The organism is uncultured Ruegeria sp. (assembly GCF_947489545.1).
GTDB lineage: Bacteria > Pseudomonadota > Alphaproteobacteria > Rhodobacterales > Rhodobacteraceae > Ruegeria.
This window is the reverse complement of the sequence record NZ_CANLDZ010000018.1, coordinates 1-115,343: the sequence shown is the minus strand read 5'-3', so window position 1 is coordinate 115,343 and position 115,343 is coordinate 1. Positions and strand designations below refer to the sequence as shown.

Sequence of the window (115,343 nt, the reverse complement as noted above, 5' to 3'; positions counted from 1 at the left end):
TAGGTACTCTGTGGAAGCACTCATTGCAATTGGAGCCAATGGTCGACTTGCTGATCTCGAGCACTGCAAACCTGCAACAACCGACCACGCGATCATCCAATATACTTCTGGGTCCACTCGGAATCCGAAAGGCGTTTCCATTGATCATGATGTTGCTCTCGCAAACATTCGCTGCATTTTTTCCCGATATGAGTTTACCGAAAACGGAATTACAATTGACTGGCTGCCTCCGTATCATGACATGGGGCTATTCGGGTGCATCCTCACGCCATTGCTGCGCGGAGGTGGCATCGTCAAAATGCCGCCTGAAGCATTCGTTGCACGTCCTTGGAGGTGGCTCGAAGCGATTTCCAATTTCGGCACTGATCGCCAAGTGTACGCCGGCGGGCCGAATTTTGCCTATGAGAGCTGCATCCGTCAGGTTTCTGATGCACAAATGGAAAACCTCGATCTTTCGCCTTGGTTTGTCGCCTACAATGGTGCTGAGCCGGTGCGGGCTCGAACCCTAAAACGCTTCGCATCCCGCTTCAGACACGTTGGTTTCGATAGTCGGGCTTGGTTTCCATGCTATGGCATGGCCGAAGCGACCTTGATGATTTCCGGTCCTTCACCGCGGGCTGCGCCACCAGTATATCCCGTTTCACGTTCCCGGCTTACAGTCGGGTGCGCAGAGCCAGTGCCGCCCGACGATGAAACCGCCGAATGGGTCGTACCTTGTGGCCGGGTAATTGACGGGCACCAACTTATTATCGTTGACCCGAATACGCATGAACGGCTTCCGGATGGAAGGATCGGCGAGATCTGGTTTTCCGGTGACAGTGTAGCGCGCAGCTATTTCGAAAATCCGGAAGCAACAAGAGAAACGCTGAAAGCCAAAACCGCTGACGGAACCGGTCGGTACCTGCGCACAGGCGATTTTGGTTTTTTGCGCGACGGCTACATTCATGTAACGGGTCGTATGACCGATCTCATCATCATCGATGGGCAGAACCACTACCCGAACGATCTTGAGGGTGATGTCGAAGAAACGCTTACCGGGCATCCCATCCATAAGGTTGCCGTTTTTGACATTGAACGCGCAGAATCCCGAAGCGAAATCATCGCGATCGTTGAGTGGGGGCGCGCCGGGCGGGAATCCATTCCCGACGCAATCCGAGATGTTAGGAAATTGATCTTTTCACGTCGTGGGATTCCTATTGACCGGATTCTGACTGTGGAACGGGGTGCTATTCCTTTGACGTCCTCAGGCAAAGTGCGCCGCGCAGAGACTCGTCAACTTTATCTGAAAAACCAACTGAAGCTTGTTTGGAAAGATCTCAAGTCCTCCGAAAGAGAGCTGACAACTTAAGCAGCAATATGAGGAGCTTCGCGCAATGAAGAATGAACCGATTGCTGTTGTTGGCCAGGCTTGCCGCTTTCCAGGTGCATCGTCTCCGGATGCCTTATGGAACCTTCTGATCACGGGGGGCAGCGGCATTTCAGACGTTCCAGACGACCTGCCGTTGGAACCACTCTCTACGCTTCATCGCAAAGGGCTGAGCTCGACAGCACGAGCTGGAGTTATTGACCAATCCATCGAGTTCGATGCGGGTTTTTTCCGGATATCCCCTGAAGAAGCCATGGATCTCGATCCGCAACAGCGTCTCATGCTCGAGACGACCTGGCGGGCATTTGAAGAGGCCGGTATTCCACCATCAAGTATGAAAGGTACCGACAGCGGTGTCTTTGTGGGTGGATCGACCATTGAGTACGGTGCAGCACTTCAAGTTTTGGGTCATCGACCTAACCAATTTACTGGTACAGGCGCCTGCCTGTCATTGCTCTCCAACCGTATTTCCTACGTCATGGATTTTAAAGGGCCGAGCTTCACTGTCGACACGGCATGCTCATCTTCATTGGTTGCTCTCCACAACGCAGTCCGTGCTATACGGACGGGTGAATGCGAATTTGCCGTGGTCGGTGCGGTAAACGCTATCAACTCACCATATGCGTTCCTCGGTTACAGCCGTGCACAGATGATTTCACCTCGTGGGACCTGCGCGACCTTTGACGAAAATCGTGATGGTTTCGTCAGGGCAGAAGGATGTGGAGTTGTGTTGCTCAAACCATTTGCCGCTGCCTTGGAAGACGGGGATCAAATTCTTTGTTGCATCTATGGCTCCGCGATCAACCAGGACGGATTGTCGAACGGATTGCCAGCTCCAAACGGGCAAGCCCAGACTGCCGTCATCCGCTCTGCTCTCGCTGACGCAGGTTTGACACCCAACGATATCGACCACGTCGAAGCCCACGGCACTGCAACCCCTCTCGGCGACGAGATCGAGGTCGCTGCTCTTGAACGCGTGTTTGGAGACACGAGGGCAACGGGTCATCCTCTCGTGCTAGGCGCTGTTAAGACGCAGCTAGGACACATGGAAGCCGCCGCTGGAATGGGTGGATTGTTGAAGGTGATCTCATCATTAAATGCTGAAGTGATACCACCCGTATCGGGAATAGAGCGCCTTTCGAAAGTATGCCGGGATGCCGAACCAGAAATTATAGTGCCGCGTGAACCACGTCCGTGGCACCATCAAACGGACCGTCAACGCTTTGCTGGTGTGAGCGCGTTCGGCTTCGGCGGCGCAAACGCTCATGTAGTTTTAGGAGACCCACCGGAGGTTGCTGCAGGAAAGACGTCCAAACCCCTGGCCAAAGCGGTCTTCGGGGCTCGTTCTGCCATTGTACTTCCTTTTTCTGGACGAACAGAGAATGCGCGAGCTGATGCCGCTGAAGCATACGTGGAGCGGCTAGGACGCCCGGATGCCGATGACAACCTCCGGGCGATTTGCCACGCGGCTGGTAAGACCCGTGAGCACTTTTTGCACCGAGGCGCCGTGTTCGGCAGAGGGCGAGATGCACTCCACACTAGCTTAACGGCTTTCTCTCAGAATCCTGCGGCTTCGGGGGCCGTTCGACAAATCTGCCTGACCAAGGCACGGGTTGCATTGATGCTTCCCGGTCAAGGATCTCAGGCACTTGCTATGGCAAGCGGGCTACGTAAATCGAGTCCGGCCTTCGCCAACCATTTTGCCAAGGCACTAGAAGCGGTTGACGCCCACAGATCCGTCCCGTTGCTGGATGTTCTCGACGGCTCAGACCCAGTGCCACTCAATCGAACTGAGAATACCCAATCGGCCTTGTTTGTAGCCAACTACGCTCTGGCTAGATTGTGGATGTCAGTTGGCATCTCTCCAATGGCTCTTATCGGTCACTCGATAGGCGAAATAGTTGCTGCCACAATCGCGGGTGTATTCGATCTTGAGGCAGCTGGTCGGCTCATCGTTCGGCGGGGAGAACTGATGGGTGCCATTCAGATCTCGTCCGGTATGCTGGTAGTCAAGGCAAATGAAGAACGTTTACGGGACCTCATTGCCACAACCGGGGACCAGATCGACATAGCAGCTGTCAACGCCGACGATGAATGTGTGGTTTCAGGAGAGGCGAAGGCCCTTGAAGCCTTTCAGACAGCGGCGAAGAACAGTAACTTTCTGCATAAACCCCTCAAAGTCTCTCATGCCTTCCACTCCCGCGTGATGGACGAAGCCTTGGTCGATCTGGAACATGAGTTTCGTTTGGCCTGCCCAAAACCGGCATCGATCCCGATTGCCTCCAATGTGACCGGGCAGCTCGAGTCAGACGCATTTGCAGACCCTGCTTACTGGGTGAAACACACCAGACAAGCTGTTGCCTTCAATGCAGGCCTCAACGCAGTTTTGGACGCTGGTGCTAATGTTATTCTGGAGGTCGGGTGCCAAAGCACACTTGGCCATCTGGTGGGGCGTCTTAAGCGAACAGAGCTACCGACGGTCATCAAGACGCTTGATAGCGGACGTTTGGAAGATGACGTGGCGTTCGCTCGAGCCGTCGCAACTGCGCATATTGCCGGCGCACCGATTGATTGGGGCGTTCTATACGGTGGACCTGTCCGGCGCGATCTCAAGATCCCTCCTTACCCATTTCAACGCAAGAGATACTGGCGGCCAGACTCACTGCCTCCATATGTGCACCCAAGCCACAAGAATGCTGACGTAAGCACTCATCATCCCCTACTCGGGGCACCAATTGAGATGCCCAATGGGTCAAAAATCCACGTTACACAGCTTCGCCTTGATGATCACCCCTATCTCGCCTCGCATACAATAGGTGGCAAGGTCATTTTTCCAGCAGCCGCATTCATAGAGATGATGCGTGCAGCCCTGGCCCGAGAAGAAGGTATGGACGCTGTACAGGTGAACAACATCACAGTGTCGCGTCCGCTGTTACTAACAGAAGACGGAACTCGACACTTGCGCACAATTGTCGAACCGATTGAAGGCCCCGATCATGCAGAATCCGGCCTCCGAAGCGTGCGCATTCTCAGCACCGCAGATCAAACGCCTATGAAATGGATTGAGCACGCCCGCAGCGAAGGGTGCGAACTCAAAGAGGTGCCGATCCCGTTACCAATTGACGTATCACGGCTTGCAAACGCCCATGCAAATGCTCTGAACGGTGACGCAATCTATGACAATGTTGCCGCCGAAAACGGCCTTTCGTACGGGCCAGCCTTTCGAGGTCTCAAGAAGCTCTGGGAAGACCCTTCTGCTGAAGACGGCACAAGAATGGTAGCCTATTTGGAAGTCCCACCCCCAGCAAGAATCAAAGATGGGACATTCGGGCTCCATCCGGCTCTTCTCGACAGCGCATTCCACGCCTTTGTCGGTTTCATGTTGGGACGCGCGTCGCGAAGCGCTGCGGTTGTAATTGCCGGGATGAAGCGCATTCGCATATTGCGCGAGGGTAACAGCTCAGCTTATGCGGTCTTGAGGCACTACCAAGCCAGTAGCGATGACGCACAGGATTGGTCAGAGTGCGAATTTGATTTCGCGCTCATCTCTCCTGATGGGGATCTCATCGCGGAGGGAAGCGGTGTTCGCGTTCACTTGTTGAATCAAGGCTCAATGGCCGGCGGCTCGGTAGTTCGGGCAATACCGTCTCCCCCCTCCCCAAGAGGACAGAACGGTCCTGATCCCGCTGAGGCGATCCTCGCCGAGCGCCGATGGCGTGAACGCCCTGCGACTTCGCCCGTGCTTCCGTCAACCTCAGAACCCATACAGATACTATCGGAAGATCCTAGTTTGGAAAAAACGCTTGGCGCCTTGATTTCTCAAGCGGCTCCAGGTCTCGTTTCACCTACCAGACAAGGTGATGGTGCAGTTGTCCTGCTCATCAATGCAACCGAAGCGGAAAATCGGTTGCAAACTGCCAGCACAGCCTTTCAATCCTTCTCGCGGTTGCTGAAAACCTGCCGTGAACGCTGCAACTCCACCATTGTCGTGGTAACCCTGTCCAATGGATCGCAGTCTCCTGCAATAGCGATATCGGAAACCGCCGCCGCGATCTGGGGGGCGGCACGATCACTCCGTTTGGAGCCAGGTTCACCTAGTCTGGTCCTTCTTGACACGCAGAAGCTTAACTCAACTACCGTCAATGAAATCCTCTCCGTTCTGAACGATCCAGAAGCACCTAATGAACTTGTTGTTAGGCATGAACGCTCCTTCGCCCGTGAGCTAGTGCCCACAGCCACTGATGTTGCATCCAGAACTCCACACACAACACGTCTCTGCGTGGGTCAGCGCGGCAGGCTCGACAATCTGTTAACTGAAACCACAGAGCGCCGCACTCCAGCTCCCGACGAGATTGAAGTCCGCGTTGTTGCCTCGGGTCTCAACTTTCGCGACGTTTTGAATGCGCTTGGTCGATATCCAGGAGATCCCGGACCAATTGGCGCCGAGTTTGCGGGCATCGTGGTTGACATCGGTCGGGATGTCAGTGGCACCCGCGTGGGCGACCGGGTTTATGGTATCTCACTTTCAAGCTTTGCTGGGCACGTCACAACGCCCGCCGCTCTGACCGCGCCGATTCCAGCTCGGCTTTCGTTCTGTGAGGCAGCGACTGTCCCGGTTGCATTTCTTACAGCACAATACGGTCTTCACCATGTTGCCAAGCTTTCTTCTGGCCAACGGATCCTTGTCCACTCGGCAGCCGGCGGTGTTGGAATGGCTGCAACACAGATCGCGCGCAGAGCTAGTGCTGAGGTTGTCGGGACGGCAAGCCGGTCAAAGTCCAAGGCGATCGCACAGGACCTCGTCGCCGTCCACAATTCTCGTGACACAAACTACAAGGCAGACATTGCGTCCTGCTTCGGAGACGGGTCAATCGATGTCGCTCTGAATTCCCTGACCGACCAGCATATCCCCGCAACATTGTCGCTCCTGCGTCCGGGAGGCACTTTTCTAGAGATAGGCAAAGCAGAAATACTCAGCGCTGACGAGTTAAGACAACACGGTGAAGATATACATTACCATCCTTTTGATCTTGCCCAGATCTGCAACGACACACCAAATATTATCACGCAGATGTTCGCTGAACTAGCGTCCGGTTTTGCATCTGGAGACTTAAAGCCACTGCCGTACGAAGCCTTTTCATTTGATCAAGCGGAACAGGCATTCCGCCACATGAGTCTTGCCCGCCATACTGGTAAGGTCGTGATCAAAGCACCTTGGGCAGAGGCCAAGGATTTCGCACCCACTGCAGCGTTTGCCCCGGCGCAGATCGAGAAACGCACTTGGATTGTTACAGGTGCAACTGGCCACGTCGGTCGGCATGTGGCTGCCGCGCTGTCGGAGGCTGGTGCCAGTGCCGTAGTGTTTACCGGTCGTCGGAAGGGGTCGGACGAGGTTACCAAAGCGTTCGCTTCTCTTGCACACGCGGACACAACAGTTCGGTACGTGGCAGCAGATCTCTCCGATCCTACCGTAGCCGCCGACACAATCACTGCGACGTTACAAGACTTGCCGCCGCTTGGGGGGATTGTACATGCCGCCGGTGTTTTGGACGTCCGCCCCGCTGACGAAGAAAATGAGACAAGTTTCCAAGAGACTTTCCGTGGTAAGATTACCGGCCTTGATACAGTTGAACGCTTGGCAACCCTTCAAGACGATGTTTTCGTTCTCCTCGTTAGTTCATTTGCCGGGGCGTTCGGCTCCCCCGGCCAAGTCAGTTATTCAGCTGCCAACGCAGTTCTTGACGCAGCGGCGGCAAAGTTAGTTGCCATGGGACGACCTGCCGTAAGCCTTGCGCTCGGCCCTGTCGACGGTGGCGGTATGGCACAAGCAATGAGCTCAGCCATGCGCTCAGCCATGGAGCGGCAGGGCATCCGCTATGCCGATCCAAACGCAATAGCCCAGCACTTGATCTCTGCGATCCGATCCGGGACCGGTGAACTGATGGTTGGGGCAGTCGAACTCAAACAGTTCTCCGCTGCCATCAAACCTCGAGCTGGAAGAAACGCGACCGTAAAGACAATTGACGCCGCGGACGCGGGCATAACCTTGGCCCCGAAACCGAGCAGCAATGGTTCAATGGAGGGCACCCTTGCCCTCATACGAGACCGAATTCGCATAATACTGCAGTTTTCAACCGTCGATGAAGTTGATCCAGATCTTCCCCTTGCAGAACTCGGCCTCGACTCTCTTGGCGCCTCGGAACTGATCACGTCGCTCGAAGAGGAATTCGGAGTTTCAATACCCGTTGATGCTCTTTTCGGAGACGCAACCGCACGCCAACTCGCCAAAAGTCTGGATTTAAAGACGTTGGCAAGTGCTCCAGCAAACTCAGATGCAATAGGAGGTAAACAAAGCCAATGTTGACCGAAACCAACCCGACGAGCGCGCGGTCGAGCGCCGTCTTCAAACCGCCTTGGATCAAACCACCAACATCCGATCTTTCTATCCGTGAAACGATAAAAGTCGCGGGTGAAAACAGACTGATGATGATCCCCGAGGCCGCGTATCACGAGCCGATCATTTCTGGTAAGCGCCTAGGGCGCCCCTGGCACATGGTTACCTATCCTGATGGGATGCGCCATGTTCTGAGTGAAGCCCTCGATAACTACGACAAGTCGGCGATCATGCTCCATCTTTTACGACCCACGCGGCACGGAATATTCCACGCCAAAGGTCAAAAGTGGCGGGTTCAGCGCAGTGCAGCCTCTGAAGTGTTTACTCCCCGTTCCCTGGAATCGGCCACAGGAGAGATTGTGGTTGCAGCAAAAGCTCTGACCCAGCGGCTTCTGTCCTCCGGACCAGTAACTGACCTATACCATCAGATGGTGCTAACAAATTTCGAAATCATCTGCCGACTTGTAGCCTCACAGCCCGAAAATTTTGATGCCGTGCGTTTTTCCTCTGCGATCAACGGATACATGGAAACGGCTGGGAAATTTAACGTACTGGACCTGCTACCTTGGCCGGTTTGGCTTCCTAAGCCGCAGCATTTGATGGCCCGTCACCATTCTCTTTATGTACGTCGAGCGGTAGAAAAAGAACTCGAGGCTGTTAAACGCGGAGTCAGACCTTCCGTATTCATAGAGAACATTTCTAAGGCGATTGATCCCCAAACTGGTAAAACGCTCGATCCGGTGGAAATTCGCGACACCGTCCTGGCATTCATCCTGGCAGGTCACGAGACCTCTGCAATCGCACTTTCCTGGGCGCTAATGCTTCTCGCCTCCGATCAGAACATTCAGGAAGAAGCTCGGGCCGAGGCAATCTCCGTCGTCGGCACCGGAGGTCCAAACATCGGTGAGGCACCTGGGCGCTTACCTCTGTGCCGGCGCATACTCGATGAAGCAATGCGTCTCTACCCACCAACCCCACTCATATCCAGGGTGGCAAACAAGGATGACGAACTCCTCGGTCGCCGTATTCGTAAGGGGGACCGCGTTTTCCTTCCAATCTGTGCCCTTCATCGCCATTCGTTGCTATGGGAGGATCCTCATGCCTTCCGCCCGGAACGTTTTAACCAGCGACCAGCTCGCTTTACGTTCCTTCCCTTTGGAGGCGGCCCCCGCGTATGCATTGGCGCATCCTTGGCTTATCGGGAAACAGACATCATCCTTGCCGCTCTCCTGAGCCAGTTCAAGTTCGAAACGGCAGACCGTTTACCTGAACCGGTCGTGATGATGACGCTGCGGCCAAAAGGTGGAGTTCGCGTAAAAGTAACTCCCTTGAACGGAAAACCGGCCTGATGACAGGGATGCCTGTGTGCAAAGAGACACTTGCACCTGGTATGCCGGTTGCCGTCGTAGGCGCCGGCGCGGCCGGTCTTGCGGCTGTCCGCGCTCTATCCGACCGCCATCCCATCCTGCTGTTCGAGCCGCAGAGCCATCTCGGCGGGCATGCCAACACGTTCCTGGTTCCAGACGGCCCTGACGAAGGGCTGGCCCTTGATGTCGGTTTCATGGTGTTCAACCCCACCAACTATCCAGTATTGACACGCACATTCGAAAACCTGGGTGTTGAAACCCAGCCAGCTGAGATGTCTTTCGCATTCGAAGACGCGCACAGAAACTTCGCCTACGCACTCAATTTCCAAAATGCCGGACAACACGCCGCCTCTCATCGGATCGTTAAGTCTGCCCGAGCGCTGTCTCCTCTCCTCAAGCCAATTATCGCGTTCTTTGAAGCTGGCAACAAGGATCTTGCCATCGGCATCGATCCCGCATTGCAGTTGCGATCCTACCTTAAGAGGATTGGAGCTTCAAAGGCACTCGCAAGAGACTATGTCTATCCAATGGGGGCAGCGATCTGGTCATGCAGCATCGACAAAATCGGAGACTACCCTGCCCAAGCGTTGCTATCGTTCTTCCAGAACCATGGGCTTCTCACCTTCGATGACGGACCACAATGGCTGAGCGTGAAAGGCGGTAGTCGGACCTATGTTGATACCATTGGCCGAGAAGCAAAAAACCTCAAAGTCGTCAACGAAGCGGTAACCCGAGTTGGAGAGACCCGATCAGGTGTCATGATCGAGACTGTTTCGGGACGCCGCTTCGAAGCGGCTGGCGCAGTGATCGCCACGCAGGCGGACCAGGCCCGTGCACTTCTCGAAGCGCCCGGAGAAAAACTCGACGGTTTACTCTCGGCCTGGGAATATACCGACAACACCGCGATCCTGCACACAGATCCCCGGGCTATGCCGCGCGACCGAGACCTGTGGGCCGGCTGGAATCACCTTGCACATAAAGCATCCCATCAAAGACGATATTCGTCCGCCTTTAGCTACTATCTCAATCGTTTGCAGTCACATGACGGAACGGCTAACGACTATTTCGTCACTCTTAACGCGCAGAACTTAAATGAGATGATCGATCCAAAAAGGATTCTGGCGCGCTACGCATTTCGCCATCCTCTCTATACCGCTAAGTCCTTAGCAACTCAGAAAGAGCTTGCCGAAAACACCTGGGGGCGGGTGCGTCTGTGCGGCAATTACTTCGGCCATGGTTTCCACGAAGATGCCTTTCGGTCTGGGATCCAAGCGGCCGAAAGTCTCATCGGCCTCGACAATTCCATTCCGCAAAAACATCTGTAGTACAAGATAGAAAGAGGTTGGATATGATAAACACTGCTATGCCCCCTGCGGGTTTCTATCGTGGTGAAGTCATCCACGCTCGTACCCGGCCTACGCGCCACGAATTCCGTTACAACGTCGACTTTATCGTACTTGACCTGCCGGATCTGTCTGCGTTTGCAGCCGCAAAACCAGTGTTTGGACGCAATCGTTTTGCACCAATCTCTTTCCATGATAGGGACCAATTGGTGCCGTCACCCGACAGCGTTACGGCACTAGACAGACTCAACCATGTTCTTGTTCAGGCAGGCAGACCAACGGTCACATCCGCTCGCCTAGTGACATTTCCACGTTTCTTCGGTTTTGGCTTCAGCCCCGTGAGTTTCTGGTTCGATGCCAGCTCACAGAGCTGTGCACCCTTACTGCTAGAAGTCAACAACACATTCGGAGAGCGCCATATCTACCACCTTAGCGCTGAAGTATCACGATGCCATGTTATAGATAAAACCTTTTTTGTTTCCCCTTTTAACGCCACGCGAGGTAGTTATCACGTTCGTTTTGCTCCTTTTGACGGCAGATTTTCCGCACGAGTCGATCTAGAGGTAGAAGATCGTCCACTCCTATTCACAACTCTAAGGGGGCAATTTAGCCACGCGTCACGTTGGTCTGCTACTACTGCCGCGGCGCGCTGTCTTGCTTCTGGAACAACCGCATTGCCTTTCATCTGGCTTCAAGGACTAAAGCTTCGGAAAAAGGGCTTAAAGCCCCTTATGCGCCCGAACTCCGTGTCGACAGACACCCTCGTTAGTGAACCGCCACGCACGTATAAACGGCATCAAGACCATTGACGGCAATGCTCTGCCATCTTTGAGTGTCAAACTCTGGGCCAGTGGCAGGCATCCAAACTCAACGTAGTGTATCAGTATTTGGATGCTAAATTGCATATCAACAGGCCTGTCGCAAAACTTGTCAATTGAGTGTCATTTGATGTTTGGTTGCTGAAAAATACGCTCCATTCAGCTGTGTCGCAAAAACTGGGCTTCGATTGACGAAAGCGCGTGTCATGGTGCTGTTGCTTTCAATTCATTCACTTTTGCCGCTTGGACACAAGACAGTGTGGACAGAAGAAAGACGCAGGCAGCGCTGGAAGCTGGTGCCACTGTGCTGACCTCGCTACAAGTGATCGATAGCACCGTGATCCACGCTCATCTTCAAACAGCAGGTTCAAAAGGGAATACCGAGACAGGTTTTCGAGCACTCTCGCGTTGGCTTATCGACCAATATCCACTTCCTCGTCAATTCGTACGGTCTGTCCATAAGAAAGGAAACAACGTTCGACCAGACTTCAGATTATTTGGGCTTTGATCTGGTCATGGCCGACATTCTGTCCGTCCCAATGTGTTGCTGGTGGATCATGGCTATGATGACGGCAGAAACAGAGCAGATCTGAATACGCGTCACGTCTCGCCCGTTATCTCAATGCGAAAACCTCGCAAAAAGCATTTCGGCGGCGACCGCTCAGTTTATCGCCTGCATAATCGGGTTAAGAGCTGCTTGAAGATGTTATGAAACGCAGGCCGCGTGGCCACTCGCTGCTATAAGGCCTCGAAGGCGTCCGGAGCTTCATCGACATCACATCCGGCCAGCTTTGGCTCCGACGTGTTGTCAACATGACCTGGATTTCATTTGAGACCCCACGCGACGCCGTTGAGACTGTGCGCTCCACAATCCGACTTCATTGTCAAAAGCTGTTGTGGCTAACTAATCCTCCCAGAACAGTCCACTTCCTGTTTTGGGCGAACATGACACTTGGGAGTTTAGCTAATGATTCGCTCGAACCAACTACTTCGGCTGGATGGCTCAATACATCCCGGAAGAAGAACACTCGATGCGTTCGCTGGCGTGGACTTGCCCTTTTCGAGTGAAGCTAAACTCCAAAGTGTTTGCGGCTGTGCTCAGATCCAAAATCCCGAAGAGCCAGCAAGAAACTTCGAAATGCTGAAACCCTCAAATACATGGTTGTAAATCTCTCTTGGCTCCAATGGAAAACAAACCCAACTCAATAAAGCAAATCAAATATTCAACCCTTGATTTTGAGCCAAGGCATCAGTTTGACGCAATTTCACAAGCAGTCGCCCCTATTTGTGACCTTAAGAAACCCCACTCAGTCGATAACGGGTTTCGCGTCAAATATTCAGCTTTCGATCTCTGTGGCATAGATATTATTGATTGGGAATCTGATGCAAGTAGTAGCGAAAGATCAAGTGACCTGGCCAGAAAGTCCGATCTCGACAATTGGGCAATCTGGTTCGTTCGGAGTGGGTGCTTTTACAATGAGTACAATGATCGTTCGGTAAAAGCAAAAACAGGGGAATTAATGCTCGTGTCGTATGCACAACCATGGAAATCACGTTGGGAAGGACAGAGCTATGTATCTGTAGGACTTGATCGTGATAAGTTTTCCTGGATGGCGCCATCTCTTGATGAAGCCAATCGTTCGGTGCTCAATGGCTCCCTGACGGGGTTGCTTAGAACGTTTATCTCGACACTCGTCGATGAAGCACACAAAATATCCGAAGATCAAAAACAAATTCTCTCAAGGTCTTTTTCTAATCTACTCGCGGCGTCGCTCGAACCAACAGCGGATAATCTTCATAACGCGACACCGGCCTTGAATGCGAGCAGGCTCACGATCGCCCGGGAGTTTATCCGCAAGAACCTAGCTCGACCGGAACTCAACGTAGATTTTATTTGCAAGTCACTGGGTATGTCCCGCCGCACACTCTACAATGTCTTTGAGGAGCACGGCGGTGTTGCCAAATACATCAAAACTGTCCGGCTTCAAGCCTGTTACAAGGCTCTGTCAGACGAGACAGATCATAGATTTGTAAGCACAATTGCATATCAACACGGTTTCACAAACATGTCGCTCTTCAGTCGGCAGTTCAAAGAACAATATAGTTTCAGTCCCACAGAAGCGCATGAATGCAGTACGGCTGATCATGTCGGGCAAAACACCAGCTCCCCGACGCTGCTTGACCATTTGTGCAGGTCTACAAGTCGTATGGTCCCCGCATCTGATGACGCGGCTTGAACCGCACCGGGTTTACCGGAGGCTCCAACTCGAGAATATGATGAAGCCACAATGAGCAAGGCAACAGCTTGTCATACACAAAATCGACACGCCAAACGTGGTTGGGGTGGGATGGCCGAAGCCAAATGATTTTGCGGTAGTGGTGGTATAGCCGTTTGCGTTTCTTGTGACGCTGCGGTTGCTGCAGCCCCTGCCTTGCCCAGAGGCATTCCAGCTTCGTGTGATTCACAATCCTGCCTATGATCCGCAACAGTTCAAAAACCATGTAGTAACCGTAACGGTCACAGCTCTTGGCAAGGCGAATCATCGCAAAGCACAAATCATGATCATTCCTTGCACAGGCCAATACTGCATCTAGTTGAGGGCTTTGCGTTTTATCACGCCGCGCCGGCGACTATGAAAAGCATGGATCCGCCGACATCCATCCTTTACAGCACCATGTCCCACACCGCTTAAGCGCCGGGGTAGGGCTACCTACGTTTCACATCGGCAGGTTTTTGCTCTGTTCCCCATTCCAGTACAAAACGTCGCTCACTTCTATGATAGTCTACGGGAAATCCCGAATACCTTGCGCAACACTAGGTCGATAATCAGTCTCAAACGCTTGAAGCTGCGGAAAGACAATCGATAATGGCACGCCGAGGAGTAGTTAACTCGTTCAATCTGGATTCGATCGCTTGGCGGTCTTCAGACCAGTTTGAGTTTTTGCGCGAAGAATTCGCACCTATGTCCGGAATGCTGGTGGAACGACGAGAACCCACAAGATCACCGTTCGAGTTTAGAGTTCAGCGCTATAGTGTTCCGAGTATTGCCTTGGAGAGCGCAACTTTCGGGAATCCACTGCAAGTTCGCGTAACAAAAAAATCTATGGCGACTGCGATGTCGGATCGATTGTCTTTACACTACCGCACGGCTGGAACGGATAGTGCAGCCATTTTCGGAAACAACACAAGCGTTGCTGGACCTCAAGATCTGAGAATTATCGATTTTCAGCGACCCTTTTATTCAGACTTGTCCAGATTTCAAAGCTTGAATCTGGTGTTGAACCGCAACGACGTACTGAGTGAACTTCCCTTAATACGCGACCAAGGCGGCGAGTTTATTCACAATAGCTCACTATCCAATACGCTGCGTCAGTTGATAATATGCATTTTCCAAGAACTTAAATCTGCCCCCGATGCAGAAGCTGCTCAGATGCTCAGTCATCTTCGCCAGCTTACCATCGACACACTCCGTTTTCACATGATTCGAGATTTGAACAGCACAGAAATACCAAGTCAGTCCAGGCTGAACGTAGTGCTTAGCTACATTGAAAAGCACTACAATGAACAAAACCTGACACCTGAAAACCTCGCCGCAGCGACTGGCATGTCTCGAGCAACACTTTATCGACTTTGTCGTACAATAGGTTCACCTCGGTATTTAGTCCAAAAAACAAGACTCAGGAAGGCGGCTGAACTTATTAGATCAGGTGAAGGTACAAACATTGAGGCTCTTTCGCATAGAGTTGGTTTCTCAGGAAGGCAGTCTTTCACCCGCGCCTTCCAAAGGGAATTTGAATTGTCACCCAAGGAATACAGACAGGAATATTCATCCTGCGCCAAGAGTACTCCAGATCAAAAAAAAACGCCTTGCCGATGGAGCAAAATACGAAGAACTTCGCTTGAGCGTGTCGACAATAGGGGTTCATGCTGCTGGTTAGGTGTTAATCAAGCTGGCGTCTGCAACGGAGAGAAATTTGGCACAACACCCGGTGTAGCAGGAGGAATAGGCATTCTTTGAGCGCCTCATTCTTTCAATCCTCATCCCTCGAACGGGCACAAACTTAGGTTGTGTCGCAAACTCTTAGCAAGGCTATAGTCCACCTCCCGCTGGTCACATTTATCCTTCCAGTTTAGACAATTGCTGAAAGCCAGAAATCCTAGCGCGGGGGAATTGACGTTTTCCGATCATGTTCGCTACCTCGATGCCGTCCAACGTAGCGGAGGCAGATCCTAAAGACTTGAAACCGCACATGTGGCGAACACGCCGCTTTAAGAACCGATGATCCTGCTCGATCATGTTATTCAAAAACTTCGATATGACTGTGTGTACGTTGACCGGGCAACCAAATCGCTTCAGAGTTTGGTTCACCCCTCGAATGCCTGCCCCATTGACGCCACTCTTGTCGATCACGATTTTGTCCCGGATGCCGTTTGAAGCCAAAGCCTTTGCAAAGAACATAGTCGCGGCCGCACCATTCCTCCGCCCAGGCAGCATGAGATCAAGCATGTCTCCTGCCCAATAGAAATACATGCACTTGTCACGAGCTCGCACGAAGGTTTCGTCCATACGCCAGGATTTCTGTGTTGAGCGCTTCTTCGATTGCGCTCTTGCAGCGACCAACTGCAAATACTTTACAACCCACCTGTTGGAGACGCGCGGTCAACCCGCACACCGCGTTCGGCCTGATCTTTTCTAAGTCACGATAGGATACTGTGTACCGCAGATAGAAGTACACAACTTACAATACTGCTGCTCTGGGGAACTGGCAGCCCTTCAATGAAATCACACTAAAACATGTTTGAAAACTGCTCGGCGGGAACAAACTTCAAATTTCACACGCCAGTCCACCGGGCAACAGAGTTTGCAACACATCCCACTAGGCCGTGTTGACAGAATGAAAGTCTGACATGTGCGCGCCTCACGATAGCTGGTGCCTATCTAAATATAGGATTCCGGTATTTTCCAATACAGCTATCTGGTTCTAATGCTGGATCGGGGTGATTGGACGCACTTACGGGCAATCAAACAGCAATACTTCGCAACGCTGGCTGGGAGTACAACTTCAAATATCCGCTCATCGCTATCGCGTTCAGGATGCGAGCCAGATCAACATCGATAGCCTTCCAATTTAAATTGGATGTGGCAGCGCCACAGAATTCATCTTGGTGAAGAGATACTTCAACATTACCTAGCCGATCTCACTTCTGGAGGTTTATCAATGACTTATTATGTAAAATCCGCTCTGTTGGCGCTTGCTTCCGCCTTGCCAACGCATGCGCTTGCAGATTGGGGCGGCGCATATGGTGGCCTTTCACTTGGCTCAAATATTACAAATGAGCTGGCCGCCCAAGCGGGTGACATTTCCGTGAATTCTGAGGCTGACTCGAGCATTACTCTTGGCGTGTTCGGCGGTTACCATGTGCAAAATGGCGATTTCGTTTTTGGCGGCGAAGTAGCTGTCCTACGAGCCCCCGATCTTGAATTCGAGTTTAATGGACGAGAGTTCAATACAGACTTTGATCTCTTGGATCTGAAAGGTCGTGCTGGTTACGCGGTCAACAATACCTTGATTTATGGTGTAGCAGGCTTCTCGCGCGTCTCAGAAAATGACGACGATGCCACCGGGTTTAACTTTGGCGTTGGTGCTGATTTCGACTTCGGTAACAACTTCGTAGTCGGGGCAGAGTACCTCGCGCGGCGTGCAACGTTTGACAATGATATAGATATTGACGTCGATCTTGATACACTTACTCTCAAAGCGGCATTCAAATTCTGATCTAGAATTGGTACCATCTCAAAGCAAGCCGCGCCAAGGATCGTGGCTTTTCAGACTAGCTTTTGGGCTTTGGTAAGGCCATTTTGATCGAGTGGTTTCCGGTCGAAAACCTCGTGCCATTGGTCAAGGTCATGCTGCGCTATTTGGTGTTGATCAGCCACTTTCTACCCCTTCTCTCTTCGCGTTAGCCTTTAGAGAATTCTGGATGATCGGCTGATCATTCGTACTAGTTGGCCGTCGTCTGTTTTGCTGAAACATAATAATGGGTTTGGGCATTCACTCTAAACGTTGTGACGCTTGCCTAGAGTACTCAACATGCGGAAAAGGCCCACAAAGGGCAAATTGTTTTGCCTTGCCTTTCATCGCTGAGCCAAGCGAAGACGTCAAAGAACGCTTGCAAACTGCTTTGGTCCGATCTGCCAAAACCGATGACCGATAAACCAACTTGGAGCTATATGACAAGCGGATTGACCAGCGTGATCTTTGAACACATGACTTCAGGAAACTTCGAAGCTGTAGGAGTTCAGCTAAAAAATGCCTTGGAATCGATAACGTGACGAGCGAAACCATGGTGACGGCGCAAGTGCCCGAGGAGGGAAGATCAAGACGACCAGTGGCTATGGGCTTTACGCGCTCAGCAAGGGCGATGGCAAGGCGGTCGCCACTGCGGTGCAGCAAACTCGCCGTGGAAGGGTTATATTATAGAAATGGTCGGCGATACCTTGAATGAATGTGCTTGCCCGTTAAACTTAACCTGTTTGGCCAGGGCATGACCTGTTACGCTGTTTGAGCAGCGCAACGCCAGTGTGTCAGCTCGTCGAGACGCGTGATCTTGTGGTCAACGATTTGACAAGCACCCACGTGAGCCATACGTGGTAATCGACGCCCTTAAGCTTGGCGGTTTCGATCAAAGTGAAGGCGTAGCCATGGTTTTCCCATCGGCTTCGGAGCCTGCGAACATCCAGTTTTACGGCCTTGAGTAACCTCATCTGACTGATCCAATCAACCAGATCTCGAATTCCTCTTCTATTGATTATTCATAGAGCTCAACTGAATACTACCAACTGGGTTCTGCATCTCCGCACCGATCCATAGCTCAAACCTATCGTAAAATAGAAACTAGGAATTGGCGCTTCGGCGCGATGTCGTGGGATGTGTTTAATAGCAAATACCACGCGAGGCGGTCGGAGTTATGAAAAAAGGTTTCACTACAGGTGGTGCGATTGCGTGCTGAACTCCTGAATATATTCGTCAAAATCTTGTCAAATTTGTTGGTTTGAAGGTTCTAACGTGTTCACGATTTCCGACTGGTTGGCATTACATGACCTGCAAGCATCCGCGCTGCGCAATGTGCTCACGGCCCACTACATGGGTGAATTGAAAGACCATTTGTTGGAAGCTGAAGAATTGCCCGCTACGAAAACTGCTGCAGCACGTCTCAGAAGCCAAGAAGAGTGTTTCAAGACTTATGTAGTCCCTGCTTTGGCTGCGGGCTTCCCAGAGAATTCAGGTGTTGCGAAGATACTTCAATGCAGCGAATTCAAATCACTGACAGAAGGGCAAGTCTATCGACCGCAGACTGTAGATCGGGGCTCGGTATTACCGCCCGTCATTGTGATGGACTGGCGGACGCGACCGGAAGACCTGATGTGTTTGGCCCACGAGGCCGCGCATACTCTTCAGATCATACTCTCTGGCCATGACACAATGCCTCCCATTGCACGCGAAACCTGCGCATTCATTGCAGAACTACTTCTTTTGCGTTTTGTGCAAAAGAATGATCCCGCCCTTCACCTGGCATTGGAACAAGTCTGGGCGGAAGAGAACGCAGCCTACCTGCTAGGTAATCTGGATAGTTTGGCTGACGGATTGCTAAATTTGAATACGCCATATCACTATTACATGAATTACCCTCTTGCGCGGCTATCGGCGGTGCGTCTCTTCGCCAGCGACAGCATCTCTCTGATAGATTTGTTTTCGAGCGGAGTATCGGCAATGAAGCATCTGCCGATAGAGGAGATGGCAGCACAAGCCGCTAAGCTCAACTATTACTTCCCCAAGCTTCCTGAACCAAACAAAAACACATCGAAACTGGATTTCTACCGAGATATTGAGGCAAACAACAATCAGGAGAGATCGAAGCTTCAAGGCTACTACACTACGCTTCAGGCTCACCTGTTCGCGGAAACCGTTCTTATCTGGCTATCAGAAAATCAGCGGCCAATGGGATGCGCGACTTGGGCTAGGCGGTACATCGACAACACATCTGAAGTTACACAGCTAACCACACCGTTCGGTGGGCATGTTCGATTACAGCGATTACTGGACAAAAAACGCAAACCTGCAAACTCGAATGACCTTCACGGACGGGGTGAGCCAGCATGATTGCCGATTACTATTACGGTGTTGGCGCTGCCAACGAGCTTCTGGCTCATTCTGAATATCATCAGAATATCGAGATGGGCGAGTATCTCGAGATAGAAGTTGTACCTCCGCTCTGGTGTAACCAAGCGCGCTTTTACCTGAATGACGACATACCCACAGCGACAATCACATGGGCTTGGCTGTCTGAAAACGCCCAGACGGACATTCATGCGGCAAGCCGCGCTTTTGCGGAAAGCGAGTGGAACTGCGAAGTTAGGTTCTTCTTCAACGATTGGATTTCGCCCTATGACGACATCCGTGTTGTTCTAATAGATATTCCGCACAACGACGTTCCAAATGAAATCGCCACAAGCCTATGCCGCATTCCCGACGGTACTGTTCGGCCGATCAATCGCTGGACCGGGATCAATCTAAGAAAGTCCCAAAACAAGAATACGGCCTCTGAGTTGATTGAGGACGTACAGAGTGGGAAGAAAGTTTGTTCTCTTCCCAAACCCAAGAGACAGGCGCATCAGCTTGATCTCGAAAATCCGGCTGATGTCAATACAGCCACAACAAGAGGGATTCTCCAATGAACCATGATCTAGAAACCGCCAGGGCCGGCAGTAGTGGAAGAGGCCGTATCCAGGCGCCGGTTTCGAATTCTTTCGTAATATCAGAAGCTTAATAGAGGATTGACGGACATGGGACTCAAATTTTCTGCCGTTTGCGCAATTGCCCTTCTTCTTGCTGCATGCTCGCAGCCAGAAGAACCTACGCCGGTTTACACTGCACCCGAATATGACAAGTTCGGCACACCAAGCTGCCCGGCAGGCACAGAACTGGCCAAAACCGAGGCGGGTGAAACTGTCTGTAACCAGGCCGCATCGTAAACAGCTCGCGGTCGGTTTATACCCAGAACTGCCCTTACGTATCGCCTAGGAAAACCGCCCACGTGGCGGTTTTCTTCTTGTCTGCGAGTCGCCATTCGGTTGTATTACTCAGCGACCAGACCGCAGAGTATTAATTCGAAATTTCTTGACCCACCTTATCGATAGCACCCTTTAGAGCTGGCCGTGACCTAGCCCGAAGAGTATTCCTTCCGCGTTTGGGTTTGTTCAAACCTCGTTTCGGCAGCCTTTTCCTTTTCGCTGTCACCAAGCCAACATTGACAGTCAAATTTTACAGTTCCCGATGCATTGGTAGCGGGTATCGTGCCCAAGTCAGCATCGGGTGGGTTGAGTTTAGAGATCACTCCCTAATTCTAAACAGAGATCATGTTTAACCTGTCGTATGAAATCTCTGCCTCAATAGTTGGAGGAAACGGGTCTCTAAACGACTTAACGAAGAGTTCGTCCTTCGGATCGCTCCAAGGGGTCTATAGAACTGGGGGTGATCAAAGGGCAAAAAAACCAGACGGTCTTCCAGATAAGGTGTCGTTGTCGCCATTGGCATCGTGGTGATCAAATCAGTCTCGGCAACGATCTCTAGCACCGAGCGAATTGAATCGGTTTCACAGCCAATCTGCATTGACCGAACACCAGAGGCGATCATGGCTGCTTCAGTCTGTTGCCTCAGTAGGCTACCTCGTGAATGCGCAAGCCAGATCTGGGCTTCGAGATCAGATGACATGATTTGTTTGCGATACGTTAGCGGGTGGCCTACTCGGCACATTACTCTGACGCCGTCATCGATGAGGTTTTCGAATTCCAACCCATCAACTTGCTCCGCCAGGTTCTCTGGCCCGAAGACGAGATCAACTTGGCCGCGCTTCAACATTGTCCGAAGTTCATGGACCAATCCAGTACGTATCTCGACACTACAATTAGGGTTGGCCCGAATGAATTCAGTTAAAACGCTGCTGAGAAACCTTCCCGACACAATCGGCGGTGCGCCGATACGCAATTCGCCCACGGAGCCTTTTGCTGCTTGATCCGCGACGATACCTGCTTGCTCTTCGGCCAAACGGATCGCCAGCCCGTTTCGAGCCAGCCGCAGAGCTAAGTTGTTAGGAATAGATCGGCGACCCTCCCTTTGAAACAGGGATGTACCCAGGCGGGCTTCCAGGGTCTTCATATTCCGGCTGAGCGCCGGTTGGGTTGTGCCAAGCCGATTGGCAGCGGACTGGAAAGAGCCAGCCTCGACAATAACGGACAACTGAGCCAGGTGCTTGGGATCTATTTTCATATCTGATTGTTATGTATAGAGCCGAATGTTTGATTATTCCATATAGTTTAAAACAGATAGTCTCGAGGCAACGTCTATGGGAGGACACAATGCTTTATTTCAAATTACCAAGCCGGATCATTCTGGCTGCCACACTTGCAATGGCGCTGCCTGGAGTTGTCTCGGCAGAGATTTTCAAAGGTGAGACTGCCGGGGTTGGTGACCCGGTGCACACCATGTTTGTCGCCTTTTCGAACCAGGCCGGAAAGGTAGGTGTCGAGATTCAGGTGAATGCGGGGCAAACACTTACAAAGTCGATGCTCAAAGGGGGCAAGGGTGATATCGATTTTTTCTCGACCGTACCGTCTCTTGTCAATCTCATGGCTGGGCAAAAGAGGATGTACGAAAAGGTTGAGGGTGCGCCAGAATTCGCAAGTAACATCCGCGCTATTCTTGGCTTCAAGGCCGGGGCGTACCATCCTGTCACACTTTCCGGCTCGGGCATCGAAACATGGGACGACATCAAGGGTAAGACGGTCTTTACTGGGCCGCCTGCTGGTTCGGCTTCGGCTACGTCGGAAGCGTTGATCAAGATCATCACGGGATATGTGCCGGGCGAAGACTATACTGCGGTGCGCCTGAACTGGGGTGAAGGGTACGCAGCACTTGCAGATGGCAAGATCGACATGATGGTGCGACCGGCGGAAATCGGCTCCGCGAACATCGAACGGTTTGGCCTGTCAGGTGAGTTCCGCATTCTTTCCATCCCCGAAGACAAGATTGACAGTGAAGAGATGATGGCGCTGTTTGGTCGGCCCGGGCGTGGCATGATGCGGTTTGATGGTGACGTCTACAAAGGCCAGCTGACTGATGGAGAGATCACCGCACTTGGCTTCACACAATTTGTTGGCACCCATGCCGGTGTATCTGATGACGTCGTATACGATGCGACTAAAGCGTTCTGGGAGAACCTTGATGAGGTTCATGCGACGGCGTTCTTCCTGAAGGACGTGACAAAAGAGAGCGCCTTTACTTCGGTCAATGTTCCGCTGCACCCAGGCGCCTTGCGCTATTACCAGGAAGCTGGGTTCTCAGTCCCCGACGAACTTCACCCCGATTCTTGATGCGCCGACAAGCCGGATTTTCAGCTCGGCCGACAAACGCACTTTTTGAAAGATGATCTGATGACGGATGCGATCCCTCTCGTTCGTTTCGCCCTGCGGCTGTTCTCTGCCGCCTCTGTGGCTGCTTGTTTAGCACTTGGCCTCATTACACTCTATTCTTCGGGCGTTGGGTTGATTGACCCGAAACTGCACCGGGCCATCGGATTTGCCTTGGCGCTGATCATCGCCGTTGCGGTTTCGCAAACACGTCGGGCCGATCAGGGAATATCGACGCAACTATACCTTGCCATTGATGCTGCCCTGGTCGTCGCCGGGCTCTGGTCGATCTGGTCGTTCCTTTTCGTTCAGACAGAAATGGAAACGGCATTATATGATGTCACTACCAAGGATGCGCTGCCTGCGCTCGCAGGTTTGGTTGTCTTGCTCGAGCTCTGTCGTCGCCTGTGGGGATGGGGCCTTTTCGCGGTCGGTACATTTGGCGTCCTGTATCTTTTGTTCGGGCAAGATCTGCCTGGCATTATGGCGCATTCCGGTTTCTCACTAAAAGAAGTCGCCGAAGCGCTCTGGTACAACACCAACAAGGGTGTTTTCGGTTCGATCACCAATATCGTGCTCAGTACTGTCTTTATATTTATCATCTTCGGCGTATTGCTCGAAGGTACAGGAGCGGGCGATACCCTGTTGAAATTTGCTTTTCTGGCCACGCGCCGCACGCGAGGTGGTCCGGCTCACGCCGCTATTCTGGCCTCGTCATTGTTTGGCACCATGTCGGGTTCGACCGTCGCGAACATCGTCGGAACCGGTACATTCACCATTCCTATGATCAAGAAGCGAGGATTTTCACCGACATTCGCGGCGGGAATCGAAGCAACGGCATCCTCGGGCGGTCAAATCATGCCGCCGATTATGGGAGCAGCGGCGCTTGTGATGGCCGATCTGACCGGGGTTGGCTACCTCAACATTATCATCGCGGCTCTGTTCCCCGCATTGTTTTACTATTTCAGTTTGTTTTCAGCCGTAACGGTCGAGGCGCGCAGACAAGGTATCGAAGTTCAAGAAATGACCGTAGATGACCACATTACCCGAACGGACATGATCAATTCAGTGCTGTTTGCCGGACCCATTCTTGTCGTGATCGGGTCACTGCTGTTCGGCCTGTCCACCTCCGCTGCCGGGTTCTATGCCGTCGTCGCTCTGTTGGGGCTTTCCGTCATCAATCCTGAGGTCAGAGGAGATCCTTCACGGATTTGGCGGTCTTTTCTCAAAGGGGCGGAAGCCGGAGCAACCCTGTTGATTGCCATTGCTGCCATCGGAATTCTTGTCGGGTCACTGGATTCTACCGGGCTTGGCCTGAAGCTGGCCAACATAATCGCGTCGATCCGGGGCGAAAGCCTGTTCTCTGCTCTGCTTGTTGCCATGGCTGGGGCACTGATCCTCGGCATGGGAATGCCGACACTACCCGCCTACCTCATCATCATTCTCGTGATGGGCCCGGCGATCCAGGCATTGGGAGTGTCAATGCTGACCGCACATATGTTTGTTTTCTACTATGGTGTTGCATCCTCACTGACACCACCTGTCGCAATCGCGGCCTATGCAGCGGCACCAATCGCCCGGGCGAATCCGCTGATGACCGCATTCATGTCGTTCCGGCTGGGTATGGCCAAATTCATCATCCCGTTCGTCTTTGCGTTCTACCCGACAATCCTGATCGTTGAGGAATTCAGTTTGCTGCCATTCCTGTGGATCGTCGCCCGCACTTGCTTTTGCATCTGGCTGTTTTCTTCGGCTTTGTCCGGATTTGATCGGCGCAAATTGTCCGTGCCGGAAATCGTGGTCCGCTTTGTGACTGCGTTCGCCTGTCTTGTGACCGAGCCTATGTTCCATTTGCCTGCCGTTGCGCTAGGCCTCGCACTCATAGCATTTGATGTCCGTGCGGGCCGGTCTGCGGCAACGAAAACCGAGGCAACCCAATGACAAAACAACCCAACTTTTTGTTTATCATCACGGACCAGCACCGGGCCGATCACCTTGGCTGTTATGGCAACAGACTTGTAAGAACTCCGAACATCGACAGGATCGCTGAAGGGGGCACTCGTTGGGACAGGTTCTATGTTGCTAACCCGATTTGCATGCCCAATCGTGCCTCGATCATGACCGGGAGAATGTGCTCAGTGCACGGGGCGCGTCATAACGGCATCCCGCTTTCAAAAGATCACACCACCTTTGTCGAATTGCTTCGCGACGCCGGATACAATACCGGACTGATTGGAAAATCTCACTTGCAGAGCTTTACCGGTCTGCCCGCAACCAAGAAGTTTGAAGCCAAAGAGGGGGCGTCCGCCCCATCCCAGCACCTGCGTGACGCGTACAAGAACAACCGCCATTCACCCGATTATGATCTGGAAGTCGCACCCAGGTGGGATACACCCTTGGCCGAGCGGTTAAAGGGTGATTTCTACGGGTTCGGTCATGTTGAAGTGTGCGCCGACCACGGGGATCAAGCCTCTGGTGACTATCTTCTTTGGGCCCGCGAACAGCACCCGGACTTCGATGGACTAACCGGCCCTGGAAATGCGCTTCCAAGCAATCGGATAGATGCACCACAGGCCTGGAGAACGGCGGTCCCCGAAGAGCTTTATTCCACGTCTTGGGTTGCCGAACGCTCAGAATCCTGGTTGACTCAACACGCAGAACAGGACGCTCCGTTCTTTCTGCAAATGTCTTTTCCTGATCCTCATCATCCCTTCACTCCGCCCGGGCGTTACTGGGACATGTACGATCCCGCAGATGTTTCCTTGCCTGCATCCTTTGGCAAGGGCGACCTGCCCCCCATCAAAGCGATGCGCGACGCGATGAAGAAGGGAACCGATCCAAGGGACAACCAGAACCCGTTTGTCGTGACCGAGAACGAAGCCCGAGCCATTATCGCATTGACCTATGGCATGATCACCATGATTGACGACGCCATTGGCCGGGTTCTGGCGCGACTTGAGGCGTTGGGGTTGGCGAACAACACGGTGGTGATTTTTACCTCGGACCACGGGGACTACATGGGCGATCACGGCCTGATGCTGAAGCTGTTGCTACACTTTCAAGGGATCATCCGGGTGCCGTTCATTTGGAAAGATCCAGCGGCTTCGGCTGACGGGAAGGTAGAAATGGGCCTAGGCTCTTCCATCGATATTGCAGCCACCATCCTCGCCAGGGCCGGGATAACCCCTTTCAACGGTATACAGGGACGTGATTTGCTCACAACCGAACCACCTGAGGCAATCATCGTCGAAGAAGACAGTCAGCGCACTATGACAGGTTTTGAACGCCCACAGCGGGTGCGAACGGTGGTAACAGACAGATATCGAATGTCACTTCGTGAAGACGAGGGGTGGAACGAATTGTATGATCTGAAACGCGACCCGGAAGAGGTCGTGAACTTGTTTGACGATCGTTCAAGCAAAGATGCCCGACACGCGCTGACCGAGGCGATGCTGCGTAGAATGATTGAACTCCAAGACCGCGCGCCCTTGCCTGCTTATCGAGCTTAATGCAACGCAGGAAACGTCAATGAGCCGCTAGCAGAACAACAAGAACGATCACGCTAGTACCGATGAGGTAAGGAAACCAGACAGTCGCTGAGCCTTACTACATGTTTTCGTTGAGCTTTACCCTACCATTCTGCGCGAGCAACTCGTTTGGGGTGTCGGCACTAAAGCTGGCTTTAGCGAAATGCTCGGTTGAATTGATCAACGGTGCCCCATTCCTTTGGTAATGCTCAGCGGCATGTTGATGATCCTTGCTTCTAAAGCGACTGCTCAATTGCCCGGTTCGGGTCCTGTTTCCAGACTGAAAATGAACCGTCAAATAGTTGGGCTTTGACGCCTAGTTCCGTCAGGGCCAAAAGTGTGACCGTTGCGGCATAACCGGACCCGCAGCTTGTGATGATAGGAGAGTTTCGCCATTCAGGCACCCGTTCGTCAAAGATTTCGATCAGCGCGGAAGGCTGAAGAAAGCAACTTGTTTCGCCATCAATCAAATCAGAATACGGAAGGCTGAGCGCGCCGGGGATATGACCTGTGGTTGGGTCACCGGGAGTACCTGCAAAGCTAACCGGCCCGCGTGCGTCGATGACGCCATGTGCGGCATGTGTGTCCACGAAATCCGCCAGGCCGATCCGCCAATCACCTTGGCATTGCGGAGAGAAATCTCCGGATGCGACTTCGATCACATCCGTGGAAACCGACTTGTTTGATGCAAGCCAGTGGTTCCAACCTCCATTCAGTACGCGAACATCCGTAAAGCCCCAATACCGCATCGCCCACCAGATACGCCCAGCATGCATGTGGTGGTAGCTGTCATAGAGGATCACTAGATCACCTCCATTGATACCCAGGGATCGGAAGGATTTTTCTGCGCCGTCCAGATCAGCCACGGACGCGAGATCGATCGCTTCGTCAGGGTCGATGAAGTGTGTCGTCCAATCCAGAAACACGGCCCCGGGAATATGTCCCTCAGCATAGTCATCTGGCAGAGCACGCGCCGGAGTCTTCCAAGTGCCGCGAACATCGAAGCATTTAACACCCGGTATTCCGGTCAACTTTTCTAGTTGGTCGATGGAGATCAAGGGAGAGTCGCTCGCGACGATTTTCTGCTTCAACTCAATGGATGACATTTTTCAGCTCCTATTTGTTTGAAGAATTCTAAGACGTCTCTTGCGATCTCGTTGTCGCCAAAAATACGCCAAACCCCGCGATCCCCATCCCCAACCAGGCGACCGAAGGCATAACCTCTCCAAGCACAAGCCAAGCGACGGTGGAAGCCATGGGCGGGACAAGGAAGAAGAGCGCTGAGACTCTCGACACTTCACCCGCCCGGATCATTGCCAGCAGCAGCCCGATGGCGATAAGCGAACTGGCGATTATAAGGTAGGTGAGCGATGCAACCAGCTGCCACGTCCAGATGATCTGCATGCTTTCGAATGCCAACATGAACGGGGCAACGCCCAGAAAACCTGCCGTGAACACCACCAGATTCGCAGTTACCGGATGATGTGACACCCCAAATCGTTTTTCCCACAATGATCCTCCCGTAATACCGATCAGGGCGAGTGAGGCAAATACAAAGCCAATGGGCGAGGGTGTGGCGATCTCGGACCTTGTAGTGATTACAAGAACTGCCCCGCTCAGGCCAAGGATCAGCCCGGCCCACTGTCGCCAGCTTACGGTTTCACCGGCCCAGCGTGGCGCAATCAGGCCCGTTAGAATTGGTTGCATCGCAAGGATCAACGCCAATGTTCCAACCGACAGGCCGGCATTGAAGGACATGTAGCACATGCCAAAATACATCGCCTGCAGAAGGAAGCCGACAATTGCCAGATGCATCCATTCGGATGGAGATTTGGGCGGGGGCGGCCGCAGGATGACAAATAGCCCCGCCATGATTACCACTACGCAGGCAAACCGCAGGGAAAGAAAGGTCATCGGCTCGATATAGCCTAGACCAAACTTGGCGGCGACATAGCCAGTCGACCACATCACCAGAAAAACGGCAGACGCAAAAACAAGCCATGTTGGTTGATCAGCGTTCACGGACGAGCTATTCATCTTTTTCTGCGCCAATTAGTCAGGTTGAGGTTACTTCATGACCGTGGTGTAGGTTTTACCAACGATCTTCCATCCAACATTCAGACGCAGCAAGGTCAGCAGATCATGATAGTTCAGCGTCGGCATATCGATAGTCACCTTGACCAATGCCATGTCATTGTTGATTTCGATGTGGGTGATCTCACTGCTATTGGGCGGAAGAGTTCCGCTGGTCGCCAGTGTCTCAAGAACGCTGCGAGGTGTCAGGACCAGATTGCCGTCACGATCGACCGAGTTGAGGTTTACGCTTGAATAAAAAGCGTTTGCGATCCGGGCGCTGTCCCCGTCACGGATCCCTTCCAAATAATCCGTCACTGTTGCGATGATTTGAGACTTCTCACTCTCTGCCATGGGAATACCTTTCAGGTGCGCGTTGCCGCCCAGATGTAAGCCGCGCGTGGAAATTGTTAAAATGAAATGATATGGATACATCCATGAACAATTCCGAACGCACATTTACCGACGGCAACCTGCTCAGGACGTTCGTGACAATTGCCGAATGCGGGAACCTCACTCTGGCTGCGTCTCGCCTGAACCGAAGCCAGTCCGCCATCAGCGTCCAGCTTCGCAAGTTGGAGACAGATTTGGAAACGTCGCTGTTTGTGCGCGAAGGCAAGGGCATGTCGCTTTCGCCGGGCGGCGAAAAGCTTCTGCCCATCGCAAGAAGAAGCCTGTCGGAGCTGGCAAAGGTGCAGTCACTGTTTGCAGCGCCGCTCAATGGTCGTATCAGGGTTGGAATCCCGGATGATTTCGACGAAGGCGTCTTGGAGCTGGCTTTGACAGAATTCAAACGGTCCAATCCCGGCGTCGATGTGATCGCGACATCAGGATGTACAGCCGTTTTCCCTGACGCTATCCGCAAGGGTGAACTGGATATCGCGGTTTGTTCAGCAGCCAGCGCCGCGCCCGGCGAGGTGTTTCGCGAGCAACAAGCCGTCTGGGTTGCTGCAAAATCCATGACGCTGGACAGCAATACATCGGTTCCGTTGGCCATCATCAACCATGGCTGCTGGATGGGTGAGTTGCCAAAGGTAAAGCTCGATCAGATCAGGCGCCCTTACAATGTGGCCTTCGAATGCACGGGAATCATGAGCCAGAAAGCAGCCATCCGTGCGGGATTTGCCGTTGGCATCATCTACGAAAGCAATGTTGAACCCGGCATGAAAATCCTCTCAAGGAAGGATGGCTTCCCACCGCTGCCAAAATTCAAACGTTCGATCGTCATTGCGTCGGAGGCACCTCAGGACCTGGCGCAGGCAATGTCACGCGCCATTCGCCAAGCAGTCTGACGCGCTTTAGTTCGATAAAGAGACAATCGACGTGATATTCGCAATGCAGACCCGAGATTGTAGCTTGGGAGGCCTCCGCGTTTTGCAGAATCGTTGAGAAGAGACGACGATTAGTCTCGGGTGCGAATGCTGGCTATTTGTTGGATCTGGCATAAATCTCGCCCTGCCACACCGCTAGTCAACCGCGGTACTTTTCTAGATATGGCACAGGCTTTGGGGCAATCCTGCGCCATGTCAGCGCAAAGATACATTCGGTTTCCTCTGGCTCGGAATACTCCCCAGTAGAAATACACGCCGTGCCGAGGTGATCGCTGGAGAGGCTAATACTGTTTCAATGATGCGTACGTTCTCGTTGACAAGAGTTCCATAATCTATGCCACTTTGTATCTCGTCCAAGACTTCGGCCTGAATCTGCTCCACCTCTTCGTTGTCACAGAAATGAGCCCGTCTCTCTGATCCCATCAGCTCGGCTACTTTGAAGTCACCAGGTGCCTGAAAAACCATGTTTCACCACGAACCAAATTGGCCTGAGACGCGCCTCTGCAACAACGTGCTCTGACGCTGCTTTTATCATGGTCGCATAAATGTCTCGTTTGACATCCAGAAACACCGCGAAGAGCAGATCATCTTTGCTGCAATGATATCGATAGATAGTGCCAACGTTCAGCCCCACGCGCTGTGCAACTTTGTTCACGGAATTGTCTTAGACCCAACTCATGCGTTGATATCAGCACTACTAAGATAGTGTCGTCGGCTTGGAGAACCTGCGTGACATTCTGAAGAAAGGTTTCACAGAACCGCTTGCTATGTTATTCTAAATCTTGGCATTCATTTCACCACAGTGGAACCAGGTGGCATCCAGTCCGAGTTTGCCGCCAGCACTATGAAACATGAGAAAACCACGGGTGGGATGCTTGAGGATGAATACCTGTCGATCCTTCAGAAATACGTGAGGGGGACGCAGAACCGACAGGCGGGCGACGACATCTATCAGACTGCCGATGAAGTGGCAGAGGTCGTCATGAAAGCAGCTATCCGCGCGGTGTTCTGGCCAACACAAATGAACGGCAGCGGTTCGTTCGAGCGCAGCGAATGTGAAAGCTGGGGCTCTCTGCTGACATCGGAGTTTATGCAGCATGGGCCCCTACCCTGCTTACCACGATCACGCTTACGGCCTAAACAGGTCACTCACTAAAATGGTAACTTGCTGCAAAGCAGCTTCTCCAAAGCGAACTTGATGTTTGTCGAGCCACCAGAAATGAACCCGGCAATCAATAGCCAGGCTCCGAAATTTCGATACGATCTTAATTGATCGCGAGGATCTCGTAGTTGCTCACATTAGTAACGACACCGTCGTCCCAGCCGCCTTTGACCAGTTCGGAGGCTTGCGCATTAAGCAGTCCTGCAACCTGTCCTGCAAAATGGGCTTCGCGACCTGAGTTATCAGCGAAGATGTCGTAGATTGCGAAATTATTTTCGTCGATCTGAAGAGCAACCCAGAACAAGGTCTTTGGCTCGGTCTCAGCAACGATCGGGCCAGCTGCGGTCAAAAGAGCTGCCAATTCGTCAGCTTTGCCGGGTGCAGCTTCGATAGCGATATAAGTGGCAGTCGTTGCGCTGTAGAGATCAACAGGTGCCTTCGCAGAAAGCACATCCGAGTTGTATATGTTGGCAACGACGCCAGCATCCCATCCGCCGGCGACTAGAGCATCGGCGTTCTTATTCAGCGCACCTGCGACGACACCGGAGAAGTGCGCGTTCCGCGCTGCTTCATCGACGAATATGTCAAAGATCGCTAAAGTGTCATGATCTTGAAGTGCGAACCAAAGATCGGTTCCCGGCTCAGTTTTTTTCACCAAAGGCGCGGCACTGGCAAGAAACCGGGCGAAGGCTTCAGTTTGGCCGTCGGCGGCTGGCATTGTGATGTAGCTTGCGGTGTAGTTGTCCATGACATTTTCCTGTGCGTGAGAAGTCGTAGATGTTGCAATCAGTGCGATTGCGGTCAGTGCGATAAGGATATGAGTTTTCATTGGCCGTCTCCTGCTTTTGCAGTTTATCTGAATTCATTTCGATGCACTTTTCTCACGATCGTTGCCTCAATCGCCAATAGCGAAATTCTATTCTATGATAGTCAAAAACTATGGCGTTAATGGTGTTGTCACGTTAACCGTCGTTCGGTTGCCGATGATATTATTTGGACGTAAGTGACATCGATGAATTCATCATCCATCAGCTACAAGCGTCACCGATTTCCCCCTCAGATCATTATCCACGCGGTGTGGCTTTATGTTCGCTTCAATTTGAGCCTGCGTGAAGTTGAAGAGATGCTGCTGCGCGCGGGATCGATGCCTCTTACGAGACTGTCCGGCGTTGGGTCATCAAGTTTTGACCCCAGTTCGCTCGAAATTTGCGACATCGACAGGGTCGTACAGGTGACGTCGGGCACCTCGATGAGGTTGTCGTCAGAATCTCCGGTCGCAAGTATTGGCTTTTGCGCGCAGTCGATCAGCATGGCGTTGTGTTGGACGAAATACTCCAACCGAAAAGGGACAAACGGGCTGCAAAACGGGTTTTGCGCCGCCTGATAAAGCGTCTTGGTTTCATTCCCAAGCGGATCATCACGGACAAGCTGCGTTCATATGGCGCCGCCAAGCGGGAACGGACGATGCAAGGACGTCGGTCTCCGGGAGGTTTGCAGAGATTCGTGGCCACCCATTCAGCCGTTCGGAATTGCTTCTGTGTCCCCGCACGCCGTCGTTCAGACTTAACAATCCGATATAACCGCCTCGAGGCATTCGATGCCTGGGATGCTGCTACTCGAGCTGCATGAAATCTGATCATCAGCATTCTTTGGTGGGCAGGAAGTTAACGTGACAACACCCTTGGTAGGCTTCGCCTCAATGCAAGTCTTATCGCGTTGCGTGCCAGAACAAAGCATTCGGTCCAGTTGGCTAAGCAGGTATGACAATGAAACTATCGTTTGTTGGCGATGGGAATTCCTCACAGGCACTTCCCAATTAAACCGTGAGAACCGCCTCGCGAGCATCTAGACCTTCCCAGGTGTGGGCGAGTAGGTCGCGCGGGAAATCTGCAGGAACCGCTCGTTCTGCCTCTGCCTTCGCAGCTGGAATGCGTTCAAGCAGACCATCTATGGCTGTCGCAACCAACCCTACCCCCAAGCCTACGGCTTTGGTCGTCTCAAAGAAATGGCGTTTGACCACCTCGTTGACGCGATAGTGATTCTGATCGCCAATACACATCGCAAGCCGCATCCGGTTATGTCGGATTTGCCCGTCCGCCGCCGCCTTCTGCGCCGTAAGGACATCATAAAGCGGGGTCATGCGAAACCCGCCGCCCGGACGAAGCGCAATGCTAAAGTTCTTTGCATGACCATCCGTCGCCCCAAGGAGCCAGAAGACAACCTGTGCCTTGAAAAATGCCAGACGATCGTCAATTGGGTCGTCGCTTGCCGATAGAAGCTTCATACTTTCCGCGATGCCTGGCCCGCCATCCATCTGGTTCTTCTGGCTTGGTGGGTAACCAAGCGCCTGGCAGAAATCCTCCTGCGGTAAGCGGATCAGCCTGCCGTTGCGGGTCCAGCGTCGGTCAAAACGTGTGACCACAAGCGAGCGCACATCCTCGAAATCGGCAATCTCCACCTCGGCCACATCAAGCCCCATGGCCTTGCAGAACGTCATGCAAAGGAACTCATTCTCGACACTATCGGACAGGTTGGTCCCGTTGGGCAGCACCCCTAGCTGCGTTTTGAGGATGTGGGTTGTCGGCGTCATGCCCAAGGGCCTTACCCAATCGCCGTCTTTCTTCAGCAACGCTGTCTTCTCTTGGGCACCGGCAGGCGAAATCCTGAAATCATCATCCTCAATCCCGAGTGGAGCCGTGGCGAGGTTGCGGAGCACGTCTGCCACTTCGGCGTTGGTCAAAGCTAGCGCTCTGATTGGACGGATTTATTCCGCGAGCTTAGCAAATTGACGGAATCCACTTATCGAAGATCCGAACTGACCTTTGCGGATCATGTTGGCTACTTCAATGCCCGCGAGTGTCGCCGCTGCTGATATGAAGCTTTTGAAACCTAGCATCGGCTTCGTGAGCCGCTTGACGAAACGATGATCCTGCTCGACGATGTTGTTGAGGTATTTCGATCTAACGGTGTCGATCTGAACAGGTATCTGCAACCGTTTGAAAATCTTGTTCACTTCGTTGATCCCGGCGGCGTTGCTACGACTTCTGTCAATTGTAATCCGCGTTGGGATACCGTTGTGATACAGCGCATTGGCGAAGACTTTCTTGGCCGCGGCGGTGTCTCGCTTCGCCGACAGAATGAAATCAAGGGTCTGGCCGTCACGGCCCACAGCGCGGTACAAATAGACCCATTCACCGCGAACCTTCACATAGGTTTCGTCCATGCACCAAGATTCAGCTGTCTGGACCTTCCTTTTCTGTTCCATCTGAGCGACCTGAGGCGAGTACTTTAAGACCCATCGGTTAAGCGTCGCGTGATCAACCGTCACTCCTCGTTCCGCCATGATCTCTTCCAGGTCACGGTACGAGACGCCGTAGCGAACGTAGAAATAGACCGCGAACAAGATTACAGATCGTGGGTAGTGCACTCCTTTGAAATCGATCATTGGCATTCCTAAACATTGTAGCGGTCAAACCATCAGTTGGCTCAAACAACGCAAAGGATCGGGCAGGCTTGATTGTCAAGATATTGGCCCATATATTGTGGCAACAGGAGTGATCGATATGGAATTACGTGATCTTGTAGAAAACCGGATGATCTCACCGGATCGTCTGGCCCGGCATCTGAAAACCACCAAGCGCGAGATCGGTGAGACTTTGGGCATTGCTCCGGAATCCTTGTCTCGGCGGCAGCGTGTGGCATCTGTATCAGTTCAGACATCATTGCGTCATCTTGTCGAAATTCTGAATGCCGTTGCACCGGCCGTTGGAAGCTCGCTCATGGCCTATGCCTGGTATCGGTCTGAACCCATTGTGGGTTTTGGCGGACGCACGCCCGAGGAAATCGTAAAGGATGGAGAAAACGCAGCGTTGAAGTCCCATATTCTGCGGCGTCTAGAAGGCGGTTACGCTTGAAGTATGCCATCAGGGTGCAGCGTACCGTCATCCGTGCCGCCAAACCGCGCTGGTCGTATCTGCCAACATCGGGGGAGGGGGCTGCGCGACGGGGTGGGCGGTTCAACCCGATCGGGGAGCCCGCGCTCTATACGTCGCTTTCTCATGAATCGGCCGCGCGTGAGGTGCGTTTCAGCCTGAATCAAGAACCCTATACCTTTTATTTTCTGGCGGTTGATTGCCATCATATCGTTGATCTGACCAGCCGGGATACCAGACAGGCATTGGGCATCACTTGGGAAAACATCGCCAATGACAACTGGGAATCCGAGATGCACCAGGGGCTGGTTCCATCAACCCACGTTGTTGCAGAAAGGCTGAAAGACGAAAGCTATGCCGGTGTCCTGGTGAATAGTTTCGCATCGGGTGCCACGCCTGATGACATAAACCTCGTTCTTTGGGACTGGGATGCAGTTGACTATTTGCCGTCCAGTAGACCAAATGCGGTGATGGTTCTGCACAGGGATGATTTACCGAACAGTGATGTATCCTGGCAATAAACCTGAGTTCCTGATTTCAAGAGCTTCACTATGGCCAGAAAACCCGCCATTTCCATCAAATCAACAAACTGAAAAGAGCTTGGCCCTGAAAAACTGGCACAGATCGGGATCTGTTGCGAAGTTTCTGACTAACCGAAGAGTTGAAACCGAACCTGCGGCTTATGCCGCCAGTTCTGCAAATTGACGAAACGGGCAGATTCCGGGCGTGAGTTGACCTTTGCGGATCATATGCGTCACTTCGATCCCGTCCAGTGTAGCCGCCGCTGAAGCAAAGGCCTTGAACCCTAGTATCGGTCGAGTGCGTCTCTTGATGAAGCGATGGTTCAGCTCCACGATGTCATTCAAATACTTCCGATCTCCATCTATTTCGTCAAAGACTGGATGTGTCGCTGTCACTGTGCCCTTAATTACTGGACGCAAATACATTGCCGGACATTTGGCCCGGTTTTGTGCCCTTAATTCTCGGATATCCACAGGCTAGCGCGACTTTTTTCGAGGGTGCGATCCGCGCATCGGAGCAACTCCGCACGGTCCGCATTCACACCGAGTTGTTCGATTGCTTTTTTAGCCGCCGCCAGAAAATCGGGTTTAGTTGTGTTGTCGGATTTTCGTGCCGGGAACCAGGCCTTCTGAATTTTGCGATCATCTTTCGCCGGGGTTGGCGAACTGCATGAAAGGTGAACGAGTTGATCCAATAAATTGCGTTGAACAGGGAATGCCATGCGTAGCCTATCTCGTGCTGAAGGATCACGACGCATCGCAATAGATACGGCCACCAATGGTCGCGTCATCAATAGGTGAACAGCAGCGAGCATAGTATACCGGTCATGGCGGGATTTGGAGCAAAGCCCCGCGTGACGAAGTTCTGGCGCAAGTACCCGTACAACCTGTAGCGCCAAGTCCAATTGCCTAACAACATGCTGACTTCCGCGCCAATACAGTTGCTCCAACCACGCTGCGCCCTTCAAAGCTCGGACTTCCAACCGTAAGGGAACTTGAAACTCTGCACCTGGCGCCGTGCCGAGAGGTAACAGGCCAGTACCGCAGGAATTGCAGATCATAGACCAAGCATAGCGCCAGTGCCGCAGGGAAACTCCAGGCACTTTCCGCGTACATGTCGGACAGTACTGAAAGTCTGAACAGGGCACACATTCGACTGGAAACCCTGCGCGACGCTTGAGCAACATGCCCTGTATGTCACTCGACGGCAGATGAGCCAGAGTGCCGAACCGATCGAAATTTGCACCTCGCAGATCGTGACTGGTCTCCGGCGGCTTATCACCCGAAAACCCGAGATAGCCAAGCAATTCAGGAACAGAGCAATAATTGGCTTCAGCAAGCCGGGTGACCCAACTTGATAACAATTCGTCTTGTAGCGGCGGAGGACGCCTCGGCAGCGGAAGAATAGTCACTAAAACGCCGGAACGGCCTGTCTTCGAATGTTCCAGCTGTGCTTGGCCCAGATCGGTTGCCAGGCTTGAACCGCCTCATCCGTGATACGCTCCTCGCCTGTCTCGATAGCGTCTATCGCAAGCGCCTTGACCATTGTGAATACTCGCGACGTAACACCGCCTGTCACACCCAGAATGGTTCGAAGCGAATGCACACTGAGGCTGGACCCGCGTTCCAATTGCATCGCAGCAATCAGCGTCTGGATAAGACGAGAGAATTCGATATCGTCTTCCCAGAACGGCAAGAAATGCTCGTCCAGACGCCGGGCCAGTTGTTCATCGCCGCGAATGGCGTCGACCGCTTCATTCACACCAAAGACGACGAGAGATGCACAGAGATCATTAGCGAGGAACCGCAGCATATTCAGGAAACGCCGTTGCTCGCGATAGCTGCCCGCCAGCAAGTTGTGGACTTCGTCGATCATGATCATCTTCAGGTCCATGTCGCGCAAGTGGCTGAGGGCGCGCACCTCCAGTTCGGACACTGTGTGCCGCCCCCACATGGGCGCACCGATTGATGCCAGAATATGCTGATAGAAACGCCTCTCATCAGGGGCGGGTGGCGCCTGCAATAACAGGATCGGTGTTTGGGTAACGCCAATATCTGCTTCGTATTGAGTTGGGTACAGGCTTTCCATTCGCTTAGCGATCATGGTCTTTCCTATCCCTGAACTACCGTAAACCATAAGGCCAGGCATCCGGGACTGTCTTGGCATCTCCATGAGAGAAGTGAGCCTGTTGAGTACAATATTTGCGCGATCGAATGCGATCCACCGGTCACTGCGGACCAGGTTAAGTCTTTCGTTTGTTTCCATGAATGTCATCTATCGGGTAGGTAGGAAGATCCGGATTATTGGTATCGATCGCGAACATCTCGCGGGATGGATCGCGTCTGGTTTTGTCGTTAGGAAGTCGCGCTTGACGTTCACCCTCCAGCCGCACCGCCAGGGTTTGCTGCTTTGCCGCGTGCGCGATGCGCCTTTGTTCTTCAATAATTTGAAACAGCATCGCCTCCGGGATCGTCCCGCGGTGGCGTTCGTGAAATATCGCACGCGCACGCCGCGACTCCCAAAGCGAAATCCGTGGCCGCGACAGATTCTTGTAGCGCGCTGCTATGGTCCGTCCTTCGTCATTTACAGCCCAAATCTGGGACATATCGCGAGGGTCGTATTTTACAGTAACCTTCCCGACGCCACTGCCGATCATTGGACCAAATGCGTCGCTCCAATAGCCGACAGAAAACAGCTTGATCCCGGTTCGCGCCAACTGACGACGTTCGGAAGGAAGAAAACTGATGCGTAACGCCTCGGTATCAACGACCTTTCTGCCTGCGCCATCACCACCGAGATCTGCCCAAGCCGCCAGCGGTGCTCTCCCCAATCCGCTGTGACGGGTATTGTGATAGCGACATATCTCCAAGTGCAGCCAATCCTCGAACTCCTCCAACGTCATCGCCGCATTGTCAGAGCTGTCGTAATCCCCCTTGTCCTTGGGGGATGATTGCGTTGTTCCCGGAAGTACATGAACTGCGCCCATGGTTGTCCCTATAAGACGTTCGATATGGCCGCCATAATGCGCGCGACCTGGTGGCCTGTACTCGATTGAGATTCCCCAATCTGCACAGGCCGACTGGAAGGCGTTGCTTCGGAAATCCCGCCCGTTGTCAACATGAACGGCTTGCGGAATCCCAGCAGCAGGCCAATACAACTCCTCCAGTATCTCTGGCGCCCGGATCGACTTCGTTCGCACGCAATGGTGCAGACACAAACCGATGGACAAGACTGACGGTGTATCAAAACTCACATGTACGCCCAGAACAACGCGAGTCGCGACATCGATGGCGAGAGTCAACCAGGGTCGCCCCAAAGGTTTACGCTCGAATTGATCGACAAGAATGATGTCAGCCAGAGTGTGATCGATTTGGACAACGTCTAAAGGGTGCTCCACATTCAAGGCCCCTACCCTCGGCTCGAAAACTTGCCTCGCCGCCTTTGCGCCTTTCCGTTTCCGCATCACCTCGCGTTGATCCATAGCGTCGACACGCGACTTGATCGTACGCCGAGTGGGAAGGCGATAGCCTCTCGCCGCGCACTCTGCCCGGATCTCGCTGACGATCCTCAGAAAGCTTGGGGGTTCTGGAACGAGATAGTGTTGACGTAGAACGCGCTCGATAGTGCTTTCTACATCTGGCTCCAGGCGACGTGAGCCATGCTTCGGACCGCGTCGTTTAGGGAGTAAGGAGCTCGCGCGCCCATCATTAATCTTAAGACGGCGGTAAAAATCCCAAGCGGTGCTTCTCGAAACGCCCATAATCTTGGCCGCTTCCAACAGTAGCGATCCTATATCTTGCCCTGACTCCTCAAGTTCCAGTATTGGACGCAACGCATTGGCCCGTTCAACTGCGAGCGCTCTTTCTTCTGGGTTCTCTATTTCATTAGACAAGATCATCCCCACGCGACTTATCCACAGGACACTCCGTCCGGGAATTAAGGGCACAGTCCGGTAATTAATGATACAGTCCAGAAATTAAAGGCACAATCAAGCACTGATTTTGCTCAACTTTTTAAAACCAGCGTCCAGCAATTAAAGGCACAGTGACACCAGCTAGTTCGGCGAATTGCTGAAACGGACGGAGTCCGGGCGTAAATTGACCTTTGCGGATCATGTTAGCCACTTCGATTCCAGCCAGAGTTGCCGAAGCTGAATTGAAGGATTTGAAACCAAGCATCGGACGGGTTCGCCTTTTGATGAACCGGTGATCTTGCTCTACGATGTTATTGAGGTATTTGCGCCTGACCATCTCGATGGGAATGGGACATCCAAAGCCTTTGAGCATTTTGTTGATGGCCTTCAGGCCCGCAGTATTGGCGCCGCTTTAGTCGATGACAATCTTCCGTGGCAACCCGTTGACTTCCAGCATCCGGGCAAAGAACTTCGTAGCAGCTGGCTTGTTGCGCCGATCAGACAGCATGAAATCAAGGGTCTTGCCGTGTTTGTCGACGGCGCGGTAGAGATAGACCCAATTGCCCTTCACCTTGATGTATGTCTCGTCCATTCTCCAGGAGTGGTCGCATGGTCTTTTGCGTCTACGCGCTGCTTCAACAATGGCACCAGAGTATCGCGTTACCCATCGGTTCAGCATGGTATGATCCACGAAAACACCCCGCTCTCCCATGATTTCTTCCAGGTCGCGATATGAAACGCCGTAGCGCACATAGAAGAACACCGCGAACAGGATCACATCCTTCGGATATTGTACGCCTTTGAAGGAAATCATGAGCTGACTTTCGACTGGTTATCGCTGCTGACCCCTCGCGCGCCAACCCAACAATCGTCAATGTCAAAAGTTTGCGACAGAGCCCCGTAAAAATGCTACCCGTCAATAGGTTTTACTTTTAAAGAGCATTATTATTTCTTTTTGCGCACTATAATGGTGCTCTCAGGAGTTTAGTATTATTCCCGATAAGTATCCCTTATCAGGTGTGATTGATTTCACTGGGAAAAGCGCGCAGAATGGCTGCCATGAAGCCCCCTGCCCCATACCTTCCCGTCCCCTCCCCGGCTCTCTCGCAGGCCGATCATGAGGCGCTGAGTGATCTCTATATCCGCGGCACGCCGGCCAATACGCTCAGGGCTTATGAGCGCGATCTGATCTACGTGACAGCGTGGAAACAGGCCCGGTTCGATCTGCCACTGCGCTGGCCCGAGAGCGAGGCCACGGCGCTGGCCTTCATCCTCGACCATGCCCGCGATCTTGGTGATGCACCGGAGGAGGATATCGCGCGTCAAACGGCAGAAGCGCTGATCCTGCAAGGGCTACGCAAGTCCCTCACCTGCCCGGCGCCGTCCACGCTGGACCGGCGCATTGCCTCCTGGCTGGCCTTTCACCGGATGAAGAACCTGACCAGCCCGTTTGGCACGCCGCAGGTCAAACAGGCTCGGTCCAAAGCCCGCCGCGCCGCGGCCCGCCCCCCTGCCCCAAAGTCGCAGCATCCGGTTACCCGCGATATTCTGGAGCAGTTGCTGGCCATCTGCCGTGGTTCCCGCCGCGATTGCCGCGACAGGGCGATCCTGATGCTGGGTTGGGCTTCTGGTGGTAGACGGCGCTCGGAGATCACCGGATTGATGTTTGAAGACGTCTCGCTGAAAGATTTCGAAGAGAAAAGCCTGGTCTGGATCTCACTGCTGGAGACCAAGACCACCACCAAGGGCGAGACGCCACGGCTGGTGCTCAAGGGCCGCGCCGCACAGGCGCTGGTGCATTGGATCGAAGTGGGCGAGATTCAGGACGGCCCCTTGTTCCGGCCAATCTCCAAGGCCGACCGGGTGTTGAAACGCCGTCTGTCACCGGATGCGGTGTATCAGATCGTCAAACACCGGTTGAAATTGGCTGGATTGCCGGAGGATTTTGCGTCGCCGCACGGGTTGCGATCCGGTTTTCTGACCCAGGCCGCGCTAGATGGTGCCCCACTCCAAGCCGCCATGCGCCTCTCCCTGCACCGCTCGATGGCCCAGGCGCAGAAATATTACGACGATGTGGACATCGCGGATAACCCGGCGACTGATCTATTGGGGTGAGCACATACTGCCTACTTAAAGAATTCCCAGCTTGAGGGAAACTCCGGCTGCTGTGCCTATGTCTTGTTTCCTGTCGTATCCGTTAACGTGGCCAGCGTGAAAACATGTCGCGGCAGGTCGCAGCGGGAATGCAGGATATCAACAATGATCACCGCGTCCGGCTGATCCAGGTAGACCAGGAAGTGCTCTCCCGCCCGTACATATCTGAGATCAGCTGCCTCCTCTACCAATATAGAACAGCTGCGGCTGGCCGCCCTGCCCTCCGTGATGGCTTGACAGCGCGCTATCAGTTCTTGTTCATAAAGATCGGCTTGATGCCGTCCAAACTTGTCGATGGTCCATCGGGCAATTTCCACCAGGCTGGCTTCAGCACGGCGTGTCAGTCGAAAGGGTTTGGTCACGCTTTGGTTCGTGCCCTTACAAAGGCACGACGGATCGCATCCGTACCGCCGCCTTCTGCCAGATCTCCTGCCTGAGCCTGGGCTACGCCCTCCTGCAGGCCTTGTCTGAGAGACACCAGTCCCGCCTCTTCCCGCTCCAGAAGACGAAGACCGGCGCGCAACGCTTCACTGGCGTTCTGATAACGACCGGACGCAACCAGGTCCTGCACCAGTTGATCCTGCGTTTCTGTAAGTACGACATTGCGGGTTACCACGGCTTAAGCCTCCTGATTGGCAATATATGCCAACGAAGGCACTTGTTCAACAATTGAAGTTTCCACACCCGGTAGTTTAATCAAGCCGTTCTTATTGCCGGCCTGACAGAGCAAATAAGTGCTCACCGCCGTGGCAGGGTTAACCATCGCCCCTACGCTTTCGCAAATTCCAAACACAGGGCCGACCTCCTTGCCCCGAACACCGCCCATCCGATTATCCGTGATACTCTCGAACAGCAGATGGTCACCATTCAAGGTTCGTGCTGGGACAGCCGTGACCGGATCATCCTGTTACTGGGCTGACCTCGGGTAGACGGCAGCGTTCGGTGATCGGCGGGATCTTTTTGGGGGATGTGTCGCTGAAGGAATTCAACGAGAAATACATAATTTATTTGTCGCTGCTGGTAGTTGAGACCGCCCAAAAAGACAAGAATCCACGGTTGGTGTGCAAGGGCCGCGCAGCGAAGCCGTTGGTGCATTGGATCAAAGTGGGTCAGATCGAGGACAACCCCCTGTTTCACTCGGTCTCGAAATCTGGCTGGATGCGGAAACGCCGCCTCAACCTGGACGCCATCGCCAAGATCGTCAAACACCGACTGAAGGTGACAGGACTACGAAGGATTATACCTCACCGCATTGGCTGCGTTAGGGTTTCCTGACCCAAGCCGCGCTGGACGGCGCCCCGCCCTGGCAAGTCAGTGAACTTGCCGGCACCTATCAAGAATCCCCACCAATTCGGTTTTTGAGCGGCGTGAGGCTCAACACTCATTTGATTTAGTCATCTGCAAATTGAGCAAACTGAGCGCATTGCAGTATTTCTGACAGGATTTCGCTTGGCTATAAGGACAAAGTGGTCGACGTCAGGTAACCCTCTGAACTCGAACTTCGAAGCCAAACTTTTACTGTAACCATGCAACCTCCAAGCGCTTCTTAAGCACCCAATGGAGACGTGAGTTAACAGCTGTTAACTTCAGAGCGCTTGTGCTGGCTTCGTAGCGACCCACAAGTTATTGATTTTTCTCTTGACATGAATCGGAATACGAGTGCCTAAATGTACTCAAGTTGCGCAACCAAACAAAAATGAGCAGGAAAACTGCAACTATGCTACAAACCACACCAATTGCTGCGACGACGCAGTCTCACGTTACACGTGAAATCTCTGATCGTCTACAAGTCGCACTGACGACCCACTTAACTCAGGCGTATTCTCCTGAGTTGTCAAAGACCCTCCGCCTCTTCAGCGCGACAGAGGTTGCCGACCTGTTTGGCACAACCGGACAGTTCTTGCGAAAGGGCCATGCTGAGGGCTCTCTTCCAGAGCCGGAAGTCAACAAGAACGGCCGTCGCTTTTACTCCGGAGCCGAAATCAAAGCGATGCGCCAGATCCTTGAAGGCAGTTCCAGAAAACCCGGAAAGTACCTTCCCGGCCGTCGCGATGCCGACCAGCTTCAGGTTATTCAACTCATGAACTTCAAGGGTGGTAGTGCAAAATCCACCTCAGCCATTCACCTTTGCCACTATCTTGCGCTTCAAGGCTATCGCGTTCTGGCTATCGACCTAGACCCACAAGGCAGTTTGACCGGATTCTGCGGAATTCAGCCAGAAATCGAGTTTGAGGGGAATTCAATCTATGATGCTCTGCGCTACGAGGACCCAGTTCCGATGTCCGAGTGCATCCGGACCACTTACTTCCCTGGCTTGGATCTTTCCCCTGCCCAGTTGATCCTGTCAGAGTTTGAAACGGAAACCGCTGTCTACGCCCGAAAAGGCGTTCCCTTCTATAATCGAATTGCCAGCGCAATCGGAGAAGTCGACGCAAACTATGATGTAGTCATTATCGATAGCCCGCCTTCATTGGGTTTCTTGACGCTGGCAGGATTGTTTGCGGCGACATCCGTGATCGTGCCGCTGACACCGAGCATGTTGGACGTGGCCTCCACGCAGCAGTTTCTTGAAATGACTTCGGCATACTTGGAAGAGTTTGAGAACTCCGGGATTCCGATTGACCATGACAATTTCCGGTTCCTCATAACACGGGACGACCCCTCGGATACCCCATCACAGCAAATTGTAAGTCTGATGCGGGCACTGTTTCAGGATCGGGTGATCGGAGCAACTGCGCTGCGAAGCACGGCGATTGCCGATGCCGCGATGCTGAAAATGACAATGTACGAAGTTGTTCGATCAGAAATGACACGGTCAACCTATGACCGCGCCCGATCAAGTATGGATGCCGTTGGGCACGAAGTCTCGAACATGATTCAAACCGCGTGGGGCCGTTGAAATGGCACTTAAACAAAACAAAACCAGCATGGCTGCAGCGATTGCGGCGGCAGCCGGAAACCCGCCCATTCCGCCTACGAAAACCGAGCGTGCCAATGCCGCGCTTCCACGAGGCACCATAGCTTCCGTCCGTGTTGGAGCCGGCGGAATCCAAGAAATCGATACCTCGCTCATATTGCCTTGGGGTCCGAAGGACAGGCTTGGAGTGGAGTTAACACCTGTTAACTCAAAAGCCGAGCCGAACGTCGATGCAGCTGTTCTAGAACTAGCCAAAAGCATCAATGAAGCAGGCGGCCAACAGGTTCCGGTCCTCTTGCGCCCTTCCGAAGAGGTAGATGGTCACTTCGAGGTTATTTACGGCCGCCGTCGCATCCTGGCCTGTCAGCATCTAAACCAGCCTGTACGCGCGCTGGTACGGACTCTCGATGACAAAGAAGCGCTTCAGGCGAAAGGTTTGGAGAACTCTTCCCGTGTTGATCTCAGTTATTATGAGAGGGCTCGGTTCGCCCGCGAAATTCTCAACCAGGGATATGACCGTTCGGAAGCGATCACAGCACTTGCGATATCCAAGAATACACTGTCGCAATTGGAGCGGATCACCAACGACATTCCTGACGATCTCGGGGATATGATTGGGCCGGCGCCAAAGTCTGGCCGCCCGAAATGGACTGCTCTCGCTGAAACACTGCGAAAGAAGGCAATAACAGCGGTTAGTGCAAAGAAAATTCTGGAAAAGCTCAACGCATCTGATTCTGACGATCGATTGAACGGGCTCTTAGGTAGCTTGACCCCTAAGAAAGAGGCACAAGAAGTCCGACCGGCACCAGACGTTGTCATCAAAACCAGCAATTCCACAGTGAACATGACGATCAAAAGATCAGGGGAGAATGAAGCCTATGCGCGTTGGCTTGAGGAAAACCTTGGTCAATTTATTCAGGAATCCTACGAGCGTTTCAAAGAAGGCGCCGGGGAAAAAGCGAGTTAACAACTGTTAACTCTACATGAGGCAACGAGCAAAAGGAGGAAGCAAAAAGAAACCCCCGAAACCTAAGGCTCCGAGGGCTGAAAACCAACTAGTGGTTATAGATTTGACACCTAAACCCTAACAGCCCGCGAATCACGAAACAACAAAAAACGCCTCTGGGTGAACAGGTTTTCTTTGTCTGCTGACAAAAACCAATGAAAACACTACAAACATTGGCTCCAAATGGAGCAACCTTGTCGAGCGCGACAGGGCAGGGGACTTATACGCCCAAGAAATGGATTCTTCTTCGAGCCGTTGAAGAGGCGAGAGAGCCGCTTGGGCTGAAGTCCACTTCTCTCAACGTCCTAAAAGCAATGATTTCCTTTTTGCAAGGAGATCAGATTTCAGTCGATCAGGATGATGAGCATATCTGCTTCGCATCCAACGCCGCGATTGCCAAACGAGCCCATGTCAGCGTTCCAACTGTTGAACGTCATATCTCGACTCTGGCCAAGCTTGGGATTGTCCGACGCGTAATGAGCTCAAATGGTAAACGTTGGGCACGCCGAGACCGACAGGGCAGGGTGGTCACAGCGACCGGTCTTTCCCTGATGCCATTGTCTGAAAGGCATGCTGAGTTCCTCCAGGAAGCCCAGAAGCATGCTGACCGCGTTCTCGAATTCACGTTACTCCGCGACAAGGTATCGGCCGCTCTGGCTCGTCTGAAAGAGCTTGTAGCAGACGGTGGCTCTATCACAGATTTGATGACCTCCGTGCGCAATGCGCTGCGCCGTAAGCCGGATGCGCGTGTCCTCCGGAAACTTCTGGCTGAAATCTCTGTGGAAATCTCAGAGATAACACCGGCTCATACCGAAAAAATGAGGGCCTATGACCATAAAATTGAGGGGCACAAAGAGGACTCTTTGAATCCGATAGTTAAGAAAGAAAAACACTCTCATGTTCAAGTTTCTCCAGATCAAATGGAGCGCAGCTTTCCACGTTTGTGCTCGGAACTTCGCTTTGCCCGGGATCAGTCACATTGTGACCGGCTTATGGACGATATCGCCGAGTACTTACGATTTGGTCAGACCTGGTATGCTATGAAATCGACATATGGCCCAGCTCTCCGTTTCATGGTGCTCGGATATATTTTTCAACGAGCTGAGAATATAAAATCTCACCAAGCTTATTTGATCTCACTGATCTCGAAAATCGATCGGGGAGATATGCAACCAACCGCATTGTTGGCGCATAGTTCAAAAGTCCGCGGCAGTGCAGGCCATACCCATGATATCTCCTCACGCTCATGAGTTCAGAACAACAGATGTAGTTCATGCCATCGGTCTATTGTGAATTGACTGCCAATGTATTACATTGTACTACACTGCGGAAACAGGTGATTGCGATGAGTACCAGCCCATATTCAATCCGTCTCGATGAAGACCTGAGAAAGACCCTGGAACGGGAAGCTGCGATCGAAGATCGACCGCCTGCACAACTCGCCGTACGGGCAATTAGAATGATGTTAGAATCCAAGGCCGCTAAACGTGCAGCCATTGATGCGGCTGTTGAAAAAGCAGACCAAGGCATGTTCATCACGGCAGACGAAATGAATGCCTGGATAGACAGCTGGGATACCGAGAATGAACTTTCGGCTCCGGTAGCAAGCGGGCAATCCAATAGCCAATGAAGATTGTATTTCTCGAAGATACGGCCCGGGACATTCAATGGTTCCGTTACTACTACACGTCAGTTTTTCCTGAAGGCAGCGAAAGGGCACGAGCTCAGCTCAAAGCCATTCAGCTTACTCTTGCAGCCAACCCTTATGCAGGTCACCCGAGTGACACACGCCGAGACATGCGGGAGCTTTCAGTGCCGCGAACCCCATTCACGCTGATCTATCGTGTAATGCCCACCCAGATAGAAATTCTGCGTCTATGGGATACCCGACAGGGCGCTGAATACTGAAATCAGGAGCTTAAAATTGGTGGCGTCAAGCGGGCAGGCAACTGAACCTACTCTGTTGTTTGATCGCTAGATTCTGAACAAAGGGCGGAAATTGAATTTGTTTTTGCGCAACGCAGTGCATTGTCTTTCTCGTTCTCACGTCAGGTCGAGCGGGACAAGAAAGCGTATTATCACGCGCTACAGGCTGGCCGGAAAGAGGGTAGGGGGGCTATCGACGCAACCGAGTTCGTCATCTGGTTTTTGCAAACATTGGAAAACGCGGCAGGTTTTGCTCGGGAAGAAGCGAAGTTCATCTTGCGGCGTAATCGCTTCTTTCTGCTATTTGCAACAAAGCTCAACGAACGCCAGGAGCTTGTCCTGCGTAAGCTGCTTGAACAGGGTCCTTCACGTGTCGATCTTGGTATTGGTGCCAAGGCATACCGCAAGATCAGCGGTGCATCGACGGCCACAACGACCAGAGATTTAAACACATTGGAAGCTGCAGGTGTATTGAAACGCTCTGAGGCTGGTGGACGTTCAACCATCTATTGGTTGAATTACTAGGTTGGGCATTGTGGAATTCGGGCTTTGTCGCAAATTTTTTCATGGATCAGAGCGAGAAACTTGTCTGGACGGAGTTATCCCGCGAGCTCAGCAAACTGACGAAAACCACACTTCAGCTGGCCAAGCTGCCCCTTTCGGATCATGTTGGCTGCCTCGATCCCCGCAAGTGTCGCCGCTGCTGAGGTAAAGCTTTTGAAGCCGAGCATCGGCCTCGTGAGCCGTTTGATGAATCGGTGATCCTGCTCGATTATGTTGTTCAGGTGCCTTGATCTGACTGTGTCGATCTTGACCGGTATCTGCAATCGCTTGAAGATCTTGTTCACCTCCTTGATCCCGGCCGCGTTGCTTCTGCTTTTGTCGATGGTGGTCCGTTTCGGAATGCCATTGTTGAACAAAGCATTGGCGAAGAACTTCTTTGCGACCTTCGTGTCGCGCTTCTCTGAAAGCATGAAATCAAGGGTTTGCCCGTCGCGATCCACCGCACGTTACAAGTACACCCATTCACTGCGAACTTTGACGTAGGTTTCGTCCATACGCCAAGATTCAGCGGTTTTTGCCTTCCGTTTCTGCGCATCGCGAGCGGCCTCAGGTGAATATTTCACGACCCAGCGGTTCAGAGTAGCATGATCAACCATCACCCCGCGTTCCGCTATAATTTCTTCCAGGTCGCAGTACGAGACGCCGTACCGGACGTAGAAATAGACCGCGAACAGGATCATAGATTTTGGGTAATGAGTACCTTCGAAGTCGATCACTGGACATTCCTAAACAGTGTTACAGAACAAGCACCAGTTGGATCAAACCGCGCGAACGTGCAACAGGTTATCGAAGTTTAACCTTGTAAATCTTCTGTTGAATGGAATAAATGCAAGGTATGATCGAGCGCGGTGATAGAAAATCAGTTGAAGCATCTCTGGAGAACCAGGCGGGCGTCGTTCTGCTTGGGCCGCGGCAAGTCGGGAAGACAACGCTCGCGCAGGACATCGCTGAAAGCCGCGACGCTGTCTATCTTGATATGGAGAGATATGCTGATCGCCAGATACTCGAAGAGCCTGACCTTTATCTCGACGAACAGGTTGGGCGCCTGGTGGTGATCGATGAGGTTCAGCTTATGCCTGGCCTGTTTAAGGCATTACGTGGTCAAATTGACCGGCGACGAAGACAAGGACATCGGACTGGGCAATTCCTGCTGCTGGGGTCAGCCTCGAACACGCTTTTGCACCAAAGCGCAGAATCCCTGGCTGGCCGGGTCAGTTACCACGAGCTGACACCTTTCATCTTGTCGGAAACCGGAGCGGTATCGATATCCACCCTGTGGTTGCGGGGTGGATTTCCAGATAGCTTCCTTGCCAAGAACGACAAGACCAGCCTGGCATGGCGCGAGGATTTCATCCGCACCTATCTGGAACGCGATGTTCCGGCTTTAGGGTTGCGCATTCCAGTGGAAACACTGCGCCGGTTTTGGACGATGCTTGCCCATGAACAGGGCGGGTTACTCAATGCGGCAAAACTTGCGGGAAACCTTGGCGTATCGGGCCAGAGCGTTGCGCGCTATCTTGACTTGCTGGTCGACCTGATGCTGGTGCGTCGCTTGCCGCCCTGGCATTCCAATGCCGGAAAGCGTTTGGTCAAGTCTCCCAAGATCTATATCCGCGATTCCGGGCTGGCCCATGCACTTCTTGGTATCGAAACGCGCGAAGACCTACTTGGGCACCCGGTTATCGGCGGCAGTTGGGAAGGCTTCTGTATCGAAAACCTGATCGCCGCAGCGCCACGCGGAACAGAAGCAAGCTTCTATCGCTCTTCAGCAGGGGCCGAGGTGGATTTGATGTTGAAGCTTCCCCGAGGCGCCCTCTTGGCCATAGAGATCAAGCGGACGACATCTGCCAAGGTGACGCGCGGGTTTCACATCGCGACAGAAGAATTGGACGTCTCAGAACGCATACTTGTCTATGCAGACGAAAGGGAAGTGCCGGGGCAGGGGGGAGTGCGGGCAATGCCCCTCATGAGTGCTATGGAACGGCTGGCGTCCGCAAAGGCGTAGTAGCGACCGGGGCCGATGATAGCGGGTTCGAAATTGAACGTTGTAGCCCACTTCAGGTGGAACCTTGTTGCAATTGAAAATACCGTCATGAATGGCGGAATCCGGACCTTCGCTGCAGGTGTGCTGTCCTAATAGACAACCTCCAAAGCGGACGTTCAAGATACAGTGGTGGCGCCGAGGCGGTCTTCCAAAATAACTGATTCTGGACCTGTATTGTCCACGCGAGTCTGGGTCCGATAATGCAACATTATTGGACATAGCGGCGGGCCCTAGGGTGGGGCGGTTTGTACATCATATTGTGGACGAAAGCGCCGTGACAGGATAGTCTTGTGGCATGACCTACGCCCGCCATGAACTCTCCGACGACACCGACACCCTACCTCGGATGCCGTCCTGGGTCATGTCGGCGCGGCCCGAAACCCCTGAAACTGTGGCTTTTCGGTCGGGCGCGGTGCTGACGGTGCTGGATCACCTGGTAAGCGATCCACGGCATGGCGTGCCGTTGAAACTGTTGGCCAATCGATTGGCGCTGACCGCAGCCACAGGAACTTCAAAGCTGGAAGGGCGGTTGGCGCAGGAAGCGGACATCCGGGATGCCTTTCATCTGACACCAGCGGGCGAAGCGCGAGGCCCGGATGGTGATCTGCTGGCGTTCTGGCGCGAGTCGGTCCGGCTTCGTGCGAACGGGATTGGCGAGATCGCCGAACTGGTCGGTGCCGACTTCGCGGGCGAGGTGGGCGTCTGGATCGACGTGGGGTTGGAGCGGGCCCGGATCCATGGACCGCTGGCGGGCTGCGTGGCCGTCTTGCAGGCCGTTCTCGACGCTGACGATCGGGCGGAGCGCGCCGCCTGTCTGCTTTCAGATGTCGTCCTGGCTGGCGGGCTGAATTAGAAACAGATGCTACCGGTCTCGGCACAGCACCTCACAAAGACGGCGCTGCGGGACCTGACCGCAGAAAGGGAGGGAGCCGAGCTGGCCGTTCAGGTGCGGATCCTCGAGTCCATCGAGCAGACGATCCAGTTGGCGCGAAACCTGACTCGTCGCGCGGAAGCCCTTCGTTCCGTCGCCCCGACGCTGCGCGCAAAGGGATCGAAGGCGGCGGTCAATCTGTTTCTGACAGAGGATGCGGTGGCGCCGTCGACGGCGCTATCGCCCAGGATCAAAGGGACCAACATCTCCATGACGTCCCGTGCTGCGCGGCGGTTCTGTGACCGATTGGTGGAGTTGGGCGTGGCGCGGGAACTGACGGAGCGACCGACCTTCCGGCTCTACGGGATCGCGCCATGATCACGGCGACCAAGAAGCGGAAACCGGCGGAGAAAGGCGTTGCCGTCTTTGACCGGGAGCTCGACGATCTCCCGCAGGAGCTGCGCTGGCGCGAATGGATGGGCCGGATCGAAGCGGTGCTCTTCGCGAGTGCATCGCCGGTCGGCCGCGACGACCTGGCGCGCGTGGTAGGGCAGGGGGCCTCGGTCGAGATGTTGATCGACGACATCCAGGCCGAGCTGGCCGGCCGTCCGTACGAGTTGGCTCAAGTCGCCGGCGGATGGATGTTCCGGACCAGGACGCAGTTCGCCGATGCCATAAAGGCGGCGGCCGACCTTGGCGAGCAGTCGCTGGCCTTCACCGAGATGGAAATGGGGGTGCTCTGCGCCATCGCCTATCACCAGCCGATCGACCGGGCCGGTCTCAAGGACATCTTCGGTAAAGAGATCAGCCGCGATCTGCTCGCCCGTTTACGATTCAAGGATCTGATTGCAAGTGGACCGCGGGCACCACGGCCGGGCGCGCCGCATACCTTCGTGACGACGGAGACGTTTCTGATGACGTTTGATCTGCAGAGCCTGCGGGACTTGCCGGAGCTGGAGCTGTCAGACTCTTGATGTCCGAAATATGTAGTATTCTTCTGACACGTACCTTCGGCCGCTTTCAATCGGTCGGGCTCCGACTTTCAATCAGTCGGAGATAAGAGCAGGTTTTACGTGCAAATGCACAGCAGAGTTTACGCGTGTTTGAGTTATAGGATTGACTTCTATAGCTCAAAAATGCTCATTCTGTGAGCTATAGAAGGGAATTCTATAACTCATGGCATGGAACTGGCAGATATCCGGTTGGCCGGATTTCCGGTATGACGAGGCCGCACTGGCAACGCTTGAGCAGCGTTTCCTGCTGTCATCAGGGGAAGTCCTGGGGGCCGTCCACCATGTGAACCCGTCCGAGCGTGATCAACTCCGCATCGATCTCTTAAGCGATGAGGCCATGAAAACCAGCGCAATTGAAGGCGAGATGCTGGACCGGCGCAGTGTGCAATCCTCGCTGCGCCGACATCTCGGATTGGAACCGGACACCTATCCGAACAAACCTCGGGAACAGGGTGTGGCTGAGATGATGGTCGACGTCTATTCGACCTATGCCGAGCCCCTCACGCACGACACCCTGTTTCGGTGGCACGAGATGCTTTTGTCTTTTGACAAACGGTTGGAGGCTATCGGGTCCTACCGGCAGCACAAGGATGCCATGCAGATCGTCTCGGGGCGTCTTGATCGCCCGGTCGTACATTTTGAGGCCCCATCATCTGCGCAGGTTCCGGATGAGATGGACCGGTACGTCGATTGGTTCAATCTGACCGGGCCGGGTGCCGAAGAACCCCTGCCTGCGTTGACGCGCGCTGGTCTCAGCCATCTCTACTTCGAAAGCATTCACCCGTTCGAAGATGGAAACGGTCGTTTGGGTCGGGCTCTGGCCGAAAAATCCCTGGCTCAGAGTATTGGCCAGCCAAGCCTCATCGCGCTGGCCTTCACCATCGAGCGAAAGCGGAAAGACTACTACGACCAGCTAGAGCGGCACCAGAAGACACTGGATGTCACAGCTTGGCTGGTCTGGTTTGCTGACGTCGTTCTCGCAGCGCAGCAAACCACTCTTGAACGCGTGGGCTTCTTCATTTCCAAGGCGCATTTCTATGACCGGTATCGCGATGCGTTGAATGAAAGACAGGCCAAGGTGATTGAGCGGATGTTCCGAGAGGGGCCTGACGGGTTCAAAGGTGGCCTGAGTGCGGAGAACTATATTTCAATCTCCGGGACATCTCGCGCCACGGCTACAAGAGATCTACAAGAACTTGTCGAAGTTGGCGCCCTCTCGCGTACTGGCGAACGCCGATACACACGGTACTGGCTGAAGCTCAAAGAGCCGGGAGCATAGTGCATGGTCGGCCGGGTAGGGCGGGAAGCCGACCTTAGCCGCAGTACGGCATGAAATTGCTCGATCAGTGAAAGCGGAAGTTCGATTCCGTGATTTTCGGTCCCTGCAACATGAGGATGTTCGGACTATTTTTAATAGGGTGGCGCAATACCATCGTTGGCAACTATACTTAAGCGTGCATAGCTTAAGGCCAGTTAATGAATTTGTTTCCTCTTTGGCGCGGTACAATCCGTGTTCCTGCACTCCCTACGAAAATCCAGAAGTATGGTGCTTCAACCCTTCGTCACACGCTGTTTGAAAGTTTTGAAGCTAATGCGGAGATTTTTGATATTCCACAAAGCAGCTACAAACGGATCGTTACCAATTGCAAGCCACCTTTCGACACCATGCTACTTCGACCCAAGGGGGTGAAAAGGCGCGAGCAAGAAGAGTTGGTTCTTGCAATAGTCGGCATCGAAGACTGGCATAAGTTAGACACGCTCGGCGGTCTACAGCTCGAAAGCACTGGGATACTAGAGCAGCATCAATTTGCTCCAAGTGAAATTTGCGCTTCGTGGGCGGGTGATTTCAGTTTCACTGAATTCGATTCAGAACTCGATGTCGCTGGTCTTCGTCGCCCACAGATTGGATCTCTTCATGCAGTCTCTGCGCACTTTGCTGTGGGCGGGGAGTTTGAGGCCGCAACGATTGTTTTACCGACTGGTACGGGAAAAACCGAGACAATGCTGGCTTCCCTGGTGTATCGACGAATTCCCAAACTTCTTGTACTTGTTCCTTCCGATGCGCTTAGGAACCAGATTTCCAAGAAATTTGAAAACCTCGGAATTCTTAGGGAGATTGGTTGCGTCGTTCCAGGGGCTTTCAATCCAAGCGTCCTGAAACTTAAAGAAGGCATCAAAAGTCTGGATGCCCTCGACGCAATTCTTCAAACTACAAACGTCATAGTTACTCTCCCTAACACGCTCGCTTCCTGCAGTGACGCTGTTTTTGAGAAGCTATGTCAGAACTGTAGCGATCTATATGTTGATGAGGCCCATCACGTCTCGGCATCAAGTTGGCAGCGAGTGAAATACCAGTTTGAAAAACGGAGAGTTGTGCAGTTTACCGCAACTCCATTCCGGCAGGACCGCAAGCACATTGGCGGCAGGATTATCTTTAATTATCGCCTTAGCGACGCTCAAAAGGACGGATACTACAAGCCAATCCGTCTTGAAACGGTGGAAGAGTTTGGAGAAACCGAAAACCGCGATTACGCGATAGCTGAAAGGGCGTTAGAAGTTCTTCGCTCGGATATTTCACGGGGTCATGAGCATTTCATGATGGCTCGAGTAACAGGCTGGGAGCGAGCTGAAGAGGTACTTCAGATATACCGGAAACTTGCCCCGGAGTTTCATCCCGTAGCCGTTTATACCGGCACTGGTCGCGGTCCAATTAATCGAGCGGCACTTGATTCTCTGACCAGCCTTGAGCCGGACACATCCCGGATAGTCGTGTGTGTGAACATGTTGGGAGAAGGATTTGACCTTCCCAACCTGAAAGTCGCAGCAATTCACGAAAACCACAAAAGCCTGGCCGTTACACTGCAGTTTGTTGGGCGTTTCACGCGAAAGGCTGAAAACGTAGGTGATGCGGCAGTGGTGGTGAACATCGCCGATACGAACGCAGAAAGGAGCTTGAGCGACCTCTACTCTGAAGGGGCTGATTGGGATCGAGTGATCAGCCGCCTGAGCGAGAACAAAATTCAAGGAGAGTTGCAGCTTCAAGAAGTCATCGAAGGGCTCAAGAAGAGCGGAACGCTTCACGAAAAGCTCTCGCTGTGGAATCTCAACCCCAATCTCTCAACGCAAGTTTATAATACAAAGTGCACTGCTTGGAATCCGCTGGCGTATGCCGACGTATTGAAAGGTTCCGGGCAGTACTGGCATGCGTTGAGCGATGCGGACAACGTGCTCATTGTCGTTGGATATCTGGAAAATCGGGTGAAATGGGGGCGCTACGAGAGCCTGAAAGAAAGCTCCTATGAGCTTTTGATCGCATACTGGGATCAGGAAAACAAAACGCTCTTTATGAACTCGAGCTCCTATGATGCGATGCGTGTGGGTTCAGTTGCGAAAGCGGTCTGCGGAGACGAAACGGAACTTCTCACCGGAGATCCAATTTTCCGGGTTCTCAATAACGTTCAGCTGCCCCTAGCGAAGAATCTTGGTTCTTCTCGATTGGGTGCTATCAGCTTTACGTCCTACTTCGGCCCGAATGTGACTGAAGGATTGGCAAGCATCGAGAAAGCAGAGTCTGCGCTGAACAATATCGCTTGCATGGGTTACGAGGACGGCGAAAAGGTTCTCTGGGGAGCGGCGCAAAAGAAAGGAAAAATCTGGCAACAGAGCAGCGGTTCAATCGATGACTGGATGAAATGGTGTTCGAGAACGCTCCAGAAGCTCGAAGACTCAAGTGTGGACAAGAGCAACATCACGGTTGGCTTCTTGAGACCGCAAACCCTCAAGGCTCCCTATGCTGAACACCCTATCTCCATCCAATGGGGGGAATATCTGCAGAGCTCATATTCCAACTATCTTTCGATCCACTTCGGTGGCTTCGCTGTGCCGTTGTTCATGGCTGACCTACGCATCGATAGCGTCGAGAGTGATGGGGCGATCCTCTACACGATTTACAGTGAAAACCACGCTTCACAGTTTCGCTTCAAAATTGATGAGAAAGTGACTAGCGGCTATTTTCATGAATCTGTCGCAGGGGACGAGATCAAATTTCAGATCAGCAAGGAGCGTCTTAGAGACTTCCAAGAGCAGATGGTGGTTGATCCGCTTTTGATCCGCTATGTTGACGGCACGTACTCCTACAACAAGTTTCACATCCCCTTCGATCTCAATGCTGATGATTTCCCATCAGAACGCCTTGAGTCTGTCAGTTGGAGCGGCATTGACTTGGGTCAGGAGTCAATGGGGAAGAGTAACAAGCAAGATACGGTACAATATCGTAGTTTTGAGCTTTTGGAAGCCGAGCACGATGTGATTTTCAACGACGATGGCGCAGGGGAAGCAGCAGATCTTGTTGGCCTCAAGGATGTGAGCTCAGACGAAATCCGTCTGACATTGATACACTGTAAATATGCAAGTGGAGGTAAGGTCTCGGGGCAGATCGCTAACCTCTATGAGGTTTGCGGGCAAGCCCAGAAGTCCATCGTCGTGAAACATGAAGGGTTACAAAAGCTAGCAACTTCACTTAGAAAGCGCCATGAAAAATGGGCTAAACAAGGGGCTTCACGACTACTAAAGGGTGACCTCAAAAAGCTGTCGTACTTTGTAGAGAAATCACGAAAGGCTAAGCTGAGTTTGGACATAGTTATCGTTCAGCCGTCTGTCAGTGAAGCAACGTATACACCAGCTATGGCCAAGTTGCTCGCAAATACTGAGCTCTTCTTAAAACGCACTACTGAAGCTGAGTTTCGCTTTATAGGTTCCTAGAAATTGGCCCGCAAAACTGACTGAAGCTGTTTCCATTGAATTACCCAAAATAAGAGCGGCCCACCAACGGATAGACCGCTCTTTCAGTTTTCGGAAACGTTTTGAAAGTCACCCATCGCGCATTGTCGTGCGAGGATTGCGCTTGCCATAGCGTTGCTGACAAACTTCCCCGTCACGGCGCTCCGCATTGATCCATGGGTTGACCCTCCACCGACGCGCTCTATGACAGTCGTTTGGGGAGTGCGTTTTGCATGCGCTTTGGTGACTAAGCGACCTAAGATGGTACTTCTTGCGCGTGTTCCATTGCTCTTTTTTTTACCATATTTCTTTGCCCTTTTCGGTCAGCCGGTCGTGGAAAGGGTATTGGCAACGGCGCGCAGCGTGACGGCGTCGCCGGCATCCCAGACGCACATGCCTTTCTTCTTTTCGATCATCCTGACGAGCTTTCGTCGCTTGGCATGTCGCAGCGCCTGGACGACCTTGAAGACCACCGAGTTCCTAAGCGCAGCATCTGAGATGTCCAGGTTACGCTCCGCCATTACGCGCTCGGCAAGTTCTCTCGTGGTCAGCTCAACATCGACCCCGAGATGGCGGCCGCAGATATCTGCGATCTCGCCCTTCTTGAAGAACCCACGGCTCACAATGTACCGGGCACGCTGCCGTTCAGGTGCGGCGAACAGTTCAATCGCTGCGTTCACATGCGCCAGATCGTGCTTCGCATGTGCAATCTGCGCCTCGTATGCTTTAATCTGGCCCAGTATCTCGGCCCGCTTCTCTGTCAGCGTGTGAACAATCAATGGTTTCGACATGCCGCCATTCCACACGAGATCTCGCCAGTCATCCAGATGGCAATTTGGTGCATTTGCTACCTAAGACCGAAAGAGTTCATCGCGGAACCGCGCGTTGAAGCTTTCACAGTGACCATTCTCCCAAGGGCATCCTGGCTGGATGTAAACGGTCTTTGCCCCGACATTAGCAATCCAGTCCTGGACAGCAGGTACTTAAACTTGTCCCCTGTAACTTAGGCAGGTTCCGACGTGGCTGGACCAGAATGTCGAGCACGTTCCCGTCTGCGTCGATTGCACGCCAAAGCCACTGTTTCACGCCACGGATCGTGATCACGACTTCGTCCACATACCATTTGTCGTTCGTTCGCGGCCGATCCCGCCGAATTCGATCCACAAAGTGCCAACCATAACGATTAACTCAAAGCCGGATCGCCTCCCTGCTCACATTTAGGTTGTGTTCGGCGAGCAGGTCTTCGACGTCAGCCGTGCTGAGAGCTAAGCGATGATAAGCCCAGACGGCACCGGCGATGATCTCACGAGGAAATCGAAATCCTATCAGGCGTGGCATGTTGGCCGGTATCTTCATCCAGCGCAGAAAACGCGGGAAAGAAACTCGGGCGACTTGGTGATACCCCTACGGTTGTTGCCATCGGGCTCGTCGACGTCGAGATACGCCTCTTCAAAACACTTGATATTCTTCAGGTTAACGGACGCCAAAAATATTGTTTCTGTTTCTCCGTGAATGACTCAGAACCAATCAGATTCTAGTGCCAGTTTTCAGGGATTACTCGGCAGAACTTCGGCCAGAATGATTGTGTTTTGATCCGGGTCTTCCAGAGCGGCGATGCGCACATTCTTGTAATTTTTGATGGGGCCGGCGAAGTGCGCACCGCGCTGAGACAGGGCGCCGACCACCTCTTCCATTGGCCTTGTGGTGTGCAGTTCTATATCGATAGCACCGCGAGTGCCGGACGGAACAGTGCTGGGTGGACTGGCTGGATGGAGCCCGATTACCAGCCCATTGCCAGCATCAATTTCGGCCCAGTTTTCATCAACCTTTACTCGAAGTTTCAGTCCTAGAATTTTAGTGTAGAAGTTAATTGCGCGGTCAATATCTGACACATAAATCGACGCTGTTCCTCCCTGTAACATAGCAATCCCTCATAATTTTGCTAGGCAGTCTACGCTAAATAAAAATTGACAAATTTTGGTCAGATGGCAAGGTCAAGCTTATAGGTACAAAGAAAAAAATATTTCCGAAGGTGATTTGAAAGCTCACATACAGGTGTTGTTGGAGGGATCTATGCCGTTTTACTACCCGATAAAAAAATGGGATACAGAGGATCGCAACCGGACAATTCACTATCTTTCTAAACTTCGAAAACAAAAGCAGGAACAGATTCCCACACGGACCCTGAAAAAATCTCTTCTGTTGGCAACCTGGAATATCCGCGACCTTGGAAATGAGGACAAGCGCGCGCAAGACGACGGCAGCGGTAGACCCGGACCGCGGCTGGAAGAATCCTACTATTATATCGCAGAGATCATCTCGGCATTTGACGTTGTCAGTGTTCAGGAAGTCAATTCACTGAGGGCGTTGGAGAAGGTCATGGACATTCTCGGACCTTCTTGGGACCACATGACCACCGATATTAACCCGGCCAAGGGCGGCAATGAAGAGCGAATGACGTTCATTTACGACACCCGCAAGGTCCGCTTCAATCACACCGTGGGGCAGGTGGTGTCGGAAGGGCACAAACAATTTGTCCGCACGCCCTATTATGCGGCCTTTCAATCCGGATGGTTTAAGTTTTCCCTTTGTAACGTCCATATCCTGTACGGCAATTACAGGGATACAAGAGAGCGGGTCCGGGAGATTGACGAAATTGCCGAATTCCTATCTGAGCGGGTGGACCGTACGGGCGAAAACATCATCTTGCTGGGCGATTTCAACATTCTCAGCCAGGAAGACGAAACATTTGAACCGCTGATCCGTCACGGCTGGGCTGTGCCGATGGATCATCTCACGAACGTAACCAAGAGTAAGGGGTATGACCAGATCGCCTTCAAAGTGAAACCGGAAGAACTGATGCTGGGCCCAAGCGAACCTAACTCAGGGGCTTTTGACTTTTTCGCCAGCCTGTTTCCCGATGACAAATGGGAAGACTACTACAAGATCGCCAAGAAAACTGGTCGGCCCATGGACAGTTGGGACAGTACTTTGAACTGGCCTGCTAAGGACCGAATGCTGACCCGTGAAGAATATTACCGGCAATGGCGAACCTGGCAGGTTTCCGACCACATGCCGCTTTGGGTGGAACTAGAGATTGATTTCACCGAAGCCTATTTGACGCAGATTTCTAAAGGATAATCTGCGGGAAGGGGAACGAGATAAACAGGCGATAGCATGTGATTAACGGAGGTGTTGATGCACACCAATATTCTCAAATTCTGGCAACATCTGCAGAACCTTCCAGTAGATGATCCGGAAAAGCCGTCCCCTCGGGTCTGCCGTTTGATGTTGGAACTCTTCGAAGCTTGGCGACTACAAAGTCCGTTTCCTGAATTCGGCTATTTCGGCCATCTGCGTGAGCATCTCGACCCCGATGAAGCCGGTGTCATGGGGGAATCTGTGATGGTCCGGCGCGGATACGCTCTAAAAAAGACACTCGAGATCATTTCGAACGAAAAGGCTATTTCTGATGGCTTCTTCAAGGTTAACCCGGACGAGATCATTGTCGGGACCATGCCGCCATATTCAGTCGGGCAGGGCAAGGAGGCCATGGAGTATTTCAAGGACTCCTCCGATGACGAGGACGAGCGCCTGAAGTTCGAAATCGGCTTTCTGAATTCCGCGTCCAATTTCGGGCACATCTGTCCCGATTTTGAAAGGGTGGTTCAGCATGGACTAACTCATATTATCAAGGCATGCCGGCAAAAATCCAAAAGTACAAAAGACGCGGGCCAGCGTGATTTCTATCGTTCAGTCGAAATGGCTCTGGAAGGCGTGATACATTTCGCTGTTCGTTATGCAGAGCAGGCAGTGAAAATCGCAGACGCACAACAACGATTGCTGGACAATCATCCAGATCATCTTCACCGAGAGATCATCAAGCAGCGGACCGAAGGCATGCGGGAAGTCGCTGAGCGACTGTCTCGTATTCCCGCTGAGCCATGCGCCTCGTTCAAGGACGCGGTTCAATGTGTGTTCATCCTGAATTGCGCGCTACACTGGACAGGCGAACTGACCTCCATCGGCAGACTGGATCAGATTCTCAATCCGTTCCTTGAACGGGAGTTCAAGAAAAAGGAAATAACGATTCCGCAAGCGCAGGAAGTCATTGACTGCCTATGGGTGAAATTTGATGAGCAGGTGCTGCTCGACAACCGTATGATCGAGGATCACTTCACCTCGGCCGACGGGGCCTTGCTTGGTGCGGGGGGACCAAGCAATTTTGATCAAGGTGCGCTCACCAATCAATGGATGCAACAGGTAACGATCGGCGGCGTCGTCGCCGACAATGACTCCGAGCCAACGGACGCCTGCAACGAGGTTACCCGTATGTGCCTCGAAGCGGCTCGGAGACTGCCTTTTAATTGTCCCACGCTGGATCTTCGGGTGCATAAGGATACACCCATGCATATTCTTGAACTGGCAACCGACACCCTGCTGAGCGGTGGGGCACACCCGGTGCTGCTCAATGATGACAAACTGGTTCCCGCGCTGCAGAAATGTGGGCAAACTGTAGAACTGCGCAGCGCCCGTAATTATGCCTGTGACGGCTGTTATGAAACCATATTCCCCGGCGAGACCGAATTTTCTTTCATTTATGTACCGGCGGTAGACGTGCTGGAAAAGGCCCTGAACAGCGGTGCGGGGTTCGCCGGATCGGGCACTACCAACCTGCGGGGCTTTAAGGCCAGCTACCGCAGCCTTCCGGCGTCGGATATTGCGGACTTCGAGTCCTTTTACACGATTCTGGAGGAACATATCTGGCTCAACGTCAATCGCCAGTTTTCGGGTTTGATTGCCGCCTATGGATGCAAAGCATCGATATGCCCGAGCCCGATCCTTTCGGCGTTGATTGACGGCTGTGTCGAAAGCGGCAGGGATTTTTATGACGGCGGGGCGAAATATCACATGTTTGCGCCGCTGATGACCGGCATCAGCACCGTTGCGGATTCCCTCTACGTTGTTGAACGGCTGGTGTTTGAAGAAGCGAAGTTTTCGCTGGAAGAATTGGTGGCCTGCCTACGAAGTGACTGGGGCAACAGATCCGACGTAATCGGCCGGAAGGTTAGTCCCGGCAGGGCGCGCGAAATTCGCCAACTTTGTTTGACGCAGCCGAAGTTTGGAACAGGGGATGAAAACGTGGACCGGCATGCCTGGCGCCTGTCCAACAGTTTTGTGGATGCGGTTGAGGCCGCCTTGAAGCATCCCATTCATCAGAATGGACTAGAGCGATTAGACAAAGTGTTCGGCTCAAAGAAAAAGTCGTTCAACCTGTTAATCACTCCCGGTGTTGGTACGTTTGAGCAGTATAATTTTGGCGGCAGTTTTGCAGGGGCCACCCCAGACGGACGAAGTGCCTTCATGCCCTTGGCGTCGGATCTTGCAGCGTCTCCCATACCTTCGGATCTGAATCTTGAGGAAAGTGAGGGGACCAATGTCTGGATGTCAGAAGCCAGGAAGCCACAAAGTTGGAATATCGATCAGGATCAGGACGAAGATAAGCGCTTGCGACTGGAGGTTGGTTTACGCTCGCTGCAGGATTCCTTTTCGTCATGGAATCATCCGGCCTTTGACCGCTTTGCAGACGGCGCGCCTTCGGATTTCAACATCGGTGAAGATTTTCCAAGAGATGCCTTGCTGAGTGCCGTTCAAGCCTTTGCCCAAGGGAAGGGCAGCAATGTCATGACAGTGACGGTGGCCAGCACAAAAACTCTCCTCGAAGCGTCCGAACGGCCTTTCGACTACGACCTGTTGAGAGTGCGGATGGGTGGCTGGACTGAATTCTTCAGCGTGTTGTTTGAGGCGCACAGGAAACAGCATGTGCGACGTCCAATCTACTCGAAGTGAATGTCGTCGACAATCAGAGAGATTCAAAATGGCAGCAATTAAACCAAATTCGATACGGGTACCATTACCTGTCCCCTTGTTCGAGCAGCCTTATCAAAGCGGGATAACTGATCCTGTCTGGCCCGATAGTCCGCCGGATAAGAACCAACTCGCAGCGGTGAGATCTGATATTCAGCAACGGATCAGCGAAGGCAGAATCGAGGAAATTCCCGATGGACAACTAAACGATGACGCGTTGGCGGAACGATATTCAGCAGAGTATGCCGGGCGGGTTTCGCGTCAGAAGTGCATGTCGATTATGCGAACCGACATACAGGCGCAGAACAAAACCGAGCTCAAAAACATTCTCGAACTGATTACGGCGTTTTCCATAGAAGAGATGAAAGCGCTGCCGTCGCATAGACATACACGCCTGCTGGAGGACATTCCTGACACCTACCGAGTGGCGATTACCCTGGGGTTCGGCGCCTCACTATTTGTCGACAAGACAGGCTTTGACAGGTTCGGACTGCGGGCCAAGCGCCCCAAGTTCCTCAAGCCGATGCCATCATTTCCAGGAGATGCTGAGGAGTTTGATCCGGCGAAGTCCGGTTCTGACCTTATTCTGCTCGTATCTTCGGACCATCCCTATATCAATATCGCGGTGATCCGTTTTTTCGCGGAATTTTTCAATCAACGATACGATGAGAAATTCCGGAATGGGAAGGCCGGTCCCCCCATGCTGAAGTTCTTAGACATCGAAGAGGGGTTCTCGCGCAAGGACAAACGGGAGTTTCTCAAGTTCGACGACGGCATAAACAACATCAATATGAGCCAGGATGATCTGCGCCGGCTGGTTTACGTGACCGAAGCTGATCATGAACCGGACTGGTGCCAGAGTGGTACCTACATGGTGTACCGCAAAATCCGAGAGAACATGCCGAGATGGGAAGCTCTCGAAGGCCAGGTCCAAGAACAGATGATCGGTCGCGATAAAGAAACTGGCAAACCCCTGTCACGAAATGCCGAGGGACCGGAAAACATGACACCTGTCTATCCGAATCCACTCGACGAGAGGGACGGTCGGCTGGATTCGCACATCCGCAAAGTCCAGCCGCGTCGTCCGGTTGAAGATCTGTTTGGAATAAATGACAAGGAGCGCCGCTTCCTGCGCCGTCCCTATCCCTTCTTCGATGGATTGGACGACGCCGGCCATTCGGTCAATGGACTACAGTTTGTCGCTTTCATGAAGAGCCTGCAGCAGCAATTCGAGCATGTTGTGAACATGTGGCAGATGAACCCTGATTTTCCACAGGTGGGAACCGGAGTGGACGCCCTGTTTGCCAAAGGCATTCTCTCCACTATTGACGGAGGATATTATTTCTGCCCGCCGGGACTGAAAGGTCCGAATGACTACTTTGGTTCCGGACTGTTTTCAACATGACAGCCGCTGAAACAGACGCGCTCTGCGAAGCAGTGAATCATGGCCGCGTAAGCCCGCAGGACTGGCAGCAACTCCTACGCGACCTAAATCTTGAACGCGATGAGGCCATGTTGAAGCTCATTTCTCTGGCCAGCAAATATGCCGATCCGGCCCAATCCGGGTATTCGGTTGGTGCTGTGGCTCAGGGCAGCTCTGGGGCACTCTATCTGGGAGCCAATTTTGAATTTAAACTGTGTCCTGTTGATCAGACAGTACACGCAGAACAGGCAGCCGTCTCCAATGCATTCGAACATAGGGAAGCCGGCATTGTCAGGCTTGCCGTGTCAGCAGCCCCATGTGGTTATTGTAGGCAGTTCCTATATGAGCTTACCACTGCCCGTGATCTTTTCATCCTCCTAAAAGGCAAGCCTGCTACTGCGTTGACGGAATATCTACCTGAAGCGTTCGGACCGCAAGATCTCGGTATAAGCGCCGCATTAATGAGCCCGGACGATCAAGCGCTCGAAGGGGTTGTACCAGGGGGCCAGAGAAAGAAACTTGATCATCTCGCCATTGCAGCAGCCAACCGATCTTATGCACCCTATACGCGGGCCTTTGCGGGGGCGGCGTTGGAATTTGATGACGGCACACGTTTTCAGGGAAGCTACCTAGAAAATGCAGCTTTTAATCCGAGTTTGCCACCTTTGCAGGCTGCGCTCATCGCGGCGCGTTTCGCGGGTAGGGATCTGGGCTTGGTGGCATGCGTTTCGATCGCGCAGCCCGAGAAAACCAAAGTTGATCATTTTCGTGCAGCGCAGTCCGTTATGGCCAACATCTCGCCGGATGTTGCGATGAGGAAAATCGATCTTAAACCAATAGAATAATTATATGAGAGGGATATTAACATGACTAGGCAAGACGGCAGCATCAGCTTCTATTTCTTTGATTTTGATGACAATTCGATGTTTCTAGACACCCCCGTCTTTCTCAGGAATGCCAAGACTGGTGAGGAAAAAGCCGTTTCCACTCACGAATTTGCCACAGTTCGTAACGAACTGGGTAAACCCGGTGAATGGGAAGACTTCGAATATTACGAAAAGACTTACAGTCATTTCCGGGATATCGCACCGGAAAACTTGCGACCGGGCCAGGAACAGTACTTTGTTCAGGACATAAAGAAGGCGCTAGAACAACCGAAGGAGGTCTGGCAGGCGCCCGCCTGGCCATTGCTTCAATATGCCTGTGCCAAACAGCGTCCCGTTTCTTTCATTACCGCCCGCGGCCACAGCAGGGATACAATAAGGCAGGGAGTCAAGGCTTTGGTTGATGCGGGCGAACTAGATTGCGAGCCCAACTATCTCGATATCTACGCGGTGAGCCACCCCGGCATGGTCGAAGAATTGCTGAAGGATCTCAGTGACGAGGAGAGCGATTTGATCGAAAACATGAAGGATCGGACTTCCGCGCTCAAACGCATTGCCATTCACAAAATCGTCGACAAGGCGCTTCAAAAACACGGGGACAAGCCTGCGCACCGGTTTGGCATGTCGGATGATGATCCGGAGAATATTGACCTGATCGTCAAGGCTATGTGCGACTGCAAGAAAAAGTATCTCGACAAGCGCTTTTTCGTCATCAACACCCACCACGGTGAACATGTGAAACTGGAAGTCTTTCCGATCGACTTTCCGGTGACGCGCGAGGCCGATAGCGACGAAACCATCGGATAAGCCGCCGCAGCTCATTAAAGCATCAAACCACCCGGAGCAGTCATGCGCACATATCAAACTAACGAAAAGGTCTCCGTTTACGCGATTGCTGGCACTCATGTTGTACTGCTCGGGTTGAATGCGTCCCAGGAGGCCCGGGAGGGGCTGCTAGGTTTCACTATTGAAAGAAAAGCTGGCAACTGTAGTTACATCCCCATGCGTGGCGGCAGGCGGCTGTTCGAGAACCTCGACGTTTCTGAACAGAAAAACTCGCGTGCCCTTCCGATCCAGTCTATGATGTGGAGCGACTATACTGTTGAACCCGGTTCCACCTATCGGTTTCGGGTTATTCCGGTCTACGGTTCGCCGGATTTGATGCAGCCGGGCGAGCCGGTTGAAGTTGAAGTTCAGACTGAATGCAATAATGACGGTGATCACGGGGTGTTTTTCAACCGTGGCGTCGCAGGTAGTCAGGCTTATGCCCGCCGCTTCGGCGCATATCTGCGTTATTTCCCGAAAGTAAAAAAATATCGGGGAAAGAGCAGAACCGTCGCTGAACCCTACCTCAGACCGGGTGATGTGCCAGACGGTGCGGCCTACAAATGGCTGTCCCGCGGTTTGGAAGAGGGAATGGTGTCCTTCATTGAGCAGGCCCAGGACGAACGCTTTTCTCTGCGGGCTGCTGTGTTTGAATTCACTTGGATGCCAGTGCTGCAGAAATTTGTCGAAGCGCTCGACCGGGGGGTCGATGTCAAGATCGTTCATCACGGGAAGAACAAAAACAATTATCGTCTCCAGTACGAGCGGACGTCGGGGGTGACTACAACATCTTCTTGGCCTGACGGGAGCCGGGACGACGTGGTGTTCAACAACCGGTATGGTGTCAAGGAACCTGCGCCAGACGCAACAACACAGGAGGCGCTGGACGCTTTTCTTGGTCTGGGAGTTAAAAACGAAGACCGGTTTGAAGAACTTGCCGGTATGTTGATCAGGCGGACTAACACCGCCCTGTCCCACAACAAGTTCATCATATTGCTGAAAGACGGCGAGCCACAGCAAGTCTGGACAGGATCGACCAACTTCACCGGCGGTGGAATATTCGGGCAGTCGAATGTCGGTCATGCCGTTCGCGACAAGGAGGTTGCGCGTCAGTTTCTCGATTATTGGACAATGCTGTCGGAGGATCCAAAGAGCCGCAAAGGAAAGGAAATCACACAGGCTTTGCAACCGGATCTGGCGGGTGAACCAGCGCCGGGAATCACGTGCATCTTCAGTCCCCGGAAGGACGCGGCGATGCTGGACTGGTACGCGGAACGTATGGCCAAAGCCAGGAATTCGGTTTTTTTCACGACCGCGTTCACTGTTGCCAAGCAGATGCTTGAAGTGGTCGGGCAAGAGAAAGCTATCGCGGAGGGTACCCCGTTTCAGCGTTACCTTTTGATGGAAGGTGATGGAGGTTTGTTAAAAGATAAAATTCCGATAATCAGGCAGTACACGGAGAACAGCGTCGCATGGGGAGATGTACTTGAGCGCCGCAAGGGCGAGGGCATGGACGAAATGAAGTTGCAGTTGGAAGCCTTGACCGGATTGAATAATTTCGTGAATTTCGTGCACACCAAGTATATGTTGATTGATCCATTAAGCGACGATCCAATCGTCATTACCGGGTCGGCAAACTTCAGCGATGCTTCAACAAAAAGCAATGATGAGAACATGCTGGTCATTCGCGGTAACACCAGAGTGGCCGACATATTCTTGGTGGAGTTCATGCGCCTGTTCAATCACTTTCAAAGCCGCAATCGTTCAAACGAATTTACGGACGAGGAATTTGAGGCTTCTCACTTCCTGTCCGACGATGACAGTTGGCTCGATCCCTACTACAAGCCTGGTAGTCACGAGTGGAATGAGCGGTTGCTGTTTGCCGGACCCGGCGCTCAGCTTTGATGGGATGTTCTCACCCTCGGGGTTAACGATTGCTCCGGCTACACAACCGTTACCCGGCAGGGCAATTACCGGCAGCAAACCGAAGTGTCAGCTTTCATGATTTGATCTTAATACAGTTCGGCAGCAGCCGCGTGCCAGAAATCAAGCTAGGTTCTGAATCCATTAATTTAGTTGCCGTGATCTCGGCTGCGTGATTCAAGCCCCTGAGTAGTAGGGGTGTATCATGAGCAATCTTTTCTGGCTGACTTACGAACAGATGTTCGTCGGTATGTTGAAGACGAGCTCCCCTCTGTCGGGCGGCTGTTGGTCCTCCGCCCCTCAACGGGGTCGAGTTCACTGGCCGTCATCGCAGGGCGTCACGCTTTTGATCTCGCTCAATCGACCAAGGAGAGGATACGATCCGCGGTCGGCGGACATTCACCTGAAATACTGACTCACCTGTTTATTGCCGCGCCCAATGCGTTGACTTTTTTTCTTGGGCAGCAAGCGCCTGTGCTGGGACGTGTACGAGTTCGATTTCGAAGGTGGACGTGACCGCAGCTACCGCCCATTGTTGACGCTGCCCGTTTCGACGCTGTAGCAGTTTTCTTTGACAGATATCTTAACACTGCACCGGGAATCAGAGCTAAAAAGAACGGATACCTTCAACCAATAAGCTATTGAAAGAAAGTGACTAGAAGACCATTCTCTTCAGTACGGGGTTTTGATTTCAAGGAATTCTATCGGAGAGCATAATGTTTGATCCTGAGAATGCAGATGATGCTGCATCCTTTGCCCGCGAGTTCCTGAATAAATATACTGCGGTTGGCTTTGGCGCCCTCTCAAAACGGGAAGTCGACCTGCTATTGATCCAATTACTTCAAAAGCACCTTCCTGGCTTCCAAGACAAAGCAGACTTTGATGCGGCACTTGTCCTGCGAACAACGAAGCGAAAGATTCGAGGATTGCGGGATGAAGTTTCTTTCCGGGAAGCAAACAATGAAGATTTTTTAAAGTCCAACCTTCGCAACGAGCTCAAGCGAGCGGAAGTACTCCCCAGCGACCACGGTTTGGTCAAAGTTCAACTCGATGATGCGGTATTAAGGGGATATGCTGAGAAGATAGTTCGTACGGAGTTTGGCATTGTTGATAGCTCGTTTAACTCCGCCATTCTCCAACTTTCTGGCGAAAAGTACCTTCTGCTTTGCTTGACTGTGCTAACCCCGGAAGAACGCGTACAAGCGCAACAAGCGATCCAAGAGTTTGATCAAGATCAACAAGGATCAGGGGTCTCGCAGGGTAGCTTATTCACCCAATTCAAGGATGCTTTTGTGTTGGGAGCAGGACAACAGGTTGGCAAGCTTTGTGTTTCTGGAGCTATGGCATTGGTGACGGGTGGAGCAAGTCTCATTCTGGAAAGTGTTGAACCTGTCACAGAGGCTGGCCGAGGAATTCGGGCTGCTCTTCAACAGGTTTGGGACCATTTTTCGCATGACGAAGAAGACGGATAGGAGACCCATGAGTCCTGCCTCAATTGACGAGATGGCGCAATGAACCTGGTCGCAGCTTGCATTCCAAAATGCCACATGGGCGCCAACTGATATCTGTCTTCTCCCCCGATGTATACGTCGTGCTGCACGCTACCGCAGTTATTAATTGACCATTACTTTTCAGGGTTGAATAAACGTGGCTGATCCCAAGCATACTTTTCCTGATCGTGCTCGAGTGTAAGGTAAAACATGATCCCTTTGCCAGCCGCCTTGTACAGAAAACCGAAATTCCGCTCGTAGATATTGGCAGGCGCATTTTCTCCAATTCCAAATCTGTCTACACGGACTCGATAGCCTGGGATATCGGTCACGTCTTCAGACACCCAATGAACTATTCTCTGCTCGAGTTTCCCGACTGGGTGATACACGATCGGTGATGAAATTAGTTGATTGAGGTGACGCTTGGTACCTTGTTGTCTTTCGATGCGCCCGGCACCCGCTGAGTGCACATCTCCGGATACAATGTGTATGTACTTGGGATCATGACGGTCGCCAAAACTGAAAAGTAGGTCAATCAGGCGCTTTTGCTCATCAGCGTGCAAATGATGATCCCAATGATCCAGTGCATCGTCGTCAAGGCTCTTTCTAAAATCACCTTTGAACAGCCATCCCAATCTCCCCAGCAATCCTTCAGCACGCTTCTTATAGTTCAGATGAGCAACGGGAACTGGGATCCCAAAGATGAAGGTTCTCTGTTTGGCGAGTTCGCCATTGGCGTGGCCGAATACCGATCCGTCCCTGACGCTTTCCAGCTCTTTATATTGGAGATCAGACATAATTTGATCGCGAGTGCGCAGAGATCGGTTGTCTAGGACCAGCATCTCGAAGTTGCGGAACTGCACCCGCTGAGAATAGTGATCATTGGAGATTAAGGCCGAGTTTGACCGGGTTCGGATCTGCAAGAGTTCGAAGTATCTTTTGGCAACATCATAGATCACTTGGAAGACTTCGCAGTTCTGAAGTTCTGTGGGGTAAGACCCCCAGCCGTCAAAGATGTCATGGTCGTCCCACATCATGACAGAAGGTACTGACGAGAGTACTTTTGCGATCGAGGGTCGGGTCCAACATCCAATGTAGAGATCTTCATAGAAGGTCTCTAGCTGGACGATAAAGGCGTCCTTTTCAGTAGGGTTGATCGTGTGGGCAGCCATTTTTTTGGCGCTGTTTCTTCCATCGAGGCCGTGTTTTTTGAAGTAGGGGACGCGGTCCCATATGGGGTCGGCATACACTTGATCGCCACATAAGAGCAGACAGTGAAATGCGTATGAGAGCTCTTCTTGGTGATGTGCTTCGATCAGTTTTTCCCACATCACAAATTCGGCAGCATCCATCTCAGGCGCCAGTATCTTGTCGTTGCCGTTGCATGAGGCAAATCCAACTTTTGGAACGACTTCCTGTCCAGGGACGACAAAACTCCAGGTAGTATCGCAGGACGAGTTTTCTAGAGGTATCCCGGAAAGCTCAATGGCGTAACCAACGGCCGCAGTCTCGACAGACGGATCAATGCCAAACTCGAAGCGGTAAAGCGTGTGCCCAAGTGTGTTGGCATAGGTCGCAGGCGGAATGCTGGTTGACTTGCCTCGCGCAGTAACGACCAACTCAAGCAGGTCGCCGTTTGCCGTCTCAAGCTCTTTTGGGAGCAACAAAATAAGGGTATATCTGTAATCCTGCTCGATGCCCAGAATGGGTCCAAGTGAAATCATGGGTCTTCCTAAAAAACTAAAGTGTTGCGAATTGAGGGACTTGCCGCACGGTGGTCCTACGAAATCTTCACCACTTGGGTTGCATGTACATTGAACTAAGAGTTTGAGCCTATGTCACGTTTCAACTAGTGTGGAGCAGCCGAGCGTTTGAGCTGGGTTACTTTGCCGGAAAGCAGAATGCTATGTTTTTCACATCTATAAGACTCACGAATATCCGCTGCTTCAAGGATGTTTTTGTCGATTTTGACCTGCCTGGTGGGAATAATCGAAAGTGGACGATTTTTACTGGTGAGAACGGTACGGGCAAGTCGACCATTCTCAAGTCGATTGGATTGGTCATGGCAGGATCAGATGCTTTGCCCGAGTTGATTGGCAATCCCGATGACTGGATTGCGATGGGTGCCGAGCAAGGTGAGATAGTTGCTGAGATTGAGACGGCGTCTGGAAAAAAACGCAAGATCAATTTGTTGATCAAGCGCGGGGAACGGTTGTCCAAATTCATCAAACGTTCTTCTGATACGCTGTCATTGTTGAACGATGCTTTGGAGCATACGACCCGAAGCTACCTTACAATAGGCTTTGGCGCATCCCGCCGTCTTTCTGAGCCAGGACTGTCCGATAGAAGTCATTCTTCTAGCCGCAACCACCCACGCGCACGCAGTATGCTTTCGCTCTTTGATCCGTCTGCAACGCTCAATCCATTGGAAAGTTGGGCGATGCAGCTTGATTATTCGACAGATGGTGATGGTCTCGATGTCATCCGCGCCGTGCTTTCTGATTTCTTGCCGGAAATGAAGTTCTCCCACATCGACAAGCGAAAGGAGGCGCTCATCTTTGAGACTGGAGATGGCAAAGTTCCGCTTCGGTCGCTGAGCGATGGATATCAAAGCGTCGCGGCATGGGTCGGAGATCTACTTTTTCAGATCACAAACACATTTGGCGACTATAAGGATCCATTAAGTGCTCGTGGTCTTCTCATCATTGATGAAGTTGATTTGCACCTGCATCCGAAGTGGCAGCGCCGGCTTCTCGATTTTCTTGAGGATAGGCTCCCCAAGATGCAGTTGGTTGTTACAACCCATTCGGTCGTGACGGCACAACAGGCACCGTTAGGCGCTCTCCATTATTGTGTGCGCCGCGAGGGGCATCCGACCGTCCAACCGTTTGATATTGACCCGGGAAATCTGCTGCTGAACCAACTCATCGCGACGGAAGCTTTTGGTCAGATGAGTGACGAGTCGGTGCAAGTCGAAGTCGCAAAGAACGAGTATCGAGAAATTCAGCGTAAAGAGAATAAGACGAATGCTGATGAGGAACGCTTAAAGGCGTTATCAGAAGTTTTGGGATCGCGTCCGTTGGACGAAGACGCAGCCGTGTCTCTCAACGCAGAACAACAGATTCTAATGAAAAAGATTTTGGCCTCTCAGCGCGAATAGAATGCATGATTAAGCTTGAGCGAGTAAGAACGAAGACTGCAATCCCGTCCTCTTTCCGCGGCCGGACGCCTCGCAATCGTTTGGTTGCAATGTTGAAGCATGCGCGCAGCCAACTTAAGGCAGGAGAGCCTATCAAGCATGATATTGAGTCAAAGTGGTCGGTGACGAAGGATCAACTCTTAATCGAGACGCACAACAAATGCGCCTATTGCGAGTCCGACATAACGACAGTGTCCTATGGCGATGTCGAGCACTATAGACCAAAGTCAGTCTATTGGTGGCTGGCTTACGTCTATGACAATTACTTGGCTTCTTGTGCGATTTGCAATCAGCGTTTCAAAGGAGCAAAATTTGAGTTTCTGGGTCCGGCTATCCCGCCACCCGCAGTCCTAGCTACTTCGACTGACGAAGAGTTGAAAGAGTTGGCTGAAGTCCTTATTCCTGATCCGCTCGATGAAGAAGCTGTAGTGATTTTTGAAGAATTACATCGCGCCGAAGGCCCCTTAATTCCCAACCCTTACATCGATGATCCTGAACCAATGTTTGCTTGGGAAGTTTTTGAGGGAGCGGGCGAAGTCGAAGTAGTGCCAAACAACGCATTCCCGAACTCAGATCAGATCGTCGATGCGTGTGAAAGGATTTATGGGATCAATAGGCCTCAGTTGAAACGGAGACGGTATAAGAGGTTCGAGTTCTACGACTTATTCCGGAAGGCGCTCAATGACTTGCCCGCCGGGGCTCCATCACGTTCCAGTGTTGAGGAGATGTTGGTGAGTCTTCGAAAAGCAGATAGCGAGTATGCAGCGATGATTAGGTTTTTGGATGCTGCGTGATTGCGTGGCGTACCGCTAGTCTTGTTGTTGAACGTTCAGTTACCTCGCATTGTCGAATGGTAGAGCAGTTTGCGTGACGTCCTGTGGGTCAGCCTCAAGAAGTGCGTTCTGAATCCTCTCCCAGATTGGGTCGAGCCGCACCAGGACACATGTCGCCTCTTCGATCTGGTCGGCGTCACGCACGAAAGTGATTTTGGATGGGGTGACCAGAAGCGACAAGTTCTGTCGACGTTCCGTTGTATATCGTTCGATGGTATCAAAGAGCGTCTCGGCCTCTGCGGAAAACCTAGAAATCGGTATGCCTAGGCCAGAGACCGCCGAAGCTATGGCACAGACGCAAACAAGTTGAGATGGAGTGTACTGAAGTGATCTTCCATCCACTTTCGCGATAGGAGGAAGTTGTTTTTTCCAATGCCTTAAGGTGTCTCCCGTAATGCCGGCAAGGTCTAGCACTTGTCTGGTTTGATATCGCATCGGTAGGCCCACTTAGCAGAGTCGTCAACAATGCCGTTTATAAATGGACTTGAGGCCAGATGTAAGTGTTGTTAGTGTGAGTTGCACCACCCCCAATATTTTGGGGTGAGAGCTTGATTGGAAGGGAGCCAAATGTCTGGTCGGTACACCAAAGCAGAACTTCTGACCGCATTGTGGAAACTGAGTACAGATGATGAACGTATTCCGACATCCCACGGGATTTTGGATAGGGCGCTAAGGGATTGCCAAGACAGTCTGCCCGAAGCGCTTAAAAACGGTCTATCTTTTGGTGTAACAGGCGTTGGCCTGCGCTGTTTTGAATTGCCGGACATACTCTTGGCTGCGCAAGAAGCAATGCTGACATCTGAGCCCAATCCGACCTACTTGTCGTCTATTGTGACGTTGGACGAAGGACGTGCCAGACAAATCGCTGTTGCGAATGGTCTATCAAGTGCGCAAGCGAAGGATATTGGTAGGCAGTTGCTTGAGAGGGTTCATCAGGTCAAGGACCAACTAAACGATGAACTCACGGAGCGCTCCGTCGCCTGAAGTTCCAATGGCCGCAAATGTTCGATCAACGCTCAGAGGTATTGCTGAGTCGCTTACGCGAGAAATAGATTCTGTGTGCCAACCTTGGTTGGAAGGGCTTCATGAGAAGCTATCATCAGAAAATTTGACAGAGTTTCAACCCAAACAGGTAAACGACCCCATTTGGGGCACGATCGAGTTGCTTCCTTGGGAAGTGGCACTGCTCGACACGCCGTTCATCCAACGACTACGTAGCGTAAGGCAGCTTGGATTGGCTCAGTTGGTTTTCCCGGGTGCCAATCATGGTCGCCTCGAGCACAGCATTGGTGTGATTGGTGCGCTGGAAGAGGCGACACGTGCGCTAGGTCGCCAAGTTGAGCGGTGGAATATTAAGAACCCCAACACTCCGATTGGAAAAATTGATACTGCAGATCGCTATGCTGTTCGCTTGGCTGGGTTGTTTCACGATGTTGGTCATGGGCCATTCAGTCACGCACTTGAACCTGTTCTGGATGTTTCGTCTCCTCTTGAAGGCACGAAAAAGGAAGAGGGAGGATGGCGATCTGAACTGCCCATAGTTCGCAAAGCCCTTTCTGATCTCTACTCGCTAAACAAGATTCCTTCCAGTTCTGTCGCGATTGCGGTGATGATGGTGTTGTCTGAACCGTTACATAAGCTGCTTGAAAGTAGTCTAATGTCCGAGATTCGACTTAGTGGCAGCAAGTTAGAAGAGCGCATCGTTGCAGCTATTGTCGGAGCTGTTGAGGGCCCCGGCGCGAGCTTCTTCTCAGCGCTTGTTAGCAGCCAGTTGGATGCAGATCGCATGGACTACTTGGCTCGCGACGCTCACCATGCCGGCTTGGAAATTGGATTTGATACTCAAAGATTGCTCGCTAAACTCGAAATCCTACGTGTTCGCGAAGAGAATTTGCATCCAACGGAGCGTGAGCTACGAGACAGGGCAATTAAGAGCGACGAAGGAACGTTCTTGCAGTTGGGCATCGCAGCCTCTGGGTTTGGTTCATTCGAGCAGATGCTGATTGGTCGCACTTTTCTTTACGATCGCCTCTATCATCACCACAAGGTTCGAGCCGCTGAAGCGATGGCTCAACGTTTAATGCTAGTGGCGGAACGGGACCGCGGGAAACGTTTCACATTTAGAGAGATTTTTCTTGGTGTTGGTGATGAAACAATGCTGCGAATTTTTTCGCGAGAAGTTCAACACTCCGAAATTGAAACAACGAGCGAGGCTGCTGCAAGCTTAGCTTCTCGAATTCTGGAGAGAGATCTTCTGCATCGTGCTTATGCTTTTCGAGGGCGATTTATTGCCACTCCGAACGGGTATGATGCGAAAGAGATGTCAGCGACCCAAAATGAAAGCTGGCTTCGGGTCGTCAAGTCGCTCGAGACTTTGGAAAGCCGATACGCTCTGGGCAATGAAATCTACGATCTCGCTAGCGAATTCTGTGAAGTTTTGTCAGCGTCGCGCCCACATGATCGCGAGCTGAATAGAATTGCGATGGCTCTCGCTGAAATCGGACCCGAACATGTGATAGTCGACCTTCCGGAGAGCAAGACAGAAGGGATACGTCTTCTTGCACGATATCCAAACGGTGCGTTGCGTGTCCCAGAATTTTCCTTCAACCCGCAAAAATGGGCCGAAGCATACGATCTTCAAAAGCGTACTGGTTACGTTTTCTGCCCGAAGAGTGTAGCGCCGATCATTGGAATGGCAGCAAAGACGGTCTTCTTAAAGAAGTTTGGCGTAGTGATGGCGCAGGAAGCCGACGGATATATCAAGGCCGATCCAGCTCCTGACGGTTGGACTGCCCCAATCATTGCCGCCGGAATTATCGATCAAAGGGCAGCGGATCTTCTTAAGGCCAAGAGGCACTCGCTGTTGCCTGTACGTGAAGATGATGTCGGTGTTCCAAACAGCTGGCTCAAAACAGATCCAGACTTGGCCACGAAGCTCTCGATAAAGATGCAAGACTGCTTGCATGGTGGTCTAACCGCCGAAGACATGCATGCATTGCGCAAAGTACTTTCGGGGTTGTTTGCTTTTGTGGACGAGTGGTTCACGGGAGACTACGTAACCAGCGATCTTGCAAGCGAGAGAGAACTGCAGAAAATTATGGCCCGCTCATTACGTGCATCGAAAATCGGTGTTGACGAAGGAACAGAGGTGAGCGGTGGTGAGCTCGATCTATATGCGGAACGCGCAATACTCATCGAAAACAAGTTCTCGTCCAAGCCGAAGAAAGAAATTGGCGATGCTCCAGGTGTCCAAGGCCGAAGGTATGCGATTTCCCTCAGTTCCCAGGTTGTTATTGTCGTTTCAGCAGCGAAGGCGAAAGCAAGTGCTTTCCCTGACAAGACTAGCTGTGTCAGCGTTTGTCGCGTTGCAGGCGATGATCTAAATCGGGTGGAGATACGATTTGATCTTCCGTTTGGAGCTGTCACGCCATCGAGCGAAAAAACCCCAAACCGTTGACTGTGGATCGAAGCGGAAGCTTCTTTCCGTGTACTGCGCATCGGGCAAGCTACTTCCTTCAAGATTGTGGGCCGTGCAAAACGCGAAGCCGCGCTTCTTGCTGAACAAAAGTGAATAACGCGAGTGATGGATGAAGGCGTTTCCGGTATACGACACTTCGACCATCGGATCACTGGGGGTCGGGAGCGGTAAAACGTAGCTGTCTATGAAATTTGGATCATATCCCACTAGACAAAGTCTCTTATCGATAGCGGCGTCCTGCCGAGCGCTAGATGACCAGTTGCGAGCGAATCAAGGGTTCGCGATGCGGCTCCTAGCGCACGACGGCATAGCTCCGGCGTTTCGTGGATCTTTTTTTTCACGGTAGCGCTTTGGGTATGTATCCGTGGGACCGATCTAGAGAGCGAATGTCAGTAAGGTTGAGGTTTGATCGAACTCGAAGGAACTGCACGAACTTTATCTCAAGGATTGGGTGGTAGTTTTTTGGACGCATAAGAAGTATGTCGTCGGAATCTTTAAACGGCCTAAAGTTGTCAACCTCCGGTGCTCCCGTCAGAGCCATGTGCTTCGGGCAAGATATTGATGTCGAATAGGCGGACTTCGGAAAGAAGATCTCTAGGTCGATGCTGTGATCGAGGTCCGAACTTTCCAGACCGATCCATGTGACTTCACCGTCGCGGACTGGCGCCAAGAATACGTCATCAGCATTGCCTGTCAAAAATGGCATGCGTCCGTAGCTTCGCACTGGTAATTGATCGTCTCGATTCCAATCCGCGACGAAGCCTCTTTGCAGGCTTAGTTTGAGACCAATCGGAAGATGAACGCGACCACCGACCAGTTGGCAATTTGCTCGAGTCATTTGCCACGACGTTTAACAACTGCCTCAAGTTCAGCGTCATCGAAAAGCTTGTCCGAGACAGATGAAGGCAGATTTACTCGCCTCGCAAGGCGGGCCTTGAGTTCTGGTACCGTGTTGGCAGTAGAAAGTAGTTGCTGTATGCCCGAACGTCCAATTCGCGCATAGGCTGCCAGATCTTCGACGGTGGGTTGCTTGGAAATATTAGCTTCCAATGATCGCCCAGTATTCTCGGCGGATGTATATCCACTTACATTGGTATCGGTTTGCGACATCGCGCCGGCTTGCCTCACAACTTTGGCCAATTTCTTTTCGCCTACGCGTCTTTGTCGAGAAAACGGGCTGTTTGCACGCGTCCAGCTGAAGTAAGGTACAATATTCATGCTTCCTCTAACACGACTCCAAAGTCGTTCCGGCAACAAACCAGGAAGCCCAGAGTGACTTCGCTCCATGAGCAGACGCCAGCTACGCACAAATAGTGGTGGAGACGTAACCACCTCATTCTCCAGCGGCCATTCTTCGCTTTCAGTACGCAAGGCAATAATGTCCGGATGCCGCGTGCCGAGGAGATTAGCTGTGTTTCGCAGGATCACCTCGAATTCTTTCTGCTTGAACGGAAGAAGTTCTTGCGCGTTGCTTTCCCGTGAGTACTTGGCGATCAGCAAGATGTGTGCCGCCAAAACTCCAAGTAGGGGATCGCTGTACTTTCCCCATGCGATGCGGTCGAGAATCTCGCGACCCAAGGCTACCTTGTTGTCTGCGATGGCAGCTTGGGCCACCTCCAGCAATTCATAGTCCTCTACATTAAGCTCATCGTTTTTGGCGACCATAGCTTGGGCCACGCTCGTGGTGGGAATGCCTCGCGCATTCTCGCTTTCCTTACCAATTTCTTGAGCACTGAAGTCTCGCAAGATAAACACTTGAGACTCCCACTGCCTTCTCACGTGCACTGCTTGGCTAATCCATCCAATTGGGCTCTCAAATGAGACGACGTATGTACGAGGGTTGACCTGGACAGATATCGCTTCAGCCGCGTCTCCCGAAGGATCTGATGCTCCCTGAAGCGAACTTTCTAGCAATACTTCGCCTCGCCAACGTTCAAGTCGAAACTTAGGCGCTTCATGGTCCCTTGTGCCAAGCTCAGACCAATTGCGCGACATTATGAATATTCTTGAGCCCTCACCAAACTTTCTTGTTGGTATCGCGATTGTGCTTTGTAACAAATCCAGATGGGTTTCATGCGACCTAGTTCCATTCATGATCGGAACTGCGGATTTCATTCGAATAGGCGGGACGATTACTTTCTGCGATGGTTCAAGCAACTCGACATGCTTCGACCACAAGTCTCTCCCCAAACGGGCTTCGATCTTGTAGAGACCTTGTGCCAGGCTCAACTCCATTCGCCCGATTGAACTTCCGCATGTCCTCCACCGACTATCAATGACGGTGATCTGAACCACGCGTTGGTGACTTTCAACGACAAGTCGGCAGTTGCGATCATGCGATCCTGATTTCATCCGAGTTCTCTCCGTTGATTTCGAGGAACAGTTCGGTATCCGGTTCTACTTCAACCTTATGTAATCCGGGCATCAAATCTACCACCCAAAGATCCGCTCCAGCATCTGTTTCCAGAACAACTGTACTTTGCCCGTCCTTTATTCTGGCACGCATCCCGTTATGGCGCGGCTCAAACGAAATCTTTCTTTGAAAAGTCTTGGCAGCAAACTGTCCAAATTCAATGTCATCGATTGTCCCAAACGCCGGCTCGTCGCCAATATCGGGATTATTTTGGTCTTGCTGCGGCAGAAACTCTTTGAGCGTATTTTTCAGGTAGTCTCTGAGATTTGCCCCGGTCAGTCGACCTGTCTGTTCATCCAACGCCGCACCATTGAGGCCTTCTAGAAGAGCATATGAGAAGACTCCGCGAATCTGGTCATCTGGCATGCGTCGCTCAACGGATTTGCGAGGGAACTTGGCCGAAAATGCCACGAAACGGCGTCCATCGTCCAAGTTATTTACCTGTCCAGCCAACGTGCTTTCACTTGGCTGGAGGTTCATTGGGATCGGGCTTGAGCAGGCATCTACCCACAACACGTACTCGGAGAAAATAGCCTTGTTGTACAAACCTTCAAACCAGCTGCTTGAATAAAAGTGCTCGACCAAGTCCGGGGTTGCGTTGGCCAGGAAGACACCGCCATCGCAGTCGCGAACACAGAATCCATGTCCACTAAAGTACACGTAAAGACGGCGACCGAGTTGTAGTTTACCGGATTGAACGTGCCGCTCGAGTATCCATTCAACGCATCCTCGTAGGTGATCAACGGTCGGTTCTGCCTTTGTCCTTTGAATGCCTCCGACGTTGACCGTTTCAAATGGATCGGGGAATGCGGCAGAGGTCACGAACGCAACATTCTCTTCCGGAACGCCGCCTTTCGCAGGGTCAATAAGCCAATCCCGCATTGCTGTTGCATCCACAACAGGTCCGTCAAGATTGAGAGGTCCCCCAGGAGAAGGGGGGCCCAAACGAGGGTAGCGATTGATACCAATTACAATGGCGTAGTCGTCGGTGTTCATGGCCGGCACAGGCTTGGTTAGCAATTCACGGGTAGGCGTTCTTGATAAATGCCTTGTCTTGGCTGGAGAGGACGTCGTTGTTTCCCGCAGAGAACGTGCCGTCTGTCCATGAGGCTGGGATGGGATACATCATGATAGAATTGCTATCGACGTTGGTGCCACTCACGACTCCGGGAGCGTATTTGTCAAGGACGTTTCGTTTAATCGTCGTTAGATCCCAGTTATTGGGCGGTCCGCTTAAGTCAGCAACCACTGCCGCTTCATTCCATTGAATTCCCCCGGACGGGTTTTGGTGTTCGTGGATCAAACCCAATGCGTGTCCGAACTCGTGCAAGACCACACTGTGCACCTCATCATCGCTTGAGGAGTCAGTCAGCCATCCGTAGTTCATAGTAGCTTCTGGAGACGGAATCTGTTTGCAGACAGTTCCAAGGTATGACCAGGAACCGTCACCTTGGACAAATGAAATTCGAATATCTGCGTTCACATCATTCACCCAGCGGAACGAAAGGTTGGCCATGCCACTGCCCACCCATTTCTCGGCTGCTGCCTTGACGCGCGTTTGAAGCGCCGCGCTTCCCTCCAAGAAATGAACAGAAATCGAATCCCCCGAATTCCATTGCGCTTCCAACAAGACAGCAGCCTTGTCTGAACCCTCAATTGGTTGATGTCCCGGCCTATTTCTAAGGCACATACAAAAATGGGTCTGATTGTCTGACATATCTATTCCCCAAAATAAAAAAGCTCAAAAAGTAGGGTGCGAGAATTAGCTTTGACTGAATGATCTCAACGTCTCGCGTACCGCAATATTGCAAATTCGGCCTAAAAAATCAACTTAGGGTCTTGTGCTACTAAATTCTAATATTCGCCAATTCCACATCTGGCCTCAATGGCTGCTGTCAGGATGAGGACAGAGGTGTCAGCGACATGAAGTGGTCCCACCTTTTCGGACAGGTACGCTGCATTTTTACTTTTCCAAGCCTGCCCAATATGCGTCGTCCGTGGTTAGCCGTTCAAGCGACGAGTGTAGCCACTCGGTATTGTACAATGTCATTCAGTTTTTGAAGACGCGCCGTGCATGGATGCCGTCATTGATCTCTTCGAGATAGATCGCTTACTGCTTCAGGGATCGCCACAGTCGCTCGATGAAGATGTTGTCGAGGGGTAAGGCGTCTACAAATCTAGGGCACCTCATGGGCCACCTGTTCCGAATCGCGAAATTCGTATATGATGAAACCCATACGTTATTCCCTGCAAGTACGTCTTTGAATTTTAGGTATTTCAGATGGTAGTTTCTCTCAATCCGTATGGGTCTGCTTCTCCGAGCAGCGGTTTCCTTGCCTGGACTCCCGTGCCGCTCACAGTTTCTGTATCATCGGACGAACCGGGCGGAACCTTGCGACTTGGTTCTAGGTCCATGCCAGGTTCGGTGACAAGGATTGTTTTTCTGGACGCCCGCGACTCGCCCCCCCAAGACGTCATCGAATTGCCACTGAGCTCGGGAGAGACGCGCGACATATTCATTGCCGGAGCGTTTCAGCCTGGCGAGGCTCACTTCGGGGCCAGTGCAGAGGGCAAGGACGTCACCGTCGAGGCAAGCTGGGTGGGCGGCGGGTCTGTTGCCGGATCGGTTGAGCTAATGGTCCGTGTGCGGCGTAACGCGAATGACCTCAGCGATAAGGCGCGCGATGACTTTCTGTTTGCGATCGGGAAGCTAAACGGCATCCCATTGGATACGATGCCGACCCCGGGACCGGGTCGCGGACTCTACGTGACCGATTTCGTTGCAATGCATATTGATGGTGCCAGCGATTCCGAACATGGCGATTCTCACTTTGTCCCATGGCACCGGCTCTACTTGCTGGATCTTGAGCGTCAGCTACAGTCGATCGTCCCCGAGGTGACGCTGCCGTACTGGCGTTTTGACGAACCGGCCCCCAACCTCTTCACGGAGGATTTCATGGGCGAGATGGATCAGATTCCCCGCGATATCACGGCACCAGGCGGGGGATTCGATCAAGGGGGTCTGAATACGCCGCTCGCACGATTTGCAGTCAACAACCCGCTCTCCCAGTGGCAGATCAATAGCACGCAGGGGATTCCCCGCACCGCGCGTTTCGATCCGATGACGGAGCCCGCAAACGGATTGCTCCAACCGGGTGGCGACTTCGGGGTGCTGGACCAACCCGCGACCCTAGCTTTGGGTGGCGGCTCGCCAAATCCGGCCAATGCCCATCTCGGAAGTCCTGCTACGTCCGGTTTCGCGCGGATGGAAAGTACGCCGCACGGGGCAGCGCATGTCAGTTTCAACGGTCCGATCAACTTCGTGCCGGTTGCTCCCCGTGATCCGCTTTTCTTCCTGTTGCATTGCAATGTGGATCGGCTCTGGGCGGTCTGGCAGGCAATCTTTGACCGCGACGACTTCGCCGACACTCAGACGTATCCGTATCAGAATCCGGGCGACGCCGACACATGGGAGATCGTCAACGCCCCACAATGGCCTTGGGATGGCAGCAATTCCGAACCCGGCAGTTTGCCTGCACCGGGGACGCGCCAAAACAACTTCACCACTGCCGATGTCAGTATTGGCTTCCCGGGTGCCAGCCCAACCCTTCGGGATGCAATCGATCCGTATGATAACAGGCTGCAAGCTTCCTATATGGGCTTTGGCTATGATGATGTTCCCTACAATCACGCGCCGCCCTTGACCAACTGAACGATGGTTGCTTGAGGACCAAAGGAGGTGCCGCATGACCGAGATCTCAGACTACAAAGCCGGGCTTCTGCAAAGCGCCCAGGGCAAAGAGGAAGATATCAGTTCTGGGGCCGAAAGGTTGCGCGAACTGGCAACTAGTCACGATCGGGTCAAGGATCTGATCGCGCGCCTTTCAAACCCCGACACAGAAGCAGAAGACTTAATCAATGCGCTCAATGATCTGAAGATCATTAGCAATTTCTCCAAGCTCCTGTCCAAGCATTCTGCCGAAATCACAAATGCCCTTCGCGGATTGATGAATTCAGAGAACCCGGAGGTGCGCCGGCAGGCTCTTTCTTACCTCGCGCTCACCGGCGATGGGGTCGCTATCGAGCATCTGCGCGATGAGCTTGAGGCATCGCCGCCTGAAGCGAAAAAATCGGTGTCCACATCCCAGGCCATCGCGATGTTGTCCGTCCATGAAAAAGGCATCGACAAGCAGCTGTTGTTGAACGTCGTCCAGAACCCGCCGGACAATGCCAGCCTTGTCGAAGCCGTTCGCCATTTACCCGCAGATGCGGAAACTACCGACGCGCTGTTCGCCTTGCTTGAGGATTCGGAGAAACCGATCGCAGCCCGCGCATTGGTTCCTGATCTTGTGAACAAGGTCGATCCGGGCGCCTTCGCAAGAATCGCCCGGCGTGTATTGGAGGAGGAAGGCTCGGACAGCGAAATCGCACCCTATCTTGCCCGCGGTGCGGCAAGCATCCAACCCGAGCAAGCCACTGACGATGTCGACGCGCTTATCGGCATGATCGAAACGATGGCTGATGAAGGAAGCCAATCGTTCAAAAAAGCTGCGGACCTTGTGAAGCGATCGAAGGTCATCGACTTGGACCATTAGCGGCATGGACGATCAGCATGTTTTGGGAGCCCGGCAATCGGCTCACTCCGGTGAGACCGCCGCACAGGCGCTTGTGTCTTTCGTAGATCGGGTCAAGCAGGGTCAATGCGTCAGTGTTGATCTAGTAGAGTATCTTACGGTCGATCATCCGATCTATCGCGAGCAACCTGCTGCCACTGTCGCCAGGCTGCGGGCCTATGTCATCGCCGCGTTTCACGATGCCGGGATGCCGCAGAGTGCTGCACCTTTCGTGGCCGAAGTCCTTGAGACATCCATCGACGCAAACTTGACTGCTGCCGCAGCCCGCGCACTGAATGGTTCTGCGACCCTTTCGCCCGTTTGGGCCGATCATCTCGTCAACGCGATCTACAACATCTGGCGAAACGATCAGCCTATCTGTTTCGACAGCTACCAGCTGTTTTGGCCACTCTTGTGCTACTCAACCGCGCTTGGCGAAATCCTTCACCGGTTGGAGGCAATGGGCCCGGATGCCAGGCATGTTGTCCCAAGACTGAAAAAGCTTCTCTCGGACACGCCTGGCCAGTTTCACCCGGAAAATCGCGCTGCGATCAGACGCTGTATCGATGCGCTTGCCGCAGCGCGGACTTCCTGCTGCTCCCATTCCGGACCACTCAACTTTGAAACACCCATGACATCGGCCGATCTCATGGATCTTAGCGCGGTTGAGTTGCAGGATCAGGACGGCCGGGACTTGACGTGGGAACAGTATTTCACTGGCGCTCCAAGTTTGATCGCATTCTTTTATACGACGTGCATGAACCCAAAAAAATGTGTTCAGACAATCTACAATCTCGACAGAACCCATCGCAGCTTGGTCAAACAATACCTGGGCGATCAGGTGCGCGTGGCCGCCATTACCTACGATTCCACGCGCGACACACCGGAGATGTTGCGCCAGTATGGCCTGTCAAAAGGCATCCGTTTCGGAAAAAACTACAGGTTTTTCAGGATCCCGACCGACTTCCCGAAAATTGCGTCGGCCTTCCGTCTCGGTGTGAATTTTGCCAGCGGACAGGTGAACGATCACCAGATCGAGGTCTACCTGCTCGATCGCAAGGGCCGCCTAGTACAGAAGTTCCTGCGGTTTCAGGCAAGACCGGCAGCCATAGTATCAAGCCTGACAGACCTTGTTCCGTAGCAGACTGCTGTTTGGAAAATTGGCAACGTTTCTGATGCCATGTCTAACCTTCACAGGTATTTTATCGTTTCCTGTGGAAGAGTGACCCAAGCGATCACATTAAGCTATGTCGTTTCTTCGGCAAAGCTTGATGAAAGAAATGTTGCGTTGTTGTACGCACTTCGCGATGCTTCGATGAAGCTCATAGTAATGATAATAAGAAATATAGTGCCGAATTTGCGGAGCGAAAGTTCACTCTTTGGTGCCTTCAACATCAACGATGACACCATGATCGGTATCGATGAGGTAGTTGTCAGAATATGCAAAGAATGCTGGGCCTTTGCGGACCGCTGTCCACTGGCTCGCTGGATCAGAGAAGGATGTGAACTTTGGCTGGACCTCGCTCGCAGCACCAAACGCCGCCTCATCCAAGGTGTCGAGATACTCGCGAACAGCACGTGGGGCCGCATCCACATCGATGCGCTTAGTATCCCATTCTTCCTTTGGTGCCGAGAACTGCCGGTTTGCATCCGCTTCGATCAAGCTGGCATCAATCGCCATCCGCTGGCCGCTGACAAGGCCTTCCGCGATGCATCGCGTTACATTGGTCTCGAATAAATGGCGCAGCAGTTCGCTCTCGCGGAAGCGCCCGTGCCTGTTCTTGGAGAACGTGGAATGGTTGGGGATGGGATCAGACAGATCGAGACGGCAAAACCAGCGATACGCCAAGTTCAAATGGACCTCTTCACAGAGCCGCCGCTCGGATCTGATGCCGAAGCAATACCCCACTAGTAGCATGCGGATCAGCAGCTCAGGGTCAATCGAAGGACGGCCTGTGTGGCTATAAAAGTCGGCGAGGTATGTCCGGATGCTGCCAAGATCGACAAACCGATCAATTGACCGCAGTAAGTGACCTTGTGGCACGTGGTCCTCTAGGGAGAACTCATAAAACAGTGCTGCCTGCGCTTCCTGTCTCGGTCCCAACATCGCCAAATCCCCCAATCAATATGGGAATTGAATCAGGAGTTCATCCGTCGAGCAAGGAAGAGTTTTTCAACAAAATAAGCCCAAAACGGATCGAAAAAGGTTTATCTTAAACACTTCTCAATCGAGTGCCAGAACCATGTAAATCACGTGTGGAGACACGTCCCTTTGATGCTCCGCTTCTGGATACCCGTCTATTTCGCGGAAGCCCAACGACCGATAGAGCGTATGAGCAGAAGACATGAAATCGGCAGTGTCGAGATACATCTCAGAATGCCCGGCCTTGCGCGCTTCATCGACCAGTTTCAGTATCAGTCTTTGCCCAAGACCTTCACCGCGCGCGGCCGGACGTACAAAGAGACGTTTGACTTCGACGGCTCCAGGGCGGATTTTCTGAGAAAAGCCAACTGCGTTTGCTACTCCCAATGCATCTCGGGCCAAGACCGTGCATCCGTCCGGCGGCAAAAACATTGCAAGGTCAGAAAACGCGCCTGCGAGCGCCACGTTGACATCGACATCAAGGTTGTTTTGCTGATTGAAGAGCGGGACGGCCCAGTCGAGATACTCACGAAGCAACGCTTCGATTTCCGCCCTGTTGGTGAACTGGTCAAGAACTTCGAGCGTGTAGGGCATTTTGTGGTCCGAATTTTGGTGTTGATCGGTCGCCATTAACCTAGAACGCTCTCGGATGACGAGCAATTGCATTCAAAGCGCGAACGACCGCAAAGTCCGCGACTGTGACTTCGAGCAGTCTTGGATTTCGCACATGCAGCGAATGTCGGGAAAGCGGGCGGCGACCGCAGCATTGTGACCGTGAAGTGAACGGCAGCAAAGGGCCGTCCGCTCAGTTGCCAAAACCTTGAGGCATAAACTTAACCTTCGCCTCTGGTCCGCGTGGGTCAAGCTGGTAGAGATCTGGACGCTTCGTAAGATAGGCGCGCCAAGTCCGTTCGGGATATGAACTAATCTTCACACCATGCGAAGAGTGCATTTTAGGTGCCAGCTCCGAAATTCGCATACCTTGTCCATTTTTGCTGTGACTGGCGATCATTGCACGGATTTTTTCGTCCAGCTTGGATGGGCTATCCCCTCGCTGAATGATTGTCTTCGGTGGCATGACATTAAGTTTAGAGGACAAGGTCGAGAATCCGGTACAAGCCGCACGGAACGAGATTGGCGCCTTGTCTTCGCCAAGACCATACACCTCAACCCCGCGCTCACGAAGTCGATAAGCGAGATGGGAAAAGTCCCCGTCAGATGTTGCTATGACGAACGTCCGAATCTCACTGAGTTGACACGCTTCGATAGCGTCGATGGTAAGCAAAATATCCGCACCATTCTTTCCTCGCCCTGCGTGGATAAAGCGAAAACCCGCAGCTGCCATCCAATCTGAGGCCGGATGTGCGCCACCGTACACGCGGGACACATCCAAACGTCCCAATTGCTGCGCGAAGGTCATTATCTCTTCGCCATAACAAGGGCTGATGTTGTCTCCATCAACAAAAAGAGCAATTGAAGATACCAAGCTTCTTCCAATCAATATTCTCAATATCAACATTCGATAGACGTCGAACTTGTCAAAAGTTGGCCCTGACATTGATTCAGTGAAAGCAAATGTCCGCAACGCGAAAGCAGCACCGCAGCGCTAGACCGGATGATAAAGGGCAGCTTCGGGCCGCCCTCTGTTAAGCGGGACGGGCGTTCCGGAGTGATGCTGCGGTTGCCCGAATTCAGTTGGAGCTCTTATTGCAGCAGTTCTTACACAGCGGCCCAAGTCTGCTGGGGCTTTTGCATTGCGCACGTAACTGAAATGGGCCGTCAAATTGTATCAAGTCGATACCTCTTAAATGCTTCACCGTCTTGTTCAGTATTGCCGATGAATTCTGCCCCGACGCGGGACATCACACCCAAGTTCTTGCGGGAAAAAGGAAGTAGAAACGTGATGAAATCGATGCGCTTGTCTGCCTCCGCGAACTCAAAGGCCTTTCGAAATATTGACATCCCCAGACCAAAATTGTCCGGCTTGAGAACGAGGCCAAAATCCCAATCCTGGCCTTCTTTTTGAAAACCTCCCCAGCCGACATAAACTCCGTCACTTAGGATGGCCCAATGCCCCAGTCCATCACGTTGCCAGGTTTCTTCTTTCTTGGTTACGAAGTCTTTGGCGTCTTTGTGCGTCCATTCCGACGTCAAGAGCGGCATGTGTTCTGCCACTCGGGGGTCATTCATGTGCGAAACGATGTCCTCCAGCGAGACTTCGGTTAACCGAACAAAATCGATAGCAGGTAGGTCTCTCACTTCCAACTCACTCAACAAGGTTGGATCGCTGCAGGGACGTAGGCGTTCAACTTGTTCCCATCTAAATCGCGAAAATATCCAACATATGCGCCGTGTTCATCGCGTGGTCCCGGGTCGCCTTCGTTCTTGCCACCAAGTGCGATGCCTTTGGCATGAAGGGCATCGACCTGCTTGGCGCAGTCGACCTTGAGTGCGACCATGACGCCGTTTCCGATGCTTGCCTTCAACCCGTCAAAAGGGCGTGCCAGGCACAGTGCGGTTTCGGCCCGCGACGGGCCCCATGCTGCCATGCCCCCGTGCTGCCAAAGTCTCTGAATTCCAATTGTTGCCAACAACGCGTCATAGAATGCGATTGCCCGGTCCAGATCATTGGTCCCTATCGTCATATAGCCGATCACTTTAATGTCCTACTCTGAGTGGCTTCTTTTGAAAGGCGTGGGCCGCCAACCGGCGCTTTGGTACAAAGATAGTCCAGATCAAAGCTTCGGCGATCAGCAAATTAATTACCCAGGCAGACACCATTTGCACGTCCCGCAGTGGTCCTGTTGCTTCTGTTCCATAGAGGATTATCCATCCAATGCCGATGAACGTCTGCGTCGACGCGCCTTGGCCGATTGCGTAGGCGCGCAGCATAAGGGCTCTATGCCGAACGAGATTGCGTGACCGAATGGCAAGAATGGCCCAGACGATGAAACCTATCATCAGCAAGCCGAGGGTGATCCGCACCCAATAAAGCAAACGCCCCTGAAGGCTGACCGGAAAGCCGTAGACGTGCGTCATCCATACGCCACTTCCCGCCGAAATGCACCCTGCCACCGCGACAATTAGGCCAGAAATCCGGTGGACCGCCGGATGCTTTGTCCTGATGCTCGGCAGGAACTGGAGTGCGCCTAGAAGAAGGAATAGAAAACTGCTGAGAATGTGCAGAATGATCGGGAGAGGCATTGCCGAGGCCCGCAGGTTTGCGGGCATGATGGCAGGACCGCCCGCTAGTTCGAGCACGCGGAACAGGCCGCCAAAAGTCGGTATGAATGAATAGGCAATGATGAAGACAAGGATCGCCCATTCAGAATTTTGAAGACCCCTCATGACTCGATCCCCCGATTTGTTGTTACGGCATCGATCTCAGGAATGTGCTCCGGTCCGCCCGGGCGATGCGCCCAGAATGCGGTGCTAGCTTGGCCTGCGAAGGGCCCGAGGTTAACGGGCTGGGACCCGATGTTTTCCAGATGACATGCGCCAAGCCAAGCGATGCCTTGACGTTCCGAAATCGCCCAGGTCCGCCACCGCATCCGAATGAATGCACCAAAGCAGGATCGCCGCACCATGCAAACAAAGAGCATACCGCCCGGTTTAAGCACACGCATCATCTCTCTCAGCGCAAGTTGGGGTTCCGGAAGATGCTCGATCACGTGAGCGGCCATCACCACGTCAAAGGACGCGTCGGCAAATGGCATCGAAAGAATATCGGCTTGCCTCAGTTCTGGCATCAGGCCGGCCTGCCGCATCTCAACAGCTGCACGCGCCAGCATCTCAGGTGACAGATCAATGCCATGGACATTAGGGGGGCGACAAGAATGCTGCTTAGTGCAATCGCAAGTGCACCACTCCCGATACCGCAATCCAACACCTCCGCCCGCGATCCAATTTGTCCAAGCGCAGCCCCCACGCCGGATGCCGCCAGAGATCTTCGGTATGCGGCCGTAAGCCCGTACCGCCGTGTTATGCGCTGCCAATTGCGAGAGGCGTCATCGTAGCGTCTGGCCAGGTCCCCTTTGGCCCTCGGTCGTCGGCTGATCACAACCTGCCACGAGCCAAACCGATAGTTGGACATGGGGATTGTCTGCTGACTTGAGGGATCAATCAACGCGTCGACCGATTGCCTGCGGATATGCATTGGGACCAACTTCCTTGCGTAATGTGGATTGCTCACAGCCTTCTAGCTGCCACTAAGGCGCAACAAAATTGCATATATCCGTAGTTCTGGTATGCGCAGATTATGGAGTGGCAAAGATCAGCTTTTGACTGGAATCAAGCGCGGGCATTTCTTGCCACGGCCGAAGAAGGGTCGCTTTCTGCAGCTGCGCGGGCACTTGGGCTTACTCAACCCACCCTAAGCCGACAGGTTGCTGGTCTCGAAGAAACGCTTGGTGTGACACTGTTCGAAAGGACCTCACGCGCGCTGTTGCTGACCCAAGCCGGGACGCAGTTGCTTGAGCATTTCCGAAGCATGGGTGATGCCGCAAACCGCGCATCTATCGCGGCCACAGGGCAATCCGAAGCGGTCACGGGGCATGTCGCTATTGCATGCACGAATGGAATGGCAACATTTTACCTTCCAGAAATCCTCAAGAAACTCCAGGCCCGGGCGCCAGATCTTCAAATCGAAATTATCGCGTCCAATGAGATAAGCGACCTGCGACGGCGTGAGGCGGATATCGCGATCCGGCATGCCCGTCCGCAGGACGAAAACCTGTTTGCCAAACGCCTGAAGGACACGACCGCACATCTTTTTGCATCCTCAGAATATCTCGATGCGGTCGGTCGCCCGTCTCATCCGGCCGACATCGCAAAGCTGCAATTCGTGGGGGCTGAGTACCCCGAGCACATGCTGGGGATGATGACGTCGCGCGGTCTTAACCTGACCGTGGCGAATTTTAACTACTCCACCGCTAGTGTGACCATGGCCCTGGAACTGATGCGCAAAGGGCTGGGCATCGGAATTTTGCCGATCGATGTGGGTGCGGCCTATCCAGAACTTGAGAACCCCTATCCTGACTTTGAACCGATAGAGATAGAAACCTGGCTCGTCGCACATCGCGAATTGAAGACCAATCTCAGAATTCGACTGGTGTTTGACCTTTTAGCAGAGTGTCTGAGCATAAAGTAGAGAACCGAAACAGATCCGCGTTGACAATGCTAATCCCTAACCTTCGAAGCGGACATCCATCGTCAAAGACCCAACGGCATCAAAAGTCCGATTGTGAGTTCGAGCGGTTCCCGGTTTCGCGCAGCAGCGAATGGCAGATCTGACGGGCCGCACCGCAGCATCCGACATCCCGGGTGGATGTCTCCTTTGGGCCGTTCCCAAACTGCCAAACGTTAGCTTGCTTGGCGCGGGGTTGCGCCGCCTCTGAAGACCGCGAAGAGCCCAGTTATTCCGATGCCGTACTAAGAACGAATGGCTCCGAAGTGCAAAAAACAAACTTGATCGACATGAGCTCGACAATCATGATTTGCTGCACAGGTTCAAAGGCAATCAAACGCCCACGCATCAATTCTCTTGATGCGCGAAAATGGTGGGTTGTTCGCGATACAGTTGAGAAAGGATTCAAGGTGTCGATGGCGACTATCGATGATTTGCGCAACGAACTCACTGACTATGACGGGAGAAACCCATCGATCCTTTCAGAGATCGCCGCTCGACATGAGGGCCAGCCATGGTTTCTTTCGAGTTTGGCCGATCTTGTGCCAGATGAAGAAGTGGTCGTGTCCGAAGGCGCAACTTGGATCATCAAGGCCATGGTGGAGAAAGGCCACAACTTCATGCCACATGACGTCGAAAGACTGGTAACTAGGCTTGACGAGGTGACGGCGTGGCAAGCGCAGCTGCACATTTGTCAATCCTTGGTCCATATGTCAGTACCGCAAAAGGTCGAGCCTATTTTGAAGCAATGGTTGAACCCCTTGCTAGACGCGCCGCGCCCCTTCGTCCGCGCTTGGGCCACCGATGCTCTGTGTCGACTGTGCGACAAGCACTCGGACAGGTGGGCTCTGCTTGACCGGATGTCGGAGGATGAAGCTGCGTCAGTCCGGTCGCGTGTTCGAAGCCTGATGACAAAGTTCGAAGGACGGTAACTCTGCATTGCCTTTTTCTGATCCGATGAAGGTTTTTGCTGTTTATGTGTCTGGAGAGGCTGGAGCCCGTGGCGAGTCCGCCCACGCGCGAAACACTCGGATGATGGCGGCGCAGACCGCCATTGTGGACATTGCCGCCAACCATAAGGTGAGATCCGGCGTCTGGACCACGATGCTTCGAAGCGAAAGACCGATAGCCCAAGGCAAAGCAAGAACGACCGCGAGCACCATTACAATATCGGCGGCTGCACTTCGAAGCGGATGGCGCGCTGGGTCCCGCCCCATCACAATGCGCACAAAGGTGACTGACTGGTGGAGTAACACAAGACCCAACCCGCTCCAGAACAATATCAGCCAGGTCCGATAACCGAGCTTTGGTAGTCCGAGAGGCCCTCCGGCCAAGTGAAGGGCAATATCGTTGGCGAGCCGATGGCTGGTTGGTTGGATCGGCAGTGGTAACACCGAGGACGCGTTTGTCAGCACCACGACAGCTGCGTCCTGCTCGGGAAGAAGGATCATCTTTCCCCGAAAGCCGGGCAGGACGCCGCCATGCTGGACCGTTCGAACTCCGGCCAGATCTGCGTTTCGCCAACCCAACCCGTAGGTGAAGCCGTCGCCCTGGGCCGTCCCGTCGTGCATCTCAGCAAGACCTGCTGCGCTGAGGACTGTCTCCTCGCCCCACGTTCCATCACCCAACTGGAACTGGAGAAACTTCGCCATATCCGAGACACTTACAGTTATCCCCGCCGTGGCCAGACGCCCGGGTTCGAGTGGGTGATCAACAGGCCTGGGCCAGACGAGCCAATATTGGTGGCCCGCGGATCGACATTCTTCGTGTCGCGCTCGACTTTGTTCGATGCCGAGCGGGGTGAATACCTGATCCGCCAAAAGTATGTCGAATGATGTGCCGCTGACCGTTTCCAACATGCGTGCCGCGAGAAGATAATTGGCACTCGAATACGCATGGCGCGCCGCGGATGGGTCATTCAATTCTACATCCGCAAGAACCTCAACGTGATGTGCGAGCGATGTATCCGGCGGCAAGTCCGGCGTTCGGGTTGGTACACCACTCGTGTGTGTCAGCAACTTACGCAAAGTAATGTCGTGCCAGACGGAACCGCCCATGTCTGACAGTTCGGACAGTGTTGCACCGACAGGACTGTCGAGCGCCAAGCGTCCCGCTTCGATCAGACGCGTCGCAACCAATGCAGTGAAGGCCTTGCTCATTGATCCGATCACAAAGCACGTGTCTTCGTGAACGGGCCGACCACGCCCATCTTCACCAAAACCCTGCAAGAACAGAACCTGCGACCGCCGGACAATCGCGATGGCGGCGCCCGGTACGCGATCACGTTCAAGCGTTCGACGGACATGTTCTTCGATGGCATCAAGGTCGGGATCGGGTACCTGAGCAAATGCGGATACGCTAGAGAACACGAAAAGCAGAATCGTTGTCAGGCGTGCGATGTTTGCGTGAAGAAATACACCCGTAAACACACTGAGGAAACGCGAGAACAATCGAACACCCTGCCTGAAAGAATAAGGGCAAGTTAGCAACAAAGGCGGTTCATCGGCCAGTGGCAAACATTCCGCGATGTGTGTGTTCGTTAGCAGTCAAACTATGCGCTTGCAGCGAACGACCGCAAAGTGGGCTGCGAACGCAGCATCTTGAATGCCGGTTCGAAGTCCGGAATGGGCCGTCCTTGCATCGCTGAGCCTCCCAGATCATGTCGATGCCACGCCGCATCCGAGGTCTCAAAAGAGCCCATTCTGCCTGATGCTGTATGACGCCTGAATGGCAACTGTGGACATTAGCCCGAGCGGTGCTGCAACGATGCTAATGCGCCGCCGAGCGCAATCAGAATGCCACCGCCTACCGCTTCGATCCACTCAATGACACGCTCCTTCATGAGGCGCGCAGACAACGCGGACGCAAAGCCGTAGAAGACGAGGACTGGAAGTTCCAACAGAACCGAGACGACGCCCAGAATGACCATCTGAGTAGCGACATTTCCATCCGGAGAAATGAATTGTGGGAGGATCGCAACAAAAAACAAGATGTTCTTCGGGTTCGACGCTTGAAGGGCGAACCCTTGCCAAAATGATTTGGCCGCAGTTAGCGGGACCTTTGGTGCAGCGGCTCTTGCTTCTGATAGGTCCAGACCTTCACCAAAAGATCGCCTTTGCCAAAGGTGCTTCGCCAATGGCATGACCATTCCCACGCCCAGATAGACAAGGTAGGCTGCACCTATCCACTTGATGATGGTGAAAAGTGTGGCGCTAGCAACTATCAATGCCCCGATACCCAGTGCGGAAAGGGTGAAGAATACTGCGTTCGTGGACAGGATTCCCAACGTGGCCATGAAGCCAATGCGAAACCCTTGCCGCATGGATAAACCAATTACCAGCAGCACTGCCGGACCCGGCGTAAGCGAGAGCAAGAACTCCGTCAGCGCAAAAAGTGCGAGGGTGTTGAGGTCCATGAAATTTTCCACGCAGTATCCACAGTAAGCCTCTCGTATTTCAGCGAACTAGACCAGACCGAATCGTCAGAAGCCGGCATTGGTGCAGCCGCAGCGAGAGTCAGGAAAATCCCGCGTTGTGTGAGTTCAACCGGCCAAACCGTTACCCATCGCGGCGAATGGCGGCTTTTCGGGGGCAATCGCAGCATTGGGGAGGGGAGGCCAACGGCAGGAAGGGGCCGGTGATGATTCTTGGTTCGATCCAATGGCGTCAACGAGCCAAGACTGCAGGTAGGTCTTGCTTGACGCAATCTAAGAAAGCCTCCACCGCCGGTAGCATGCCGCGCCGTGTTGGCATCAGCAGACTAATTTGCGGGCGCCCCGCTGTCCAATTCGGCAAAACGCGCACAAGTGTTCCTGCCTCGATTTCCGACCGGCAAACGTAGGATGGCAGCGCGACAAGTCCCAACGACGCCGACGCCGCGTTCTTGAGTGTTGACATATCGTCGCTCGCGAACCGGACGGTGCAAGGCACAGAGGCAGTTTGCCCACCTTCATCTTTCAGCAACCACTGATGCGTCTCGCGAGGGCGGCCAAGGACCATCGCAGGGTGATTTGCCAGTTCAGCTGGATCTATTACCAAACCTAGGCTGGTAATGTAGTCGGAGGACCCAAACAGGTGCCATTCGACGCGCGCCAATCTTACTTGGATCAGACTTGAATCCGGGAGAGTGTCCATATGCCCGCGGATCGCGACGTCGATCCCGCTCTTGATCAGATCCTCCATTTGGTTTGAGGCCCTTTGCACCACAGTCACCCTAGGATTGTCTTGCAGAAACTTCGGCAAGATCTGATCGAGGCCAAACTGCGCCATCCCTACAGAGCAAGATACCGTCACCGTTCCCGCAACGGCGTTGGTTTTTCGACGGACTGCTGTTTCCGCCATTTCAAACCGTGCAAGCGCCTCTTGCGCGTGCCGATAATACTCCTCACCTACCTCCGTTGCGGTGACGACGCGAGATGACCGCTGCAACAGACGCACGCCGAGGTCATCTTCCAGTTGCTTCACCCGGCGGCTCAAACGCGACTTCGGGATGTTCAGAAACCGCGCTGCCGCTGAAAAGCCACCTTTTTCAACCACCTGGACGAAATAGAACGCGTCATTGAGATCCACAGCGCACCTCTTATTGTCCTACCAGTAGAACGATTGGTTCTGATTTTACCCGATTTTCGGCTCATCGTCTCTCTCATATTCTCAATGCAACAAAAGCGAGAGTATGACATGACCACGCAACTGATTGATAAGCTCGCAGGCGTCCCTTGCGAAACCCACGCCCAAAGCGACGGCCGTAAGATAACTATTGGTGACGGGTTTGCGGCCCAAAGCTACCAACATACGGACTTCGGCGGCCTGATGGATCCCCTGATCATGGTCGATCACTTCGTCATGACGAAGCCGACCTTCGGCACCCATGCCCACGCTGGCCTATCTGCTGTGACGGTTGTGTTCGAAGACAGCGACGGCGCGTTCCACAATCGCGACTCTGTCGGTAATGACCTAGATCTGGCACCGGGCGATCTCTACTGGTTCAAAGCCGCAAAGGGCGCGATTCATAACGAGGCGCCCCGCCCGGGCGCCCGCACACACGCACTGCAGGTCTTCGTCAATTTACCCACCGATCACCGGCATGATGCGCCGTCTGCCTTTCACCTGAAGGCGCAGGGCATCCCGAAACTGACGGGTGACTGCAGTACGGCGCGGCTGATCCTTGGTCAAAGTCATGGGATCGCAGGTCTGGCCGTACCGGACCTTTCGCTTACGCTGCTAGATATCTCCCTTCAGTCCGATGGGACTTTCACCCACCACGGCACCCCTGATGAACACGCCTGGATCCTTCCCATCAAAGGGACATCCAGCGTCACCTGGAATGCGGGCGCAACAGAACTGCAACCGGGCAAAGCCATCGCCTTTGCCGGGGCCACCGACATCTCTTTTTCCTCCGAACGCGGGGCACATGTCATCCTGTTTCGAGGTCACCCCCTACGCCAGGCATTTGTTCAACGGGGCCCGTACGCCATGGGCAACGCGGCAGAGCTTGACGCAGTCGAAGCCGCCTATCGCGAAGGTCGGCTTGGATCAATTGACTAAAGCCCCCAACCCAAAAAGGAGAATTCAATGACCAATGCCTATAATCCAACCCCACTGACACGCGACAATGCCGCCTTGGTGCTTGTTGACAATCAGGTCGGTCTGATGACCGGCGTGCGCGACTATACAATCGCGGAATTGAAGCACAACATCGTCGGTCTGGCGAAATCTGCCAAAGCACTCGGCCTGCCGATCGTAACAACCACAACCTCCTCTGAAACGCTCTGGGGTCCTGCGATTCCGGAACTTAAGGAGGCTCTGCCCGACCAAACGTTTATCGACCGGACGACCGTCAACGCCTGGGACGATCCAAGGGTGGAAGAGGCCATTCGGGCCACAGGCCGCACCAAACTGATCTTCGCGGGCCTATCCCTAGAGGTCTGCGCAGCTTTCCCCGCAATGCGCGCCGTCCGCGAAGGGTTCGAAGCCTACGTCGCCGTCGATGCCAGCGGCACCTTCAACATGACCAAGCGTGAGACCGCTTTGGTCCGGCTTACCCAAGCCGGTGTTGTGGTGGCCGATGGTGCGAGCCTGATGATTGAAATCCTGGCAGATAACGCCAGCAATCAGGCCGGCGAGGTTTACGGTGCTTTGGGCATGGATTGGTCGATCCTCGTCGGCCAAGTCCGTGAGAGTGCGTAGCCATGCATCGCTCTCCCTATGCGTCCCGTAGCAGGTATCCGCACCGGGGCATGCAAATTCAATTCTACCTGATCTACTTCACATCGCTGTTTTGTTTGATCGCGATGGGATGGGCGGCGGCCTTGTTTCTCTAAAAGCCGCAGCCACCACAACAACACGTCTTGAACCACACAAACAGGGTGGGCCCACGGCTCACCACAGGAGAAAACTATGTCAAACGAACATATCCTCGTCATCGGCGCAACGGGCAAAACCGGATCACGGGTCGCAACAAAACTCGAAGCCAAAGGTGCGTCCGTCCGGCGCGGCGCACGGCGGTCCGACACCCCATTTGATTGGGAAGATCAAAGCACCTGGGGCCCAATCCTGACTGGTGTCTCCAAGGCCTATGTCACCTATTTCCCCGACCTGGCCTTCCCCGGCGCCATCGAAAAGCTGGAGGCTTTCGCGAAGGTCGCCCTCGACACCGGCCTGCAGCACATCGTGCTTCTGTCAGGCCGGGGTGAACACTTCGCTAGCATGGGGGAAGATGTGATCCGCAACTCTGGCCTCGGCTTTACGATCGTGCGGTCTGCATGGTTTGCACAGAATTTCTCCGAAGGTTACCTGCGCGACCCAATTCTGGGCGGCGTCCTTCCCATGCCCGGCGGCGATATCGCAGAGCCGATCATCGACATTGACGATATCGCAGACGTGGTTGTCGCGGCGCTGACCGAAGACGGGCACCTAGGCGAACGTTACGAGGTCACCGGTCCACGCCTGATGACCTTCGCGGAGATGGCCGATGTCCTGACCGCAACATTGGGCCGCCCCATCCAGCATCTGCCGATCACGTTTGAGGACTTCCACGCCAATGTCGCGGCCTCTGGCGACACATTTGTCGCCGACGTCTTCACCACGATTGCCCGCGAAACGCTGGACGGGCGCAACGCCCATATAGCGGACGGGGTTGAACGGGCCCTGGGTCGCAAACCCCGCGACTTCGCGGAATTCGCCCAAACCGCCATGACTGCCGGCGCTTGGCCAAGCGCCGCCTAACCCACACACACCGGGAGGTGGGTGGCGCAGGCCACCTGCCTCCTCTGAAAAAGAGGAGCAAAAGACATGTCCACCACGATTTTTTTCCTGACCCAATTCGCCATTCTCGCCTATGCCCTCGTCGGCGGCGTCTTTCTGGCCTTTTCCGATTTCGTGATGCGGTCGCTCGCCCTCACCGGCGGTGCCGGAGGCGTTGAAGTCATGCAATCCATCAACCGAGAGGTGTTCCGCTGGATATTCATGGTCCTATTCATCGGCCTCGCGCCTGTGTCCCTCTTCATCGCGGGCTACGGCGGTTGGGTTCTGGGCGGTCAGCCAGGCACGCTGATGCTGCTCGCTGGGGTCATCTATTTTGTCGGATGTTTTGGTGTGACCGTCTTTTTCAACGTCCCGATGAACGACGCTTTGGCCGGGATGGATGCCCAGATTGACGCAACACGGGCCTATTGGGAAGGCACCTATCTACCCCGCTGGACCTTCTGGAATTCGGTTCGCACAGCGGCTTGTGCGGTGTCCGCTGCGCTGTTGCTGTTCGCTTTGCTTTGGGCCAACCAGCTGCAGACGGCGTGAAGAGATTAGGGAAGGCGATCTCAAACGGACCGCCTTCTTGAAACGGTATCGTTTTGCCCGAAGTAGCAATGCCGGAAGCTCACAGCGAAACAGTACCATCGCCAATGGTGTTGCCTACCGCTTTTGAGATGTACCCGAAGTGGTAACTGCTGCGCCGGACCCAAAAGGCGGTTTCGTCTCGCAGACTGTAGGTTCGATAGTTTCTAAACTTCGCGAATACGGCGAATGGCGGCTATGTGGGCTGCGACCGCAGAGTCTTGACCTACCGGTCATCGGCAGCTCAGGGCCGGAAATCGGTTTGCCTGGCACGGCAGATTCCGCATTCATCCTTTGTGTGGAGAGCCTATTCCGGTATCCAGATATCGCTTAAGGCTGCCGAGAAAGAACAGGTCCCAACCTGCTTCGCAAATGTCGTAGCAGAGCAGTTGTGGAGTAAGGCCTGCATGTTGTAACTTGATCTGCGTGCCGTCGACGTGCCCGCGGATGTCCCACAAGACCTTGGTGTCGAGCCACTCCGCCTCGATCTCTTTTGGCTGACCTTCGTGAATATGCAGGGCGTCGACGCAGGTCCACTCGACCTGCGATGGCTCATCCATTCCGGTCAGCTCGAATGTCCAGTAAGACACGCCCGGAGGAAATGTGAACTTCGCGCGATCGCCCAAACGGACCAAAGGTTGGTCTGGACATGTCCACCAATGCTCGACCCCTCGGGTCACCGCCTCGAAGGCCGTGGCGGGACTTGCAGCGACTTCGATGGATTTCTTGTAGCTTTGCGTGGTCATCTTGGAGGTCCTCAAGTGGCTTCAGCCCAGTGGGGCGGAAAGGTTTGCGCGACATTAGGCAGGGCCTCGACCCGTCGCACCCAGTCGGCGATCTCGGGAGAAAACGCGGCCAGATCGGACAAGCCGAGGTCTTGCATGATCTGCGGTTTCGTCTCCATTGCCCGTTGGATGAGACGGACATGGGGAAAAGCGACGGCGTCTGCTGCGCCCGGACGGGCACCTGATAGGAAAGAGTCATCGATCAGGATTTTGGCCAGACCGGCAAGTTCGGACCGCAAAGTATTACTGGCCGCAATTAGATCATCCGTTGCCTTGTCTGCGGCTTCGAAGAAGATCGGGGACAGGACACCGCTGGTTGCGCGCGGCAGATAGTCGAAAATCTCCATTGTGCGCTGCCAGATCATGCCTGCCTCCAGCGCGGTCTTTCCGAACAAGGGCGGCGCGGGATATTCCCTGTCGAGCCAAGCCAAGATCGCGATGGATTGGCCAAGGGTCACGTCACCCTCCTTCAAGGTCGGGACCGTGCCCCTGCCGTTAATGACGAGGTAGGCATCCGACTTATGCTCCTCCTGCTGGGCAGAGAGCATGTGGACGTCATAATCCAGCCCCTTGAAAGCCATTCCAAGTGCTGCGCGCCACGGGCTGGGCGCGCCACTTACTGTCCAAAATTCCAAGGTCATGTTGAAGGCCCTCCATCGTTCTCTGTTTACAGAGGCTTACCCGGGACAGTACGATCCGAAAAGTAGGCAGTATTTTTTGATATACTATCAAAAATCATACTATTGGGAGAAACTAGATGTCCGAGACCCTTACCGCCGCCCCAGTTGAAACGCTTATTGCGGATGAATCTCCATGCCCGGCGCCCCGGGTGATCGGGATGATTGGCGGTAAATGGAAGCTTTTGATTCTGCAGATCCTGATCTTTCAGGGCACCAAGAGATTTGGTGAGCTGCGCAAGTCTATCGATGGGATTACCCAGACAATGTTGACCAACCAGCTTCGGGCTTTGGAGGCCGACGGACTGGTCACGCGCAAGGTCTATGCCGAGGTACCGCCTCGTGTCGAATACTCGGCGAGCGCAGATGGGATGGCGTTGGAGCCGGTGTTTACGTCGATGCATGACTGGTGGGTCAATCGCTCAACTGACTCTTAGCGTCTGATCCAACCGGATGAAAAAGCCGCGAATCAACGTCCGCTTCGGAGGTTCTGCACTGCGGCGCATCGGCCTGCTTCGGAAGGCTGGTTTGGGCCGTCGTTTCGCCAGCCGAGTCCAAGATTGAGCAGATGCTGCGACCGATCTAATGGCTCCTACGAACCCAAAGTCCAAAATTGTTGCGACGAGACGAATGTCGGCTATCGATGGACATCAAAGCTGAAATAGTTGTAGCATACAACTATGAATCAAAGGCTCACGACCTCCCGCATCGACACCATGCGCTCCGCAGCCCGGCATATCGTGCGGGAGCTTGGCTTTATGCAGAAGGGCCTTGCGGGTACTGATCTGTCGCCTTCAGCGGTGCATACGATCATTGAGCTGGGGTATGGCAAAGTTGACACGGCCAGCGACCTTGGCGCGCTTCTGCATCTGGAAAAATCCAGCATTAGCCGCCTTGTTCAAAAGCTGGAAAAAGACGGATTGATCACCGCACAGCCTGACCCGGGTGATATGCGGTCGCGAACGCTTTCATTGACTGAAAAGGGCCGTGCTTTGCTACGCGACCTTGAAGGCTTTGGGCGTCGTCAGATTGGGTCTGCTCTCGATAATCTGTCGCCCAAGGCCGTCGATCAGATCGAAATTGGCCTGAAACTCTTCGCACAATCTCTGGACACGCGCGACCGGCCAACAGACGCCGCTACGCGTCCAATCGAGGTGCGGGAAAGATACTACTCCGGGGTCATTGCCTCTGTGGCCTTACTTCACGCCACCTTCTACTCACAACATTACGGTTTCGGCGCTGTATTCGAGCGCAAGGTTGCGACCGAAATGTCCGAGTTTATGGGACGGATCGACAACCCAGGAAACACCACATTCTCTGCGTATATGGGGGATGACCTAATGGGTTCTGTCTCGCTTGATGGCGAGGACTTGGGGGAAGGCGCTGCGCATTTGCGCTGGTTCATTGTTAACCCAAGATCGAAGGGCCTCGGCATCGGAAACCTGTTGCTTGGCAGAGCAACTGCCTTTGTGGATAGCGCTGGTTTCGACTGCACACGTTTATGGACCTTTAGGGGCCTCGATGCGGCGCGTCATCTTTATGAAAAACACGGCTTTGAGCTTGTCCATGAAACACCGGGCACTCAATGGGGTACGGAGGTGTTCGAACAAGAATTTGTGCGACAGCGCGGAGCTTGATACAGCGGTATCTTCCGTATCTCGCAGCATCCTTTACTGGAATACAGGTCGGCGCAGCACTTGTCGCTAGCGAAGCGGTTGTTGAAACGACCGGTGCCGCCGGTCTCGGGTTCTGGCGCTACCTCATCGCCAGCATCGTGCTGATCCCTTTCTGGATGGTCAGCCGAAAACCACGCATAAGTCGCAATGATCTTGGCCCAATCTCGATCATCGGTATCGGGCAATTCGGCCTTCTGATCGCGATGCTCAACATCGCTGTTATGTTTGCTGCATCCGCACGCGTATCGTTCATCTTTGCAACTCTGCCGCTTGCAACCCTGATATTCGAACGTGCCAAGCTTCAGATAAATGTAAGCAGAGTAGAAACAGCCGCTATCGTCTTGTCGGTCGCCGGGATCACGCTATTGCTCAGGACTGATTTGTATGCCGCCTCAACAAGCCGTTATGAAGCCTTGGGTCTGCTCGCTGCGTTGGTCGCGACACTGACTGGCGCGATCTGTTCGGTTTTTCTCAGCCCCTATGTGCGCCAGTACGGGGGTGTGCAGGTGAGCCTTTTGGCGATGCTGGCCTCTCTCCTGCCGTTGGGGGTAGTCGCCGGGTTTGAGACATCCACCTTACCTTTGGAAAACTGGAAGCAACGCACTGAGCTGCTTGTGTTTGCCATCGGATTGTCGAGTGGCGCGGGGTTTTGGTGCTGGCTTTATGCCCTTTCAAAAATTCCGGCTGCCCATGTGACTGCTTTTCTCGGCCTCAGTCCGATCACTGCGATACTTCTGACGATTATGGGAACGGAACAAAGGCCTACACTCGGAATGGTTCTCGCCTTGGCGCTGGTGTTAGGTGCGTTGGCTTTATTGACGCTCGCAAAAAGCGGACGTTCGTGAGATTGCAGCGAAGGGCCGCTCCGTCCGCGAACTGCCAGTTCAGCCAAGCCCAAATCTTGCGCTTGCAGCGAATGTCGGGAATGCGGGCTGCGACTACAGCATCCCAAGCGTGTGTCCAAGGTCGGGAATGCGCCGCTCAAGAACGAGCTCTTGGCGGTTCCATATAGTTTAGCAAGAGTTCGGTGAACTCGCGCGGAGCATCAAGACACTGCAAATGACCAGCACCGGAAATCATGCCTACCGAACTGTTCGGAATCGTCGTAGCCAGCACCTCTACAACATCTGGCGGGGTTACCATGTCTTCGTCGGAGCCGATCACCAATGTCGGCTGATCAAGCTCAGTGGATGACTCGGACAAGTCCGCATGAGCGATCGCGTTACAGCAGCCGATGTATCCCTCCACCGATCGGTTCATCCGTCTCTGAATGATGGAATCAATCAGCGGCGATCTGTCGAGAAACCGCTGAGAGAACAACCGCTCCAGACCGGACATTGTGTTTTTTCTGGTGAAACCGTGCTGCCTTGCCTCTTCAGCGGCAGCCATCCAGTCTTCTGGAACGCCGATCTTCGTGGCTGTGTTGGAGAGAACCAAGCGGCTAAACAGTCCTGGTCGAAGCGACGCAACCAGCTGAGCCACCATCCCACCGAACGACATGCCCACAAGGGTGCAATCCTTGACCTGAAGGTGATCAAGGAGACTGAGCGTATCACTTGCATAGTCACGCAGATCGTAAGGCAGCGTTGGCGTATCCGATTTCCCATGGCCTCTAAGATCAAAGCTGATCAGCCGGTATCCTGACGGGATGAGAGAAAATACCTCTCGCCAGATCTCCTGATCAAATGACATTGCATGTATGAAAACGATGGTGGGCTCGTTCCGATCACCTCTCTCGCGATAAGCCAGACTCCCCCAACCCGCATTGAAGCGGCCTTCAACAGGCGACAGATCGTTCAAAGCGTTTTTCATTTCAGTTTCTTGTCTTTCTCAACTGGGATTCAGATTATTTGCTGATTGAGTTCTGCCGGATCGGAGACGTCGACTGCCCAATAGGCCTGGGCGGCTGAAGACAGTTTTTGGAGAACACGATCAAGGTCCCGTTGGTCCATGGAACGCCGCAGCGCCCAAGCCGTGGCTTCAATCGCATTGTCCGGTGTCAGATTGTGGTCGCGTCGCACCTGCTTTGCTTCCTGGGTCATCTCGTCGCGACTTGAGAAAGCCAAGGGCGCAACTGTCACGTCCCAGTCCTTTATAAAGATTGCCCTCAAAACACAGGGAAGTACGCTTGCGAAATCGAGCCCTTCCTGTGCCGCTAGGCGTCTTCTGAAGACCTGAAACACGGCATCGACTGCCGTGTATGCGCTGTTATCCGAGGCCAGCCCCATGCGGTTTTTCACGTCATTCAGAAAAGCCCGGAATTCTTTCGACGCATGGCGGTATGTCCAAGGCATTGGCATTTTTTCAGCTCCGCAGTTGACGAGTGATTCAATTCATGGATAATTTGTATCCACGAATCACGGAGGTCAAGATGAAACTGAGCGAAGGGGTAGAGCAGGCGATCCATTCGGTTGCGATGCTGGCATCACTTGAGGCTAACCAGGTTCTCTCGGCAGCGGCGCTTGCCGAGTTTCACGGCGTCTCACCGAGTTATCTGTTGAAGCACCTGCAAGCCCTGTCCCGGTCCGGCATTCTGGGGACCGTTCCTGGTCCGAAGGGTGGTTATCATTTGGCACAGACACCGGAAGACATTTCACTGTTGGATGTCGTCCTCGCCTTGGAGGGCCCTGAGCCGGCATTCCGGTGCAAGGAAATCCGGCGCAATGGTCCGAACCCGGTGCCGGAAGGTTTCTTCAAGGCACCATGTCAGATCAACGCTGCAATGCTGCGTGCCGAGCGGTCCTATCGCGCCGAGCTCAGGAAGGTAACGATCGCTCATCTGCTGGCTGAAGTCCGCCAGGACGACGACGGAACGCTGGCCGCGCGCAGCTGCGCCTTTCTGGACGCCAATGTCCGCATCACAAACCAGAGCCGCCAACACTAGCAGTGTTCCGGCATGGTGCCACCACTCACGAAGGAAAACGATACAGTATGTCGAAGGTCGGAACATTGGCTTGGGCAACAAAAACCAACGGCATCCTGTCCCGTGGCGAATATCTGGGCCTGCACAAGCAACTCATCACTCTACAGCTCAAGGAACTGCGCGCTTGGTTCTCGTCCAAGGGTTTTGGCCGATCCAGGCCTCTCGACTTTGATGTGGATGCCCTTGTCATTCCGGATTCAAACATTGCTCGCCATGCTGATGAACTGGTCAGGGATTTGTCCAGCGAGCCTTTGCATAGCCATTGCGTCAGAACCTATGTGTGGGGCTATCTGCTGGGAAAACAGGCAGGCCTCAACTTCGACCCGGAGCTGTTATATGTCGCGAGCATCCTGCATGATCTTGGTCTGGTTGAGCCGCATATCCAGAGATCAAGCTGTGCCTGTTTTGCCGTCACAGGGGCACAAAAGGCTGAAGAATTTCTTCTGGCTGCTGATTGGGACAGAGGCAAAATCAGCAAAGTGTTTGAAGCGATCAGCCTGCATCTGAACCTTGATGTTCGTGCAGAGATTCACTTTGCGGAGGCTCAGATGCTTGCAAACGGGGCCCACCTCGACGTCGTCGGATCGCATTATCGCCGCCTGTCCAAGCAAACAATAGATGGCGTTATTCGCCGGTTTCCACGGGACGGCTTTCTCGCGGACATCAAAGGGCAGATCGATAATCCCCATCATCCATGGACACGAGCAACGATGCTGAATGGCATTGGCTTTTCCAGGCTCGCGAGCGGCAATCCCCTCAACAAACACCAGGTTGAGTGCCATGGGAATCTGTAGACCAAGCCGGGCTCCTCAGGCGCCACGCACGAGGGCGGTTCACCTCGCACATGACTACGCCTTTCCGGCGGGTCTGGTTTGGGATGTAGTGACCGATTTCGATCACCTCCAGACAGTCACAAAGGGCGTTCTGGCCTTTCGCAACCTGCCATCAGGGCAACTCTTTCAGGGGCAGCACATCAACGTAGACGTGTCTCTCTTTGGCTGGATGCCTTATCAGCCCTACGAAATGACCGTCTTGGCGCTTGACGAAGAGCACATGAGTTTTCTGTCCAGCGAAGTCGGCGCAGGCGTCAAATCCTGGAACCACTCCTTACAAGTGATCCCGCAGACAGACGGTTGTCGAGTTTCGGAACAAATCGAAATCGATGCCGGTGTCGCAACGCCACTTTTTTCGGCCCGGGCAAGGTATCTCTACCGCCGACGCCATAAGCCACGTCTCCAGATTCTGGCTGATCTCTATCGGCGTGAAGAGGCGCAAGAAGCAAAAACGGAATTCCGTACTCACTAGAACGAAAAGGAACGTACAATGGAACCACGTATCGACTATGTGAAGGTCTCACCCGCCTCCTTCCAGGCAGTCTGGGGCCTTGAGCAATTCGTGTCGCAGAAGGTCGGTATCGAACCGCGTCTGTTGCACCTTGTCAAAATCCGCGCGTCACAGATCAATGGCTGTGCGTTCTGCATCGACATGCATGTCAAGGAAGCTCGTAAGGATGGCATGGGGGATCAGTGGCTTTCGCTCATCCCGGCATGGAAAGAGTCGCCAGTCTACAATGAGAAAGAGCGCGCGGTTCTTGCCTGGACGGAATCTTTGACGAATGTTGCGCAAACCGGTGCACCTGACGACGATTTCTCGGCTTTGGAGCCGCATTTCTCCGAAGAGGAAATCACCAAGCTCACCGTCGCAATTGGGACCATAAACATCTGGAACCGCATGGCACTGGGCTTCCGTTCCCAGCACGAGGTCGATCCAACCAACTGATACACCACTCACGAAACATATGCTCCGCCTTCAGGCGGGGCATTGCAGCTACTGATGAAGCAGTCTTGCTGCCAGACAGCAATACACATGGGACCGACGAAGATGACGCATAAGCATAAGACAATCAACTACATCGAATTCCCTCTTGAGCATGCGGAGGCGACAAAGACTTTCTACTCGTCGGTCTTCGGCTGGGAGTTTCAGGAGTGGGGACCAAGGTACCTGAGTTTCAGTGGTGCTGGCGTCGATGGTGGTTTCAATGGTGAGGACAAAACTCCTGTTCAGAAGCCCGGTGTTTTGGTTGTCCTCTTTTCTGAAGACCTTGAGGCGACGCTGGCTGACGTCAAATCGGCCGGAGCGACCATCGTTCGCGACATCTACTCCTTCCCCGGTGGGCGTCGATTTCACTTTAGCGATCCCAATGGCAATGAATTGGCTGTTTGGGCCGCAATTGACCAAAACTAGACGGAGAGCGCCAATGCTAAAGAGCATATGCCCCATATTCCCGAGTTCAGATCTCGACAGAACCTCGACTTTCTATGGCAAGCTGGGCTTTCAGGAAGTCGCCAGGTTTGAGGAGAACGGCTACATGATCCTGGCCCGAGACAGTGTGGAAATACACTTCTTCAGCACGCACGGACATGAAGCGACGGAGCACTCGGATCATGGCTCCTTTGTCCGTGTTGAGAATGCCAAAGCTTTGTCAGCTGAATTCGAACCACTGGAACTCGCTGAAACCGGTATCCCTCGTTTTGTCAAAGCCGAGGAGAAGCCCTGGGGTGTATGTGAACTGGAGCTTGTCGACCCTGACAATAACCTCCTCCGGATGGGGCACGTTAGCTCAGAAACCCGATTTCCTTGATTACAATGTTGGAGCCGACACATGAAAATACTGGTTCTAACTTATGGCACGCGTGGCGATGTCCAGCCACTCATCTCGCTTTGCAAAGAGCTCACCAAGGCTGGACACTCGGTTACACTTGCAACGGCTGCCCGCTTTGAAGCCCTCGCGACAGCTCATGACGTTCATTTTTCCGCTCTCAGTGATGAACTTCTTGGCACCATCGACACCCAGTAAGGCCGCCAGGCGATGGAAGGTGCCAACGGCTTTTCTGCCGATTGGAGCGGCGTCGTTGGCGCTAATCGTGCTCGTGGTGACGATCAAGCCATAACAAACGGCTCAATCTGTTTCGTCCTGTCCTAGGAAAACTAATGTCCGAAATGCGGGCTAGCGCTGGTTGTCCTGACTGTGGATCGGCTTAGGTAAGCTTAGCCATTTCCCATTTTTGGGTTCAGCCACTTGAGCACAGGCGAGTCATCGCGCGGAAAACGTCCGCCGAACCGGTAACGATAATGGGCCCCACAATCCTCCCTGCCTGTGAGGCCGCACCCAATCATATCGACACAGAAATGAGTTTCGTATCGACGTTGACCTATTGAGGGCAGCAAAATCCCAGACTCGCAATCGGTCCATTTTTGTTAGCAACAACAATCGCCATCGTCGCAGGTGGTCAAACCCCGGCTACCGGCCTAAGGTTACCGTTATATCAGTCAGAGGAATTTGACGTGGCCAGTTCAATAATTGAAGAAGACCTGACCGTCGAAGGCAATGTCAGGTCAGACGGAGGTGGAGTTGACGTCAAAGGCCATGTGGCTGGTGATGTCAGCGCTGATGCGATTACAGTTCAATTGGGCGGATCTGTTGATGGAGCGTTGTCGGCAAAGCAGATCACGATTGAAGGCAAGCACAAGGGCAGCCTGAAATGTGATGATCTGAAGCTAGCCTCGAGTTCAAACGTTCAGGCTGATGTCATTGCCCGGACGATGGAGACCGAGCGTGGTGCCAAGGTTGTGGGCAAGGTCAATATCACCGGTGCGCAGTAGAACTCACCCTTAGAATGGTCTGTGGCCATGGCACTTTTGTATCTTTGCGATCGCTGGGCATTTATAGAAGCCTAGTGCGGCCCGAGACGCGCCGCGATGTACACCTCTCAGCAGGCCGATTACTCGAACGCCAACAGAATTTCATCACAGCGCGAGCGTCATTTTCGGTGGTTTGACAGGCCGAGCTCGTCCCGCATCCAGCTGAAATCATACTCTGCAACGGGGGACCCCGTCTGGCGGGCGCTGCGGTTCTCGATTGTCTTCAGCCAGTCAACCACCTCTTTCTTGTCCTTGCCGTGAAGGACGCGACCATCTAGCCTGATCAGCGATATGACCAAAGGCGTCCAGCTTCGTGATCGTCGCCAGATGTTCGCATTGTGGCTGAGAAGTATCGCTTGTTAATTGTAACCCTTGAATGTCCGTAATGATGTTCAGAGTAATTCCTGCGCCTTGTGGCGCGTGACTGCGTCCGGTTCGGGCCAGCTAGGTAACCTGTCTGGGGCAGGCAGGTCATGGCGCTTTAACCACTCTTTGATTTCCGCCCAGTGATCCTGTGACTTGGCTGTATAGCGACGCTCGTGCAGCTCTGCGATCCGACGTTCCAGGCGACGCCATCATTGTAGTTTGATCTTCAGCCCGTGGATATTCGACCAGGCAGGCACAGCTGCTTGCCAGTCGTCGTCACAGTGGGACTCAAGTTGTTTGTGAAGGTCGAAGGGGATTCGGTTGGGCCAGGAGGTCATGCGGAACAATTGGAGAACTTCTTTAGTTTATCCAAATGAAATTTGCCGTTAAGCATAGGCCATGTTGACACAACGGAAGCCTACCAGGCGCAGGTCCAATCATAGCTGATGTATATGTAATTATAGGATTGGAGTATTTCCGAATACAGCAACCTGGTTCTAGTATCATGCAATGAACGAAGTGATTGACCTTCGAAGTGATCGCTAAAAAATCGCCAATAAGGTGAGAGAGGGATGCGACGCGACTTGTGCAGAATTGTTGCTGTGGTCTTCACCCTCATCGCTACTGACGCATCAGCAGATTGCTGGCATTTTCCTTTCCCTTTCAATGCTTCCAAAGTCTAGGCAGCCGAGATCGTCGTGGACAAAGGGCATCTGGCTGTAGGATTTCCTGATATTGGACGCGCCTTCATTGTCTCGGTCGATCTTTCGGAGGCTATTGAACTGCGTCTTCAACGCGGCGACGTGTTTGCCAGTGGGCCTGGTTTCGGTCGTTCTGTGGCGCTTGATGATGACATCGTTGCAATTGGTGCTGCCCGCATCGGCAGCCATGGTACAGGTGTCGAGCAGCCCGCAGGGGTTTTTCATACCGGTGCAGTTTATACCTTTGATGTCTCGAGCGGCGCGTTGCTTTGGCACGTTCAGTCAGACAAAGAACGAGCTTTCGGTCATTCGGTCTTCATTAACGCTGACGGCGTCTCCTTTGGTATCTTCGAAGCGCCCGAGCTTGATGGTAGATAGCTTCGATTGCTGGACGCGGCGCCATCGCACTGCGGTCGAGAGAGGGTGTACGTCTCAATGTAATTGATGGGCCGTCGGATATGCGTGGGTTCGGTGCTGAGCTTTCGGGCAGCGCATCCTTGATCACGACCACGACTACTGCCAGTGCGGATACCCTAAACATCTGGATGCTGATGCTGCGGGCGGGAACCACGACCCAGCTTGCTTCCATACCAGCCACGCTCAATGGAATACCGGCTGGGAACCTTGCCGCGGAAGGTTCGACGGTCGCGGTCTCCGCCGGCGGCGGTTTCGCTGCAGCTGACGGTCGGACCCTCCTGATGGTTCCGGGACATTCACCTTACGAGATCGTAGGGGGAGGGCCGCTGGCCCTATCTGAAGACCAACTTTCGGTTCTGGTGCGCTCAGCGCCCGAAGACCAGCCCTACAACCAACTCGTTGTGAACGACATCACGACAAATGGAACTCTGGCGGAGGCAGCGAAGATTAATCACGTGGTAGGGGCAGCTCTGGAAGGGGCGACCCTATTCGCGGTTTTGGCCGAACCGGGTGCACCGGTGAGACTCTGCAAGATGACAACTTAGCTAGACAGGGCACTACTTCATGGCAATTATTGGCTCGGATGGACGAACAACAATTACAGTGCCTTCAGGTTCGAACGCTAATGCCACGGCGGTTGACGTACCCAACTTATCTACAACAACCTACAGCGCTTTCAAAAATTTGCCTGGTTCAGGGTACGCGATCTCGGCCAACTTTTCTGATGGCAGGCCGCGTCCGCATCACGTCACTCGCTATGTTGGGCTCGAAGTCTGATATTGATACTCTATTAAAGTATAGCCGATAACTATTGTTAATGTGACCATCTTTTGTGCGATCTTTTCAGTGGCTATGCCAAAGAGAGGGCGCACAGAATTCATGGAAATGAATCAAATTCGATATTTCTTGGCAGTTGTTAAATATCGAAACTTCACTCATGCAGCGCATGCTTTAAATGTTTCTCAACCTTCGCTCACGACATCCATCAGGAAGCTGGAGGATAGGTTGGGTGGTAGACTGTTTCTGCGCGATCGTGCCGGAAGTAGTTTGACGCCGCTAGGCGCAGTCATTCTCCCGTACTTAAAGGAGGTGTTGCAGCAAACTCAAAAAGCGATGGTAGATGCCAAACGTTACGTTCATCACGAAGGCATTCCCATCAATGTTGGAGTTGGTGAAGGAATCGGGCTATTCAGAATATCGGACGCGGTAACGCGGCATCAGGCGCGTACACCGGAAATTGATTTCGAGATCATTGTCGACAAACAAAATGCGCTTCTAGACGGCCTTCGGGAAGGCCGTTTTGATATAGCTATAACAAGTGCCGACGCTGCATCTGAGCTTTACCGGGCGGAGCCACTATACAGTGAGACCTACCGAGTTGTTGTTTCCGCCACACACCCGCTGAGTCAAAGGGAAAGCGTGAACTTGGATGTGTTGGTGGGCAACGAGGCGCTGGCCAGAGTTGAGAGTGATTTGCGTGAAGCCTTGTTTAGTTTTTGCGCCGATCGTGGAAATACCATGAATTTCACATATCGTTCCAACCGGATTGACTGGCTTCTGGAGCTGGTGCGGTTGGGGAGGGGGTTTTTGATTTTACCCGAGACGGCAATCCCAAGGAGCAAGGAATTTACCTCACTGACCATTGAGGATGCCGACTTTGAACGTCACGTAGTTGCGCTTCGGTATGCCCACCAACCTGTACGCCCCGAAATCCGGGGTTTCACTCAAGAACTGGCCAGGCAGAAGCCAGCTCTTGAGAACGCTGCGTGATTGCCTTTTGTGACAACGGTGAGTTGTAGCTCTGTGGCCATGGTTACCTTCGTGACGACGGAGACGTTCTTGACGGCTTTCGATTTGCAAAACTTGCGCGATTTGCCGGAGCTTGATTTGACAGTTGGAGAAGCGGATGACGAGGCCCGGACCCAGCGGGTCTGAGGATGTACGTTTTCAATTGGTCGGCTGTTGAGTGTCGATCAGACGGCGTTACACTTTCAATTGGTCGGATGCGTACTTTCAACCGGTCGAGAGGATTTGTCTAAAATGTACCCGAGATTCGCCAAGGCCAGAGTAGAGTAAGCGCTGTCCGATACCCGTGTGGTTCTTATCTCGGGGCCGCGTCAGTCCGGCAAAACGACTCTTGCAACCGACATTGCGTCGGACAAGACACCCTTTCTTACATTGGACGACGCAAACGTTTTGCGGTCGGCAATTGATGATCCTGTTGGTTTCGTTCGTGGCCTGGATCGGGCTGTCATCGATGAGATCCAGCGCGCGCCCGACCTTCTGCTTGCGATCAAAAACCTGGTCGACGATGATAAGACTCCGGGGAGGTTCCTTCTAACGGGTTCGGCTAACCTCATGACCATTCCAAAAGTGGCGGATTCCCTTGCCGGCCGAATGAAGGTCGTCCGGTTGCTACCCTTATCGCAGGCGGAGATCATCAGCAGAAAAGCGGGATTCATTGATCGGGTTTTTGCCGGGGAGAAGCCAAGCGCCGATTATATGATCATAGGTGACGAACTGATCGAGAGTGTCCTTTCGGGTGGGTATCCGGAAGCACTTGGCAGAACGAAATGGACACGAAAACAGGACTGGTATCACGGTTATCTGGATGCGATCGTGCAGCGCGACGTTCGTGACGTCGCCCAGATCGAGCAACTGGCCGTCATGCCGAAGCTGCTATCAGTCTTGGCGGAGCACTCAGGGCAGTTGGTCAACTACACTGGCATCGGTGCTGCACTCGACCTCAATCATGTGACCACACAGAAGTATGTCAGTGTCTTCGAAAGCCTCTTTCTGGTTCACACCCTGCAGCCCTGGTACACAAACCGACTGAAACGTCTGACCAAGTCGCCTAAACTGCATTTCTTTGATGCGGGCCTTCTCGCAGCAATGCGGGATGTATCTCCAGATGTGGTCCGAAAAGACAAAACGAGCTTCGGTGCGATCCTGGAAACCTTCGTGTTCAGCGAACTGCGGAAGATCGCTACATGGAGCGAACAGAGGTGCTCGTTCTCGCACTTCCGGGACAAAGATAAAAACGAAGTTGATATCGTACTGGAAAATCGGCGGGGAGAAGTCGTTGGGATCGAGGTCAAATCATCCGCTACGGTCTCCGCAGCTGATTTCTCAGGCATGCGGAAGCTCGCTGAAGCGTGCGGGAAGAAGTTTATCCAGGGCATGGTGCTCTATGATCACGACCGGGTGGTCCCATTCGGCGAAAATATGTTCGCTGCTCCGCTTTCATGCCTATGGAGTTCGTCATGAGGATAGTCGAGGAACGATGCACCGAAGACATCGTGGGACGGTTATGTAGCGCCCGCTTTGGAAGCGAAAACTCGCACGCGGTATTTCGGCTACACCGCGACGCTCACGTCGCGAGACCAGAGGCAAAGGGTTACAGCGCTGGCAGTAATTGATGTCTGCACAACCCGTCCGCTGTTGGGCGCAGCCGTCTTGCTACGAGAAAATGATAGGGCATTCTGGGAACTCCGCCGCGTCATTCCTCAGCACAGACGGGTGATTGAGAAGGTGCGCAAGCTGTCAAAGGATCTCGATAGGCGACTTCCGAGACGGCGAGAAAGAGAGCGCTCGTCTGAGCAAGAAATACATAGAACGAACAAATCGAAACCATCTGGACGTGCTCTGCTGGCAGCTCGCCAGGCCATCTCCGAGCTTGGACCTGCGCAAATCCTCAAGCGCTACTGACGCGGGCAAACGCTATTTGGAGGCGCTGAAGCTGTGTCGGGCACTGACGCGGTGCCCTGTGGATATATTGCAATTAAGGGTACCAAAACTGCGAAAAAGGCGCCCAATCTGCAGAATCTGATTAATTAGGGTACAGTGACAGCAATACCCAATAGATGATTGCCTGGGTGGAATTATCGCCATCCGCAACTTGAAGGCGAATACCTAATCCTTCTGAACGACTATCCAGCGGAAGCTGACTCAGGTCCAGGGTCGAACTGAGACGACAACTTGGCCACCGGGCCGATCGATCACTTCGACGCCAAGTGCTTCTCCGACAGCCACCGATCCGAGTCCAGCTTTATCAAGCATGTTCGCGTGCAAAAAGCAGTCTCTGGTGTCATCAAAGACATTGACGAAACCGTAGGACTTTTCCTCGCAGAACCACCTGACCCTTGCAGGCAATATTGTAGCCGGCTTGATCGGTTGGGGTTCAATATGCTTGTCGTGCGGGACTGTCGAGGACGCGTCTGACCGGATGCCCAGGATCTCAATGATTTGAAGTCCTCTCTGTTTGACACTTGCCAATGCCTCGAGCGTGCACCCATTCGCGATTGAAGTCTGGCCAAAATCATGCAGCGCGTTCTGATGCATTAAGGCATCCTCGCCCGACACATTGCAGGTCACAAAACCGTATCCTTTCTTGGCCGAGAACCATTTCAAAGTTCCCTCAAAATGCCGGAGTGTGGCATGCCCACCTATTGTTGATCCGTCCAAAACCAAATTACCTTCTAACGTTACAAGTTTCACAGGCTTACCCTTATTCGGAAACGAGGAATTTATTTGTCAAATCTATTAAGCTGTGTGAAATGTTGGGTGGCTACTCTCTGAGGCCAGAGAGTTCTAATTTGCTTGCCCATGTGTTTGCATACTCGGACAACAAATAAGTCTGCTCTTTGTGGAGGGCCATCAGAACACATGCCGCCCACATGGCGGCGCCATACTCTGAATCGCTGTCATGCAGTAGTAGAGCATTCAATATAGCAGTTTCTGGGATTGATGGTTCATACACCGATTTTAGTGTCCTTGTACCTAGGCAAAATTGAAGCTCGCAAGAATTCCAACACTGATCCAAGTCGAAGCAGCACTGAAAGTCAGCAAAAAGTCTAACATCCGACCTCCTTAGCCCTTCCACTTTCCGGTTTTGCAGCCTTGTCGCCAAAGCGAGCAATTCTCAACATGCAAAACTAACATTGAACGGATGAGAAACACTTCGTTAACGTTCTATTCATAATTCCTCTCGACTTGTGAAGAGCCTCGTTGGATCTATGGGATTGCTCAGCCTAAAGACATATCTTCTGCAGAAACTGCCATAAGGTATTGCCAAGTTGCTTGCCTGACTTGTCCGAGCTATCTGCAGGTCATGAACATTCCGACCAATATGCCCCAGCTGAGAGGGTTCCACTTTCCGCGTGAGATCATTGCTTGGGGAGTCTGGGCGTGCCACCGCTTTGCACTGAGCACGGCAGATGTTGAAGATCTGTTGGCAGAGCGCGACGTGATTGTAAGCTGGGAAGCGATCCGGCTATAGGTGAATCTCTTCGGGCAACACTTCGCAGACTTTATCCGGCGGGATCGAGCGCAACCGAACGACAAGCGGCACATGGACGAAGTCGTGATTTCGATCCGCAGCCACATCAACCGGTCGATAACCTGGCTCCCAAGACTGACGATCGTGCCCACAAAGGCCTAAACAACGCAATCGAAGTGTCGCATAGACCGACCCGGAAACGAAAGAAGATATTTGGGCGTT

The 115,343-nt window shown here is 53.1% G+C and carries 101 protein-coding genes and 13 pseudogenes (1 of these 114 running past the window's edge); 69 read left to right on the top strand and 45 right to left on the bottom strand.

Annotated elements, in window-relative coordinates:
* From Q1B13_RS20690 to Q1B13_RS20665, 7 genes are all read left to right on the top strand, one after another.
* Window positions 1-1,348: the 3' portion of a fatty acyl-AMP ligase gene (locus Q1B13_RS20690; RefSeq protein ID WP_298938198.1), read on the top strand. It extends 437 nt beyond the left edge of the window; the window shows 1,348 of its 1,785 coding nt (coding positions 438-1,785); its start codon lies off the left edge, out of view; it ends in the stop codon at window positions 1,346-1,348.
* Between the two features lie 25 nt (window positions 1,349-1,373).
* Window positions 1,374-7,730, top strand: coding sequence for a type I polyketide synthase (locus tag Q1B13_RS20685; protein WP_299085710.1), 6,357 nt, complete (start codon window positions 1,374-1,376; stop codon window positions 7,728-7,730).
* Window positions 7,724-9,109 carry a cytochrome P450 gene (locus Q1B13_RS20680; protein ID WP_298938201.1) on the top strand — a complete coding sequence of 462 codons (1,386 nt, stop codon included), beginning with the start codon at window positions 7,724-7,726 and terminating at the stop codon, window positions 9,107-9,109. Before Q1B13_RS20685 ends, Q1B13_RS20680 begins: the two co-directional genes overlap by 7 nt.
* Window positions 9,109-10,452, top strand: a complete 1,344-nt coding sequence (locus Q1B13_RS20675) for an FAD-dependent oxidoreductase (RefSeq protein WP_299085708.1) — start codon at window positions 9,109-9,111, stop codon at window positions 10,450-10,452. The genes Q1B13_RS20680 and Q1B13_RS20675 overlap by 1 nt, the downstream gene beginning before the upstream one ends.
* A 23-nt stretch (window positions 10,453-10,475) precedes the next feature.
* Window positions 10,476-11,279 (top strand): DUF1365 domain-containing protein, encoded by an 804-nt coding sequence (locus Q1B13_RS27080; protein ID WP_366871145.1) that lies wholly within the window; start codon window positions 10,476-10,478, stop codon window positions 11,277-11,279.
* A gap of 1,193 nt (window positions 11,280-12,472) precedes the next feature.
* Window positions 12,473-13,525: a helix-turn-helix domain-containing protein gene (locus Q1B13_RS20670; RefSeq protein ID WP_299800370.1), complete on the top strand. Its 1,053-nt coding sequence runs from the start codon at window positions 12,473-12,475 to the stop codon at window positions 13,523-13,525.
* Between the two features lie 630 nt (window positions 13,526-14,155).
* The gene (locus Q1B13_RS20665) at window positions 14,156-15,307 is read left to right on the top strand and encodes an AraC family transcriptional regulator (protein ID WP_298937396.1); all 1,152 of its coding nucleotides are present in this window, start codon (window positions 14,156-14,158) and stop codon (window positions 15,305-15,307) included.
* Window positions 15,308-15,406: 99 nt separating this feature from the next.
* On the opposite strand, the pseudogene Q1B13_RS20660 reads toward Q1B13_RS20665, so the two are convergent.
* Window positions 15,407-16,025 (bottom strand): annotated as a pseudogene (locus tag Q1B13_RS20660) (IS6 family transposase).
* 483 nt (window positions 16,026-16,508) lie between these two features.
* On the opposite strand from Q1B13_RS20660, the gene Q1B13_RS20655 reads away from it, so the two are divergent.
* The 5 genes from Q1B13_RS20655 to Q1B13_RS20635 all read left to right on the top strand — a co-directional run bounded on the left by Q1B13_RS20655 (window position 16,509) and on the right by Q1B13_RS20635 (window position 20,323).
* A complete protein-coding gene (locus Q1B13_RS20655) occupies window positions 16,509-17,066 on the top strand; it encodes an outer membrane beta-barrel protein (RefSeq protein ID WP_299084104.1) in 558 nt (185 codons plus the stop codon).
* A gap of 428 nt (window positions 17,067-17,494) precedes the next feature.
* Window positions 17,495-17,623, top strand: coding sequence for a hypothetical protein (locus tag Q1B13_RS20650; RefSeq protein WP_299800367.1), 129 nt, complete (start codon window positions 17,495-17,497; stop codon window positions 17,621-17,623).
* A 733-nt stretch (window positions 17,624-18,356) separates the two neighbouring features.
* Window positions 18,357-19,451: a hypothetical protein gene (locus Q1B13_RS20645; RefSeq protein WP_299084101.1), complete on the top strand. Its 1,095-nt coding sequence runs from the start codon at window positions 18,357-18,359 to the stop codon at window positions 19,449-19,451.
* Complete coding sequence (locus Q1B13_RS20640; RefSeq protein WP_299084098.1) at window positions 19,448-20,026, top strand: toxin-activating lysine-acyltransferase; 579 nt, start codon at window positions 19,448-19,450, stop codon at window positions 20,024-20,026. Before Q1B13_RS20645 ends, Q1B13_RS20640 begins: the two co-directional genes overlap by 4 nt.
* Window positions 20,027-20,134: 108 nt before the next feature.
* On the top strand, window positions 20,135-20,323 hold the full coding sequence (locus tag Q1B13_RS20635; protein ID WP_298937400.1) for a hypothetical protein: 189 nt from the start codon (window positions 20,135-20,137) through the stop codon (window positions 20,321-20,323).
* Window positions 20,324-20,711: 388 nt separating this feature from the next.
* On the opposite strand, the gene Q1B13_RS20630 is transcribed toward Q1B13_RS20635, so the two are convergent.
* Window positions 20,712-21,617: a LysR family transcriptional regulator gene (locus tag Q1B13_RS20630; protein ID WP_299084096.1), complete on the bottom strand. Its 906-nt coding sequence runs from the start codon at window positions 21,615-21,617 to the stop codon at window positions 20,712-20,714.
* An 89-nt stretch (window positions 21,618-21,706) separates the two neighbouring features.
* Between Q1B13_RS20630 and Q1B13_RS20625 the strand changes: the two genes are divergently transcribed.
* Genes Q1B13_RS20625 through Q1B13_RS20615 form a run of 3 tightly spaced genes read left to right on the top strand, consistent with a single transcriptional unit; the run spans window position 21,707 to window position 26,265 of the window.
* Window positions 21,707-22,720, top strand: a complete 1,014-nt coding sequence (locus Q1B13_RS20625; RefSeq protein ID WP_299084093.1) for a TAXI family TRAP transporter solute-binding subunit — start codon at window positions 21,707-21,709, stop codon at window positions 22,718-22,720.
* Between the two features lie 60 nt (window positions 22,721-22,780).
* Window positions 22,781-24,697 (top strand): TRAP transporter fused permease subunit, encoded by a 1,917-nt coding sequence (locus Q1B13_RS20620; protein ID WP_299084091.1) that lies wholly within the window; start codon window positions 22,781-22,783, stop codon window positions 24,695-24,697.
* Complete coding sequence (locus Q1B13_RS20615) at window positions 24,694-26,265, top strand: sulfatase-like hydrolase/transferase (RefSeq protein WP_298937404.1); 1,572 nt, start codon at window positions 24,694-24,696, stop codon at window positions 26,263-26,265. Before Q1B13_RS20620 ends, Q1B13_RS20615 begins: the two co-directional genes overlap by 4 nt.
* A 254-nt stretch (window positions 26,266-26,519) precedes the next feature.
* Here the strand turns inward: Q1B13_RS20615 and Q1B13_RS20610 are convergent, their stop codons facing one another.
* The 3 genes from Q1B13_RS20610 to Q1B13_RS20600 are packed head-to-tail and all read right to left on the bottom strand — an operon-like array spanning window position 26,520 to window position 28,710.
* Window positions 26,520-27,389, bottom strand: coding sequence for a sulfurtransferase (locus Q1B13_RS20610; RefSeq protein ID WP_298937405.1), 870 nt, complete (start codon window positions 27,387-27,389; stop codon window positions 26,520-26,522).
* A gap of 28 nt (window positions 27,390-27,417) precedes the next feature.
* Complete coding sequence (locus Q1B13_RS20605) at window positions 27,418-28,305, bottom strand: DMT family transporter (protein WP_299800364.1); 888 nt, start codon at window positions 28,303-28,305, stop codon at window positions 27,418-27,420.
* A gap of 45 nt (window positions 28,306-28,350) precedes the next feature.
* Window positions 28,351-28,710 (bottom strand): nuclear transport factor 2 family protein, encoded by a 360-nt coding sequence (locus Q1B13_RS20600; RefSeq protein WP_298937407.1) that lies wholly within the window; start codon window positions 28,708-28,710, stop codon window positions 28,351-28,353.
* Between the two features lie 83 nt (window positions 28,711-28,793).
* Here Q1B13_RS20600 and Q1B13_RS20595 point away from each other — a divergent pair, with 83 nt between their 5' ends.
* Window positions 28,794-29,648, top strand: coding sequence for a LysR family transcriptional regulator (locus Q1B13_RS20595; protein WP_298937408.1), 855 nt, complete (start codon window positions 28,794-28,796; stop codon window positions 29,646-29,648).
* A 481-nt stretch (window positions 29,649-30,129) separates the two neighbouring features.
* On the opposite strand, the gene Q1B13_RS20590 is transcribed toward Q1B13_RS20595, so the two are convergent.
* Window positions 30,130-30,342 carry a TetR/AcrR family transcriptional regulator gene (locus tag Q1B13_RS20590; protein WP_298937409.1) on the bottom strand — a complete coding sequence of 71 codons (213 nt, stop codon included), beginning with the start codon at window positions 30,340-30,342 and terminating at the stop codon, window positions 30,130-30,132.
* A 189-nt stretch (window positions 30,343-30,531) separates the two neighbouring features.
* Between Q1B13_RS20590 and Q1B13_RS20585 the strand changes: the two genes are divergently transcribed.
* Window positions 30,532-30,843, top strand: coding sequence for a hypothetical protein (locus tag Q1B13_RS20585; protein WP_299084085.1), 312 nt, complete (start codon window positions 30,532-30,534; stop codon window positions 30,841-30,843).
* 109 nt (window positions 30,844-30,952) lie between these two features.
* Here Q1B13_RS20585 and Q1B13_RS20580 read toward each other — a convergent pair whose 3' ends face one another.
* Window positions 30,953-31,678, bottom strand: coding sequence for a hypothetical protein (locus tag Q1B13_RS20580; protein ID WP_298937411.1), 726 nt, complete (start codon window positions 31,676-31,678; stop codon window positions 30,953-30,955).
* 183 nt (window positions 31,679-31,861) lie between these two features.
* Here Q1B13_RS20580 and Q1B13_RS20575 point away from each other — a divergent pair.
* Window positions 31,862-32,478: pseudogene (locus Q1B13_RS20575) on the top strand (IS6 family transposase).
* A 187-nt stretch (window positions 32,479-32,665) separates the two neighbouring features.
* On the opposite strand, the gene Q1B13_RS20570 reads toward Q1B13_RS20575, so the two are convergent.
* Both Q1B13_RS20570 and Q1B13_RS20565 read right to left on the bottom strand, forming a co-directional pair.
* The gene (locus Q1B13_RS20570) at window positions 32,666-33,589 is read right to left on the bottom strand and encodes a HipA domain-containing protein (protein ID WP_299084080.1); all 924 of its coding nucleotides are present in this window, start codon (window positions 33,587-33,589) and stop codon (window positions 32,666-32,668) included.
* A gap of 24 nt (window positions 33,590-33,613) precedes the next feature.
* Window positions 33,614-34,294: an IS6 family transposase gene (locus Q1B13_RS20565; RefSeq protein ID WP_298937413.1), complete on the bottom strand. Its 681-nt coding sequence runs from the start codon at window positions 34,292-34,294 to the stop codon at window positions 33,614-33,616.
* Window positions 34,295-34,412: 118 nt separating this feature from the next.
* Between Q1B13_RS20565 and Q1B13_RS20560 the strand changes: the two genes are divergently transcribed.
* Together Q1B13_RS20560 and Q1B13_RS20555 are read left to right on the top strand one after the other, a co-directional pair.
* Window positions 34,413-34,763: a hypothetical protein gene (locus Q1B13_RS20560; protein WP_170638481.1), complete on the top strand. Its 351-nt coding sequence runs from the start codon at window positions 34,413-34,415 to the stop codon at window positions 34,761-34,763.
* A complete protein-coding gene (locus Q1B13_RS20555) occupies window positions 34,760-35,302 on the top strand; it encodes an RES domain-containing protein (protein ID WP_298937414.1) in 543 nt (180 codons plus the stop codon). The genes Q1B13_RS20560 and Q1B13_RS20555 overlap by 4 nt, the downstream gene beginning before the upstream one ends.
* Before the next feature lie 159 nt (window positions 35,303-35,461).
* Here the strand turns inward: Q1B13_RS20555 and Q1B13_RS20550 are convergent.
* From Q1B13_RS20550 to Q1B13_RS20530, 7 genes and pseudogenes are all read right to left on the bottom strand, one after another.
* A pseudogene (locus tag Q1B13_RS20550) lies at window positions 35,462-35,653 on the bottom strand (DDE-type integrase/transposase/recombinase); the annotation flags it as partial.
* A 104-nt stretch (window positions 35,654-35,757) separates the two neighbouring features.
* A complete protein-coding gene (locus tag Q1B13_RS20545; RefSeq protein ID WP_299800359.1) occupies window positions 35,758-36,117 on the bottom strand; it encodes a hypothetical protein in 360 nt (119 codons plus the stop codon).
* Between the two features lie 249 nt (window positions 36,118-36,366).
* A pseudogene (locus Q1B13_RS27075) lies at window positions 36,367-36,714 on the bottom strand (TniQ family protein); the annotation flags it as partial.
* Window positions 36,714-37,568, bottom strand: a complete 855-nt coding sequence (locus Q1B13_RS20540) for a TniB family NTP-binding protein (protein ID WP_299084075.1) — start codon at window positions 37,566-37,568, stop codon at window positions 36,714-36,716. The pseudogene Q1B13_RS27075 and the gene Q1B13_RS20540, both read right to left, overlap by 1 nt.
* Window positions 37,546-38,700 carry a transposase family protein gene (locus Q1B13_RS20535; protein ID WP_299084072.1) on the bottom strand — a complete coding sequence of 385 codons (1,155 nt, stop codon included), beginning with the start codon at window positions 38,698-38,700 and terminating at the stop codon, window positions 37,546-37,548. The genes Q1B13_RS20540 and Q1B13_RS20535 overlap by 23 nt, the downstream gene beginning before the upstream one ends.
* 36 nt (window positions 38,701-38,736) lie before the next feature.
* Window positions 38,737-39,063, bottom strand: a pseudogene (locus Q1B13_RS27070) (DNA-binding domain-containing protein); the annotation flags it as partial.
* A 253-nt stretch (window positions 39,064-39,316) separates the two neighbouring features.
* A pseudogene (locus Q1B13_RS20530) lies at window positions 39,317-40,030 on the bottom strand (IS6 family transposase).
* Window positions 40,031-40,275: 245 nt separating this feature from the next.
* Between Q1B13_RS20530 and Q1B13_RS20525 the strand changes: the two are divergent.
* Window positions 40,276-41,331 (top strand): tyrosine-type recombinase/integrase, encoded by a 1,056-nt coding sequence (locus Q1B13_RS20525; RefSeq protein ID WP_299084070.1) that lies wholly within the window; start codon window positions 40,276-40,278, stop codon window positions 41,329-41,331.
* Window positions 41,332-41,387: 56 nt separating this feature from the next.
* Here the strand turns inward: Q1B13_RS20525 and Q1B13_RS20520 are convergent, their stop codons facing one another.
* From Q1B13_RS20520 to Q1B13_RS20510, 3 genes are read right to left on the bottom strand one after another with little or no spacing between them, the layout of a single operon-like run.
* Window positions 41,388-41,732 carry a type II toxin-antitoxin system RelE/ParE family toxin gene (locus Q1B13_RS20520; protein WP_299084067.1) on the bottom strand — a complete coding sequence of 115 codons (345 nt, stop codon included), beginning with the start codon at window positions 41,730-41,732 and terminating at the stop codon, window positions 41,388-41,390.
* Entirely contained in the window at window positions 41,729-41,986 is a 258-nt protein-coding gene (locus Q1B13_RS20515) for a type II toxin-antitoxin system ParD family antitoxin (protein WP_108862330.1), read from the bottom strand. Before Q1B13_RS20515 ends, Q1B13_RS20520 begins: the two co-directional genes overlap by 4 nt.
* Before the next feature lie 3 nt (window positions 41,987-41,989).
* Window positions 41,990-42,196, bottom strand: coding sequence for a hypothetical protein (locus tag Q1B13_RS20510; RefSeq protein ID WP_299084060.1), 207 nt, complete (start codon window positions 42,194-42,196; stop codon window positions 41,990-41,992).
* Window positions 42,197-43,087: 891 nt separating this feature from the next.
* Between Q1B13_RS20510 and repA the strand changes: the two genes are divergently transcribed.
* From repA to Q1B13_RS20480, 6 genes are all read left to right on the top strand, one after another.
* Entirely contained in the window at window positions 43,088-44,269 is a 1,182-nt protein-coding gene (gene repA, locus Q1B13_RS20505; RefSeq protein WP_299084055.1) for a plasmid partitioning protein RepA, read from the top strand.
* 1 nt (window position 44,270) lies between these two features.
* On the top strand, window positions 44,271-45,254 hold the full coding sequence (repB, locus tag Q1B13_RS20500) for a plasmid partitioning protein RepB (RefSeq protein WP_299084053.1): 984 nt from the start codon (window positions 44,271-44,273) through the stop codon (window positions 45,252-45,254).
* A gap of 194 nt (window positions 45,255-45,448) precedes the next feature.
* On the top strand, window positions 45,449-46,543 hold the full coding sequence (locus Q1B13_RS20495; RefSeq protein ID WP_299084050.1) for a helix-turn-helix domain-containing protein: 1,095 nt from the start codon (window positions 45,449-45,451) through the stop codon (window positions 46,541-46,543).
* Window positions 46,544-46,566: 23 nt separating this feature from the next.
* Entirely contained in the window at window positions 46,567-46,923 is a 357-nt protein-coding gene (locus Q1B13_RS20490) for a hypothetical protein (protein ID WP_298937421.1), read from the top strand.
* Complete coding sequence (locus tag Q1B13_RS20485; protein WP_299084047.1) at window positions 46,920-47,201, top strand: type II toxin-antitoxin system RelE/ParE family toxin; 282 nt, start codon at window positions 46,920-46,922, stop codon at window positions 47,199-47,201. The genes Q1B13_RS20490 and Q1B13_RS20485 overlap by 4 nt, the downstream gene beginning before the upstream one ends.
* 120 nt (window positions 47,202-47,321) lie before the next feature.
* Complete coding sequence (locus Q1B13_RS20480; protein WP_299800353.1) at window positions 47,322-47,744, top strand: hypothetical protein; 423 nt, start codon at window positions 47,322-47,324, stop codon at window positions 47,742-47,744.
* A 74-nt stretch (window positions 47,745-47,818) separates the two neighbouring features.
* Here the strand turns inward: Q1B13_RS20480 and Q1B13_RS20475 are convergent.
* Window positions 47,819-48,499, bottom strand: a pseudogene (locus Q1B13_RS20475) (IS6 family transposase).
* Window positions 48,500-48,609: 110 nt separating this feature from the next.
* Between Q1B13_RS20475 and Q1B13_RS20470 the strand changes: the two are divergent.
* The 5 genes and pseudogenes from Q1B13_RS20470 (at window position 48,610) to Q1B13_RS20450 (ending at window position 56,472) form a co-directional block, all read left to right on the top strand.
* Window positions 48,610-49,788, top strand: coding sequence for an ATP-binding protein (locus Q1B13_RS20470; RefSeq protein WP_299084042.1), 1,179 nt, complete (start codon window positions 48,610-48,612; stop codon window positions 49,786-49,788).
* 334 nt (window positions 49,789-50,122) lie between these two features.
* Window positions 50,123-51,076: pseudogene (locus Q1B13_RS20465) on the top strand (DUF1403 family protein).
* Complete coding sequence (locus Q1B13_RS20460; RefSeq protein WP_299084040.1) at window positions 51,073-51,672, top strand: SMC-Scp complex subunit ScpB; 600 nt, start codon at window positions 51,073-51,075, stop codon at window positions 51,670-51,672. The pseudogene Q1B13_RS20465 and the gene Q1B13_RS20460 overlap by 4 nt, the downstream one beginning before the upstream one ends.
* A gap of 202 nt (window positions 51,673-51,874) precedes the next feature.
* On the top strand, window positions 51,875-52,990 hold the full coding sequence (locus tag Q1B13_RS20455; protein ID WP_299084037.1) for a Fic family protein: 1,116 nt from the start codon (window positions 51,875-51,877) through the stop codon (window positions 52,988-52,990).
* Between the two features lie 197 nt (window positions 52,991-53,187).
* The gene (locus tag Q1B13_RS20450; RefSeq protein WP_299084035.1) at window positions 53,188-56,472 is read left to right on the top strand and encodes a DEAD/DEAH box helicase family protein; all 3,285 of its coding nucleotides are present in this window, start codon (window positions 53,188-53,190) and stop codon (window positions 56,470-56,472) included.
* A gap of 341 nt (window positions 56,473-56,813) precedes the next feature.
* On the opposite strand, the gene Q1B13_RS20445 is transcribed toward Q1B13_RS20450, so the two are convergent.
* The 4 genes and pseudogenes from Q1B13_RS20445 to Q1B13_RS20430 all read right to left on the bottom strand — a co-directional run bounded on the left by Q1B13_RS20445 (window position 56,814) and on the right by Q1B13_RS20430 (window position 58,382).
* Complete coding sequence (locus Q1B13_RS20445; protein ID WP_299084033.1) at window positions 56,814-57,281, bottom strand: hypothetical protein; 468 nt, start codon at window positions 57,279-57,281, stop codon at window positions 56,814-56,816.
* Between the two features lie 72 nt (window positions 57,282-57,353).
* Window positions 57,354-57,467: pseudogene (locus Q1B13_RS20440) on the bottom strand (integrase core domain-containing protein); the annotation flags it as partial.
* A 34-nt stretch (window positions 57,468-57,501) separates the two neighbouring features.
* Window positions 57,502-57,846 (bottom strand): annotated as a pseudogene (locus Q1B13_RS20435) (transposase); the annotation flags it as partial.
* A 191-nt stretch (window positions 57,847-58,037) separates the two neighbouring features.
* A complete protein-coding gene (locus Q1B13_RS20430) occupies window positions 58,038-58,382 on the bottom strand; it encodes a VOC family protein (RefSeq protein ID WP_299800349.1) in 345 nt (114 codons plus the stop codon).
* Between the two features lie 181 nt (window positions 58,383-58,563).
* Between Q1B13_RS20430 and Q1B13_RS20425 the strand changes: the two genes are divergently transcribed.
* The 8 genes from Q1B13_RS20425 to Q1B13_RS20390 all read left to right on the top strand — a co-directional run bounded on the left by Q1B13_RS20425 (window position 58,564) and on the right by Q1B13_RS20390 (window position 68,885).
* Window positions 58,564-59,631 (top strand): endonuclease/exonuclease/phosphatase family protein, encoded by a 1,068-nt coding sequence (locus tag Q1B13_RS20425; protein ID WP_299084027.1) that lies wholly within the window; start codon window positions 58,564-58,566, stop codon window positions 59,629-59,631.
* Window positions 59,632-59,688: 57 nt separating this feature from the next.
* The gene (locus Q1B13_RS20420; RefSeq protein WP_299084024.1) at window positions 59,689-62,340 is read left to right on the top strand and encodes a pyruvate formate lyase family protein; all 2,652 of its coding nucleotides are present in this window, start codon (window positions 59,689-59,691) and stop codon (window positions 62,338-62,340) included.
* A 28-nt stretch (window positions 62,341-62,368) separates the two neighbouring features.
* Entirely contained in the window at window positions 62,369-63,763 is a 1,395-nt protein-coding gene (locus Q1B13_RS20415) for a Dyp-type peroxidase (RefSeq protein WP_299084021.1), read from the top strand.
* Window positions 63,760-64,626: a cytidine deaminase gene (gene cdd / locus Q1B13_RS20410; RefSeq protein WP_299084019.1), complete on the top strand. Its 867-nt coding sequence runs from the start codon at window positions 63,760-63,762 to the stop codon at window positions 64,624-64,626. The genes Q1B13_RS20415 and cdd overlap by 4 nt, the downstream gene beginning before the upstream one ends.
* Window positions 64,627-64,647: 21 nt before the next feature.
* On the top strand, window positions 64,648-65,472 hold the full coding sequence (locus Q1B13_RS20405; RefSeq protein ID WP_299084016.1) for a hypothetical protein: 825 nt from the start codon (window positions 64,648-64,650) through the stop codon (window positions 65,470-65,472).
* A gap of 42 nt (window positions 65,473-65,514) precedes the next feature.
* Window positions 65,515-67,395, top strand: a complete 1,881-nt coding sequence (locus Q1B13_RS20400) for a phospholipase D-like domain-containing protein (protein WP_299084014.1) — start codon at window positions 65,515-65,517, stop codon at window positions 67,393-67,395.
* A gap of 216 nt (window positions 67,396-67,611) precedes the next feature.
* On the top strand, window positions 67,612-67,929 hold the full coding sequence (locus Q1B13_RS20395) for an SAVED domain-containing protein (RefSeq protein ID WP_299084011.1): 318 nt from the start codon (window positions 67,612-67,614) through the stop codon (window positions 67,927-67,929).
* 200 nt (window positions 67,930-68,129) lie between these two features.
* On the top strand, window positions 68,130-68,885 hold the full coding sequence (locus Q1B13_RS20390) for a hypothetical protein (RefSeq protein WP_299084008.1): 756 nt from the start codon (window positions 68,130-68,132) through the stop codon (window positions 68,883-68,885).
* Between the two features lie 152 nt (window positions 68,886-69,037).
* On the opposite strand, the gene Q1B13_RS20385 is transcribed toward Q1B13_RS20390, so the two are convergent.
* Window positions 69,038-70,627 carry an alkaline phosphatase D family protein gene (locus Q1B13_RS20385; RefSeq protein WP_299084005.1) on the bottom strand — a complete coding sequence of 530 codons (1,590 nt, stop codon included), beginning with the start codon at window positions 70,625-70,627 and terminating at the stop codon, window positions 69,038-69,040.
* 182 nt (window positions 70,628-70,809) lie between these two features.
* Here Q1B13_RS20385 and Q1B13_RS20380 point away from each other — a divergent pair, with 182 nt between their 5' ends.
* Window positions 70,810-72,063: an AAA family ATPase gene (locus Q1B13_RS20380; protein ID WP_299084002.1), complete on the top strand. Its 1,254-nt coding sequence runs from the start codon at window positions 70,810-70,812 to the stop codon at window positions 72,061-72,063.
* A gap of 5 nt (window positions 72,064-72,068) precedes the next feature.
* Window positions 72,069-72,896, top strand: a complete 828-nt coding sequence (locus tag Q1B13_RS20375; RefSeq protein WP_299083999.1) for a hypothetical protein — start codon at window positions 72,069-72,071, stop codon at window positions 72,894-72,896.
* Between the two features lie 39 nt (window positions 72,897-72,935).
* On the opposite strand, the gene Q1B13_RS20370 is transcribed toward Q1B13_RS20375, so the two are convergent.
* Together Q1B13_RS20370 and Q1B13_RS27065 are read right to left on the bottom strand one after the other, a co-directional pair.
* Window positions 72,936-73,079, bottom strand: coding sequence for a hypothetical protein (locus Q1B13_RS20370; protein WP_299800345.1), 144 nt, complete (start codon window positions 73,077-73,079; stop codon window positions 72,936-72,938).
* A gap of 117 nt (window positions 73,080-73,196) precedes the next feature.
* Window positions 73,197-73,370 (bottom strand): annotated as a pseudogene (locus Q1B13_RS27065) (MerR family transcriptional regulator); the annotation flags it as partial.
* Between the two features lie 132 nt (window positions 73,371-73,502).
* On the opposite strand from Q1B13_RS27065, the gene Q1B13_RS20365 reads away from it, so the two are divergent.
* On the top strand, window positions 73,503-73,919 hold the full coding sequence (locus tag Q1B13_RS20365; RefSeq protein WP_299083993.1) for a hypothetical protein: 417 nt from the start codon (window positions 73,503-73,505) through the stop codon (window positions 73,917-73,919).
* 7 nt (window positions 73,920-73,926) lie between these two features.
* The gene (locus tag Q1B13_RS20360; RefSeq protein WP_299083990.1) at window positions 73,927-76,392 is read left to right on the top strand and encodes an HD domain-containing protein; all 2,466 of its coding nucleotides are present in this window, start codon (window positions 73,927-73,929) and stop codon (window positions 76,390-76,392) included.
* A gap of 855 nt (window positions 76,393-77,247) precedes the next feature.
* On the opposite strand, the gene Q1B13_RS20355 is transcribed toward Q1B13_RS20360, so the two are convergent.
* From Q1B13_RS20355 to Q1B13_RS20345, 3 genes are all read right to left on the bottom strand, one after another.
* The gene (locus Q1B13_RS20355) at window positions 77,248-78,168 is read right to left on the bottom strand and encodes a hypothetical protein (protein ID WP_299083987.1); all 921 of its coding nucleotides are present in this window, start codon (window positions 78,166-78,168) and stop codon (window positions 77,248-77,250) included.
* Window positions 78,169-78,745: 577 nt separating this feature from the next.
* On the bottom strand, window positions 78,746-79,822 hold the full coding sequence (locus Q1B13_RS20350; protein ID WP_299083984.1) for a caspase family protein: 1,077 nt from the start codon (window positions 79,820-79,822) through the stop codon (window positions 78,746-78,748).
* 25 nt (window positions 79,823-79,847) lie between these two features.
* Entirely contained in the window at window positions 79,848-80,543 is a 696-nt protein-coding gene (locus tag Q1B13_RS20345; protein WP_299083981.1) for a matrixin family metalloprotease, read from the bottom strand.
* Between the two features lie 708 nt (window positions 80,544-81,251).
* Here Q1B13_RS20345 and Q1B13_RS20340 point away from each other — a divergent pair.
* From Q1B13_RS20340 to Q1B13_RS20330, 3 genes are all read left to right on the top strand, one after another.
* Window positions 81,252-82,538 carry a tyrosinase family protein gene (locus Q1B13_RS20340; protein WP_299083978.1) on the top strand — a complete coding sequence of 429 codons (1,287 nt, stop codon included), beginning with the start codon at window positions 81,252-81,254 and terminating at the stop codon, window positions 82,536-82,538.
* 118 nt (window positions 82,539-82,656) lie between these two features.
* Complete coding sequence (locus Q1B13_RS20335) at window positions 82,657-83,421, top strand: HEAT repeat domain-containing protein (RefSeq protein WP_299083975.1); 765 nt, start codon at window positions 82,657-82,659, stop codon at window positions 83,419-83,421.
* A gap of 4 nt (window positions 83,422-83,425) precedes the next feature.
* The gene (locus tag Q1B13_RS20330; RefSeq protein WP_299083972.1) at window positions 83,426-84,580 is read left to right on the top strand and encodes an SCO family protein; all 1,155 of its coding nucleotides are present in this window, start codon (window positions 83,426-83,428) and stop codon (window positions 84,578-84,580) included.
* A 240-nt stretch (window positions 84,581-84,820) separates the two neighbouring features.
* Here the strand turns inward: Q1B13_RS20330 and Q1B13_RS20325 are convergent.
* The 7 genes and pseudogenes from Q1B13_RS20325 to Q1B13_RS20295 all read right to left on the bottom strand — a co-directional run.
* Window positions 84,821-85,546 (bottom strand): annotated as a pseudogene (locus Q1B13_RS20325) (transposase); the annotation flags it as partial.
* 117 nt (window positions 85,547-85,663) lie between these two features.
* On the bottom strand, window positions 85,664-86,176 hold the full coding sequence (locus Q1B13_RS20320) for a GNAT family N-acetyltransferase (protein WP_299083969.1): 513 nt from the start codon (window positions 86,174-86,176) through the stop codon (window positions 85,664-85,666).
* Window positions 86,177-86,387: 211 nt separating this feature from the next.
* Entirely contained in the window at window positions 86,388-87,101 is a 714-nt protein-coding gene (locus Q1B13_RS20315; RefSeq protein WP_299800340.1) for an NYN domain-containing protein, read from the bottom strand.
* Window positions 87,102-87,361: 260 nt separating this feature from the next.
* Entirely contained in the window at window positions 87,362-87,856 is a 495-nt protein-coding gene (locus Q1B13_RS20310) for a GNAT family N-acetyltransferase (protein ID WP_299083963.1), read from the bottom strand.
* Window positions 87,853-88,239, bottom strand: coding sequence for a VOC family protein (locus Q1B13_RS20305; protein WP_299083960.1), 387 nt, complete (start codon window positions 88,237-88,239; stop codon window positions 87,853-87,855). The genes Q1B13_RS20310 and Q1B13_RS20305 overlap by 4 nt, the downstream gene beginning before the upstream one ends.
* A gap of 1 nt (window position 88,240) precedes the next feature.
* Window positions 88,241-88,930 (bottom strand): DUF2306 domain-containing protein, encoded by a 690-nt coding sequence (locus Q1B13_RS20300; protein ID WP_299083957.1) that lies wholly within the window; start codon window positions 88,928-88,930, stop codon window positions 88,241-88,243.
* Window positions 88,927-89,463 (bottom strand): class I SAM-dependent methyltransferase, encoded by a 537-nt coding sequence (locus tag Q1B13_RS20295; RefSeq protein WP_366871121.1) that lies wholly within the window; start codon window positions 89,461-89,463, stop codon window positions 88,927-88,929. The genes Q1B13_RS20300 and Q1B13_RS20295 overlap by 4 nt, the downstream gene beginning before the upstream one ends.
* A gap of 377 nt (window positions 89,464-89,840) precedes the next feature.
* Here Q1B13_RS20295 and Q1B13_RS20290 point away from each other — a divergent pair, with 377 nt between their 5' ends.
* Window positions 89,841-90,731: a LysR family transcriptional regulator gene (locus tag Q1B13_RS20290; protein WP_299083950.1), complete on the top strand. Its 891-nt coding sequence runs from the start codon at window positions 89,841-89,843 to the stop codon at window positions 90,729-90,731.
* Window positions 90,732-91,057: 326 nt separating this feature from the next.
* Complete coding sequence (locus tag Q1B13_RS20285) at window positions 91,058-91,699, top strand: hypothetical protein (protein ID WP_299800337.1); 642 nt, start codon at window positions 91,058-91,060, stop codon at window positions 91,697-91,699.
* Window positions 91,700-91,741: 42 nt separating this feature from the next.
* On the opposite strand, the gene Q1B13_RS20280 is transcribed toward Q1B13_RS20285, so the two are convergent.
* The 3 genes from Q1B13_RS20280 to Q1B13_RS20270 all read right to left on the bottom strand — a co-directional run bounded on the left by Q1B13_RS20280 (window position 91,742) and on the right by Q1B13_RS20270 (window position 95,335).
* Window positions 91,742-93,217: a serine hydrolase gene (locus tag Q1B13_RS20280; RefSeq protein WP_299083944.1), complete on the bottom strand. Its 1,476-nt coding sequence runs from the start codon at window positions 93,215-93,217 to the stop codon at window positions 91,742-91,744.
* Window positions 93,218-93,510: 293 nt separating this feature from the next.
* A complete protein-coding gene (locus Q1B13_RS20275; protein ID WP_299083941.1) occupies window positions 93,511-94,182 on the bottom strand; it encodes a LysE family translocator in 672 nt (223 codons plus the stop codon).
* Between the two features lie 250 nt (window positions 94,183-94,432).
* Entirely contained in the window at window positions 94,433-95,335 is a 903-nt protein-coding gene (locus Q1B13_RS20270) for a LysR substrate-binding domain-containing protein (protein ID WP_299083939.1), read from the bottom strand.
* A 108-nt stretch (window positions 95,336-95,443) separates the two neighbouring features.
* Here Q1B13_RS20270 and Q1B13_RS20265 point away from each other — a divergent pair, with 108 nt between their 5' ends.
* From Q1B13_RS20265 to Q1B13_RS20250, 4 genes are all read left to right on the top strand, one after another.
* Window positions 95,444-96,310 (top strand): pirin family protein, encoded by an 867-nt coding sequence (locus tag Q1B13_RS20265; RefSeq protein WP_299083936.1) that lies wholly within the window; start codon window positions 95,444-95,446, stop codon window positions 96,308-96,310.
* Window positions 96,311-96,337: 27 nt separating this feature from the next.
* On the top strand, window positions 96,338-96,952 hold the full coding sequence (locus Q1B13_RS20260; protein WP_299083933.1) for an isochorismatase family protein: 615 nt from the start codon (window positions 96,338-96,340) through the stop codon (window positions 96,950-96,952).
* A 210-nt stretch (window positions 96,953-97,162) separates the two neighbouring features.
* Window positions 97,163-97,990 carry an NmrA family transcriptional regulator gene (locus Q1B13_RS20255; protein ID WP_299083930.1) on the top strand — a complete coding sequence of 276 codons (828 nt, stop codon included), beginning with the start codon at window positions 97,163-97,165 and terminating at the stop codon, window positions 97,988-97,990.
* Between the two features lie 66 nt (window positions 97,991-98,056).
* Window positions 98,057-98,560 (top strand): anthrone oxygenase family protein, encoded by a 504-nt coding sequence (locus tag Q1B13_RS20250; protein ID WP_299083927.1) that lies wholly within the window; start codon window positions 98,057-98,059, stop codon window positions 98,558-98,560.
* 323 nt (window positions 98,561-98,883) lie between these two features.
* Here Q1B13_RS20250 and Q1B13_RS20245 read toward each other — a convergent pair whose 3' ends face one another.
* Both Q1B13_RS20245 and Q1B13_RS20240 read right to left on the bottom strand, forming a co-directional pair.
* Window positions 98,884-99,342 carry an SRPBCC domain-containing protein gene (locus Q1B13_RS20245; RefSeq protein ID WP_299083924.1) on the bottom strand — a complete coding sequence of 153 codons (459 nt, stop codon included), beginning with the start codon at window positions 99,340-99,342 and terminating at the stop codon, window positions 98,884-98,886.
* 11 nt (window positions 99,343-99,353) lie between these two features.
* Window positions 99,354-100,022 carry a glutathione S-transferase family protein gene (locus tag Q1B13_RS20240; RefSeq protein ID WP_299083921.1) on the bottom strand — a complete coding sequence of 223 codons (669 nt, stop codon included), beginning with the start codon at window positions 100,020-100,022 and terminating at the stop codon, window positions 99,354-99,356.
* A 116-nt stretch (window positions 100,023-100,138) separates the two neighbouring features.
* Between Q1B13_RS20240 and Q1B13_RS20235 the strand changes: the two genes are divergently transcribed.
* From Q1B13_RS20235 to Q1B13_RS20225, 3 genes are all read left to right on the top strand, one after another.
* Window positions 100,139-100,495 (top strand): helix-turn-helix domain-containing protein, encoded by a 357-nt coding sequence (locus Q1B13_RS20235; RefSeq protein WP_299083918.1) that lies wholly within the window; start codon window positions 100,139-100,141, stop codon window positions 100,493-100,495.
* Window positions 100,496-100,738: 243 nt separating this feature from the next.
* The gene (locus Q1B13_RS20230; protein WP_299083915.1) at window positions 100,739-101,695 is read left to right on the top strand and encodes a MarR family winged helix-turn-helix transcriptional regulator; all 957 of its coding nucleotides are present in this window, start codon (window positions 100,739-100,741) and stop codon (window positions 101,693-101,695) included.
* Complete coding sequence (locus Q1B13_RS20225) at window positions 101,692-102,579, top strand: DMT family transporter (RefSeq protein ID WP_299083913.1); 888 nt, start codon at window positions 101,692-101,694, stop codon at window positions 102,577-102,579. Before Q1B13_RS20230 ends, Q1B13_RS20225 begins: the two co-directional genes overlap by 4 nt.
* Window positions 102,580-102,715: 136 nt before the next feature.
* On the opposite strand, the gene Q1B13_RS20220 is transcribed toward Q1B13_RS20225, so the two are convergent.
* Window positions 102,716-103,546 carry an alpha/beta fold hydrolase gene (locus Q1B13_RS20220; RefSeq protein ID WP_299083910.1) on the bottom strand — a complete coding sequence of 277 codons (831 nt, stop codon included), beginning with the start codon at window positions 103,544-103,546 and terminating at the stop codon, window positions 102,716-102,718.
* A 29-nt stretch (window positions 103,547-103,575) separates the two neighbouring features.
* Entirely contained in the window at window positions 103,576-104,034 is a 459-nt protein-coding gene (locus Q1B13_RS20215; protein ID WP_299083907.1) for a DUF2267 domain-containing protein, read from the bottom strand.
* 71 nt (window positions 104,035-104,105) lie between these two features.
* On the opposite strand from Q1B13_RS20215, the gene Q1B13_RS20210 reads away from it, so the two are divergent.
* From Q1B13_RS20210 to Q1B13_RS20155, 12 genes are all read left to right on the top strand, one after another.
* Window positions 104,106-104,618, top strand: a complete 513-nt coding sequence (locus tag Q1B13_RS20210; protein WP_299083904.1) for an Rrf2 family transcriptional regulator — start codon at window positions 104,106-104,108, stop codon at window positions 104,616-104,618.
* A 47-nt stretch (window positions 104,619-104,665) separates the two neighbouring features.
* A complete protein-coding gene (locus Q1B13_RS20205) occupies window positions 104,666-105,451 on the top strand; it encodes an HD domain-containing protein (protein WP_299083901.1) in 786 nt (261 codons plus the stop codon).
* Complete coding sequence (locus tag Q1B13_RS20200; protein ID WP_299083898.1) at window positions 105,438-105,962, top strand: SRPBCC family protein; 525 nt, start codon at window positions 105,438-105,440, stop codon at window positions 105,960-105,962. Before Q1B13_RS20205 ends, Q1B13_RS20200 begins: the two co-directional genes overlap by 14 nt.
* Window positions 105,963-105,980: 18 nt before the next feature.
* Complete coding sequence (locus Q1B13_RS20195; RefSeq protein WP_299083895.1) at window positions 105,981-106,436, top strand: carboxymuconolactone decarboxylase family protein; 456 nt, start codon at window positions 105,981-105,983, stop codon at window positions 106,434-106,436.
* Between the two features lie 102 nt (window positions 106,437-106,538).
* Entirely contained in the window at window positions 106,539-106,901 is a 363-nt protein-coding gene (locus Q1B13_RS20190; RefSeq protein WP_299083893.1) for a VOC family protein, read from the top strand.
* A gap of 13 nt (window positions 106,902-106,914) precedes the next feature.
* Window positions 106,915-107,298, top strand: a complete 384-nt coding sequence (locus Q1B13_RS20185) for a VOC family protein (protein WP_299083890.1) — start codon at window positions 106,915-106,917, stop codon at window positions 107,296-107,298.
* A gap of 21 nt (window positions 107,299-107,319) precedes the next feature.
* On the top strand, window positions 107,320-107,514 hold the full coding sequence (locus Q1B13_RS20180) for a glycosyltransferase (RefSeq protein WP_299083887.1): 195 nt from the start codon (window positions 107,320-107,322) through the stop codon (window positions 107,512-107,514).
* 488 nt (window positions 107,515-108,002) lie between these two features.
* Window positions 108,003-108,320, top strand: a complete 318-nt coding sequence (locus Q1B13_RS20175; protein WP_299083884.1) for a polymer-forming cytoskeletal protein — start codon at window positions 108,003-108,005, stop codon at window positions 108,318-108,320.
* A 1,103-nt stretch (window positions 108,321-109,423) separates the two neighbouring features.
* Window positions 109,424-109,804 carry a hypothetical protein gene (locus Q1B13_RS20170; RefSeq protein ID WP_299083882.1) on the top strand — a complete coding sequence of 127 codons (381 nt, stop codon included), beginning with the start codon at window positions 109,424-109,426 and terminating at the stop codon, window positions 109,802-109,804.
* Between the two features lie 80 nt (window positions 109,805-109,884).
* Window positions 109,885-110,388, top strand: a complete 504-nt coding sequence (locus Q1B13_RS20165) for a hypothetical protein (protein ID WP_299083879.1) — start codon at window positions 109,885-109,887, stop codon at window positions 110,386-110,388.
* Window positions 110,389-110,722: 334 nt separating this feature from the next.
* Window positions 110,723-111,613 (top strand): LysR family transcriptional regulator, encoded by an 891-nt coding sequence (locus Q1B13_RS20160; RefSeq protein WP_299083876.1) that lies wholly within the window; start codon window positions 110,723-110,725, stop codon window positions 111,611-111,613.
* 324 nt (window positions 111,614-111,937) lie between these two features.
* Window positions 111,938-113,110 (top strand): ATP-binding protein, encoded by a 1,173-nt coding sequence (locus Q1B13_RS20155; protein WP_299083874.1) that lies wholly within the window; start codon window positions 111,938-111,940, stop codon window positions 113,108-113,110.
* 681 nt (window positions 113,111-113,791) lie between these two features.
* Here the strand turns inward: Q1B13_RS20155 and Q1B13_RS20150 are convergent.
* Complete coding sequence (locus Q1B13_RS20150; RefSeq protein WP_299083871.1) at window positions 113,792-114,253, bottom strand: cold shock domain-containing protein; 462 nt, start codon at window positions 114,251-114,253, stop codon at window positions 113,792-113,794.
* 700 nt (window positions 114,254-114,953) lie between these two features.
* Between Q1B13_RS20150 and Q1B13_RS20145 the strand changes: the two are divergent.
* Window positions 114,954-115,343: pseudogene (locus Q1B13_RS20145) on the top strand (IS6 family transposase); the annotation flags it as partial.

Bases quoted from the DNA above. Each gene is read 5' to 3' on its own strand.
- Q1B13_RS20685 (WP_299085710.1), top strand. From the start codon at position 1,374: ATGAAGAATGAACCGATTGCTGTTGTTGGCCAGGCTTGCCGCTTTCCA.
- Q1B13_RS20680 (WP_298938201.1), top strand. From the start codon at position 7,724: ATGTTGACCGAAACCAACCCGACGAGCGCGCGGTCGAGCGCCGTCTTC.
- Q1B13_RS20675 (WP_299085708.1), top strand. From the start codon at position 9,109: ATGACAGGGATGCCTGTGTGCAAAGAGACACTTGCACCTGGTATGCCG.
- Q1B13_RS27080 (WP_366871145.1), top strand. From the start codon at position 10,476: ATGATAAACACTGCTATGCCCCCTGCGGGTTTCTATCGTGGTGAAGTC.
- Q1B13_RS20670 (WP_299800370.1), top strand. From the start codon at position 12,473: ATGGAAAACAAACCCAACTCAATAAAGCAAATCAAATATTCAACCCTT.
- Q1B13_RS20665 (WP_298937396.1), top strand. From the start codon at position 14,156: ATGGCACGCCGAGGAGTAGTTAACTCGTTCAATCTGGATTCGATCGCT.
- Q1B13_RS20655 (WP_299084104.1), top strand. From the start codon at position 16,509: ATGACTTATTATGTAAAATCCGCTCTGTTGGCGCTTGCTTCCGCCTTG.
- Q1B13_RS20650 (WP_299800367.1), top strand. From the start codon at position 17,495: ATGACCGATAAACCAACTTGGAGCTATATGACAAGCGGATTGACCAGC.
- Q1B13_RS20640 (WP_299084098.1), top strand. From the start codon at position 19,448: ATGATTGCCGATTACTATTACGGTGTTGGCGCTGCCAACGAGCTTCTG.
- Q1B13_RS20635 (WP_298937400.1), top strand. From the start codon at position 20,135: ATGGGACTCAAATTTTCTGCCGTTTGCGCAATTGCCCTTCTTCTTGCT.
- Q1B13_RS20630 (WP_299084096.1), bottom strand. From the start codon at position 21,617: ATGAAAATAGATCCCAAGCACCTGGCTCAGTTGTCCGTTATTGTCGAG.
- Q1B13_RS20625 (WP_299084093.1), top strand. From the start codon at position 21,707: ATGCTTTATTTCAAATTACCAAGCCGGATCATTCTGGCTGCCACACTT.
- Q1B13_RS20620 (WP_299084091.1), top strand. From the start codon at position 22,781: ATGACGGATGCGATCCCTCTCGTTCGTTTCGCCCTGCGGCTGTTCTCT.
- Q1B13_RS20615 (WP_298937404.1), top strand. From the start codon at position 24,694: ATGACAAAACAACCCAACTTTTTGTTTATCATCACGGACCAGCACCGG.
- Q1B13_RS20610 (WP_298937405.1), bottom strand. From the start codon at position 27,389: ATGTCATCCATTGAGTTGAAGCAGAAAATCGTCGCGAGCGACTCTCCC.
- Q1B13_RS20600 (WP_298937407.1), bottom strand. From the start codon at position 28,710: ATGGCAGAGAGTGAGAAGTCTCAAATCATCGCAACAGTGACGGATTAT.
- Q1B13_RS20595 (WP_298937408.1), top strand. From the start codon at position 28,794: ATGAACAATTCCGAACGCACATTTACCGACGGCAACCTGCTCAGGACG.
- Q1B13_RS20585 (WP_299084085.1), top strand. From the start codon at position 30,532: ATGAAACATGAGAAAACCACGGGTGGGATGCTTGAGGATGAATACCTG.
- Q1B13_RS20580 (WP_298937411.1), bottom strand. From the start codon at position 31,678: ATGAAAACTCATATCCTTATCGCACTGACCGCAATCGCACTGATTGCA.
- Q1B13_RS20565 (WP_298937413.1), bottom strand. From the start codon at position 34,294: ATGATCGATTTCAAAGGAGTGCACTACCCACGATCTGTAATCTTGTTC.
- Q1B13_RS20560 (WP_170638481.1), top strand. From the start codon at position 34,413: ATGGAATTACGTGATCTTGTAGAAAACCGGATGATCTCACCGGATCGT.
- Q1B13_RS20545 (WP_299800359.1), bottom strand. From the start codon at position 36,117: ATGCTCGCTGCTGTTCACCTATTGATGACGCGACCATTGGTGGCCGTA.
- Q1B13_RS20540 (WP_299084075.1), bottom strand. From the start codon at position 37,568: ATGGAAACAAACGAAAGACTTAACCTGGTCCGCAGTGACCGGTGGATC.
- Q1B13_RS20525 (WP_299084070.1), top strand. From the start codon at position 40,276: ATGAAGCCCCCTGCCCCATACCTTCCCGTCCCCTCCCCGGCTCTCTCG.
- Q1B13_RS20510 (WP_299084060.1), bottom strand. From the start codon at position 42,196: ATGGGCGGTGTTCGGGGCAAGGAGGTCGGCCCTGTGTTTGGAATTTGC.
- repA (WP_299084055.1), top strand. From the start codon at position 43,088: ATGCTACAAACCACACCAATTGCTGCGACGACGCAGTCTCACGTTACA.
- repB (WP_299084053.1), top strand. From the start codon at position 44,271: ATGGCACTTAAACAAAACAAAACCAGCATGGCTGCAGCGATTGCGGCG.
- Q1B13_RS20495 (WP_299084050.1), top strand. From the start codon at position 45,449: ATGAAAACACTACAAACATTGGCTCCAAATGGAGCAACCTTGTCGAGC.
- Q1B13_RS20490 (WP_298937421.1), top strand. From the start codon at position 46,567: ATGCCATCGGTCTATTGTGAATTGACTGCCAATGTATTACATTGTACT.
- Q1B13_RS20485 (WP_299084047.1), top strand. From the start codon at position 46,920: ATGAAGATTGTATTTCTCGAAGATACGGCCCGGGACATTCAATGGTTC.
- Q1B13_RS20470 (WP_299084042.1), top strand. From the start codon at position 48,610: ATGCAAGGTATGATCGAGCGCGGTGATAGAAAATCAGTTGAAGCATCT.
- Q1B13_RS20460 (WP_299084040.1), top strand. From the start codon at position 51,073: ATGATCACGGCGACCAAGAAGCGGAAACCGGCGGAGAAAGGCGTTGCC.
- Q1B13_RS20455 (WP_299084037.1), top strand. From the start codon at position 51,875: ATGGCATGGAACTGGCAGATATCCGGTTGGCCGGATTTCCGGTATGAC.
- Q1B13_RS20450 (WP_299084035.1), top strand. From the start codon at position 53,188: ATGAATTTGTTTCCTCTTTGGCGCGGTACAATCCGTGTTCCTGCACTC.
- Q1B13_RS20445 (WP_299084033.1), bottom strand. From the start codon at position 57,281: ATGTCGAAACCATTGATTGTTCACACGCTGACAGAGAAGCGGGCCGAG.
- Q1B13_RS20425 (WP_299084027.1), top strand. From the start codon at position 58,564: ATGCCGTTTTACTACCCGATAAAAAAATGGGATACAGAGGATCGCAAC.
- Q1B13_RS20420 (WP_299084024.1), top strand. From the start codon at position 59,689: ATGCACACCAATATTCTCAAATTCTGGCAACATCTGCAGAACCTTCCA.
- Q1B13_RS20415 (WP_299084021.1), top strand. From the start codon at position 62,369: ATGGCAGCAATTAAACCAAATTCGATACGGGTACCATTACCTGTCCCC.
- cdd (WP_299084019.1), top strand. From the start codon at position 63,760: ATGACAGCCGCTGAAACAGACGCGCTCTGCGAAGCAGTGAATCATGGC.
- Q1B13_RS20405 (WP_299084016.1), top strand. From the start codon at position 64,648: ATGACTAGGCAAGACGGCAGCATCAGCTTCTATTTCTTTGATTTTGAT.
- Q1B13_RS20400 (WP_299084014.1), top strand. From the start codon at position 65,515: ATGCGCACATATCAAACTAACGAAAAGGTCTCCGTTTACGCGATTGCT.
- Q1B13_RS20390 (WP_299084008.1), top strand. From the start codon at position 68,130: ATGTTTGATCCTGAGAATGCAGATGATGCTGCATCCTTTGCCCGCGAG.
- Q1B13_RS20385 (WP_299084005.1), bottom strand. From the start codon at position 70,627: ATGATTTCACTTGGACCCATTCTGGGCATCGAGCAGGATTACAGATAT.
- Q1B13_RS20380 (WP_299084002.1), top strand. From the start codon at position 70,810: ATGTTTTTCACATCTATAAGACTCACGAATATCCGCTGCTTCAAGGAT.
- Q1B13_RS20375 (WP_299083999.1), top strand. From the start codon at position 72,069: ATGATTAAGCTTGAGCGAGTAAGAACGAAGACTGCAATCCCGTCCTCT.
- Q1B13_RS20365 (WP_299083993.1), top strand. From the start codon at position 73,503: ATGTCTGGTCGGTACACCAAAGCAGAACTTCTGACCGCATTGTGGAAA.
- Q1B13_RS20360 (WP_299083990.1), top strand. From the start codon at position 73,927: ATGGCCGCAAATGTTCGATCAACGCTCAGAGGTATTGCTGAGTCGCTT.
- Q1B13_RS20350 (WP_299083984.1), bottom strand. From the start codon at position 79,822: ATGAACACCGACGACTACGCCATTGTAATTGGTATCAATCGCTACCCT.
- Q1B13_RS20345 (WP_299083981.1), bottom strand. From the start codon at position 80,543: ATGTCAGACAATCAGACCCATTTTTGTATGTGCCTTAGAAATAGGCCG.
- Q1B13_RS20330 (WP_299083972.1), top strand. From the start codon at position 83,426: ATGGACGATCAGCATGTTTTGGGAGCCCGGCAATCGGCTCACTCCGGT.
- Q1B13_RS20320 (WP_299083969.1), bottom strand. From the start codon at position 86,176: ATGCCCTACACGCTCGAAGTTCTTGACCAGTTCACCAACAGGGCGGAA.
- Q1B13_RS20315 (WP_299800340.1), bottom strand. From the start codon at position 87,101: ATGTTGATATTGAGAATATTGATTGGAAGAAGCTTGGTATCTTCAATT.
- Q1B13_RS20300 (WP_299083957.1), bottom strand. From the start codon at position 88,930: ATGAGGGGTCTTCAAAATTCTGAATGGGCGATCCTTGTCTTCATCATT.
- Q1B13_RS20290 (WP_299083950.1), top strand. From the start codon at position 89,841: ATGGAGTGGCAAAGATCAGCTTTTGACTGGAATCAAGCGCGGGCATTT.
- Q1B13_RS20285 (WP_299800337.1), top strand. From the start codon at position 91,058: ATGAGCTCGACAATCATGATTTGCTGCACAGGTTCAAAGGCAATCAAA.
- Q1B13_RS20275 (WP_299083941.1), bottom strand. From the start codon at position 94,182: ATGGACCTCAACACCCTCGCACTTTTTGCGCTGACGGAGTTCTTGCTC.
- Q1B13_RS20265 (WP_299083936.1), top strand. From the start codon at position 95,444: ATGACCACGCAACTGATTGATAAGCTCGCAGGCGTCCCTTGCGAAACC.
- Q1B13_RS20260 (WP_299083933.1), top strand. From the start codon at position 96,338: ATGACCAATGCCTATAATCCAACCCCACTGACACGCGACAATGCCGCC.
- Q1B13_RS20255 (WP_299083930.1), top strand. From the start codon at position 97,163: ATGTCAAACGAACATATCCTCGTCATCGGCGCAACGGGCAAAACCGGA.
- Q1B13_RS20250 (WP_299083927.1), top strand. From the start codon at position 98,057: ATGTCCACCACGATTTTTTTCCTGACCCAATTCGCCATTCTCGCCTAT.
- Q1B13_RS20245 (WP_299083924.1), bottom strand. From the start codon at position 99,342: ATGACCACGCAAAGCTACAAGAAATCCATCGAAGTCGCTGCAAGTCCC.
- Q1B13_RS20240 (WP_299083921.1), bottom strand. From the start codon at position 100,022: ATGACCTTGGAATTTTGGACAGTAAGTGGCGCGCCCAGCCCGTGGCGC.
- Q1B13_RS20235 (WP_299083918.1), top strand. From the start codon at position 100,139: ATGTCCGAGACCCTTACCGCCGCCCCAGTTGAAACGCTTATTGCGGAT.
- Q1B13_RS20230 (WP_299083915.1), top strand. From the start codon at position 100,739: ATGAATCAAAGGCTCACGACCTCCCGCATCGACACCATGCGCTCCGCA.
- Q1B13_RS20220 (WP_299083910.1), bottom strand. From the start codon at position 103,546: ATGAAAAACGCTTTGAACGATCTGTCGCCTGTTGAAGGCCGCTTCAAT.
- Q1B13_RS20215 (WP_299083907.1), bottom strand. From the start codon at position 104,034: ATGCCAATGCCTTGGACATACCGCCATGCGTCGAAAGAATTCCGGGCT.
- Q1B13_RS20210 (WP_299083904.1), top strand. From the start codon at position 104,106: ATGAAACTGAGCGAAGGGGTAGAGCAGGCGATCCATTCGGTTGCGATG.
- Q1B13_RS20205 (WP_299083901.1), top strand. From the start codon at position 104,666: ATGTCGAAGGTCGGAACATTGGCTTGGGCAACAAAAACCAACGGCATC.
- Q1B13_RS20200 (WP_299083898.1), top strand. From the start codon at position 105,438: ATGGGAATCTGTAGACCAAGCCGGGCTCCTCAGGCGCCACGCACGAGG.
- Q1B13_RS20195 (WP_299083895.1), top strand. From the start codon at position 105,981: ATGGAACCACGTATCGACTATGTGAAGGTCTCACCCGCCTCCTTCCAG.
- Q1B13_RS20190 (WP_299083893.1), top strand. From the start codon at position 106,539: ATGACGCATAAGCATAAGACAATCAACTACATCGAATTCCCTCTTGAG.
- Q1B13_RS20185 (WP_299083890.1), top strand. From the start codon at position 106,915: ATGCTAAAGAGCATATGCCCCATATTCCCGAGTTCAGATCTCGACAGA.
- Q1B13_RS20180 (WP_299083887.1), top strand. From the start codon at position 107,320: ATGAAAATACTGGTTCTAACTTATGGCACGCGTGGCGATGTCCAGCCA.
- Q1B13_RS20165 (WP_299083879.1), top strand. From the start codon at position 109,885: ATGCGTGGGTTCGGTGCTGAGCTTTCGGGCAGCGCATCCTTGATCACG.
- Q1B13_RS20160 (WP_299083876.1), top strand. From the start codon at position 110,723: ATGGAAATGAATCAAATTCGATATTTCTTGGCAGTTGTTAAATATCGA.